This window comes from Mesotoga sp. H07.pep.5.3 (assembly GCF_002752615.1).
In the GTDB taxonomy this organism is placed as follows: domain Bacteria; phylum Thermotogota; class Thermotogae; order Petrotogales; family Kosmotogaceae; genus Mesotoga; species Mesotoga prima.
In genome coordinates this window covers 1-115,343 of the sequence record NZ_AYTV01000002.1, presented here as the reverse complement: position 1 = coordinate 115,343, position 115,343 = coordinate 1, and the positions used below count along the sequence as shown (strand labels likewise).

The following is a 115,343-nucleotide window of genomic DNA, read 5'->3' as shown; positions in this document are numbered from 1 at the left end:
GACATCCTTATTATGGCCACCTTTGGTCTGATTGGCTTCGTTATGAGAAGGAAGGGATACTCGGTGGCGCCAATGGTTCTCGGTATTGTGCTGGGATCATTGATGGACGCAAATTTTAGAAGGGCGGTATCGCTTGCTTCGGCAGGAGACAATCTGATAATCTCAATGTTCTCAAGACCCATTAGCATTATTCTTGTTGTCTTCATTCTTATTTCACTGTTTTCCAATTTTAAGTTTGTCAGGACCGGGGTGAGAAAACTCTTCTCCGGAAGGTCTGACAAAGGAAAGGAGAATTGAAAATGATAGCCTTTGCTTCAAAGCATAATCTTTCGGGTAAGCTCTCTGTGCCCGGTTCAAAGAGCCATACAATAAGGGCGGTCCTGATCGCCGCCATGGCAAAGGGACTCTCAACCATAAAAAACCCTCTTCCGAGTCAGGACTGTCTTTCGGCGACGAGAGCTGCCAGGGCATTCGGATCCGATGTGAAAATTGAAAAGGGAGTATGGACGATAAAGAGCAACCCCGAGGGCCTAAAGATTCCCGACGATGTCATTGACTGCGGGAATTCCGGAACTACCTTCTATTTTGCCACGGCGATTTCAGGAACTTTAAGCGACTACGTTGTTCTCACGGGAGATTATCAGATTCGTAGAAGACCCGTTGTGAAACTGCTGGAAGCAATGAGAAAACTGGGCGCCTTCGCCGTCACGACGAGAAGTGACAGCGATGCGGCTCCCGTCATTGTAAAAGGACCAATGAGGGCAGGGACTATTGTTTTCGATGGAAAGATGTCACAGTACATTTCCGGAATGCTCCTGGCATCGGCGAGGCTCGAGGGAAAAACCAGGATCGAAGTTCAGAAGGCCATAGAAAGGCCTTACCTCCAGATGACCGTGGATTGGATGAGCGAACACGGGATAGAAGTTAAGTACGATGAGAAGAATTACAGTTTCTTCGAAGTGGAAGGCCCTCAGAATTACAAACCCGTCGACACTGCTATTCCCAGCGATTGGGAATCAGTCGCTTTTCCACTGGTGGCTGCACTCGTAACTGACTCGGAGTTAGTAATAGAGGACCTGGATCTCTCGGGCAGTCAGGGCGACGCCGTAATTGTCGACATACTCAAAGAGATGGGCGGAAATATAACTCTGGACAGATCCAGCAACTCTTTGAAGGCAGTTGGAGGAAACAAACTCAGGGGAATTACCATAGATTGCTCAGACATTCCCGATGCTCTGCCCATACTCTCAGTTGCCGCATGCTACGCTGAGGGAGACACAGTATTGACCGGAATTGAAAGTATAAGGGTAAAAGAAACCGACAGAGTCGAGGTCATGAGGAGAGAACTCTCAAAAATGGGCGCGTCGATCGAGGACACAGACCATGAGATGATCATTCACGGTGGAAAGAAACTGATGGGTGCAAAGGTCCAGAGCCACGACGACCATAGGGTTGCAATGTCTCTCTCAGTCGCTGGTCTATTCTCCGAAGGAGTAACCGAAGTCAGCAACGCCGAATGCGTCTCGGTCTCTTTCCCCGGCTTCTACGAGCTCATGAACAGCGTCGGAGCCGGCTTCCAAACGAAATAGAGAGCCCACGCCTCTAATGGGTCTAGAATCATACAACTGAGAAGAAATCAAGTGGGAAAAACAGAACCCGGCGAAAAGGCCGGGTTTCTTTTTCAGACTCATGCAAAGGATTTCAACAGGTCTATATCAAAAACAATGAACTACGTACAGTTAAACTATCTCATCGATGTGCCCATCACCTCAAGGATATTTGATTCCGGAGAAGCAAATGGAAGGTCCTCGTTTCCGTACAGCCTCTCGTCGTAGTAGTTGCGGCTTCTGAAACCGCCTGAAGTAGTTCCGGCGGGGCCTGCTTCAATAGAAACCATGGTACCAAACAGATGCCTGAATCCCAGATCGACACTGTAGTCATCGTAGCCATCTATGAGAATCTGTCCCGTATTGCTATGCCCGCTGTTCTTCCCGAACGCGAAGAGATTAGTGAACAGCTTAATATTCTCAATAGCGTCTCTGCCACTTGGACTGCTCTGGTAAGGCATTACAATATTCCCGTTAGTTGCTACAAGGTTCAGCATGTCATTCAGAGAGGCGTTCGCCGCTGAAAGGTTTGGGTCGTAATTCGGGTCAAAAGCAAGTCCTGACTCATCTACATAGCTTCTGAAAGTTGAATCATTCAACATGTCGTTATATAAGATATCTCCGTAGATCCTGATATTTCCTTCTTTTGACCTTATTGTGTATCTTCCGTCAATTACAGTTGCTTCTCTGCCCAGCGTTGTTCCGACCCCTCCAGGTATTCCCGCTCCACCCGTTTCTATATCTTCCTCAACCACGTAGTATCCTTTGTTCGAGAAAGAGGTCGCCTCGGTGGTGAAGGAAGGATAGTCTTCTTCGTTCTTTGAGTTGACTTTCATTATGACGGTAGTATCAAAATTCATTTCAGAAAAACCGTCGGACGGAGTTATCAAATACATGTCGACATCTGCATCTGCCACCTTTTGTCCATTACCACCACTTCCACTTATCACGTCCCAATCAGACCAGTCAGAGTAGTGCCATTCGGACCATGATAAGACAGTTGTTGGACCATTAATTCCTCCTAGCATTCCCCATGACTTAGCGTTACCTCTATACCATTCAGAGCAGAACCCAAAGGCACAAATCCTCCACCATTCCCGACCTTTTAGACTTAGCGTGAAGCTAATCAAACCATTTTCGTACTCGAGAGGATATCTGCTGATAGTTCTAGATCTTCTTCTCACTTGATTACCAGATGATCTTACTTCCCTATCCCACTTGAATCTGATAACTGAATAGGGAACTGAACTTTCAAAATCGCCAGTGCCTACAAGACTGTTCAGAGACGATCCCAAAAGTACATCCGACGATAAATTCACGTTATCCGCATTGTCCAGTATTCTGACGCCACCAGTAATTTCAGTTTGAGTAATCGTTCTTCTCTCCTCAATAATCGGGGATTCATTCACCGAGAGCGTTATCTTATTACTATTGATTAGCTGTCTCAATTCATCATCGGTGAAATCGTTACTTGTTAAATCGTCATTGTTGAGAATCTTGTTTGCAGACAACTTTCGTTCATTATCATTGATTATCCATTGTCTGAAAAGATCTAGAAAATCATCGTCATTGACAAGAAGGTTTCTTAGCCATTGTGTATTTCCATCCCTGATCAACTCAGTCGTCTCTGTTTCGCTAACTTGAGAACCAGAGCTTCTCTCTGTGTCTTTCAAGTATAGACCTAGAGAATTCTGAGGAAGAGTTCCTCCCGTTTCAATGGCATTCAACATATCTTCCAGCGAGGTCGTATTTGAGTAGTGGCTTTGATAGTATTCTTCCATCTCATCGAATCTCGTTTCTAGGTCCTTTATAGTTTCTTGACTAACCTTGACACTCCCTGCTCGCAGAAACCAGGGTAAAAAACGGCTGTTGAAATCCCCCGAAGAAGCGTTGTCTACAAAGTCGATAACTGAACCTTTCACTCTCATTTCTTCTTCATCTTCTTCATAAGAATCTGCAACAATTACCTCATTGAACCCCTCGAGAAATATCCATGTTTCGCCATTCTCCACGTGTACTGCATAGTGCTTGTCCTTGAACCGTTCATCATCGTAATCACCGTCGCCATCCGTATCAACGCGTACTGTCTTTTCTGCTTTCCAATTCCCATTAAGTGCAATGTTTGCATTCTCGTACCAAACCTCACCATTGAAGATCGGTCCATCACCAGAAATATCGTCAGGATCAGGCGGAATCGTTGCGTTCATTCTGAAACCGCCATTTCCAGCTCCGCCCTGACCTACGGACCCGAAGAAAGTCGGCCCATATATCACCGATCCAGGATACCAATGGGCAGTTGAGTTACTTTCTAATTCAAATCTCGACCAATTGCTGAAGAAACGCGGGCTAACAAGACCCCAGAAGTAAGCACTCATATTCCCCTTAGAGGTCCTCACGATCGCGAGAAGTGTGTTTGGAGATGATTTGTAAGGGATTAGAACCATATCGTCGAACGTTCCTTCGGTCACTTCGTCAAAAACCTTAGTCAAATCAATTCCCGGCCTGTAGAACTGCTCGTTAGAAAATTTTGAAAACAATTCCTTCCAAGCGTTGTATTCGAGGGTATCAGTAACGAAAAGACCGAGAAAATCATCGTACATTGTGGGGGTAGAAGTAAGTGACATGTAAAAATTATCGGTTGATAAATTGAGATAGCTTTCTTCAGCAAATTTCCTCTTCAGATACCCAAAATTCGCGAAGAATGCATTCCCCCCGTTCACCTGCAATTGTGCCTTGCTAATCCTCTGAAATAACTCAGAGGTAGTTGAAGAAGTTCTGTTTAGAAGCGCAACTGAGATTACTGTAACTGACATCATTATTATAAGTGTCAACGGCAAAACAAGCCCTTTTCTCATGCGGTTCACTCCCAATCATTTCTGCATTACTGCAGTAAATGTTGCTTCACGGCTACTGTCCTGTACATTCATTATTGTGATTGCTGATTCGAGCTTTTCCAGGAGATCAGAAGAGACACCCTCCGCAGCTAACCTGTCAAAAAAAGATCCGTCTTCAGATACTTCCAGTCCGTAACCGTTAACTCCACCAGGTCTCCAAAGATTAGTGATTTCGTATCGTATTTCTGTGTAATCCTTCATTCTTGCATTCGACTTGCTAAGGGTCGAATGTATTGTGAGAAATATCTGAAATACGGTCACGATCATTATCGCAACAACAGCCATTGTGATAATCATTTCGATCATAGAAAGTCCCTTCTGCATAGTCATCCTCACTTCACGTTCATCAGTCTCACAGAAGATCTGTGAGTTCTACTCCCATCGGGCGAAGAAAGCATTATGCTATACGAAACCGATCCTCCGTTGATAGACACAAATTCCAAATCGACATGGTCAAATGAGCTGGAAGAGAAAACGATGTTCTCATTATCGTAAAGAGACTCAACTACATCCGCATTACTGTCGGCTGGAAAGTCTCCCTGAACCGCCTGTTTTTCCCAGATAAAAAGCCTTCCATCATCAATATAGAACTGCTTTGTCACTTTTCCCCCTTCTTCTTCCCCTACGAAAGGAATGGAAACCATATATCTCAAACCCTTTGCCGGTCCATCTTCAGTTTCCCGTACTAAGGCAATTCTTTCAACATTCGGACCCGCCTTTGAGAGTTCAGCTTGAATCAGACTATCAACCCTAAAAAGCTCTGAATATCTTTCCACCTCTCCAAGAGCTATTCTTGATCTTCTTGTGAGGTCAGTAAACATAAGCAACACAGAAGCAAGTACTATCGTAAAAACAGCCAAAACCACTGCAAGTTCGACAAGTGTAAGACCGGCTCTTGTTCTTTCCATTGGCTAATAACCCCTCCTTCAAGAGAAGTCTTCAATCCAAATTACAAATCCACCAAGCACGGATAGATGGATAGATAGATCTAGTATTACGTAGCAACTTTATGCCAAGACCACGGACCAGAGAAATCTCAAAAGAGATTTACGGATACTGCGGATTTGAGAACTGTAAACTCGAATCAAGCGATCGCAGTCTTGTTTGCCTGCTGAGGTGTAGAATACTAAAGTTCTCACAGGAATCTCAAAATATTCGCGTCAATCGGCCGCTTCTCTTAGAAGTGGATTTCAACAAATCAGTTGCATTAAGGAAACTAATTTCCGCAGCCTCGAAGCTTAATGCTCACATTGCCGTCTTCCTTGTCATTAACAAGTCACGCGTTCTAGTTCGCTACCATAATTGGTTCGAAGGGAGTTATTGAGTCCTCATTTCAGAAAAGTTCAGCAAGAGTAATCATTCTTTCGATTAAATCTTGTGGAATAATCCTTTCACTTTGAACGTTCTCCTCAGCTCTTCTGGAAAGCAACTTCGGGTCTCGATTATCGTGTAGAGAAACTAGAATCATTTGCCACCCAAACTGGAAGAAATGAAGCAATAAATCATCAGAAAGCCAGGGACTTCTTCACCTTTTATTGTCTTGAGATCCCCTGATTTGCTGCAAAAACTTTGAGCTCAATCTTTTTTTCTCCAAGGAACTGACCGTAAACAGCCGAGCTTACCTATGAACTTGGATAAATGCCACATAGGCATTGTTTTGCATGGTTCTTTTTGTCAACAACGCTTGGCCGTTAACTTAGTTCTTGAGGATGCAAAGGTGATCGCTTTGAGAGAGAAAGAGAAAGAGATAGTGAAAAGGCAGATCAAGGAACTTGTGTCAGAGTACGCTGAGAAAGTTCTATGCAGCAAGGCAGAAGCTATACTAGACAGCAACCTGCTCAAGGACGAGGAAATTGAGGATTTGATTCAAGATGGCAGGGCATATACAATGGCTATTGCGCTGATTAACGACTGGTTGCTTTCCCTGCCATATCCTCTCGAAGGCAAGTCATACAAGAAGCTAAGAAGGCTATTGGAAAAACTCAGATAGAACCCGGACTTCAATTTTCCGTTCTCTGAGCGAGAAAAATCATATTGCAACAAAATCCGATGAAATAGGCAACTCTGTAACTGTTCAACATGATTCGTCCAACAAAATGCAACTTGCTCCATCAACACGACCAAGGTCAAAAGAAAAGCAGTGTAGCTTAGTTACATCAAAGAGCAGCCCTTCCCCCGGCTGCTCTTTGAATTATTGGATGCATAATTGTAAGAGCTGAACAACCCCAGAAGAAAGAGACTTCTTGATAATCAGGAATAGGCTAAAATTACGAACAGATCTGCTCATATTAAAACAATCTAATCTTCTTCGATAGAGAAACCCACCAATCTACTCTAATCACGGACTATTAGCTGAAACCCGTTTTCTCCCAAACCACCGTTTTGTTATACTTTAACTAAGATGAAGACACAAGTGAGAGTCCATTTCTGTTTCTCACCGTAGTTCATTTTTTCTCAGCACAAGTGTTCTTAAGTCAGGCGGATTGACCATGGAGAATTCAGTGGGATTCTTGCGTGCCTTTGCAACGACAGAAGGGTATTTTAGCAGATTCAACGAAGATTATCGGATCGATGGATACTCCAGATCCTTGAGAGGTTTGTCGAAGAGTGACAAGGTTCTCAGGAGCTTTCTCGACATTCTTCTGGAATATGCAGAGTTACGCAACGTGATAGTCCAGACAGTAACAGCCGATACCGGACCTATCGCAGAGCCACACGACGAAGTAGTTCAAGACATAGAGCGGATCGCTCGTATGCTCAATGATCCGCCAAGGATTACTTCTGTATTTGGATACGAGAAAGTAGCGAAGATAGACACAAATGACAGCCTGGAAAAGGCGCTCAAGATTATTGCTGAGAGATCATATTCTCAGATCCCTTTATACGATGGTGATCAATTCAAAGGAATCCTGACGACAAACGCAATTGCCAATGGATGGCAGGTGCAGGTGAAGAAGAAAGGGCAAACATAAGGAAAACGTGGGCCCGTAATGTGATGGAGTATGCCGAAGAAGACGAGACCGTGGAATTTGCAAACAGAAAGGCAACCCTATCGAACATCGTCGCCTCATTTGGTGAATTCAGAGCTCTTGGATAAAGACTCAAGGCTATATTTGCGACCGAAAACGGGAGGATTCGGCTATCATGGAACCGAGGGCGAGGAGGGAACCGTGATCGCTTTCTAGGGTACCATGTTGAAACGCTGCAGATTACCTGCGGCAAAGCTGGCTGATATCGTGCCGATGACATTGAAGATTCTCTCTATAGAAAGCAAAAGGAAATTCGATGGTGAAAACATCTGGAGCTGTGATGATCAGCGTTGATTTCGATTTTCACATTCATACGGTCTTTTCCGACGGTTCGATGTCCTTCGAGGAGGTTCTGACTGCGCTCCGTAATGCCGGTCTGTCGAAATGCGGGATAACCGATCACTTCGAAACCGGTTTGCCCCATTCGGTGGCCGTGTCGGAGGCCCATTATATGGATCTGTTCAACCGGTTCAAAGAGAAAGCGAGAAAGTCTGGCATAGAGGTTCTTCTGGGCGGCGAAACGGGGCTAAGGCCCGACGGCTTGATGCTTCCGGCGAAGGTACCGCCCTTCGATTTCTTGATCGCCAGCGTGCACAGGGTAAACGGGAGGCACAAAAGCGAATCCGACTGCTGGAGAGAGTACAGGACTTACATAGAGTGCGGAATAGAAAAAAGAGGCTTTCAGATTCTCGGCCATGTCGAGGGATACCTTCCCCTGACGCCTCTTGGAGCGAACAGCGATACCTTCGATGAAAGGCGCGAGATCGAGCGTTACTACGCCGCGAAGTATCTCACCCTCGACTGGTACGCCTCTATAGCTCCGGCCCTCGTAAAGAGCGGCGTGGCCGTGGAGATTCACGAAATGTCCGCATCGCCCAGGCTTGAGGTGATCGATCTCCTCCGATGCAGGGGCGTGCGGTTCTCTTACGGGACCGATTCGCACGGTCCGTAACAGCTTTTGAAGAGAGAGTTCATAACCAGAGTGTTGAATTGCATCGGATTGAACGAAGCCGACATTTTCAAACCGGAAGAGAGAAAAGGAGGAGCGAGATGCACTCGATAGCGATACTTGGAGCGGGGATGATGGGAAACGTCCACGCGAGGGCCTACAGGGCCATAGATAAAAGAAATCCCCTCTGGATAGTCGATCCAATCGAAAGCAGGGCGAAAGCGATCTCCGAAAAATACGGAGCAACCGTCGCCAGCTTTGAGGAGATTCTGGAAAACAGCAGCGTAGACATTGTGGATATCTGCACGCCGACATTCACTCACAGGGAACTTGCCGTCAGGGCGCTCAGGGCCGGCAAGCACGTCTTCTGCGAAAAGCCCGTGGCGCTAACTCTTGAAGACGCAAGGGCAATGGACAGGGCGGCCAAAAAGAGCGGCAGAAAATTCATGGTGGGCCACGTCGTACGCTTCTTTCCGCAGTATATAAGAGTGAAGGAACTAGCTGCCGCCGGAGATGTGGGTGAAATTGTAATGGCAAGACTTTACAGGGGAGGTTCCTTTCCCTCTCACGGTATAGACAACTGGTTCGCCGATATTGCAAAGAGCGGCGGCGTCTTCGTAGATCTCTCCATACACGATTTCGACTTTCTCAGAAAACTGCTGGGCCCCGTGAAGACCATCGAAGCGAGGTCCGTAACGCTGAGCTCGGAGAGGAAGAAAAACTCTTTCGATCATGGTATGGCGATTCTGAGGTTCGAATCCGGCGCCTTAGCACATATCGAAGGCAGCTGGGCCGAACCGGCCGGGATGCCAGTCAATTTTGGAACGTTCTACGAATTTGTCGGCACTAAGGGAATGATAACCAACAGCTACGAGAGAGAGACGACGCTTCGTCTGCAAACTTCGATCGATGGAAAGCCGAGATACTTGCAGGAGAATCCGGCTTATTTTGATCCGTACACCGAAGAATTGAAGTCTTTCATACTCTCAGTAGAGAAAGACAGGGAAGTCCCCGTTAACGGGCAAGAGGCCATAGAATCGTTGAGAGTCGCGCTGGCGGCCAACGTGTCTGCAAAACTGCACAGACCGGTCGAGCTTTCGGAGGTGTTTTGAGATGGCGAAAATCGCAATCCTAGGTATTGCACATATGCACGGTTACAGCTATGTGAGAGCCTTGAAGAGAATGAATGATATCGAGATAGCGGGGCTTTACGATGAGGACAGATCTAGGATGAACAAAGCCTGCGAAGACCTGGGCATAAAGCCCTGTGAAAAGCCAGAAGAACTCGTCGCTCGGAGCGACGGTGTGATAGTAACGAGCGAGAACTCTACCCACAGGGAGTTCGTCGAGATCGCTGCCGGAGCCGGAAAACACATTCTCTGCGAAAAGCCTATCGCGACGACCGTAGAAGACGCGGAGGCGATGATTAAGATTTGCCGCGAGAACAATGTGAAGCTTCAAATAGCCTTCCCGGTCAGGTACAGTGCCTCCGTGAGAAAGGCCAGAGAGATCATCGCGGGCGGTCTGCTGGGCGAAGTGGTGAGTCTGGTGGGAACAAACCACGGGAGAATGCCGGGCGGCTGGTTCATAGACCCGGTGCTGGGCGGTGGCGGTGCCGTTATGGACCACACCGTGCACGTGGTGGATATAGTGAGATGGCTTCTTGACTGCGAATTCACACAGGTGTACGCAACTTGCGGTACCCTCATATATGACATACCGGTCGAAGACTGCGGACTGGAGATGTTCAGGCTCTCGACTGGCCAGTACATGACACTTGACTGCAGTTGGTCGAGACCGAAGGCCCATCCTTACTGGGGAGACGTAACTCTTCACATAGTCGGAACTGAGGGAACGCTCTTCCTGGATGTCTTCAACTCAAAGATCGAGGTCTATTCCAACGAAAAGGGTAGTCGATGGGAAGCTTATGGTGACAACTTTGATTGCCTTTTGATTGAGGATTTTGTTGAGGTTCTTAGGTCAGGGAAGGATCCTTTCACAAGAGGAGAAGATGGACTTGAGGCTCTCAAAGTCGTTGATGCTGCTTACAAGAGCTTCAGAGAAGGCCAAGAGATTCAGATCTGCTGACTGATTCGGATTTCAGTCATGTCGCACTGTTGCCTGGAGTATAATCTAGATGATAAGGTAGAGTTACGAGGTGAGTCATTTGAAGCAGCATTACGATCGTGGAAAACTTGAGCAAGAATTTGACAATCTTCCCGAGGCCTCTCCGATTGCAGATATTGATCCGTTCAAAGGTGATATCATCGCAATGGTTGGTGCGCTCGCACTTGATTATCTTGATCTTGACCCCGGAGATACATTACTTGATATCGGAACCGGCAGAGGAAGGTGGGCCGTGGCCGCCAGTCCTTACTGCAGAAAGGTGATAGGTATTGACATTAGCAGAAGGATGTTAGAAGATGCAAGATCAAATATTGCCAGCGCGGGTGTTGAGAACGTCGAATTCTTTAGGGGTTCCTTCGAGAACCCGTGCGAAGAAGTGAACCTATCAAGAATGAACATAAACAAGGTTGTAGCCATCTACTCTCTTCACCATCTTACAGATCCGATGAAGATGGAAGCGATTTCGAAGCTTACGCAGATTTTAAAGAGGCCCGGTAGGATCGTTGTTGGTGATATTATGTGGTTCGACGATCCTGGAAAGCACAGGGATGCGTGGGACGAAGTTTATTTCGACGACAACGAATTAGATCACCCGGCGAGCATTTCATTTATGAAAGAAGTTTTCCAGCATTCAGGTGCGAACGAAATTGAAGTTGTTCAGATTCATCCGTTGGTGGGCTTGATAAGCACAACCTTTTTGTGAGGATTTTGGTTGAAGCCATGCAGGTTATTATAGGCGTCAGATATAAGGGCAGCTGCAGTTCGTAGATAGAACCCTACAGGTACCAACTAAACGGAAGAACCGGTATAAGTTTTTTCCCTTGAGCAGTCCCAAGCTCCAGTAAGGTCGTAAATCTTCAAGGCCACTTCCAAACAAGTTGTTTTTGCTTTCAAAGCATTTTGATTATTCTTTGGTGGTCACCTTTGTTCCGAATACACCTGAGCCGGGATCGAATCCCCTATTTCTAGCGATTTCCTCCGCGGTTTTCTGAAGAAGATTCATCATGGGAATGAAAGCAAGGACTTCTTCCAGGCCATCGGAAACGTATATTGATTTCACATTCCCCTCTCTCGAATTCGTCAGGGTAATCAAATCGCATTTGTCGTAAATGTCATTGTGGAGTTCCTGCATTAGGTCGTAAGTCTCTCCCTTGGGATTCATGGTGATTACAACGGGCTTGTCAGCAAGCAAGTCGACGGGACCGTGTCTGAAAGAGGCTCCCGAATAGAATATGAGACTTAGCTTGGCAACTTCAGCAAACATTAGCCTCGCCATTTTTCCAACACCTATGCCAAAACCTCTGGCAACGAGAATCCTCTCCCTTTTCTCAGATAACATAGCTGCAAGCCACGATAAATCATGTGACAAAGCTTCGTCCATTCTTGTGGGCAGATCAGAAAAGTTCAATCTTCTTGCGGTTTTGAAGGCTGAAATCATCAGAGTTAAGACAATGCTATTCACGAAGGTCTTTGTTGCACCCATAGATCTCTCACTGCCCGCGAAAAGCGGAAATACTCTTTCATCAGGGAAAGCCTTTGCCGCGCTGCTCTTTTCGTTGTTGGTTACAAGTGTCATAGAAGGCAGAAGCGCTTTGTTTTCTTCGATGAATCGGATTAGTTCTGCGCTTTCTCCTGACTGACTGATGAGAAAGATTGTAGAGTATCTTTTTAGCAGTTCTTGGGATGAGTAAGTTATGATCTCCGACATCTCGAAGCTTTCTGCGTCGATGCCAGAGTATCTTAGAAATGAAGCCGCTACCTCTGAAGCATGAAGAGAAGCTCCCATGCCTGTGAACAGGACTCTTTCAAAGTTTAGAGACTTCGCTTTCTCAAAGACGACGTCAGATGTGGAAATAATGGTTCTTACTGCTTCTGATTGCTCAAGCATATCTTCCAGAAATTTTGACAAATCATTCATCCTTTCGTGAGACAAGTTCGATGATCTATCGGTCCAGGGGTGTCATTCACTTTAAAGTCTATCATCAAAGATTGGTTTTGACTAATCAGTGAAATCGATGCAATAATAAGGATGGAGGTGAATTTATGGCACTGCTCAGAACTAGCGACGGAACTCAAATCTATTACGAAGTACACGGAGATCAATCTAACCCACCTGTTGTTATTCTCAACGGAATTATGATGTCGGTCCCCTCGTGGGCAGGATTTGTTCCCCACTTTTCAAGGCACTTCAGATTGATTCTGATGGATTTCAGAGATCAGGGCCGATCTGAAAGAAAGGATTCACAGTATCACATCTCCATGCACGTTGACGACCTAACCGACCTGATCGATGCGCTTGAGATTTCTAGCGCAAACGTAGTTGGTCTCTCCTATGGAGGCCAGGTGGCAGAAATGTTAGCAATAAAGAGACCGGAGAGAGTAAATTCTCTAGTACTCGCCAATACTCCCGCCCGAATTTCTCCATACCTTGCAGAACTTGGCGAAGCGTGGAAAGAAGCTGCAGAACTTAAAGATGGAGAGCGGTTCTTCAAGCTGGCAATACCCTTCATCTATTCAGATTTCTTCTACAATCGTAATCTGCAGTGGCTAAAAGAAAGACAGAAGATGTTCAAATCGACACTCAACGGAGAATGGTTTGAAGGGTTCATAAGGCTTATTTCTTCAAATCCCGATTTCAATGTTTTGGAAGAACTTGACAAGATTCAGTGCCCGACTCTGCTACTTGGTGCCGATCGAGACATCATTACACCGATAGAAGAGATGAAAGCAATTCATGAAAGAGTCAGAAATTCGGAATTCCTTGTCATAAAAGATGCCGGTCACGGAGCTTTCCTCGAAAAACCAGGAGAATTCATGACAGCAATCATCGGGTTCATACTTAAGAATTGTTAGAAAAAAGGACAATTTGGTAGTTATTCATCTTCTTTCGTCGATAATCATCAATAAACTACTTTAATTGAGTTTAGCAACCGGATCGGTTTAGTGTATTGTGAAAGTGAGAGATGATTCATCTTTCATATGTGAGAGATGAATCATGACACGCAAGCTATAAGGGGTGATCTTGGTGAGTTCAGTTCCAATAATTGGAATAGCGGGAATCGGGACATACATACCTGAGACCTTCATGACTCCAGAGGAAATTGCCGATTCAACGGGTATTCCGCAAGAGGTAATCGAACTGAAATTTGGAGTGAAGAGAAGACTCGTTCCAGGTCCCGGTGAAACCACAAGTAATTTGGGAATAAAAGCGGCACGGAAAGCTATTGAGAATGCCGGGATAGATCCCAAAGACATTGATCTGTTAATCTGGAACGGTGCTCAGCATAAAGATTACCCTTGCTGGCTGGCCGGACTGAAGGTTGCTGACGAAATCGGTGCTGTAAACGCCTGGTCTTTCGATATGGAAGCCATGTGTGGATCTATGATGGCCGGCATTGACGTGGCAAAGAGTCTCATGATTGCTAGAGACGATGTCAATACGGTTCTGCTAGTAAGCGGCTATAGAAATGTTGATCTTATGGATCTTTCTGAACCATCAACATCGTTCATGCTTGATGTAGGAGCCAGCGGGGCCGCTGTAGTTCTTAAGAAAGGCCATAATGAAAACGTCGTCCTATCTTCGGCCTTTAAGGGTGACGGATCATTTTCAGAGTTATGTGTTGTCCCGGTCGGGGGGACAAAGAAGTGGCCTATGACCCCCGAAGATACGCAGAACTATCATTTCTCCGTCCAGGGAGATACTGCAGAGTTCAAGAAACGCCTCGGAGAGACTACAATGCCTAATTTCTACTGGGTGATTAGAGAGTCACTCAGAAAGAGCGGCTTCTCCGAAAGCGATATCGATTATTTAGCTATTTTGCATTTCAAAAGATCGGCTCATTTTGCAGTTCTTGAAGAGCTCGGGCTGAAGGAAAATCAGAGTACTTACCTTGATTACTACGGCCATCTTGGGCAGAATGATCAGATTCTCTCGATAGAATTAGGTTTGAGGGAGGGAAAGATTAAAGATGGTGACGTGGTTGTAATGGTTGGTGCCGGATTGGGCTTCGTCTGGGCAGCGACGACAGTAAAATGGGGCAAGAATTAGGAGGCGAAAAGGTGAGATTGGAAGGTAAAGTCGTCATCATAACTGGTGGCGCGAGTGGACTGGGTAAAGCGGCAGTCGAAAAGTTTGCCCGTGAAGGAGCGATTGTCTATGCCTGCGATATGGACGTCGAAGGTTTGGATAATCTGAAGAAGGAATTTTCCGAGCTTCCGGGCAAGGTAATTCCGAAGAGACTCAACGTGACGGATAGGCCCGCAATAACTGAACTTATAGGTGAAATCAAAAGCGAATTCGGCCGAGTCGATGGGCTTATCAATAATGCTGGAGTGACTAGAGACGCTCTGATTCAGAGAATGTCCGAAGAAGATTGGGACCTGGTTATCAACGTCAATTTGAAAGGTGTTTTCAACATGACGCAGGCGGTTGCTCCAGTGATGATAGATCAGGGTTATGGTTCGATTGTCAATACTTCATCGATTGTCGGCGTATACGGAAATATCGGACAGTCTAACTACTCCGCTTCAAAGGGAGGAGTTATTGCAATGACTAAGACATGGGCTAAAGAGTTGACAAGAAAGGGCGCGAAGATAAGGGTAAACGCTGTGGCGCCGGGTTTCATAAAGACGCCTATGACTGAGAAAATGCCTGAGAAGATACTGGTAGCACTTGAAGAGAAGATTCCTCTTAAAAGAATTGGACTCCCTGAGGAAATTGCGAATGTCTACTTCTTCTTGATTTCCGATGAGTCGAGTTATTTGACCGGTCAGGTAATTGGCGTTGACGGGGGTCTCGTAATTTGAAGGTCTCTCGAAGCGAGAGAACAAGACTACAGATTAAAGAGGCGGCTGAAGAGCTGTTCAGTCGCCTTGGTTTCGAGATGACCTCTGTTGCGAACATATGCAGAACCTGCGGACTGTCAAATGGAGCATTCTATAGACATTACACTGGTAAGGAACAGGTATTCAAAGAAATCGTCCAGGATATCAAGACCAGGTTCGAGTCCGCCTCTGCTTCGGTCATGGGAAACACTATAGAGGAGAAGCTGTATAACCTTTACAGAAAGGTCTTTGATATTCTTTGGCAATCGCGGAGAAAGTTCATTGCCTTTCATGAGGCTGAATACAGGTTTCCTGAAGTGGAAAACTCCGTTGACAAAACCTACAAGGACGCTCTTCTCTCAACTGTGATAAACGATAGGTCTCCACTTTCAATGCCTGAACTGTGGTTTCTTATTGGAAGCTCCAGGTTTGCCGCCATTTACTGGATCATATACAACGATACAAGGGTGCCAGATTCGACTGTGCGATCTCTCGTCGACTTCGCCCTCAATGGTTTTGTTAAGTCTGATGAGTTGGATCGAAGGTCTCTGGAATTCACTCTAGATAGAGTAAGAGCAAACGGTGAGGGAAAGGCTAAAGAGGTCATCCTTTTGGCGGCAGAGAAACTAATGGGGGAGAAGGGATATTTCGGTACATCGATATATGATATCACAAGTAAGGCGGGCTACGGACAGGGTACGTTCTATCTTCATTTTGAAAGCAAGGGGAAGTTACTTCAAGAGCTTGTTTATCAGGCAAACAGAAATCTGAGAAGAACAATGAGAGATGCGGTCTCCGGTGTTGAAGGCAGGTTAAACAAAGAGATTAGGTCCTTTAAGGCGTTTTTGCTCTTCATGGATGTTCACAAAGAGCTATATAACATAGTTCGTGAGTCGGAGTTTGTACAACCTGAGACTGGACGTTTCTACTATGAAAGGCTATTAACTTCTTACATAAGAGCTCTTGAAGAGGCTAGATTGAAGGATGAGATTAGATCGATAGACTCGCGTGATCTCGGCGTCTTTCTGATGGGCATTGGACACTTCATGGGGCTTGATCTTCTTTTCAAATTGAAGAAAGACTACGAAAAATGGAACGAGTATTTGCTGGAACTGGCTTCTCTTATGGCAAAAGGTTATGGAGGTGCTTTTAGTTGAACTGGAATGATGAATACAGAAAGAAGAAGATATCGATTGATGAAGGTCTGAGAAACATTAAGTCTGGAACAAAGATTGTGACAAGCATGGCGGCAATGGAAGCTCAGGGTCTTCTAAAGAACCTCCACAGAGTTGAGGACGTAGAGAATGTGGCCGTTGCGACTTGTTTGAATATTGGAGAGTATCCGTTCTTCGTTAATAAAGAATATGAAGGCAGATTTCTGAACGAGTCTTGGTTCCATTCGGTGGGCGCCAGGAAGGCAGTCAGCAGCGGCCTTAGGACAGTGACATACATCCCGAACAATCTTCATGTTGCAGGTATTGAGCGTATTGTGGCAAACAAACCCGATATATTCTGGGGTGTTGCCTCACCGATGGACAGAAATGGATACATGACCGTTTCATTGTCCACGGTATATGAAAGAGATATGGTAGAGAACGCAAAGATGGTAATTCTGGAAGTAAATGAGAAAGCGCCGAAGACTCATGGAGACACTCACGTTCACATAAGTGAGGTCGATTATGTGATAGAAAACTCTTTTGACATTCCTGAACTGCCGGACACTGAACCCTCGGAGATTGAAATGAGAATCGCAGGACATATTTCTTCGCTTGTTGTAGATGGAGCAACTTTGCAGATTGGAATCGGAGGGATTCCGAACGCCGTCGCAAGACTTATGGAGGATAAGCACGACTTAGGAATTCACACCGAAATGTTTACTGAGTCGATGATTCACTTGTTCGAAAAGGGAGCCATAACAAATAGGAAGAAGAGTCTTTGGCCCGGAAAGTTTATTGCGACTTTTGCACTCGGCACAAAGGAAATGTATTCTTTCATTGAGGACAACCCTGGTGTGCTTCTGCTCAGAGGCAGCTATGTCAACGATCCGTACGTTGTCTCGCAGAACGAAAACATGGTCTCTATAAATACGGCAATCTCTGTCGATCTCACGGGGCAGGTATGTTCCGAAGCAATTGGAACTCGGCACTATAGCGGTACCGGAGGACAACTAGACACTCATAGAGGTGCCTCCATGGCTAAGAATGGAAAGGGAATCATCGCACTTAGATCGACAGCAAAGAAAGGCGCCGTTTCTACAATCGTCCCTCTTCTTCCGCTTGGCTCACCCGTTACCGTTCCAAGACAGGATACTGATTATGTTGTAACCGAGTTTGGGATTGCCAGGCTTAAAGGTCTCAACGTATTCCAGAGAGTAGAGGCCTTGCTGAATATTTCTCATCCGGACTTCAGATCAGAGCTAAGAAAACAAGCTCGCGACATTGGATTAATATAGGAGGTTTCTTGATGAAAAAGGTCTTCATTGTTGGTGCAAAAAGGACTGCAATCGGTACTTTTGGAGGAACTTTAAAGGAGGTACCGGCCGTGGATCTTGGAGTTACTGCTTCAAAAGCCGCAATAGAGCAGTCGAAGGTCGATCCTAAGAAGATTCAAGAGACGATAATGGGCTGTATTCTAACTGCAAACCAGGGTATGGGACCGGGAAGGCAGGTATCGATTGGTGCAGGTGTTCCAATTGAGAGCCCCGGATACTCAGTAAATATGCTTTGTGGTTCAGGAATGAAATCCACAATGATAGGGGCGCAAGATATTCTCACAGGTGAAGCTGACCTAGTACTTACCGGCGGTATGGAGAATATGTCTATTGCCCCATACATGCTAGACAAAGCAAGGTTCGGATATAGAATGGGCAGCGGTACTATAGTCGATCATATGATACGAGATGGCCTTACGGACGTTTTCAATGACTACCACATGGGAGTAACTGCTGAAAATCTGGCCGAGAAATACGGTATAAGCAGGCTCGAGCAGGACGAATTTGCACTTCAAAGCCAGAAGAGAGCCAAGGAAGCGATTGCGACAGGAAGGTTCAAAGATGAAATCGTCCCGGTTGTGATAAGGGGAAAAAAGGGAGACGTCGTTTTCGATACCGATGAACACCCAAGAGATACTAGCATGGAAATCCTTGGCAAACTCAGGCCGGCCTTCAAGAAAGATGGTTCAGTAACCGCCGGGAATTCTTCTGGAATAAATGACGGTGCCAGTGCAACAGTCCTTGCGAGCGAAGATGCAGTGAAAAAATACGGATTGAAGCCAATAGCAGAAATAGTCGCTTACGCCCAGGCCGGCGTTGACCCCGCCTATATGGGTTTTGGTCCTGTTCCAGCGGTCGAGAAGGCACTCAAGAAGGCTTCAATGAACATAAAGGATATGGAGTTGATAGAGCTTAATGAGGCATTTGCTTCTCAGTCTCTGTCAGTACTGAAGGGTCTCATGGAGATCTACGGGGTTTCAAAGGAATGGCTTCTTGAGAGAACTAATGTCAATGGAGGTGCGATTGCTCTTGGCCACCCGATAGGCGCATCAGGAAACAGAATAATAGTTACTCTCCTGTATGAAATGGAAAAGAGAAATCTCGAGTTTGGTCTTGCTTCACTGTGTATTGGCGGCGGAATGGGAACCGCAGTAGTAGTAAAGAGAGTCTAGTCCCTTGCAAATCGCATATACTGCGTTTCCGTAATGAGGTTTGGATGTACTAGTGCACCAAAAATCATCTTGAACAACCTACTTAGGAGGTGGGAAAGTGAAAAGAGCACTGTTAGTATTATTGGTGGTAGCTGTAACTGCTTTTGTTGCATTTGCCGCCACTCCAATCAAGATTGGTGCCGTCGTACCCTTGGGAGATATCACGGGCGACCAGTCTGCAAAGGCAATGAAGCTTGCTATCGACGAAATCAACGCTGCAGGGGGATTACTTGGTAGACCTCTGGAGCTAATTGTAGTGGATAGCGAGCTGAAGCCCGAAAAGGGAGCTGCAGCAATTGAGAAACTTGCTACAGTAGATAAGGTTGATTTCTTTGTTGGAGGTATGGCATCTTCAGTCCATCTTGCGCAGATCCCAGTAATGAAAAGGTATCAGAAGATCACTATCTGGAGCGGCGCGGCTTCATATCTATGCGAGAATGCAGTTGGACCGGACGCCGACTGGTATTTTCATCTTCATCCATGGGACTACCAGCAGGGTGCCAGCTACGGTCTGGGTTGGACAGAATTAGCTGAGGCTTATCCCGACATCGAAATTGAGAAGATCTTCCTTGCCTATGAAGAAGGCGGTTTTGGATCTGCCTCTCATGAATCCTATCTTGTGCTTCAATCTCAGGCCAATCAGGGAGAAGGTGCGTGGGCAGCTGTCATGGGAGACTATATGGGAGTCTCCTTCAAGAGTGCAGCGCTTGGTGGAGGAGACTACAGAGCAATGCTTCAGCAGGCTAAGGCCTATGACCCGGACCTTTTTGTTTGGGCAGGTTACGATGCCGATGCTCTTCCGATGCTTCAGCAGGCTAAGGAAATTGGTTTTGCTCCAAAGTTCTTTGTTGGAGCACCTCCAGGCTGGCCGGCACATTTCGGAGATTCTCCTCTAGCAGAAGCGGTAACACTCTACGGAATGTGGGCACCAACAATAAACAAGGTAAGTCCAACTGCAGAGCACTTCTGGAATGCTTACATCGAAAAGTACAATGAGGAACCGGCAACTTATTTCGCACCACTGGGATATACAAACATCTACTTCCTTGCGGAAGGAATCAAAGCCGCGGGAACTCTGGACAAGGCAGAACTGATAAAGGCACTAGAAGAAGTAGAATACGCTTCACCGATAGGAGAAGTCCTAAAGATGTCTCCAAGCAATGTAATAAAGCATCAGGGATTCACTGGCCAGAAAATACTTCAGTGGCAGGGCGGAGAACAGCAGGTTATTTGGCCGCTTAATCTCAAGACCGCTGAACCGATTTATCCATTTCCTTCTTGGGAAGGAAGATAAGTAGTGTGAGGTCGGGCACTCGTGCCCGACCTTACTATCTAATAAGCTGTAGCTTGGGTGGTGACTGACTTGGAGAGCATCTCGTTCATGAGAAAGCACAGGAATCTCTTTCTCCTGATTGCTGTAATTGTCGTGGTGGCTATTTGGAAGCCTCACGCCGCCATATATGGACTCCAAAGAGGAAGCCTATATTCTTTGGTCGGTTTGCCTCTTTCGTTAACCCTTGGAGTTGTAGGAATTATGAACCTTGCCCACGGCGATTTCCTCTCGCTGGGTATTTATTTTGTCTATCTTTTTGCCACAAACCTAGGAATGGATCCTCTCGTGTCCATTATCCCAGTCTTTTTTCTATTGTTTGGGCTCGGAGTGGTGATCTATAAGTTGACTATTACGAGAGTAATGAAGTCAGGACATTTGAACCAGTTGCTTCTCACATTTGGGATATCGATGATTTTATTGGAAGCAATGAATGTCATCTGGACATCAAGACCTAGAAGTGTCTACGTTGAGTACTCTTCTTCGTCTACAACAATTGCAGGTGTAAGATTCGGCACCTATGAGCTCTTGTATGTTGTTTTTGCTTTCGCAGTGCTAATTGCACTTCAGCTCTTTCTGAAGAAGACGAGACTGGGGCAGGCAACTTTTGCCGTCGGTCAGAATCCACAGGGCGCGAAAATTGTTGGGATCAACACGGGTTTCGTGTATCTCTTTGTGTTTGGAATATCGATTGCTATTCTGGGAATTGCCGCAGGAGTCATGGTACCAAGATTTGCAATCTTTCCTTCTGTGGGTTCGGCATTTACAATGAAGTCTTTCTGTCTAGTTGCAATGGCTGGACTTGGAAATCTTACCGGAATTCTTGTTAGTGGTATTGTTCTTGGAGTTGGGGAAGCTATTGTGCAATCTATACCTGGTTATGCGGGCTGGTCAGACATAGTATTCTTTGGAGTTCTGATAGCTGTCATAATGATCAGATCCCTAAGGAGGCAATCATTATGAAGATCACAAAGTCACTTGTTATTATCATGTTGCTCATCGCGGCTGCTCTTCTTCCCGTTGTGACTGAGGCGTACTTCATAAGTGTTGCCATAACTATCTTGACGTTCATGACGTTGTCGATCAGCTGGGATATGATGCTCAGAACAGGTCAGCTGTCTTTTGGTACGGCTGGTTTTTTCGGACTCGGTGGTTATACGGGTATCATTGCAGTCGCTGACTTCGGTGTGGACCCACTTGTAGGGATTATCCTGGGAGGTCTTTTGGCTGGAGGTGTCTCTCTCTTGCTGGGTATGGCAATTCTGCGATTGCGTGGTTTGTATTTCGCAATAACAACAATGGCTCTCGCAAGCGTATTCATGGTAATCATAAGGAATTTGAACAAGCTTACCGGAGGCCCAAGTGGAAAGATAGTTTATACAACTCTTTTTAACTACGACTCTGTCAAAGTTTATTGGCTCATGTTGGGTATTACAGTGGGTACAATTGTGGTTTCAGAAGTGTTTCAGAGAACTAGAGTTCATTTTGCGATCGATTCTATTAGAGCCGATGAAACAGTAGCTAAGTCTCATGGAGTAAATATCTACAAATATCTGATATTTGTTTTTGTTGTGACTTCGATAATACAAGGAGTAATAGGTTCAACATATGCACTTCAGTATGGATTTGTTTATCCAGAGAGCAGTTTTTCAGCTCATTATCTTCTTCTACCGATAGCCATGGCGTTGGTGGGAGGAATATACTCAACTATTGGCCCAGTCCTTGGCGCGATTATTCTGGGTCTTTCATCTGAGTATCTCAAGTTAATAATGCCCTATGGACATTTGATTATCTACGGTGTAATCATAGTTGTGGTAGTTCTCTTTTTGCCGAACGGTGTGTATGGCGCAATCAAAGATGTTACTGGATTCAGAAAACGCCGTCTGGAGGAACGATAAAATGAGTATACTTAAGCTTGATAAAGTCACAAAACGTTTCGGTGGACTAGTCGCCGTAGATAACGTCTCTATGGAGATCCAGCAGGGTGAAATTCTCGGTTTGATTGGACCAAACGGTGCAGGGAAGACGACTCTAACAAATCTTATATCGGGAGTCCATATGGTGAGCGAGGGGAAAATTATATTCGACGGCATCGATATCACTTTTCTTCCAGCACACAAAAGATGCAACCTTGGGATCGCAAGGACTTTTCAGATTGCTCGACCGTTAAAGAACCTCACAGTAGTTGAAAACATAATGGTCGGAGGACTTTTTGGAAACGGTGAAAAGCTTAAGGAGAGCAAAAAGAGCGCTCTTATGCTTTGTGAAACAATAGGACTTGAAGAGCCCGACCAAACTCTTGATAAGATAACTGTTCTTGATATCAAGAAGATAGAGATCGCAAGAGCGATGGCCACAAAACCGAAGATCCTCTTTCTTGACGAGGTTATGTCGGGATTAAACATGGACGAAACCAGAGAAATGATAGATACCGTAAGAAAGATTAGAGGAACAGGCGTGACGATATGCATAATAGAGCACGTCATGAGCGTAATTAGAGAAATAACGGAGCGAGTCATAGTACTTGATAGGGGTACTATCCTTGCAGAGGGACCTTACAGTGAAGTATCGCAACAGCACAACGTCATAACTGCTTATTTGGGGGAGGATGCCTGATGCTCGAAGTCAAGAATCTATTTGTCTCATACGGGAGGATTCAGGTAATTACGGACTTCTCCTTCAATGTCGGAGCGGAAGCTGTTGGGCTTTTCGGTCCTAACGGTGCAGGAAAGACAACTCTGATCAACTCGATCATTGGTCTCGTAAAGCCAAGGTCGGGTGAGATTCTCTTCGAAGGCGAATCGCTGCTTCCTTATGAAACACACTCCATCGTAAGAAAAGGGATTTCAGTTGTGCCTCAGGATGGTGAGCTGTTCCCAATTATGACTGTTTTAGAGAATCTCAAGATCGGTGCATCCTATATAAAGGAAGCTAGAGACAAAGTAAATGAGAGGCTGGAATTTGTGTTCGAAATTTTCCCAGTACTCAAAGAGCGGGCCTATCAACTGGCTGGAACAATGAGCGGTGGGCAACAGAGAATGCTTGCAGTTGGACGATCTCTTATGGCAGTCCCACGGCTTCTAATTCTAGATGAGCCATCAGTAGGACTTCAGCCCACTTTGGTTACAGAGCTCTTTGAGAAACTCTCAATGATCAAATCCGAGGGAGTTTCCATGATCCTTTCCGAGCAAAACGTTCGACAGGGCCTAAAAGTCATTGATAGGGGCTATGTCATAGAAAATGGGACCCTTGCAATTGAAAGCACTGCTGATGACCTGATGCACAACGAACACGTAAAGCGCTCATACCTGGGTTTGTAGAAAGGAGATTATTTGAGAGGTGAGTGTGTATACTTGAAAAGTTGCTCATAGTCTTCTTTGGAATATGCGCACTTGGAGCAAATTTCTTTCGGACTGAGAGACTTTTCGCCTATGAAACCAAAGAGGTTTCCTCGAACTGTGCTTTAAATGTTAATATGAGAAGTGAGGAACACAGAACACACAAGTCTGACAGGAGGGATCTGGTAATGGAAAGGTCAATAGCCGAACAGTACGTAAGGATAGTTGACAAAAAGATCTTCTATCTTGAAACAGTGGGCGACGATGAGATTCCCGTGGTATTCGTCCATGGTAATTTCGCGTCGAGCAAATGGTTTGAACCTGCTCTCAAGATTCTCCCCAGTGGATTAAAAGGTTATGCAATCGACCTGCCGAATTTCGGGAGATCTGACAGACTTGAAGAGGTGAGTATCGATAATTACGCCAACTACGTGATTAATTTCATACTTGAGATGGAATTAGATGGTGTGGTTCTTGTTGGCCATTCTCTTGGGGGAGCTGTTGCTCAGAGTGCAGTCATTAAGAGGCCTGATCTGATCGATCGAGTCATTTTGGTGGATCCTGCCCCTCCCGATGGTCTAAAGACTCCAGAAGAGGTTTACCCATATCTGGAGATGTACAGAGGAAATAGAGAGCTTCTTAAAAAGGCTCTGATTGGTGTAATGCCGACCCGTGAAGTAGACGAGTTTCTTGAGCAGCTTGTCGACGAGGCTCTGATGATGGATGGAAGATGTTTTGTAGAGAACGCTAGAGCGCTTGAAAAGTACGATTTCACTGAAGCGCTCAGTGAGATTGAGGTTCCACACCTTGTTATAGTTGGAAAGCTTGACAATATTGTTACTGAAGAGATGGCAAGGAGATTCGAGAAAATACTCCAGGATGTTGAAATCCGTGTGCTTCCTGACTACGGACACAGTGTTATTCTTGAGGACACGGAGTTGTTTGTGAAGATTCTGGAAGATTTCATCGAGCGATAGGCGAAACAGTTCAAATATAAACGGGGCTGAAGAGCCCCGTTTCTGTTTAAATAGGGTTGATCTGATCGTTGTTCGATTTAGTTCTGCTCTTCAAGCAGCTTATCAAGCGATTCGCTAACAAGCCTCTTGAGTTCTTTTGCATTGACTGTGTATTCAACATACTCACCATTATAAACGCTTTCAAGGAGCCTCCCCTTTTTGAGCTTTTCGAGATGATTGCTCAGGTCGCCGGCGGAGATTCGCAATTTTTTCGCAAGGGAAACTGGTCGATGAGGCTCTCTGCTAAGTTCTCTAAGTATTGCAAGCCTTTCTTTGTGGGCCAGAGCGCTAAAGACGTCGATACACTGTAGTTTCTCATCTTTCTCCCTGAAGGGGACTTCTATTCTGTCATATCCGAGAATAAAGAGGTACCTGTCTTTCATAACCATAAGGCCGGCTTGATCTAGGCCCAGGAATGGCGATACACTCAATTCTATAGTTTGAACCGTCTCGAGGATGTCAAAGAAACTCAAGAGGTTCAATTTTTCAATATACGATGTGCCCCCCTTTCGAATGTATTCCTCAAGGTTCTTCAGATGCTTCTCGTTCGACCTCCTAACTTCGTCCCGCATTCTGTTGAAAACATTTTCAAGGAACCATTCAAAGAGATATATCAGATCCTGTTTTGTTTCAGCCGGGTTTTCAAGAAATCCAAGAAGATTTGCCTTTTGAAAAGACGAGAAAATAGTACTCTCAGTTATGAAAAGGAGCATCTCCTTTTCATCTACCGTCAGCCTTTCAACTAATTCCTCGAATTGAGAAGAGTCTCTAGACTTGACATCGGTTCCAAATCCAGTTCTTAGGAAACGCCCTAGTATGCTTTTCTCGGATGTGCTCTTGAGAGCTTTGATGAACTCCTCGGGTTCTCGTAGATTTCTCTCCTGGACAAGAGAAAAGGTTCCTGCGCCGAAGTACGTTTCACAGTCAAAAAATCGCTCGAGAAGCTCTTTTATATCGTCAGGAAGAATCTTCTTTGTTTCCTTTGCCCATTCAAGGAGCTCTGGGTCAGGCACAAACTGATCTTTGAAATCTTGTTCTTTGTAGGCTTCGATTATCATCTCATTACAGTTGACCCTCATAAGACAAAGAAGAAAATCATAAGCAGGCCAATCTATATACTTGATTCGTTCGAGAAGCACAGGCAGGACCTCCTTGTAATAATCCTTGAGACAATTATACTAAAGAACTGCTTGTTGATCATTCAATTCAAAGATAACAAGTAAGGCCATTTATGCCAGAAATGAATGACCATAAAACAAACCGCTTTTGAAGAGTCTCGGGTTCGATAATCAAAATAATCGGCAAAAAACCGACAGATTCTGGAAATTCTCGGAACTGGCAGTAACTTTCATCGTTAGCATCATTCATTTAGCTGATAGAATCATACTAGCGATTCAAATCCGTCCAGGCCTCAAGTAAGAATCACTTGTCCGTTATTCTTGAGTTTCGCTGCTTGGTCGGAAAGTTTTTTAGAGTCTGGGCGAAGAAGATTCTTTCAATTGTTTGCGGCAATAAATAAATTAGGAAGAATCATCTTATGGGCGATATTCCCCACCAGCTGTCTCTAAACGGTTCTGTTTAGATTTAATCAAATCTCTTATTAATAGTAAGCTAGAGTAGAAAGGGGGATTTCAGCTTGGTTGGTAAAAAGCTGGATTCAGAGAATATTGGAAGATCAAATAGAAAGCTGATTCTTCAGTTGCTTAGAAAGAATCCCGCTACTACTCGAAGAGATCTTGCAGTAGCATCGGGGTTGAACCCAAGCACGGTGACGAAAATAATCAAGGATTTTCTATCAATGGGTCTTTGCGAGGAAGTGAGAGCAGAAGAGACCGGTCGAATTGGGAGAAAGGCAATCGTCCTTAGACTAAACAGAAAGGCGTTCATGTCTGTAGTCATCGATATTGGTGTCGAAGAGACAATTATAGGTAAGGGATTCTTTGATGGCTCAGTTTCAGTTGTGAGTAGATTTAGAACTCCACGTGACTTTGATCAGTTCATGGATCTCTTAACTAAAAAGACTTCCTTGATTTCGAGAAATATTCCAAAATCCAGATTCCTCGGATACTCGTTGTCAGTTCCGGGAATCGTTGATGTGGAGAATTCCAGAATCGTATACGTGCCTCATCTCGGATGGAAGGATCTCGTACTCAGAGAACGGCTCTCTCGACGGTATCCGGTTTTTCTTGATAATGAAGCAAATCTCTCGTTGATTGCTGAGAAGTGGAACAATCCAGATGTAGTGTCAGTAAGAGATATTGTCTTCGTCTATGTATCTGAGGGAATCGGGTGCGGTGTTATGTTTGACGGCCAGATTTATAGAGGGCGCGATTATTCTGCCGGCGAATTTGGCCACATGACGGTTCAGACTGATGGCAAGAAATGCTACTGCGGAAACTTTGGTTGCTGGGAAACTATCGCCTCTACTGAAGCCATCGTCAATCTAGCAACTGAGTTGGGGCTTGAACTCAAAGGAACCAGTAACAACGAGAAGTATCTCAACTGTCTGCGCTCAACAGATGCAAGTTATGAACCACTTCTTCGTGAGATCGAGAGAAGCCTTGGCGTAGGAATTGTTAACATCGTAAATTCCTTGGATCCGGAAGTTGTTGTTCTTGGCGGAGTTGCTTCGATACTTCCGGAAGTATCATTGCGCAATCTGCTCGATTTTGTCAACTCAAGGGTTCTATACGCTACTGGGCAGAACGTGAAAGTAATAAGGAGCATGCTCCACGAAAAAGGCATGGCAAGCTCGAAAATGATAGGAGCAGCTCTACACATAATTGATCGTAAGACGGTCGATTTAGTATAAAGGAGATTTGTCATGGGTACGTTTTTCGGTATAGACGTAGGAACAAATTCTGTTAAAGGAATCTCGGTTGATAAGAGCGGAAAAATCTTGACTTCTTCTTCAAAACCTATTCCTATGGAAACCCCGAAGCCCGGTTGGGCACAGCAACATCCAGAGATTTGGTGGGACGCAGTTTGCGTTGTTTTGAGAGATCTAGTTGCAAAGGGAGGTCGACTGCCATCGGCAATTTCAGTCAGCGGTCAAATGCATTCCCTTGTTGCCGTTGATGCAGAAGGGAAGGTTGTCTATCCGGCGATCCTTTGGTGCGATCAGAGAACTGAAAGCCAGTGTGCAAAAGTTACGGACTTGTTGGGAGGAGAAGAAAAAGTAATAGGAAGTTTCGGAAATCCAGTACTGACAGGATTCACGCTTCCCAAAATCCTCTGGTTGGCAGAGAGTGAGCCTGAGAGGTTCAAGAAGATCAAGAAATGGATGCTTCCGAAAGACTACGTCGTAATGAAATTGACAGGACGTGTTGTAACTGACTTCTCCGATGCTTCAGGAACTTCCATGCTGGATATTGAAGGGGAATTCGATGAGAGAATTCCAGAAATAATCGGTATTGATCCTCGTTCATATCCCGAATTGGTCGGGTCAGGTACGATCGTGGGGACAGTAAGTTCGCCCTCCCTTTCGGAGCTAGAAGGCATCCCGGTAGTTAACGGAGGAGCAGATAATGCCTCGTCGGCGTATGGTTGCGGCGTCGAGAAGATTGGAGACGCAATGATAAGCATCGGGACCTCCGGTACAGTGGTAGCCTTGACTAAACGGGGGATACCAGATAGATCTGGCGGAATTCATCTTTTTAGACATGTCACAGGTAGGGATTTCTACCATATGGCGGTAATTCTTTCAGCGACGAATTCGCTAAACTGGTTTAAAGATAGATTTGGAAACGACCTTTCTTTTGAATCACTTGAAGAGATGGTTAAACAGACACCCGCAGGATCAGATGGAGTGGTTTTTTTGCCGTACTTGAATGGGGAGCGAACGCCTCATCGTGATCCCAGCGCAAGAGGAACGCTTTTCGGCTTTTCCTCTTTTCACAGCAGAGGCGATGTATTTCGGAGCATATATGAAGGAGTGGGCTTTGCTCTCAGAGAAGGGGCAGAGCTGATCGAGAGTCTCGGATCAGAGATGAATAACGTCAGAATTGTTGGCGGCGGTTCAAGGAGCGAAACGTGGTGTCAAATCGTTGCCGACAATCTTGGCAAGACGATTTGGCTCCCGGAAGTGGATGAAGGGGCAGCTTACGGTTCGGCTCGCCTGGCTGCAGAAGCTCTTGGCATAGGCACTTCATCATGGATAAGGATGAAGAAAGAATTCAGACCGAACGGGGATGTCAGGGCGGTTTATGACAATGTTTTCTCAATATACAAAGAGTTGTATCCAAAAATAAGAGACAGCTACAAGAAGATAAGTAAATTGCAGGAAAGTATCACGAAATGAAAGGAGGAAGGGGAATGAGCGTCTTCGACAAAATAGAAAAGATTCAGTACAAGGGCCCGGATAACAAAGATCCAATGGCCTTCAGCTTCTACAATCCAGAAGAGGAGTTCATGGGGAAGACCATGAAAGAGTATCTTCGATTCGCGGTTGCCTTCTGGCACACCTTTCAGGGTGATGGGCTTGATATGTTTGGGAAGCCCACAATGAGAAGAAGCTGGGATTCCATCAAGGATCCCATTGATCTAGCAAAATTGAAAGTTGATGCCGTCTTCGAACTTTGTGAGAAGCTGAGTATTGACTTCTTCTGTTTCCACGATCGAGACATAGCTCCTGAAGGAGAGACTCTCAGAGAGACGAACAAGAATCTAGACGAAATTGTGAGACATATTTCCGATCATTTAAGGACGAGTAATGTCGGTATACTGTGGGGAACGGCAAATCTCTTCTCGAGTCCCAGGTTTATGCATGGAGCGGCGACATCATGTGATGCAGACGTCTTTGCGTACGCCGCTGCCCAGGTGAAAAAAGCAATCGAGGTTACGAAGGAACTTGATGGGAAGAACTACGTCTTCTGGGGTGGAAGGGAAGGATATGAGACTCTACTCAACACTGATATGGGTCTAGAACTGGAAAATCTTGCAAGATTCTTCCACATGGCAGCAGATTACGCCAAAGAGATAGGTTTTTCTGGGCAGTTCCTCATAGAGCCCAAGCCTATGGAACCGACCAAGCATCAGTATGATTTTGATGTTGCGAATGCACTGGCCTTCTTAAGAAAATTCGGTCTAGAAGAGAATTTCAAGTTCAATGTTGAAGCAAACCATGCGACCCTCGCAGGTCATACCTTCCAGCATGAACTAAGGTTTGCAAGAATCAACGATTTGCTTGGAAGCGTTGATGCCAATCAGGGTGACCCTCTTCTGGGGTGGGATACAGATCAATTTCCAACCGATCTCTATTCGACGACCCTTGGGATGTACGAGATAATCAAGAACGGAGGATTAAATCCAGGAGGCTTGAATTTCGATGCAAAGGTGAGAAGAGGTTCTTATGATGAGCGGGATCTATTTATCGGACACATTGCCGGTATGGACACATTTGCTCTGGGATTGAAGGCGGCAGCCAAACTAATCGACGAAGGTACCCTGGAAAGTCTCTTGAAAGACAGATACAGGAGTTATCAATCGGGTGTAGGCAAGGAGATCACCGAAGGCATAGCAGACTTCAGGTCGCTTGAAGAATACATAATCGACAAGAAGAACCCTCTTCCAGAACCTTCAAATCAGGAGTATCTTGAAAGGCTGGTGAACTGGGCGATAATTTCGGCGGGAAAGTAATCTTAACCCTCTGAGAGCAAGGCGAGCAATCATAATTGGTTGCTCGCTTCTTTTTGAAGCACGGAGAAATCTATTTGCACTGCTTGAACTTTATTTTCATACTTTCCGATCGATTGTTCCTTTGTTATCGAGTCAAAACAGTTGTATACTGAGCGGCTTTCAGCTCTCCTCTTTAGAGATCATGATTATACGTACTTTTTCTTGGAGTTCTGTCAAAAGTCTTTGAAATGCCTTCGAAACTAACTGCCGAAAAAGACGAAGTCTCCGGTTGTCAGTTAAGGTCCATAGTTCACTGAATTGTGGATTTCAAAATCCGTGAACAACAAAGGAAATTTCAATCAAAATGTCAACAAGTTTGCTTCTTTCTGACGGAATAAATTCACCTCTCGATCGCGGTATATCCATGGAGAATTTACTTTCGACGAATTGATTCGTTCGCTGCAAGGTGGGATGATCTTCTCAGTATGTTTGCGGGAGGTAATACCTTTGATGAGCGGTTTATCGTTTGATGATCTGTATCAAAAGGCTTCTGAGGTTCTAGAGATTTATAACGATGCCTGTAGAACAATTAGAGATATTCAGATAGAGACTGGTTTAAGATGCCTGCCTTCATGTAGAGAGTGTTGTAAGACATCCGGTGACTCCATTCAGGTGACAATTACAGAGTTTCTTCCTCTTTCGCTGAGACTCTGGAACGAGGGTAGAGCAGACGACTTACTTCGAAGGCTAGAAGATGTTCCTGACAGTGATCGCTGCATTCTCTTCGAAGGTTCTGGAGAGATTAGAAATGAAGGTGGTTGCACCGAATATGCTTTTAGGCCACTAATTTGCAGGCTCTTTGGCTTCTCAGGAGTAATCGATAGGTTGGGTCGGGTGGCCCCGGTGATCTGCAAATACGTAAAAACGGGCTATCCGCTTTCTGTTGAAAGGTTCACCGAGAAATTTTCTTCAGGGCTTGAGATTCCAGTCTTCTCAGATTATTTGAAACGGGTACAGGGAATTGATCCTCACATGGGCTCGAGAACTTATTCAATAAACTCGGCCTTGAGAAAGGCGCTTGAGTATGTAGGAATGAGATTCTACTATTCTTCAAAAGGGTTTGACAGGACGGCCTGAATTTCTGGAGAGTCACTCGACAAAAGTATCATAAAGCTTCTCTTGGTAGTACAATTCTTCTGAACCAGTTTCGATATCCGAGTCTAGAAGAATCAGGAGGTGTAATAATGAAGAAACTCTTGCTCATCGCACTGACTGTAATATTTGCTGTCGGACTTTTTGGGCAGCTCGGACTGAGAACCCTGACTCCAGAACCAACTGAGACTGCCGATGCGTCGGAAACGGGAGAAATTGTACCCGATAGTGAGGAGTTGAATACACTTTCTCTGAGAACCATTGATCCTCTGCTTGTTTCCTTCAGAGAAGGATGGACGTCTCCCGACGATCCCTCCTGGAAAGTGGAGATGATAGGGTCTACGGAGATAATGATTCCCCAGGATTTCTCAATCTTTCAGGAGAAGACCGGTCTAAACTACGATGTGCAGATTTTTGACAAGGAAGGGCTTCTTTTTGGAAGGCTATTTTTGTATCAGCTCGAGTCTTACGCCCGGTCAGAGCTGATTAGTGCCGTTGTAGGTTCTCTCTATGGAGAAGGCGCAACAACTGAGAGTAGCTACGAGGAGACTGTTGAACTGCATGACGGACGGATAGCTTTCCTTGTTTCTCTTAAAATCAGGCCGGAAGTCGATTATCCATTTGTAGTTGTTTACTCTCCATCGGAAGAGGCAGAGACAACTGAGCCCGGTGCAGTTACAATGTGTGTTTTTGAGCCCCTTCATTATTCAGGAAGCGAGCTCGACAATGCTAAGGAGATAATTGCCGGAATCGTGGGGAGCCTTATCTCGGCTGAAGAAGAACCCGAAGAGGAAGAAGAAGTCATTGCATTGCCTTCTGAGAAAGAGGAGCACACAGATATTTTCGTCAGGATGGTTGAATCGTTGCTGAGCGAAGAAGACCTCGATATATATATCGACGACTGGATAGAAGTTGAAGGAGATTACTTTGGGTTCATGATGCCGCCTGACTTCTCTGTGGAGTTTATTCTGGCAGATTACTTCGAAGTGGCCGATCTGAGATTACAGGGTATAGTTGTGGGTAAGATCTTCGTTGGTGAGTGGGAAGAGTCAGCTTCCACAAGCGACGTGCTAAATCAATACGTCTATCAGTACCTAGGTAGTTTCGGTGACTATGAGCTGGTGGATAGCTATACTGGTTATGTGGATCGCGAGTCCGTAGTGAACGTCTATGCTCTCGACTTTTCGGGACAGCTCTGCTGGATGGCCCTCTATTCTGAATCGCATGATGCTGAGTTCTTTGGCCCCGGAGAATACTTTGTCCTTCTGGGATTGGCAGACTACGAAGAGGCGGTTATGTGGGCAGAGTGGTACACCGGGATCCTAGCGACGCTTGACTTCTAGTTTATAGTGAGTATTACTAACAACATTCAGGAGACGTTTAAGGCGTCTCCTGAATTTTTTTCACAACGATAACATAATGCGCTACTTTTCTGATTTCTCTTCGACTTTTTCGGCTTCTGTGTCAAATAACCACTGAAGGAACTGAACAAACCCGCTTCCAGCGGATTTTATTGTGGTTTTAAGTGCTTCTGCAGCAGTCTTTGCCTCTTCCCTGTAAACTGCTATTCCAGATGAACTAGTGTGACCACCTTGAAGAGATTGAATTTTCTCCTCAAGCTGTTTTGTCGCAGCTCTTTCTTTGTCAAGTTCAGCCTTCAGCAATTTGTTTTCTTCTTCAAGACATGCAATTCTCTCTTTAAGCTTCAGAGTCTCGGTAGATGTGCGGCTATCTTTTTGCTCGCCACTAACCGCTCTGTGTGCGGCTTCGACTACTGTGAGCCCTTGAGAAGTGTAGTCAGGCATCTTCTTGACGATCTCGACAACTTCTTCGCTTACTTCGTCGATAAGACCTTCTTCTATTAAGACTTTCACATAGTTTCGTACCGTTTCGTACCTAATACCACTTCGCTCAGACAGTTCTTTGAAAGTCACAGTGATCACCCCGTGAGAAGCTTGTTCATCATCACTCTCAGTATATCAGAAGAATTGACATTTAATAGAAACTTTGCAGGCACTGCCGGTTTTTTCATTCCGGCTAGATCAGTATTTGTTATGATTGTCTTAGATTCTATTTTCGAGTGAGTGAGGCGAGAGTATGAGAAAAGTATTCGTGATTGCACTGTCTTTCTTTGTGCTTCTAAGCTCGCTTTTTGCCGTTTTTATGGAGGAAGATCTGTCTGCTTTACAGTTTGGTTTTTCTGGAAAGGTACATACTGTACAGATAGAGATAGCAAAGTTAGGAGCAGAACTATTGATTTCCGATCCGGAGACGCTGACCTTTAATGAAAAGGGTTTTCTAATCTCGAGGGAGACTGAAGAAGTGAAGATAGAATACTTCTATGACGACTCCGGCAGACTGAGAAGAAAGGACTTCATCAACCGAGACGGTACAGTTTTCCAGAGGGTTGAAGTGCTCTATGAAGATGATCACTACGATGCCGTGGCCTTTGACGATTCAGGTATTGAACTCGAAAGAACTCGCTACTGGATTAACAGCGAAGAAAGAACTCTGATCTTTTCTGTTGAAACCGAAACTGGCGTTTCAACGAATACTCTCTTCTTCGATGAGAACGGAAGAAAATCAGAGAGGTATTCCCTCATTCGAGAAAACGTTTCTGAACTAGATATGGAGGTTAACATAGTAGTGGAAAGCACATTCACTTATGATTCCAATGGACATTTGGTGGGCGAGAAGACAGTAGTTAGGGTTAGAAGGGAAGGCAGGGAACAGGCTTCGGAGTTCAGAAGTCGAATCGATATACTCCTCACGGACGAACAAGGCAACCCTGTTCGGGAACTTAGGAGAATTGAGTTCCTGGATAGCTCAAGCGCTCCCGAAGAATTTATTTACTCAAGGGTGTACACATATTATTGATCGATCTCCTGTGTAACATATGTTACCGATTCTCCCTCTGGGCGTCTGTAAGATAATTACTGTCAGTAAAGGAGGGATTAGATTGTTTTGTTTTCAGTGTTCTGAATCGATGAAGGGTACTGGCTGCACTGTCCAAGGTATCTGCGGAAAGGAACCGGAAGTAGCCGATCTCCAGGATCTTCTGATATGGATTTTGAAAGGGATTTCCTTGTGGGGCGTCAAAGCGCAAGAAATGGGAGTGAAAGATTCTGAAACCGGTCTTTATGTTGCTGAAGGCCTCTTCACAACGATTACAAATGTGGATTTTGATCCCGAGAGTCTGGGTAAGAAGATTGACAGGGCCCTCAATGTAAGAAGACGAATCGAAAGAATCTTCAAAGAGGCTTACAGAAAAGAGAAAGGAAAGGAATTCAGCGAACCGATGCCTGAAGCATGCACTTGGGAGTCATCACGTGGAGTGGAGTCTTATAAGGCCAAAGGTGCTCAAGTGGGTGTTCTTGATACGCAGGATGAAGATATTCGTTCGTTGAGGGAGCTTCTCACCTACGGCCTAAAAGGAATTGCAGCATACACAGATCACGCCTATATCCTAAAGCACTCTGACAATTCTATACTAGACTTTCTTCAGGAGGCGCTCGCTTCCTGTCTTAACGACTCATTGACAGCTGAAGACTACGTTGCGCTAGTTTTGAAAGCGGGCGAGTATGCAGTTAAGGCAATGGCTTTACTGGACGAAGCAAACACCGGCAGCTATGGAAACCCGGAAATCACGTCAGTCTATACCGGCACGTATGAAGGACCGGGGATATTGGTTAGTGGGCACGATCTTCTTGATCTAGAAGAGCTCCTGAAACAGACCGAGGGAAAGGGAATAAATATATATACTCATGGTGAAATGCTTCCTGCGAATGGTTATCCCGGACTGAAAAAGTTCTCTCACCTCAGAGGCAATTTCGGAACGTCCTGGTACAATCAGCAGAAGGAATTCGAAGAATTCAAGGGTCCCATTCTAATGACCACGAATTGTATTCAGAGGCCGAGGGAATCTTATAAGGACAAGATATTTACTACTGGTCTTGTCGGATGGCCCGAGGTATCGCACATCCCAAACAGAGTTGACGGGAAAGAGAAGGATTTCACGCCGATCATCGAAAAGGCTCTTGAAATAGGCGATATCGGAGCTAGACCAGGCAAGAAAATCGTTGTTGGGCTGGCCCACGATCAGCTGTCAAAGGTCTCCGATAAGATAATTGATGCAGTGAAAACAGGTGCAATTAAGAAGTTTGTGGTAATGGGCGGTTGCGATGGACATGCTAAAAAGAGACAGTACTACACGGACCTGGCCGAGAGGCTGCCTAAAGACATGGTAATATTAACCGCGGGTTGTGCAAAATACAGGTATAACATGCTAGATCTGGGCGACATAGGAGGCATTCCCAGAGTAGTAGACGCAGGGCAGTGCAACGATTCATACTCGTTGGTTGTGACTGCCTTGAAGCTTAAAGAGGCTTTCGGTCTGGAGGATATAAATGATCTCCCAATCGAGTATGATATTGCCTGGTACGAGCAAAAGGCGGTAGCTGTACTCCTTGCGCTTCTATATATGGGAGTAAAGGGGATTCGTTTAGGTCCGGTACTGCCAGCTTTCATTTCACCGAATGTTCTGAAAGTTCTTGTGGAAAACTTCGATATAAAGCCTATTAGAACCGTAGAAGAAGATTTATCCGAGATTGTTGGATAATCATTTGCCTTTGAAAGAAGCCGACAACTATTTTTGCGACATCTATAAGTGAAGGTTTGATTTCTCCTCCGTCGGGCACCAACCCGTGCCCGGCGTTTTCTACCACCACCAGTTTGCTATAGCATCCGGCAGCAGTGAGCTCTTCGAAGAAGCGTTTCGATTGATCGACCGGTACGACAAGATCGCTATCACCCTGAACTATCAGAAATGGTGGGGAATCTTTATTTACATAGTTGATTGGACTCGCCTTTCTAAGTATTCCCTCTTCATTCCCAAAGATCAACTCCGCTACCTCTCTCTCAATACCTTCGAATAGGGCTTCAAGATCGGTGGGTCCGTAGAGATCAGCGACACAGAAAAGATTTTCATCCTGACCTGAGTATTTGTCTTCAGAAAACATGCCGGTATTTGCCGTCAATGCAGCAAGCGTTACAAGATGTGCACCGGCGCTTGTTCCGAAGCCTCCGATTGCTTCAGGATCAATCAGTAATTCGGTGGAATTTTCTCTTACAAATCGAATTGCCGTTTTTACGTCAATGACCTGCGATGGGAACTTCCATTTGGGGGCGAGCCGGTAGTCGATGGAGAATACGATGAATCCGGCTCTTATAAGCTCACCGGTAACTACTACGCCGGGTCCACTCCTTTTGTCTCCAGTAATCCAGGCGCCTCCGTGAACATACAGTATTGCAGGTCTTGGAGCAGTAGTTCTGGCAGGATAGTAAACATCCATTGTGAGTATCTCTCCATCAACTTCCGAATAAACGACATCCTCTTTAACCACAAAGTCAACTGCAGGGAATTCTTCGGTATCGACTTTGAGACTCTCAAGAGAGAAATCTCTGGCCGTTCTTGAGGCCAGAAATAATTGCTTAAGAAGCTCTGCAAGTTCTCCAATCTCCGACAATGAATAAGCAGAGAAATTTGTCGGGCATAGCAAGACACAAGAAGTGGCAATAATAAGGATTTCTCTTTTCAGTTTCATTCTCGCGAAACCCTTCCCGTTAAGGAAGGATATTTACCACTCCCAGCACGATAGCTGCCAGAGAGGAAATTACTGCCACAGTCAACCAGATGTTATTTGTTCTTCTCAGTGAAGAGATCTCTTGCGCCGTGGCTTCTCTAGATTGTTTTACTGCTTCTTCAGTTATTGTGATAATTTCCTCCCGGGTGACCAGTGTTTTTTTTAGTTCTTTCGTCAGAGTTGACAGCTGATCTCTGGTCTTTGCAAGATCCTCTTGGGTAAGCAGCAAGTCATTTTCGATCTTTTGAATCGCCTTCAGGTTGCTATCTATTGCTGCAACGGAGCCGTCGAAATTTCCCTTCATGCTGTCAAGACCCACAGATACTCCGACAAGAGAGTCTTCAAGAACCCCTAGTGAAAGTTCCAGCTCAGCTACTGAACTCCTTATTTCGGAGAGGTCTGCGTTGATATTTATGATGGCGTCGGATAACTCATTTATGGAATTTTCGAAGGTTTCGATCGATACTCCTTCGGGAGGAATAGATTCTCTCAAGGTTATCAGCTCGGAGTTGAATTTTACAAAGCCCCGTGACAAACTGTCGGCAATTTCCCTGAGCTGGAGTATCTCAGTTTCAAGTTCATCCATATTTATCTTGCCTGTTCCAAAGACACTGGTTTCGAGATTTCCGACCTTTTCCTCGAGTATTGGGATAATATCTTCTGCTGAAGAATAAAAGACTTCTAGTGAACTTATTCTGTCAGAGAGAATGCGAGTTGCAGATTCCGAAGCGGAAAGCCTGGCCTTGATCTCTTCAAAATCAGACAGAGAAGTTTCTGCGGCGATTACCCTCTTCTCAATGTCTGAGAAAGCCTCGGATAGTGAGCTAAACTTCTCCATCTGAGAGAGGGCCTGTTCTGACACGTAGTCGGACAGTGCATCTACTTCAGCAGTTATTTCGGCGAGCAGCTCATTGTTTGTGCCGATGCTTTCGCTGCTAGTCTTCGCAGAGAGCTCTACAGAGTTCAAGCGAGCTGTCAGACTGTCAAGTGCATCTCCAAGCTCATTCCTGACTGTGCTGATTTCTTCCGACTGCAACCCGATAAAACTTTTCATTTCTTGCAGTTCGTTTTCAGCAGCTGATAACGACGCAGTAATCTCGCCGATCTTATCGTTGATCGAAACAATATCTTCGGAATCGGATTGTTGAGGTGTGATCTCGCGCAGACTCTTAACCGTGTTCTCTAGATTCTCTATAGATAACTGAAGGCCGGTCTGAGAAGCTTCCAGTGTCTCGATTTTCGAAATCTCGTCGCTCCATTCTGCTAATGATGAGTACAAGCGATCAAGCGATTCGCTTAGTTCTTCAAACTCGATCCTGGTAATGGGATTATCAACAACGCTTTCTTCAAGAGCGGTCAATCTGTTTTCTATAGTCATCGCGAACTCTTCGGTGTCAAAAGCGCCTTCATCAACCGCAGCTTTGTATTCGGCAAGTGCAACCTGTGTGTCAAGAAAGAGAGTGTTCAGTCTCCTGAATTGAAGATTAAGTCCCTCCACATTGTCCTGCAAGAAGTCGAGTCTATCGTTCAAATCGGAAATGCTAACGGTTAGAGAATCGTAGTTGTCGTTTCCTTCCACGTCAACTTCCGAGGCTGTTTCCACCAAAGTTACTGGAGCCATCTCCACTACTCTGTCGGGCTCAGATGTCTTAACTCTCCAGGGAAGCAGAATCTGCTGGATTCTTATGTCCATGAAGTAGTCTTGCAGAGGTGTCTCTGATGTGAGTACAAGAACTCCTCCAGAAGGCAAAGAAAACGGTAGTTCCACGGGAGAGGTGAGATCTTCCACTTTATAGATTTTGAAAGCCACTCTAGAGTCGTCTTCACTGTTGATTATTACAACGTTGTTGATTTCGATATCCATCACTCTGGTCGACCTGACAACGAGTATGCCCAACAGATTTTGACCATCCGAAAATCTAATTTCGGAATCGGTAGCAGCATAAGTTGGAACGAAACGAGCATCGAAACCCGCTCCTGAAAAAGATACGAAGTCTTCGCTCTTCAACAAAAGGTTGTTGAACAACTCGTCGAATTGTTGAGCGAATGTTATACATGAAATAACCACTACCGTCATCAGAATGATCTTTTTCATATATCACACCTCCTGCCAGTTGGCCGCTAAACTCGTGGATTTTTATTTCGAGAACTATTCGTATTGCTTTACTAAGTTTCAACTCCGCGAATTCCTTATATAGATAAGTATATCAATGGCGGCGTTATAATTCAGCATTGTGTGACTTTGGAATTGTTGTAACCGGGTCAGTTAACCTTTCTTTTGTTTCTCTCCAATATTAAGGAAGACAGGGAATATTTCGGAAAATGATAGCCACTGATTGGCTTCCGATAACCGTGTCACGCATCTAAAGAGAAGTACCTTAAATGAATCCATATCGCCTGTGTTATACTGTCTATGAGATTTTGTGCGGGGTGTTTATTCTTGTCGAGACGTCGGATTGAGGGCCTCACTTCTAGTGATGAAAGAGTTGTCTGGATAGATGTTGCCAGAGGCTTTTTGATGGCGCTGGTCGTTATGTACCATACGCTCCCTCCGCAGATCGCTGCTAATCTCATTAACCCTGCAGCATGCACCTTCTTTTTTCTTTCCGGGCTTATATCTAGGGATATACCGCTGAAAGATAGTATATCTAAGAGATTCAAACAGATCATGATTCCGTACTACACCATGGCTTTAGCAAATACCGCTATTTGGCTTATAGCAAGAGCAATAGTGCCGAGGCAAGAGATGAATTTCACTTTGGGGTCTGTGATAGCAAACATCTTAACTGTTAGGACGGCGGTTGGCATTATTCCTTTGAACATAATTCCTCTATGGTTTCTCCCCACCGTCTTTGTCATGGAAATATACTACTCGCTTCTGAGAAGGCTTAGAATACTGATTGTTGGGATCACCATAGGTTTTGTTTCCATGTACTTTTTTTATGGATCGCTTCCATTCAAACTCGATGTAGCGCTTGCCGTCCTTCCTTATTTTGCGTTGGGTAAGTTTGTGAGATCCCGCGATCTTTTTTCAAAAAGGCTTTCATTTCTTTTCACCGCATTAGCCTGTAGCCTTTATATAATTACTTCTGCCTTTTGTAATGAAGTTTACCTGATGGAGGACTATTTCGGCACTTTGCCATTCCTTTACGTTATTGCTGCCCTTATTGGAATAATCGCCGTTTCCGGACTCTCTCAGATTCTGCAGAGAAGCAAGGCTGTGAGAAATTTTCTGTCGCTATTTGGCAGGAGAACGCTTTTTGTTCTTGGCTACCACATCGCAGCGGGGTTTCTCGTTTATCCTCTCTTCGATCTGATTGGCGACCCAATAGAGATCATGGAAAGATTCTGGTTCATTTACTGGATTATCAACATGGGTGTTCTTTATCTCATGATAAGGTATATTCCAGAGCCAGTGATAACGGCCCTTTCAGGCAGTTTCCTCGCAAAACGGCAAAGAAATCCCGAAAAGCTTACACACGGTAAATGATCGGAGGGCTTTTCGCGAGTGTCCCTACTGTTGCAGCTCGTATTCATAAAAAGCGTCGGTGGTTGTCAGTACTTGTTTGACCCGCTTACAATCGAAAAATGGTATTATCCTATTTGAAGGTATGTTACAGGAGGGATTCCTATGCTTTTTCTGCTGATAGTCGTGGCGATTTTGCTTGGCTATGTTGCATACAGGTTGATATTGAGAGAGGGAGGTATCTTTCTAGGTCCCTACGCAATCAAGTTTCGAAAGGAGCCGGGTCCTGAGGATTATCTGCGTCGCTTGAAGGAACTACAGCAACGCAATCAGGACTTCGAAAGCAGGCTTGTCCTCGGTGCTGCGACAAGCAAGTTTCCGGAGAATCTGGAGTTCTTCAAGCTTGCGATGGACAAAGTGTTTTCCGATCTAAGAGATGCTAAGAGCGAGAAGGAAGTGGAGGAAGTCTTTCTTCGAGGGGAAAGACTATTGAAGGAGTTTGGGGCTGCTTCTAGCACAAATTCCATAGGAGTTGTCACTGAGTATTCAAAGAGGCTTGTTCAAGCTCAGCAGGAGTTCTACTCTCTGAGAAAGGAAAGGGATATGGAGCTCGAGCGTAAGCGGTACGAGCGTAATGAGGAGATTCTGAAAGAGCTTGAAAGTGTTTTGGAAGGAATTAGGGCTTCAAATGATGAAATGGCTATAAGGGATGAAATGAACAATGCGGCAAGACTGGAGACCGGGCTCGACTTATCTATTCTAGATGAAGGTCAGAACGAGAGGTATCGAGAAGTGAAGAACGGGTTCTACAGGATGGCTGAAGAAAAAGTCGAATCTCTTAGAAGCGCAAGATACGCCAGGTATAATAGGAAGGCTATAGAGAGATTGAAAAAGCTTATTGATGAATTCTCCGAAAACGAAAAGGAGCTGTCCAAAAGTGGGAGTTCTCTTCCCGTGATTCTTAAAGAGAGAATTGGATCTCTCAACACTTCGTATTTTGATGGCCCTACCATGCAGTATTTTAATTATGTTTATGGTTATATCTTTTCTCTCATAGACGAAGATCTGAAGTTCGAAGTTACAAGAATCATGACAGAAACGGAAAAGGATGCGTTAGAAGTATGAGCGATGAGAAACGTATTCAACTTAAGAATCGGGGCATTCAACTTCATTCCAGCTTTCAAAATGAAAGAAGAGAAGCAGCTGAAGAAAAAGCAGATATTAGAGATGCTCTCGAATTATATGATTTTTCTCTAAAAACGAGGATTGTGTCTGACTATTCGGTTGAGAGTCTGGTTTCACTGAGCAGCATAAAGAAGATGTGCGATAACCTCGAGAAAAAGCTCGATAGGCAGAAGAAGAGCTTTAGGCCACATAGTGTTGTAATGAAGGGGGAATCGGTGACACCGGTTGAAATAATTCTCAAAGAGACTCCGTTGAAACAATGGTATACAACGGGGAAGACTCTGGGAAGTCTTGCATCGATCGGTGCCAAGGTTGCTCTACAGCTTCTCAAGAACCAAAAAGATGAAAAGTCATTCAGGAAGCTCCGCTTGCTCGAGATAGAGATAATGCATCGTAAGCTGAAAGAAGATCACTAGTCTTAGCTCGATTCAAGAAGATCTTCAAGTGCTCTAGAGATTTCTTGCCTCACGATTGCTTTGTCGAGTGTAAAATACGTTACCTGGTTCGCTTTTTTGGCTAACACCATGCCGGCTTCGCGAAGGATACCTATATGTTCCCCCACCTCATAGTTGGAAAGGTTAAGCGCTCTCGCCAACTCGTTCCCTGAAGATCGTCCCGTCGAGAGGTATCTTATTATCGCCAATCTCTTTTCGTGTGCAAGGGCATCGAAGGTTTCCGCTGTTATTTCCAGGGCCTCTTTAGGAACTGCCATTACTTCTTTGAAGCGAAAGCCGATGGTGTACATATCTTCTTTTACAAAAGGGATACTGGCGTTTGAAATAAGGAATTCCGAGAAATAACTGGGACAGATAACGGTCCTCTCAAGTACTTCACTACGAGTGAAGTCGATGTTTTTTATGATTGTCCTAAGAAATTTCTCACCAGTAGCACTAATTTCCCTTTCGATTTCATTGACCGCCTTTGAATGAATCTTTGCTATTCTAGGTTCTATTGTCGAGAACACGTTTTCGTAGAACCACTCCAGTAAGTAAAGTAGATCCTCCTTTGTTCTTTCAGGGTGAGACAACATCTCAAATAGGATAGCCTTCCTTTCGGTCGAAAATGACATATCGTTAGATACGAAGAGAAGCATATCTCTATCATTCTTCATGATTTTGTCGAAAGTATCCATATCGACAGTGCCCATTCGAGGTCCATAACCCGAATAGATGAAGTGAATTAAAAGAACTCTTTCAGGCATCTCTTGAACAAATTCGATCAAATGGCTGGCACTCTCGAGATTTGAATGGGTAATATCTGGAAGCAGACACATTCCAAGAAATGTTTCCCAGTCGAAAAACTCCTTCAGTTTTTCTACAATATCGGAGGTCAATAGTTCCCTTGTTTCTGTTACCCATGTCTGTATGTTCCTGTAAGGTTCAAACTTTCCCTTGAACTGCGGAGAAGCGAAGAGCTCGAGGAATCTGTCGTTGTTGTTCAATCTGAACATACCGTGAAGAAGGTCGCAGGCCGTACTTGACCGAACTTCCACTTTGTTTAACCAGTTCAAACGAAGCACCTCCAAAGCTTGGGAATTTCGCATATTATTGTAACACTTATTGAACCGAGCAAATCACAGAGCGATCACAAACCCGCGTCAAGCAGTTTCTCATAGAATAGCCAGATGTAGTTATATGATTGGCAATTTACAGTAGTAGCAAGCTTATTGCCATAAGACCCATCCCCGCTATCAATCCCGAAATCGACAGATGGTGTTTACCATACTTCTCTGCCGAAGGCAAAAGCTCATCAAGGGAAATGTAAACCATGATTCCAGCGACACCGGCAAATACGACACCAAACGCGATCTCGTTGAACAGAATGTTAATCAAAGAGAAGCCGATCAAAGCGCCTGCAGGTTCTGCAAGACCGGAGAGAAACGAATACAAGAAGGCTTTCTTTCTGCTACCCGTTGCATGGTATATCGGAACAGCTACAGCTATTCCCTCTGGAATGTTGTGAATAGCTATGGCGAACGCTATTGGTATTCCAAGAGAAGGCTCTTCTAAGGCAGCTAGAAATGTCGCGAGCCCCTCCGGAAAATTATGAATGGCAATTGCAAGGGCAACGAAGACGCCCATTCTCAATAGAGTCTTACTGCTTGCTTCCATTTCGTCGACGTCTCTCATTTCGTGAGGATTCTCTGCCTTAGGCACGAGAAAGTCGATCAGAGCAATAACACCTATGCCTCCGAAAAAAGCAATCACATTGACCCAGTTGCTTATGCCATCTCCCATAGCCTTCTGGAGAGATTCACCACTCTTGACAAAGATCTCCACGAAGGATACGTAGATCATTATCCCGGCCGAGAAGCCCAGTGAAACTGAAAGAAATCCCGTATTGGTTTTCTTTGTGAAAATTGCAAGAATGCTACCGATTCCAGTGGAGAGGCCCGCAAAAGAAGTTAAGAAAAGTGCTGTCCAGAAGTTTTCAGATTCCATTTTAGTCCTCCAGAGAATACCTTAGCAAGATTATACATCCATTTTGCGAACCAGCGCACTAACATGTTTGAATCGCGTAAGCAATCATATGAACAGCATAAGGACGTACCCTAAGGTACGTCCCATTAAATGAGATCAGCTTACTGATTTCATCCCTTCTTCAATTGCCCTAATGTTCAGGTTTACAAGAGCAGCTTTGCTTCCGGTAAGTTTTTCTTCAAGCGCTTTTTTTACACCTTCAAGAGTAACTGCGCCCGTCTTTTTGAGATATGCTCCAAGAACAACCATATTGGCTACTTTGAGATTGCCCAACTTCTCAGCGATAGCATTAGCATCTACTTTTATTATGGAGATGTCATCTCTAATCGTATCTCTGTCAACAACCGATGTGTTTATCACCATCAGTCCATCAGACTGGATCTCTTTCTCAAACTTTATGAGAGAGGGAATATTCATAATAATCAATTCATTTGGCGTATTTGTTATCGGAGAGGCGATAGGTTCATCACTTACAACTACGGTACAGTTGGCCGTCCCTCCACGCATCTCGGGGCCGTATGAGGGTAGCCAGGTTGTGTGCTTGTTGTCGAACATCCCAGCCGTTGCCAGAATCTGTCCGATCAACATAACTCCCTGTCCGCCAAATCCCGCTGCTATCAGAAGATGTTCACTCATCTAATATCACCGACCTTGTCGACAAATACACCTTCTGGGTATTCTTTTTTCATGTTTTCGTTTAGCCATTTGATGGACTCTATCGGGTCAAGCCCCCAATTTGTGGGACAGGTTGATAGAACTTCGACCAACGAGAATCCCAGGCCCTTCTTCTGCGCAATGAACGCCTTCTTTATTGCAGCCTTCGCCTTAATTACTTCTTGAGGCGAGCTTACGGAAACTCTTTCGAGATAGACTATTCCTGCGGTCTCTTTTAGTAACTCCGAGACATGAATTGGGAAACCTTCAGTCTCAGCTTTTCTTCCGTACGGTGAAGTTGTCGTCTTCATTCCAAGGAGGGAAGTAGGGGCCATCTGACCTCCCGTCATTCCATATATCGCATTGTTAACGAAGATCGTTGTGATCTTTTCACCTCTGTTTGCGGCGTGAATGATCTCAGCCGTTCCAATTGCGGCGAGATCTCCGTCGCCCTGGTAAGTGAAGACCATTTTCTCCGGCATTGCCCGTTTCATTCCAGTTGCAACTGCCGGAGCTCTTCCGTGGGGGGCAACCGTACCGTCAATATCGAAGAACTCGTACGCGAAAACTGAACATCCAACTGGAGCAACCATAAGAGTCTTTCCCTGAATATCCAGTTCATCGATGACTTCCGCTACGAGTCTATGAATAATGCCGTGGTGACATCCTGGGCAATAGGAAAATTCCTTCTCAGCAAGCGATTTGGGTTTCTTGTATGTCGCTTTTTCCATATAATCACCTCATCCTATAAGTCTGACGAGTTCCCTGAAGACTTCGTCAGGTGTCGGGACCATTCCGCCAGTTCTTCCGTAGAAATACACTGGTAAGCTTCCCTCAACTGAAAGACGAACATCCTCTACCATTTGACCCGTTGACATCTCTACAACTGTGCAGAACTTCTTTCCCCTTGCGGCCTTTTTCAGCTCATCATATGGAAAGGGCCAAAGAGAGACCGGTCTGAAAAGCCCAACTTTTATGCCCTGTTTTCTTGCCGTCTTAACAACGCTTCCAAGAATCCTTCCCATAGTTCCATATCCAACAAGAATATAATCGGCATCTTCAAGGTCATGAGTCTCGAAACGGATTTCTTTTGATCTAATCTTTTCGTAGACCTTGTGTGTTTCAGTATTCATCTCTTCGAGTCTAACGGGATCGATATCGAAAGAAGTAACTTTATGAGGTTCTCTTCCATCAGCGCCTCTTAACGCCCAGCTTGAATGATCGTTGATTTCCTCGAGTTTGACAAACTCTGGGAAGACAACTGGCTCCATCATCTGACCAAGCATTCCGTCGGCAAGCATCATAACCGGGACTCTGTAATTGTCCGCTAGTCTGAAAGCAGTTTCCATGAGATCAACAGCTTCCTGAATACTCCCCGGCGCTAGAACAATCAAGTGGTAATCGCCGTGACCTCCGCCTTTGGTGGACTGGAAGTAATCGCTCTGGGCAGGCTGGATATCACCAAGTCCAGGGCCACCTCTGACAACATTTACAAACACAGCCGGCAACTTCGCCCCGGCAATGTAAGAAACACCTTCCTGCATTAAACTAAAACCCGGACTGGATGTGGATGTCATAACCCTGTGACCCGTACATGCGGCGCCGTAGACCATATTTACTGCAGCAACTTCACTCTCGGATTGAAGGAAGACGCCATCGACTTCTGGCATCCTTCTCGCCATGTATTCTGTAAATTCCGACTGTGGGGTAATGGGATAGCCAAAATACAATCTACAACCGGCTCTTACTGCAGCTTCAGCCATTGCCTCATTCCCTTTTACCATAATCTTTTCAGCCATAATCTCCCCCCTATACCTCGGCCGTTTCTTTGAAGACGGTTATTGCTGCATCTGGACACATCATATAACAGAATCCGCATCCGATACAGTTTTCGAGATCATGCAGCTGAGCAGGACGATATCCTTTGCTATTGAATTTGTCCGAAAAGCTCAGTACTTTCTTCGGGCAGAAGTTGATGCATAGGCCGCAGCCTTTGCAACGCTCTTCGTCAATCTTCACGAAGTTTTTGCTCATTGTTCTACCTCCCATGGATTCAACATATATTTCTTAATTTCAAGCTGCTCAAACAAGCGCGGTTCTCTATTCAAGCCATTCATGACAACCGTGAAAGCTACAGGAACAGAAACTTTTTCGGACAGTTGTTTCACGAACTCCTCACCCTTGTCGATCGTCTCTGAGGTAGTTTCAGGACCAATGTTGGTGTTGTTCACAAGGTAGTTAATTTTCATCCTCGACTTTTCTTGAAGTCTGAAAAAGTGAGAAGCGGCGTTCTCTACGGTGTCATTGAATGGCCTAAAACGATTTAACACGTAAAATGTTTCACAGTTGTCATACGGAAGCCTTGAGCTCAGTGAGGATAGGACGACGGCACCGTCATCACTTCCTCCAACGTCAAGGACAACCCTGAACTCTGGGTTCTCTACATAGCCGAAAATCTCCGGAGGAATTATTGGCAAATCCGCGTTTGCCAATTTTCCTTTTGGAGCGATGATCTTTATTCCGAGCTGTTCAAAGAGGTCTCTCATATCGCGAGATCTATAGTATGGGCTTACAGTATCAATGTCTGCAAGCGCGACCCGTTCTCCCTTTTTTGTGAGTAGCCTGGATACGTTAAGCGCAATTTCCGTCTTTCCGCTTCCAAACATCCCCATGAAGATAAGGATCTTTTTAGTGAAGTTCACGATTTCCCCCTGTATTGTTTTGCTTTCTCGCTTCCTTCAAGTACTCTCAAACACGCGACGGCAAGAGATAGCTCTTCGTTTCCACCTGGAACAACGTTTATGGGTGCGATAAAGCTCAGTTTCTCTGTCAACCACGGAACCATAAATCTACTATCATAAGCTATTCCGCCGGTTATTATTATCGCATCCACTTCGCCGGATAGTGCTGCTGCCATTCTTCCTACCCACTTAACAATCTGGTATGCCATTGCCTTATAAGCTAGTTCAGATTCCCGATCTCCGTCTAGTATTGCTTGCTGAACTTTCTGACAATCACTGGTCCCCGTATAAGCCATGAGGCCGCCTTTTCCCTTTATTAATTTTCTGATTTCATCCTTGGTATATTCATTAGAGAAACATAGCTTTATCAAACCAGTGAGAGGGAGAGTCCCCGCTCTTTCCGGGCTGAACGGCCCGTCTCCATTTAGAGCGTTGTTTACATCGACCACCCTTCCCCTTCTGTGAGCACCGATGGAAATCCCGCCGCCCATATGAACCACAACGAAATTCATCTCTTCATACTTCTTTCCATACCTCGATGCTACTTCCCTTGCAACTGCTTTCTGATTCAAAGCGTGAAATATCGATCTCCTCGTATAGTCCGGATGTCCCGAAAATTTCGCGACAGGTTCCATTTCATCTACTACAACCGGATCGGCTATGTAAGCCGGGATTCCCTTTCCGCTTTCGAGAGAAAGCTCGTTTGCCAGTATTGCTCCAAGATTAGAAGCATGTTCACCGTATTTTGCCAATCTAAGGTCTTCTATCATTTCTTCGTTTACCGCGTATGTACCACCTTCGAGAGGGCGGAGCATCCCACCTCTCCCGATGATTGCATCGATTTCCGAGAGCGGGTGTTTCACTGATTCCAAGAACCTTACAATTAAAGCCTTTCTGAATGCACGCTGCTCGTATAATGAAGGAAATTTACTCAGTTCGTCAGGCGAGTGTCTAATCGTATGCTCACCAATCATCTCTGAATCTCTGTATAGAGCCAATTTCGTTGAAGTCGAGCCGGGGTTGATAACCAAGACAACCGACATCATATCACTCCCGCAAGAAGGACATTTAGAGCTATCGAGTACAACTTTGTTTCCGCTGAATCTGCACGCGAAGTGAGTATTATCGGAGCTTTCCCCCCGACTACAGTGCTTGCTAACTGACATTCAGAAAGAAATGCCATGGCTTTATAGAAGATATTACCTGCTTCGATGTCGGGCATTATCAAGATATCTGCATCGCCCGCCACTGAACTGGAAATCCCCTTGTGCTCTGCAGCTTCACGTGAGATAGCGTTGTCTAGAGCAAAAGGGCCATCAACATCGACAGATCCAAGCTGCCCCCTCCTTGCCATCTGTGAAAGAATCGCGGCCTCAGTAGTTGCGGGCATTTTTGGGTTGACAGTCTCTATTGCCGCGAGAACTGCAACCTTCGGTCTTTCGTTTTCCAGCGCTCGCGCAACAGAAACCGAGTTGATTATTGAATCGGCTTTTTGATTGAGATCAGGAGCGATAACCATACCTGCATCTGTTACAAGTAGCAGCTTGTGGTATCTCTTTATCTCGAAAACAGTTACTAGATTCATTGTTCTTCCGGTTTTGAGACCAAACTCATCTTTCAAATAGATGCCTAGAAGTTCCCCGGTCTTGACATTGCCCTTCATAAGAATCTCTGCATCTTTTAAGGAAACGGCCTTTACTGCCTTTTCAACTGATTCGATTTTTGTGGAACAGTGGACTATTGTAAAGCCTTCAGAAAAGCCAAGCTCATTGTTTATTTCCTCGATTTTCTTTTTTTGACCAAATAGAATGAACGATGCAATGCCATGCTCTGCAGCCTCTTTAGCCGCGGCCAGAACTATTGAGTCCTCAGCTGCTGCAATGGCAACTGTCTTTGGGTTATTCTTAGCTTGATCTATGAGTTGTGAGAGATGTGGAATCACATTGCCACCTCCGGATCAAAAGTTCTTGCCTTTTCAGTTCCTTCCAGTACTCTCTTTGCTCCTAGAGCAAGAGAAAGAAGCTCGTTTTCGCCAGGTTCTATGACTACCAGCGCGAACTTCCCAATGTATTCTTTAATCTTTTGGACGAATTCAGTATTGTATGCAATCCCACCGGTCAAAACAATTGCGTCGATCGAACCACCAGCTACAGCAACCATTCCTCCGATCTCTTTCCCAATCTGATAAGCCATTGCGTCTACAACTAGAGCTGCATCGTCATCTTCTTTTGCAAATTCCAGCGCCTTTCTTAGATCGTCGGTTCCAAGATAGGCGAGAAGTCCGCCAAATTTTAAGTATCTGTTGAGAAGCTCCCTTTCCGAGTATTCTCCCGAAAAGCATTTTTCCACTACATCACCTACTGGAAGCTCCCCAGTTCTGTTTGGGCTGAAAGGTCCCTCATCGGTTGCGTTGTTGACATCCACCATCTTCCCTCTCAACTGCAGGCCAACAGAGATACCTCCGCCCAGATGGGCGATTACCAGATTGAGATTTTGGACATCTCTCCCAAGATCAAAGGCTATTTGTCTCGCGGCAGCTTTCATGTTAAGCGCATGAAGTCTAGAGACTCTTGGAAGTTGAGGAAGGCCTGACAAACGAGCCTCTTCGCACAACTCGTCGACGGAGATTGGATCTGTTATAAACACGGGAATCTTCCCTTCAGAGAGCCTTAAACCTATGGGAGCCGCAAGATTCGATGGGTGATCAATTGCCGAGCGATGAAGGAGAAAATCTACCATCTTATCGTCTACCAGATATGTACCGCTTTCCATAGGTGGCAATATGCCTCCTCTACAGGCAATGGCGTCAAAATCGAAAGAAATACTGCTTTCATTTAGGAAGGATAGGATTTCCTCTGCTCTATCTTGAATGTCTTGACTTCGATCATTCCGAGACGAGAAGTGCTGAATCGAACCTCTAACAATCTCCTCTTCGTCATTGAAAACAGCTACCTTTGTTGAAGTTGAGCCGGGGTTTATAGCAAGGATCTTCATCTTTTCACTCCTTTAGAGAAGATTCTTCTCTTTGCCGTACTCCACAACGATCTTCTTCAGCCTTCTTACCCCTTCTATAATATCTTCTCTGGGAGGAAGACAGAAGGACAATCGCATCGAATTATTGCATGTGTTGTCCAACGAGAAGGCCTCTCCCGGGACAAAGAGTATGTTTGCTGCCTTTCCTCTTTCAAGCATTTCTGCCGTATCGAATCCCTCGGGCAGAGTGAACCATATGAATAGACCACCTTCCGGTTTGGTCCAGTGGAACCCTTCCATACTCCCAAAGCTTCTTTCCAGCTCAGCAAGCATTAGGTCCTTTTTCTCTCTATAAAGGGCTATCGTAGGTTCTATTTGGGAGAGCAAGTCATATCTCTGAAGATATCTCGCAGCTATTCGCTGTGTGAGACTAGGAGTACAGAGATCAGTAGCCTGCTTTGCAGTTACCATTTTCTTCACAATAGTCTTATTACCAACCACAATGCCAAGTCTTAGTCCGGGTGACAGTATCTTGCTGAATGTCTTCAGCAGCAATACCCTTTCCTGACCCCCGATCTTGAAGATCGGATCGATTGGTTTGCCCTCATACCGCAAGTCACCGTAAGGATCATCCTCAACTATGAGAACATCGTACTTATTTGCAATTTCGACAAGTCTCTTTCTCTTTTCAAGACTCATCGTTACTCCAGCTGGATTGTGGAAATTCGAAATGGTGTAGATAAACTTAACCTTGTTGAGTTCACCTCTGTTCTCTATGTCCTGGAGGTTTTGTTCAACTTCATCAATATCTGCACCGTCTTCGCGCAATGACATGTAGACATGGCGATCTGATCTGAGAGAAAAGGCGCTAGCCGCCCCCAGGTAAACAGGCTTAGAGACGAAATATATGCTATCTTCATCCAGTAAGATCTTGCTAATCAGATCGAGCGCACTTTGAGAGCCCACTGTAACGAGCAGGTTGTCAACGTCGATTCCTTCTATTCCACTCTCTCTCTTTAGTAAAGATATATACTCTTCCCTGAGTATAGGGTCTCCCTCTGTTGATCCGTACTGAAGAGTGAGCTTGTATTCGTTTTCTAGAATCTCTTTAGATATTTCAGCCATTTCAAAACGTGGAAATGTGTCAGGATCAGGTACGCCTCCTCCAAAAGAAATCATACCTGGTTTTGAAGTAACCTTTAGAAGCTCCCTAATGACGTTGGATTTCATCCTGAGTGCGATTTTCGAGAATTTTTCGGTCACCGAGTACACCCCCTATCTATATTCGTTACTAAATTGCAAGCAACAACATGCCAACTGACGGCTTCTCGTGGAAACTCTCATTGAAAGTATATTACAGAGTATTTTAAGAAATCTGTGGAAAAGCTACGAATGAAATTGCATGCAAAAACGTGCAGACATGCAATCGAATGCATATTTGAAAATCCCCCGCCGATCCAGGAGGTTCTCATAATGGAGCAATGCTAGTACCTCTTCAATCCTCCATCTATTAGCTCATCAAGATCAGTGTGCCCTGGTAATCGTGAGCAACCTGATTCGATCGATGCTTTCGCTACGGCTAGGGCGACCCTTCTCGCAATGCCAGGCTCAAAGGGTTTCGGTAGAATATAGTCTGAAGAAAGATTTTCTTCAGGTACTGCTGAAGAGAGAGCTTTGGTCGCAGCTAGCTTCATGGCTTCGTTTATTTCACTAGATCTGGTATCTAGGGCGCCTCTGAAGATTCCGGGGAAGGCAAGTACATTGTTTATCTGGTTTGGGAAGTCAGATCTGCCAGTGGCGACAATCGCTGCACCTGCGCCTTTTGCGAGGTCTGGCATGATTTCCGGTACAGGATTTGCCAGTGCAAACACGATCGGATCGGGAGCCATTTGTCTTACCATTTCCGGTGTAAGAAGGCCTGCTACGGAGGTTCCAATGAAGAGATCGGCGCCCTTGACTGCATCTTCAAGATCTCCGCTGAGGTTTTCGGGGTTGATTTCTCGAACGATCTCTGAGTGAAACTCATTCAGAAGAGTATGAGAGTCTTTTCTATTGAGAATCCCGTTCTTATCGACAGCAACAATGTTCCTCGCGCCAGCGGCCAAAAGCATTTTGATGGTTGCTCCGCCGGCAGCACCGACTCCAACCGTCGCGATCTTAAGTTCTTCGATCTTTTTTCCAACTACTTTAAGCGCGTTTCGTAATGCGGCAACTGCTACTATTGCAGCTCCGTGTTGATCATCGTGAAAGACAGGAATATCGAGACTTCTCTGGAGCTCTCTTTCGATGAAGAAACACTTCGGGGAAGCTATATCTTCCAGGTTAATTCCTCCGAAGGTTGGAGCGAGAGCCTTTACAAAGAAAATGATCTCTTCCGCAGTATGGACATCTATACACAGAGGAAAGGCATCGACATTGGCGAATTCCTTAAAAAGAACTGCCTTTCCCTCCATTACAGGTAAACCAGCCTCAGGGCCGATGTCTCCGAGGCCCAGAACCGCCGTTCCATCTGAGACAACTGCGACGTAGTTCCACTTGTTGGTGTAGTCATATGCCAGTTCCTTTTTTCTCTCGATTGTGCGGCAAACGTCTGCGACCCCCGGAGTGTATGCCAAAGACAATGCCTCCATACTATCAACTTTCACCCTGCTTCTTACCTCAAGCTTTCCCCTGAGATCCTTGTGAAGTTTCAGCGCTCTTTCATTCACTAAATCACCTTCTATTCTAAAGAAAAGATATCCAGACCATTCTTGTCTGTTGCAACAATTAGCGGAAAGTCTTCGACTTCGATTTCATATATTGCTTCGGTTCCCAGATCTTCGTATGCGATGACTCGTAACGATTTGATCCTTTTTGATAGCGAAGCTGCAGCTCCACTCGGTGCAAGAAGGTAGGCTCTTCCGTATCTTCTGCACAGCGAGGTTGAGAGATCCGATCTCTTTCCCTTACCTATTGTAGCCTGAACACCCTGTTGAAAAAGCATTTCCAGAAAACAGTCCATCCTTATGGAAGTAGTAGGTCCAATAGCTCCAAAGCTTTCCTTGGTTGGCTTTGCCGGACCGGCGTAGAAAACCACTGCCCCCTCCAACTTAACAGGCAAAGGCCGGTCTTGTTCGTGAAGTTCTTTCAAACGCATCTGGGCCGCATCTCTCATAACCAGTAGCTTGCCTGTATAGCATAGTTCCTGACAGCAAACAAGATGGTCAATCTTCAAAGACCACCACTCCCCTTCTGCAGAGATAGCAGTCCACCGCAAGTGAAACTGGTAGAGTAGCGATGTGGGTAGGTGCAGTCTCAATACTCACTGAGTATGCAGTAATACCTTTGCCAAGGCCTTGAAAACCGATCCCGAGATTATTTATCTCGCGGAGAAGCCGTTCCTCCAGCATAGCATAGTAGGGATCGGGATTCGCCGCGTTTATCTCTCTTGTCAGCGCGAGCTTCGAGAGAATCATCGACTTTTCGGAGCTTCCACCGATTCCTATTCCTATCTTCAGCGGAGGGCAGCCCCTTGCTCCGTTTTCCAAGACCGAGTGTACAATTGTATCTACAAGTTCCTGCTGAGTTATCGTTGGATTAAGCATGAAGAGCCTGGACAGGTTCTCGCTTCCTCCCCCCTTCACCAGAAAACGAATTTCTAGTCTCTTCCCCGTCTGGATGAACGTGTGAACTACCGATGGGGTATTGTCGCCGGTATTTTCTCTATGATGAAAAGGGTCCGCTACAACTGAGTACCTGTAAGGATTACTTGAATATACATTCCTTACAGCACGGTCGAGGATTTCTGAGATCGGTCTTTCAAGGATCACTTCATGACCCATGAATACAAAGAATTCGATAAACCCCGTGTCCTGGCATAAAGGCAGTCCCGACTCCTCCGAAATCACTGCGTTCTCCCGAAGGATAGCCGAAAATGGGCCAGTGTAGTCATTCAGAAAGGCCCTCGCCCGATTATCCAGAATGGTGTTTGCCTTAACAAGGGCTTCTTCGATTCTGTTTACAATCGTATTCTCATCTATCAAGAACTAACACCTACTTAAGAAAAATCTAGGAAGCAGATATGATGATTCATTTATAACACTTTACCTACTCATTTGCCTCGAATACCCGGATGTGAGCTATATTTGTCTGCAGTAGAAATCGATCAACTACAGATTTCGATGTAGAAGCTTTCAATACTCTTTTTCCGGCAGCTACCAATTTTTTCATGGCTCAAAAGGTGAATTGACTGAGAAGGCTTATTATGCAAATTACTTGCATGATACAACTAAATAGTGTACAATAAGATAGGAGGTGAAGTAATGAGTATATATGACTTTGAACTAACTACTATTGACGGTTGGAACAAGTCTATGGAAGACTTCAAAGGTAAGGTTGTTCTGCTGGTAAATACTGCGAGTAAATGTGGATATACACCTCAGTATGAAGGCCTGCAACATCTTTATGAAGAATTCAAGGAAAAGGACTTTGTCGTTTTGGGTTTCCCCTCTAACGATTTTCTTCGTCAGGAGCCCGGAAGTGATGAAGAGATAAAGACGTTTTGCAGCACTAACTTCAATATCACCTTTCCCATGTTTTCCAAGATTCATGTAAAGGGAAAGAACATTCATCCACTTTATGAGTACCTGACAAGTGGCGGAGGAAAAAAGGAGTTTTCGGGAAAAGTGAAGTGGAACTTCACGAAGTTTTTGATAGATAGAAATGGTGAGATTATTGGAAGGTTCGAACCAAAAGAGGAACCAGAGACATTTCGCTCTGCAATCGTGGAGGCGGTAAGGTGAATGAAGAATAACTCATCTGATCCCAGTGGAGAGGAACTTCTTAAACTTGACAATCAGCTATGTTTTGCCCTATATTCCAGTTCCCGAGGAATAACTAGATTGTACAGGCCTGTGCTTTCGGAGTTTGGTATTACGTATCCTCAATATCTGGTTATGCTTGTCCTTTGGGAAAAGGAACCGCTTACAGTTAAGGAGCTGGGAGAAAGGCTTTTCCTCGATTCGGGGACCCTTACTCCTTTGCTAAAGAGAATGGAAAAACTTGGCCTACTAACAAGAGAAAGATCTCAAGGTGATGAAAGACACGTCAATATTGGATTGACCAATAAAGGTAAAGAGATGAGAGAAAAGGCTCTTTCGATACCTTTGAGAATTGCGAATCAGGTGAATATTTCCGAGGCCGAGTTCGCATCGCTTATGGCCTCTCTCAGGAAGTTGATGAAGAAGATCGACATGGACGACTCGAAAGCTTCTTCACACTAGGAAATAAACCCAAATGACATTTATGCAGATCGTCTTGATTTACCTTGCCGGTGTGGCAGCAGGTTTCATGAACGTTATGGCGGGAGGTGGCTCCATGGTCACACTCCCGTTGCTTATGTGGATTGGAATACCCCCTCCAGTTGCAAATGCAACAAACAGACTGGGAGTATTGTTCGAAAGTGCCATTGGAATGAAGACCTTTCATTCATCGGGAATCAGACTTCAGAATTCGATCATTCCGGCGATTGTGTTTTCTACAATTGGATCAGTAATTGGTTCTATGTTCGTCTCTAGTATTCCGAAGGATCTCCTGGAGAAAGTCATTGCATTGATGCTTCTTGCAGTAGCAGTTCTAGTGTTTCTGAAACCAGGAAAACCGAATATTTCGAAACCTTCTCGACTACTTACAGCGCTGATCTTTTTGGGAGTGGGCTTCTATGGTGGTTTTTTGCAAGCAGGTGTGGGCTTCTTCTTGATTGGAGCAATAACTCTCACGTACGGGTATGATCTTGTGAAAACGAACTTCGCAAAGGTAGTAATTGTTTTTGTTTACACGGTGTTTGCTCTCGTTGTCTTCCTTTCAAAGGGGATGATATATTGGGTTCCCGGTTTGGTTCTTGCTGCCGGGAACGTTATCGGCGCATATTTTGCAGTGAAGCTTTCGATTAGAAAAGGAAGTGGCTTTGTGAGATGGATATTGCTGACAATTGTAATTCTAAATGCCGTGAAGTATCTCTTCTTTTAGGGGGAAAAGAATGAGAAAAGAGATGATTGATCTTATAAGATACTTGAAGAAGTTGGGATACTTGAAAGACCCGCGAATAGAGGCCGCCATGATGGAGCTTGATCGGGCCGATTTCGTCTCTTCCGAAGTGCGCGACAGGGCATATGAGGACATAGCCCTTTTGAGCTTTGGCAGTTCTGGCAAAGTATGCTCCACTTCGACCCAACCGTCGCTTCTCGTGACGATGATCGAGGAGTTGGGAATGAGAGATGAAGATAGAGTGTTGGATCTGGGAACGGGGACGGGTTTCTGTGCCTGCATACTTGGGAAGATGGCAAAGAATGGAAGTGTAATCACCGTAGAAAAGGACAGAGAAGTAGCTTTCGTCGCTTCGAGAAATTTCGAACGTTATCGTATGAAAAACGTTCGCCTTGTGATTGGTGACGGACGGTACGGTTATGAAAGCGACGCTCCTTACGACAAAATAATCTCAACGGTTGCACTCTCGGGAATGAGTGAAGTGCTCTTCAGTCAGATGAAAATTGGAGGGAGGTGCGTATCTCCAATTTACAGGAGTTACATGGATACTCCTGTATTCCTGTTCGAAAGAACCGACGATACTACTCTGAGAGTTTCGGAAGTAACCGGAGCAGTCTTCATGGTGGCAGAGGATTCAGAACCGGATCCTATCTATCGCAATAGAGAGTTCAGACTCAGATTGACAGACGGAAGGTTTCAAATTATCTGAGTCAGCTGCTGGCTACCTTCCAGAAGATCTCAATTCCCTTTTCTATAACTGAATCCTGAGGCAGGAACTTTGAGTTATGAAGACCGTGGCGTTCCTCTCGTCCAGTGCCTAACCAGAAAAGAACCGAGGGATACTTCAGAGCAATCACACCAAAGTCTTCGCCTACGTATTTCATTTCTATAGGATTTACGTCGACCAGACCGCAAAGCTTTTCGTAAAGGTCTTTGTCCACCTGAACTTGAGGATATTTCGATCCGATCTTCTGATTGAACTCGAGTTCTCTTCTTGAAGCAACATCTCTACCGAGCTCTTCGAGCTCGCAGATGGCCTTCTCCGAAAGCTCATAAGCTTTCGTTCTCACAGTTCCGTAAAGGGTGCAAGAATCGGCTACTACGTTTCTCACCCTTCCCCCTTCGATTAAGCCGAACCTGAGAACGGAGTCTCCTCTTTCAATGGAGTAAACTCTCTGCAGGAAATCCATAGCTCCCTCGATAGCGTCTCTTCCCTCCCTATAAAAAGCGACATGTGCAGACCTTCCCGTGAAAGTGCAGTCCGTTTCGAAAGCCGAAGCAAAGAGAACGCCTGGTCTTGAGTAAACAGTTCCTTCAGGGAATTCATCGTTAACATGAAGTGCCCATGCCTCCTCTATCACGTATTGCTCAAGCGCCGGTATACATCTTTCTGCACCTCCGCCCCCCTCTTCTGCTGGCTGGAAGAGGAACAAAAGGTTTCGTTTCAGATTTGCAGCAACCACTCTTTCGATCAGGCCAATAAGGATAGTCATGTGAACGTCATGGCCGCAAGCATGCATGAATCCGTCATGCTTAGACTTGAATTCTACTCCCGTTTCTTCGAAAACCGGTAGAGCGTCCATATCGGCTCTGAAAAGAGTGAAAGGACCGTTTGATTTCTTCCAACGCGCCAAAATTCCGGTACCCGATACCTTCTCGTAGGGAACATCGAGACGATCCAGAAGACTCATTATATATGATTGAGTCTTAAACTCTTTGAATCCTATTTCCGGTATCTCGTGCAGGCTGTGTCTTACTCTGATCAAATCCATATTGATGCCCCCCTTCTGGAAATCTTAGTCATTGATGTTCAGAATACAACTCCTTACACATTGCATTAAGAGAATATTCGAAGAGAACAGGTTTAATAACCAGGATTTCCACACGACGAATCTACTTTGTTGCTTCACAATTATAAACAAAAAAGGCGCCTTATAAGGCGCCTTTCTCTAAAGCCGAGATCAGTTCAGTGTTGTAATTCCAGAGTTCAATCAAAGTTGAATCTTCCGCGTAATCCTCTCCCATAAAAGTCTCCAGAGCAAAAGGTATATTCGGATCGATTATCCAGTACATTGATAGCTCTCCGTCTTCATTATAGAGAGAGACTTTCGTTCCGGTGTAAGTTTCATTCTTTCCCTGAACGGAATGCTGTCCTTCATACTACAAGGTACCAAATCCATAGAGCTTTGTGTTCATCTGCTCGTCGTGGTCGATAGCGTCATACACGAAAGTAAACATCGGATTCAAGAATGTGAATAGCTTCACAGAGAATTGCTGCCCGAACATCATGTCTGCGGTGAGTTCTGTTTCGAGTGGCAGAAAGCAGGTAGTATCGTAATTCAGGACGTATTGATCTTCATCCCGATCTATTGTCACTCCGTATATCATTTCCTTCTGCTCTCCGTTCTCGAAGTACGTTATCTTGTTGTAGACGTACTTCAGCGTAGAGTAGTCCTGTAACGGCATCCATGATGCGAAAACGCTCCCTACAAGAACAAGAAACAATAACATTGCCACCCTCATCATATTATCATCCCAAGATTCAGCAAGGAGTCACACAGCTTTCTTCCGTTAAAGCAAACAGGAATTGAGAGAGCTATAATGGCTGGAAAGAGTCTAAATAGCCGGGGTGATCAATTTGAAGAAAGCTTTAATCACGGGAGCATCGTCGGGGATCGGTGAAATCTTCTCTTATGAACTGGCCAAACAAGGCTTTGAAACAGTACTTGTGGCGAGAAGATATGAACGTCTTGAAGCAATTTCGAACAGAATAGAAAGGGATTATGGAATCGAGTCTAAGGCCATAAAGGCTGACTTAACATGTCAAAGAGATCTCTTAGAAGTATCGGGACTCTTAGGCGGAGTTGACCTTTTGATAAACAACGCCGGGTTTGGAATGATTGGCCCATTTGAGGACCTCGAAACAGATAGAGAGATGCAAATGATCAAGTTAAACGTTGGTGCACTCTACTTCTTGACTAAGAAATATGCCTTATGCAGAGTAGGCGTCGGCGGAGGAGTCATTAACGTGGCCTCTACCGCAGCTTATCTTCCCATACCTGGTATGGCCGTATACGCAGCTACAAAAGCCTTCGTGCTGAGTTTCAGCGAGGCGATTAGCGAGGAGCTTAAGTCAAAAGGATTGAAGGTGATGGTTTTGTCCCCCGGACCGACAAAGACAGAATTCTTTGACGTTGCTTCGGGAGGCAGAAAGAAACTTCCCGGCTCGATGAGTCCCGAGGAAGTTGTTAGGAGAGCTCTTGATTCCTTTGAGAAAGGTAAGAGAAGTGTGGTAAGCGGTGTGATTAACAAGGTCATTGCAACTGGATCAAGACTCGTTCCAAGGGCTGTCGCGCTAAAAGCGGCCAGAAGGGCATTCGAGGACTAGCTGAAAAGACTTTCTCTTGTAAAGGTTCTATCCTTAACCTCCATGGTCGACCGCCTAGAAAGACTGAGACCATCTTAATCCTTCAGTCACTCTCTTTTGGAGAGGATGACACTTCGTCTTGACTGCCAGGCCAAGATAATTCCTATAGCAGTTTTGCATAAGGCCGGGACTCTAAGCGAACTATAAGCAAGGATTCTCAGGAGATTCTAAGAATGGAAGGTTAGTATCTACTCGAGATCCAAAAAATGGAGGTATTGAATATGAAGAGAGTGTTTTCGGCAATATTGATGGTTCTTATTATTGGTACAATGGCGCTGGCTAGCGGGCTAACCGCAGAGGAAGACGGAATTGTATTCATGAGGGAAGAAGAAAAGCTTGCCCGTGATGTTTATACAGTGCTCTACGAAATGTGGAACGTGAACGTCTTCAAGAACATCGCCGAAAGTGAGCAACAGCATACAGATGCTGTTCTTTCACTGATTGGTGAGATTGGTCTCGAAGACCCAGTCGGTGAAAACGACATTGGTGTATTCACTGATCCGGAGCTTCAAAAGCTTTACGACGAGCTAATTGAAAAGGGTAGCAAGTCCCTACTGGATGCGGTTGAGGTAGGTTTATTGATAGAAGAGATAGACATTGCCGACATCGAAGAACTTCTTGCAGGAGAGATTGGCTCGAGAACAAGAACGGTTTACGAGAACCTTCTTCGAGGGTCGGAGAGTCACCTCAGAGCGTTTCTCAAGCAATATGAGAGGCTTGCGGGAAGTTATTCTCCTGAAGTCTTGAGTGTTGATAGATTCAACGAGATTGTTTCTGCGAAATAGAGTTGCGATTTACTAAGATAGAAGAGAGCGGGCGAACCGCTCTTTTCCTTTTGATATGAGGGAATAAAAGGATCGGTTGATCTTAAATAAACGGGATCGAAAAGTATTCCAAAACTCCGATTAAACATTGATCATCTCTATTTATGACCTATAATCTAATTATCGGATCCGAGAGGAAGCGTACTGTGATCAAAATAGTTACGGACAGCTCATGTGATCTCCCTAATGAAGTTTTAGAGGAGCTCGAGATTCCATTTGCTTCCCTGAACATTTTCATGGAAAATCATACGTTCAAGGAAGACGTAGACATAACTCCGGAGGAATTCTGGTAGTCAATGCGCAGGTCCGACGAGCTTCCGAAAACCTCTCAACCCTCCCCGGCAGACTTTGCAGATATCTTCGAACAGATTCAGAAGAACGGCGATACTCCGTTGTGTATTACTATTTCATCTAAGCTAAGTGGTACCTATCAACGGCGGTTTTGGGTGCTGAACTAACTGGAAACAAGGCGATAGTTTTCGACTCTCTTGCGGGGTCTATCTCTCATGGAATTCAGGTACTGATAGCGACGAGAACGGCGAAAAGTGGCGCAACCGTTGAAGACGTTTTATCGGTGCTAAGAATCTACAGAGATAATGTGAAAATAATCATTCCGCTAGCAACTGTGGAAAACATAGTCAAATGAGGACGTCTTAGCAAGTTCCAGGGGAGTGTGATCAACATACTCATCATGAAGATCATCCTGCATGGAGTAAGTGGGGAGGTCAAACTTCTCAAGACAGTCAGGGGAAACAAAAGATTCAGAGCGGCAATTATAGAGCTGATCGAGGAATCTGCAATGACCGGTAAGAAGATCTTTGGCATAACACATGTTAGCAATCTCGAAGATGCGAAATTCTTTTCTTCAGAGATAAGGAAACGTGTCCCCCGACTCTGAAGTCATAATTGGAAAGATGGGGCCTGCCATTGCGACTTATGCCGGAGAAGGTGGGCTCATATTTGCGTTGTGAAAGAGCCGGACCGTTTGTGCTAGACACCCTGAAATCAGTTGAGAAGTCGAAATCGCTTACTTCTCTGTTTATTGTTATGACGAAAAGAGACATTTCCTTCATAGCAGTAGCTGAAGCAACATCAATTCCCCTTCTTTTTCATTCATTTATGTGGATGGACCGAAGCCCTCTTGGATCTTCTTCCACCTGCTATTTAGAGTTAAACGAATTCTTTAGCGCAGGTATTTATCTAAAAACGCAAGCATTGCGTTAGCCCCTTTGATTCTATTAACCTTCTTCTTGAAGCCATGTCCTTCATCCTCAAATACAACGTATTCAACAGGAACACCTTTTTTCTTTAGGCTCTCAACGATTTCGTCCGACTCTACTTTTAATACTCTTGGATCATTTACACCCTGAAGAACAAGGAGTGGTCTTTCAATTCTCTCGGCGTGGAAGAGAGGGGAAATGCTCTTGAGGTATTCCTCTTCTTCAAAGGGGTTTCCAATCTTCGTATATAGTAGATCTTTAATGGCTTTCCACCAGGCAGGCACCTCTCTGAGAGTTCTCACCCAGTTTGAAACACCGAAAAGATCTATACCTGCTTTGAACTCCTTCGGTCTAAAGGCCAGAGCTGCGAGCACCATAAAACCTCCGTAGCTCCCTCCATTTATGGCGATTCTTTCTTCGTCGATAGAATCAAGTGTGCCTAGATATCTGGCGGCCTCCACGCAGTCATCCAGATCGGCTTCTCCGTGCTTGTGATCTGCCGCTTTGAAGAAGCTCTTTCCATAACCGGAGCTTCCTCTGTTATTCACCGCGTAGATTGCATAGCCATGATTCGCGATGAATTGGATTTCCGGGTTGTATCTCGGTAGAGACTGGCCGCCAGGTCCTCCATGGACCCACACAACGGCGGGCGCTTTCTCTCCGGCAGGTACGTTCTTGGGCGGATAGAAAATCCCTGGTACTTCGAGACCGTCGTATGAAACAAAGCGAAGAACCGAAGCTTCGGAAAGATCATTGCTGTTCACGTTTTGGCTCATTGAATCAGTGAGCTTCTTTGTCTTTTTTGTCTCGAGGTTTATCGTAAAAATATTGGGAGATGATGTCGCCGAATCGCAAAGATAATACAGAAGCTGACCATCTTTACTGAAGCACTGATCGTAAACGACACCGCCGGTTTTTATAGGTGGTATCTTGAGAGAGTTACTTTTCGTTTCGATCACATGGAGTTCGAAAAAACCATCTCTATTCAGTACAAGCACAGCACTTTCTCCGTCCTCCGACATCCTTCCTGCAATTATGTCCCAGTCTAAGTCAAGAATCTCTTCACTGACACTGCTTTCAATGTTCATTTCCCAGAGCGTCATGAACTCTCCGGCCGAATCCGATACATAGTACAGCTTTAGTGAATCTTTTGAGAAGAAGAGAGGTTTGAAATTTCCTTCACTTTGATGGGGGGAGAGAAGTTTTATATCCCCGGTTACAGAGTTATAAAGGTAAATATCCGAATCGTTTGCAGTCCGGGGCTTACGAAGAGCAATAAGCTTCTCATCACTGGAAATCGGACCCAGCTCGAACAGGTCCCTGTTTTCGAAGACCAGCTCGCTTTTCAAATCACCTTGATTGAATCGGTAAAGATCGAATCTACTTTTGTCAATCCTGTTCGAATAGTAGTAAACCTTGTCACCCACACTCATGTGAAATCCTGACTTAGTTTTTTCGAAAGGGGTGAGATCTCTGATCTCTCCATCAGCAAATAGATAGAGATGGTGCAGCTCATCGCCACCTTTATCCATCGCGAAAATGAAGCTTCCGTCCTCGAAAATGAAAGAAACTAATGCGTTCTCATCGAGGGACGTAATCTGTATGTGTCTTCCCTTCTCTTGATCTAGTTCAAATACGTTATAGTTGCCAGTCTTGTCGGAAGAATAGAGAATTTTCCTTGAATCGGCGGAAACCGCGAAAGATGCAATTGTCTCATTTTCCATCAGTTCCTCGATTGTGTACTTCTTTTTGGCCATTATTGATCCTCCTAATCCTTGTCCATCAACAAAGCGCTGATTTTGGTTTCTAAACTAGATGCTCACCTAAAAGTACGAGGTTGCTACATTCTGTATAATGCAATCATATAACAGATGCAGCATAAATAGGTTTGGATCAGTAACTAATCGGAACTCCTGTAAAACATGTAAAAAGGCACTTCAGGAAGTTTTGATCCTTTTCTTAACCTCAATGTCCTTCGATCGCAGCTAACGATTTATCATTTTGTCCTCTATTACGAATCATGTTGCAGGTTTTGTTCGCTCGTAGCTACACCTCTAAAATGGAATGAGCCGTTTTTCCGTTAAAACCCGACAGAGAACTCCGCGCCGAATTTCCAAAAGGAGATCATGTGATTTTCGATTTGCCTTATGATGGATGAAGAGCCGGGAGCCAACTTGAGAAACTTGTGACAAATTCAAAATACCAATCGGTAGATGATATATTTTCCGGAATGATCCCGTGAAAAGTGTCGGTTGGGGGTTGTTCTAAGAGGAGAACCTGTGAAAGCAAGGGGTTGGCAATCGCAGATCTATTGCTTGGAATAGGGCTTCTGCTAATTGGTATAGCTGTATCCTTTGTTAATCGGCAGTGTGAACATTAAGAATCTTATAGTAGCAGAAATCAGCTTGACTTCTACAAGTTTGAAGGGGAACCTTAAGGCGGCAACGGCCTCTTAATCACTCTGAGGGCAAATAATTCGAGCATCGAAATAGAGAACAGACTGTCCCTCAACCAGGTTTTGAGAAAGAGCAATTGATAGAAGAATTGTGTCCGATTCCGTAATAGTTCTCGATTTAAATAATGACTGAATGAGAGCAGGGATCAAATGACACGTGCAATTTGTTCTCTTCACATCACTTCTTCTCATCTCGTCACAAGTTGGGTGAAGAATGGAGATTTCAAAATGTCTTTCCTTTTGAAGTATCGGAATAAGTAGAAGCAAGTTCAAATTTGGTTCATTCCCCATTCGCAATGGTAATAGCCTTAACTTTAGTAGTTGCAGGTGGACTAACAGAATTACTGGCTTGATGGAGCGTGATTCGAAATCTCTTACGCAAGAAGACAACTACTGTAGTCGAAAAAAACCGGAGGTCTGGGACCTCCGGCTTTGATTGATTCAGGCCCTAATTGGCAACCGCCTGAGGAACGTTCTCAGCAAGCTCTATAAGGTCTACTTCAAAGAGTCGGTCTCCGATGTACTTTATACCCTTTATTCCAAGTTCTTCCGGTAGAGTTGCCGCTTCATCACTTGAGGAGAAAGTGATCTTTCCGGCAGACTCGAACGGAACTATTGACCAGTTGAAGGATGGTGTTGGATTGATAGTGCCCTTCTCGATAATATAGTCGATGATTACGCTTCGATTCTCGACTGTTGAGGAGAGGACGATGTCGGCATCGACCAGATGATAGCCGCCGCCACCTGCGCGGTAGTTGTTTGTCACAACAAGGAACTCCATATCGTCTTCGACTTCTTCACCCTCATAGGTGAGATTCACAATTCTCTGACCTACGGGGTTTCGAACATCTATCTGATAGTTGATTCCTTCGATTATGTCGAAGTTGTATGAAGAGAACCTTGCAAGCAAATTCTGTTCTTCCGTGCTGTTAGGATCGATCTGATTGAAATTCTCCGCGCACTTTTCAAGCCAGCCTTTCAATTCGAGACCGTTTACCCTCACGACATGGAGTGTGTTCGAGTATATATAGATATCTGCAGCGTTCATAATTCTTACATCCCCTGCATCTACACTGGTATTTGTTCTAAACGGAGCCGCAGCTGAAAGGAGAGGCATAGACTCATATTCAGTGCCCTTGAAATACTCTTTAACGTACCAAAGCTGGGCTTCGTTTACGAGTTGAGTGACTTCATTATCTATTACCCTGCTGAAATAGCCCTTGATCGGTACGGCTGTCGTTCCCACGGGAGCCATTACGTAATCAATAGTGGCTTCGTGCTGTTCTTTGACTGCTTCAACTATCTCCGGAGCAGCCTCGACTTTTTCGTCGACATGCCACAACTGCGGGCATGAAGAAAATACCTCCCACTCTCCATCACGGTTCAGAAGATGGAAATGTATCAGACCTAAGGAGCTTCCCCAACTTCCTGCCATTGTCACCGGGACTCCATCTATTTTGTCGGCAATTTTCCCGTGGCTGTGACCCATGATGATGCCGTCTATTCCTTCAACGTTTTCGAGTATTGCTTCAGCGTCTGAGCTTCCCTGGTGAAGGGAGACTATCACCAGATCGACGCCCTCTTTGCGAAGTTTGGGGACGTACTTGGCAGCTGCCTCTACTATAGGTTCAGCATAGACTTTTCCTTCGAGGAGGACTCTGTCCCACATCATTATTTCCGGAGGTAGAAAGGCTATAACGCCAATCTTGATTGGAATTCCGTCGACTTCTCTTTCCAATATCACATAGGGGTCATACCTTAGCTCTTTCGTGTCTTCGTTGTAAAGATTTGCCGAGATCATCGGGAAGTCAGCGGAAGCAATGGCCAGGTCCAGATATTCGAGACCAAAATTGAATTCGTGATTTCCAATTCCAACTACGTCATAATCCATGATATTCATGGCTTTGATTATCGAGGGAGTATCTCCCATCTTGATTGGATCTATTCTCGCTTCACGTTCTGCGAGAACGCTACCCTGAATGGCATCTCCCGTGTCGATCAGGATAGTGTTGTTGTACATTTCCCTTGCCCACTTTATCAGTGTGAAGGTCTTTGCAGCGCCGTAATCACTGACTTCTTCGACAGTAAGATAATCATAAGGCATTACATAGCCGTGAAGATCAGTCGTGCCCAGAACGACTAGTTCGTGAACGGTTACCGTTCCGAATGCCATTACAGGCACTAACGCAGCAACAAATAGAACGATAGCAACTGCAGGAATTCCTTTCTTCCAGTTCAAAAGCTCCACCTCCATTTAGGTTGACCGGCCCAGTTTTCGCCGGATAGAATTATTGACCCGTGACCGTAGGAATCTAATGCTGAAGATAATTGAGGATTCCAAGAATGTTTCGAAACAGTACTATCTTACTACAATCATGTGGACTCATTAAGAAAGAAAAAGCACATCTCAGTAAATGAAAGTAGGCAGTCTAATTAACGAAGAGCGGAAGAACCGGGACTAGGGTTGTGGGGTCTAGGGTCTAGCAAGAGCAGAAGTGATGCTGCATTTGGCAGGAGGCGATTAGAAAGCCAGTCAGGCTCCGCCTGGCCAGTCTCTGCCTCCGGCAGAGGTCAGTCACCTTCGGTGGCCAGTTCCGCTTCGCGGGCTAGGAGCCGCTGAACGCTAAGAACGAAACCCCGCTGGTCGCTGTGAAAGCGAAAATAGGGACTGACAATTCTCGTCATGTCTGTCTCGTTTTTCGCGAAAGACAGGGATCCTGACCAGGAGCATTGTCAGGATGACAAGAAGGGAGAGTCCCCTGCCCTTAAATCATGTTGTATCATCCCGTTATTTCCAAGCTCTCTTATCCCGTAGAGTCTGCGCCAATATGGATTATGTTCATGATCCAATTCCGTCATCCCGTGATGCTTTTGCACGGGATCTCGCATCTAGAAGCTGCTTTAAGCTGTGGAGATCAGTTTCACCAGCTCGAGAACCAGAAGAGAGTTTCCGGTGAGTGCTGTTTTTTCATGACTGGTTGGAGTCCAAACGCTCTTGAATCATCACCTTGCCCAAGAACGAAGAACAGATCTTCGCTCTGGAACCAAGAACAGGTTTTTTAATCGGAGAACGGAGAACCGCTCAACGGTCAATCAGTCCTATGCTCTTTCCAACCCCCGACCTCCGACCCCCAACCACGGTCTTACAACTAACAACTTGGAACTTGGAACTGATTCTTTGTTCTTCCGACCGCCTACCACGAACCCGCAACCACGCAATCAGCAATTACATCGCGCGAGCTATCCCCAGAGATCGGTGTGATAGTTCTCTTTCTTAAGTCTGAATTTGATCTGGAAGTCTACCACTTCCTGCCACATTAAGGCGCTGGTCGTAGAGACGAAACTAACCATTTCATTTGCAATCCCAAAAACCGGTTCTATACTTTTTTCTATACTGGAGTTCTTTACGACGCTATAATCCAGCCTGTAGTCTCCGATCATCGCGTGGTCCTCGTACATGTTTGCCGTTACCCTCTCTCCATTGAATATTACCTCATCCTTTATGGGGAAGGAAAGGCCCATGCTTCCAGGCATTATCCTGTCGTGGATTTGAATTACTTCGTTTACAGTTGGCTTGGTCCAGCTCTTTCCGCACGAAGAACATGAGAAGCCAGTTATGAAGCCTTTGATAGAGGCAACGGCGCCACAGCTTGGACAGCGCCAGATCAGCTTTTCTATACGTTTGTAGTTTCGGTAAGGAAGCTTGAAGGTTGGATCCTCCTTGGCGAGGAAGCCCATGACTTTCTCTTCTAGCTGGGGATCATCTGCTTCGACCGGATCACCGAATTCTACGGTCGAAGTCCCCAATGCAAAAATCTTTGCCCATCTAGGCCAAAGTCTCTGTACTCCATAAAACTTCACCGGGATTACCGGGATTTTCAACATCCTGAAAAGCTTCCATATCTCTCTCTTTGTATGTAGGAGTCTGCCGTCCCATGATCGTGCTGCTTCAGGTGCAATTCCCAGTGGAACTCCCTGTTTTATTGTCGAAAGCATCTGTCTTATGGCGGATGTATCGACAGCATATCTTCTGACAGGAATTACGGCGAGCCAGTTAAGCAACCCGAGTCTATCAACGTAGATTGCGGTGCCTACGAATCTCAGGTAACGCCATGTCGAGTAGAAGATAAGAGGACCGTCGAAATGAGTTTGGTGAGCAAGAGCGAGAACGAAGGGTTTCTTTTCTCTGAGTACCCTTGCATTCTTCACCTTTGAGGGTAGAACAATCAGAATTACCAGCTTCACAACGAATGATGCCACGATGAATTGCCAGGGAATTGATGTCGATTTATCAAAGGGTATCTTTCTTCCGGGATTTGGGATCATGAAAGGTATCTTCTCTTTATAGTCCTCGTAGCCTTCAATTCTTTTCAGAGCGAGTTTTTCTTGGAGCAAAGAATACACAACTATCACTGCGCCTATGACTGCAACGTAAAGAAGCGTCCAATAGTTTCCACTCAACAATCCAAGACCAAAAAGGAAAAGTATGTAACCCAGGTTGAATGGATGGCGAACAAATCTGTATGGGCCGCTTTGAACGGTTTTTTCGGGCCCATAAATAACGGTCGGCAGTCTTCCAGACCAGTAATATACCACAAGGGCAGAATAGACCGCTAGAAGAAGAGATAAAATAACGATAATCGAACCGACTATCGTCAATCCTAATCCCGCTGAAAACGGTGCTCCGGAAAAGAGGAGAAAGGGAATTATTATCCAGGTTACTGCCAGCTCCGCAACCGATATCGCTATTCTCATCTTAATCCCTCCACTTTAAATACTGCTCCTCCATCCTCACAATTATCTGCATCAATCGAAAGTTTCAACACCTTGCAGATCTTGCTGGCAATGGAAAGACCCAATCCATGACCTTCACCACCTCTTGAAGAGTCGCTCCTGTAGAATCTGTTGAATATTCGTTCTTTTTCATCCTCGTTGATTCCCATTCCATGATCCCTAACACTTAGCGTACCATTTGACCAATCGATCTCTATCGGGCCATTCTTTCCAAACTTCAAGGCATTTTCAACAAGAATTTTTATAATTATCTTAAGCAGAACTCTATCGGTTCGGACTTCGATATCTGGAATCTCAATCTTCATCTCTGCCGACTGATCGGCTGGAACGCTATTGGTGATCTCGAGTACCAGTTCTCTGAGATTGAAACTTGTTTCGTTTAGTTCGATCTCGGGTCTCGAGAGAAAAAGCAGAGATTCAGTAATTGTCATCATCTTGGTGGCTGTGTCGGAAATACTTTCAGCGGCTTCCTTGACAACCTCCGGGTCCTGAGAACCCCAGCGAAGAATCAGTCTCGAGAAGCCAAGGATTGAAGTCAATGGAGAGCGAATCTCATGCGCAATGTCTGATGAAAACTGTTCCTGCCTGGTGTATCCATCTTGAATTCTGTCTAGAGCTCTATTCAGTGCTTTTTTGAGTTCGGCAAGTTCGGAAGTCTTCGGATCGCTTTCCAGTCTTCTTGAAAGATCATCCAGCGTTATCTCCTTTAACAGACGTGAAGTTTCTTTGATTGGTTTAGAGACCCTACTTCCAAGGAAGAAGCCGCCTATGATTGAAAGAACAACACCAACCAAGACTGAAAGAAGGAGAGTGGTGGCGAGACTATCCAGGAAGAAATCGAGATCGTCCATCCTTGCACCGAGAATCACTTTTTCCTCTCCGTTCAAGAATCCATAGAGAAGATAGGAGCTGCCATCTATCCTCGTCTTTACATATCCCTCAACATCCGGAACGCTGCTCAGTCCTGTTGGATTCTGAACCACGTTTCCATCAACGCTCACGTAAAACTCTGTAGTTCCTCTGCCTATGGCCATTCTTCCCACGCCATACCTAAACCCTTTGCCCATGGGTGAATCCATGAAGATCTTTCTCATCTCCGCGGAGTAATTGCGAATGAAGACACTTTCTGAGACTCCATAAACAAATATGGCCGAGGCAAATAGAATAGATACGATCAGAACCACCGAGTAGATGGCTACCTGAGTTGCCGTTGAAAACTTCCTTCTATCTGACAACGTAGCCAGAGCCCCTCACCGTTTTTATTCTTTCGCCCGTCTTTCCCAGTTTCTTACGCAAGTAGTTAATATATACTTCCACAACATTGGGGTTGCCCCAGTCCTCGCTTCCCCAAACCTTTTCGAGTAATCTTTCCTTTGACATCACAATTCCAGCGTTCGATAGCAGAACTGCTAGCAGATCAAACTCGGTCTTGCTTAACTGCAGAGGTTCTCCATTGAGAAAGGCTTCACGAGATTGCATATCGAGGGTGATTTCGAAGTAGCTGATCCTTTCCACTTTCCCTTTGCGTCTAAGTACTGCTTCGATTCTGGCCAGAAGTTCCTCAATTACAAATGGTTTCGGCAAGTAATCATCTGCACCGCTCTTCAAACCTCGTATTCTGTCCTTAACTTCACCTTTAGCGGTAAGCATTATTACGGGAAGATCAGTAGAAATATACTCTCTGATTTCTTCCAGCACCGAGAAACCATCCAAACCGGGAAGCATCACATCAAGGATAAGAAGATCTGGAAGCTCTTTTTCTAGATGCTTTAGCGCTTCCTTTCCATCGGTCAAAACTTCTACTTCGTATCCTTCATGGCCTAGCTCCATACGAAGCAATTTTCCAATATGTATATCGTCTTCAACGACCATTATCCTTCCTTTCAACCCTTCTTCACACTCCTATCTCGCACTACGAAGGACGAGATCCCTCCAAATACCATTCCAGCAGTCATGAGAAGCAAACCCACCACTTCCATTTTACCCGGAATCTCTCTCAGTATGATCATTGCAAAGAACAGTGCGAAGGCCGGTTCACCTACGTAGATCAGAGAGGCTCCTACGGAACCAAGAAACCTCTGATATTTCAACTGCACTGCAACCGCGAAGATAGTTGCAAAAACTGCAGAAAACAGCGCAACAAAGAGTATTGAACCGTTTATAAACACACTTCCTTTGACGAAAGGAATCAGCGCCATATTGACAAGAAGCACTACGACAAATTGAGGAACGAGAAGCTCCATTTCGTCGACATCTTCCTTCTGGGTGAAATAAGAGATCAATACGACATGCAGGGCGAAAGAAACTGCGCAAAGAGCGGTTAGCAGGTCACCAAAGTTGAATCCGGTCTCGGGTGTTGTAAGAAAATACAAGCCGATTAATGATACCCCCAGAGCAAGAATCTGATAGCGGCTGGGGATTCGCCTGTCTACAACGGGACCAATGATTGCGACCAAACCAACGTAAAGAGACGTAATAAAAGCGCTCTTGGATGCGGTTGTGTAGACAAGCCCCCACGTCTGAAAAACATATCCTCCCGAAAGGAAAAGTCCCAAAATCAAACCTTGAGTAAGGCTCTTATTTGTGATCTTGAGGCCGAGCTTCTTTCTCAGGGGAATCAGAACCAAGAGAGCGATCGAAAAACGAAGCGCATTATAAAATACCGGGGATAGACCCTCCAGTATGTTCTTCTGTACCGGAAAGGTCAATCCCCAGAATATTACTACGAGTAATAGATTTACGTATGCCTTCGACTTTAGCTTCATCTAACCTGGAAGCGTCCCCTTCGGGGGGCTCTTAATCGGATGCGCCGAGTATCACTGCAATGACAATTCCCGCTATCAGCACTCCAATTACGGAGAAGAGAATAATGTTGTCGGTTTTCTTCTCTTCTTCGGTTTTCTCGGTTAGAGTGAAACTGACTGAGGTCACCATATCTTTGTTTATGTACACGTTTTGCTTCGAGTCATGATAACCCCATTTGGAAACGGTTACTGTATGACTCCCCACTTTCTCGAAATCCTTGTATGGAGTGTCGCCGGCATATTGTCCATCTACGTACACCTGTCCGTCGGGAATCGATGTGACTTCCAGATAACCGTAAACGTAATTTGGCAATAGTGAGAAATAAAAATCGCTTGACCCAGGCTGGACATTTATCGTCGCAGGACCATAAACAAGGTTCCTCTCCGTGTATACATACACAGTATGAGGACCGGCTTCGAGTGTTGTCGTAACCGGGGATTTGCCCATGAACATTCCATCGACGTAGACGTTGGCATCCTTTCTGTCTGCGCTTATCGTTGTTCTTACTGTGAAAGGAACATAGCTGTTGTAGAAGTAGGTGTAGCCCAATCCCCAGCTTGTGTTGAAAACCGGATCGATAACTACCGAAAGGTTGTTGATGCTCTGACTCAAGTAGGGAAACGGATATCTGTCGAAGAGAGAGAAGACGTTGCCCAGGAAGTTCAACGGAGATGTGGAAGCAACGACTACGATTGTCTCTCTTCCTCTCTGTGACTGGACCTGTAGATTGTACCTCGTTGTAGCTTTGTCGGTCGGCAAGGTGTAGGTTCTTCCACCCTGCACATAGTTGTCTTGGTCATATACGTTTGGGAATAGAACCTGAATCTGACCAGACGGATCGATGTCGAGAACGGCCACGTAAGCACTTCTATCTACTGAAAAAGATAGTCCGAGCGATTCACCGCCATAATAAGTTGATCCCATACCTTTGTTCAGACTCACGTTAACATTGATACTCGCCCCTGGTCTGCTCAAGAACATCAGCCCCTGTGGATCGTACGAAACCGAGGTTGCAAAAAGAGAAACACTTAAGAATACAATTGCTAAGAGCAAAGCCTTTTTCACGCTAATCCCTCCTCATCCCTTAGGCTTTTTATGGCATTGGCGATAACTCCTGCTGAGTTTGATAGTCCCTTTAATTCCTCTGACGATAGGCCTACCTTCAGAATCCTTTCAACTCCCTCTCTGCCAAGTATTGTGGGAACGCTGAAAGGAACATCCTTCAGACCTTCAAACTCCGGGTGAACGGTGGAAACTGTTAGAACTGAATGCTGGTTGTTGAAAATTGTTGAAAGCACTTTTGATACAGCCAGTCCTATTCCGTAAAATGTTGAACCCTTCTTTTCTATAATTCTGTAAGCAGCATTTTTAGTTTCTTCGAAAAGCTTCTTGAAGAGGTCAGCCTCGCAGTCTCTCCTGCAATTTCTGCAGAAGTCGGTTAGGGGAATTCCCGCAATGTCTGCGTGAGACCAGTTGACGATCTCGCTGTCACCATGCTCACCAAGAACATAAGCATGTACGTTTCTTGGGTCAAGCTGGCAGTGGTCTGCAATACTCTGTCTGAGCCTTGCCGTATCTAGAGTCGTCCCAGAGCCTATTATCCTGTTTCTTGGTAAACCGGATGCTTTCCATGCCACCCATGTAAGAACGTCGACGGGATTCGTCACGATTATGAAAACTGGCTCTTTGCTGTAGGAAAGAGATTTAGCCACCGCTTCCTTCACTATCCTTGCGTTGTCCTTTAGAAGCTGTAGGCGACTCTCTCCTCCTTTTTGAGGTCTACCGGCCGTTATTACGACTACATCCGAGTCAGAAGAGACATCGTAATCTCCGCCATGAATTCTCAATGGTCTAACATAGGCATTGCCATGACTCAAGTCCATTGCCTGACCCTTGGCAAGTTCACTGTTTATGTCAACAAGAGCTATCTCTCTCACAATACCCTCTATCATGGACGCATAAGCTATTGAAGAGCCCACCATACCGGCTCCGACTATCGTTACTTTCATCCAACTCCTCCTGACAAGACCGTCTTGAACCAGTGACGGAATCTCACTTCAAGGTCTGTCCTTTCTACTTTTTCAACGATTTCACCCTTCACGAAAATCACTCCGCCTGAAGCCGTTCCAGCGATCCCAATGTCTGCTTCAGTGCCCTCTCCGATTCCATTGACCACACAGCCCATCACTGCAACCGAGAGGTCTGCATCTGTGTTACCGACCCAACTCTTGACTTTTCTGGCGAGAGCTTCGACATCTATTTCCGTTCTCGCGCAGGTTGGACAGGAAATCACATCGACCCCCCTTCTCAGTTTCAGCGACCTGAGAATGCTCAACCCGACCTCGATTTCCTGAACAGGGTCGCCAGACATTGAAACCCTAATTGTATCTCCAATTTTGTTGAGCAAAAGCGTGCCAATACCGATTGACGACTTGACCGTCGAGTCCAAACCAAAGCCCGCTTCGGTAACACCTAGATGAAGTGGGTGGTCGGTCTTGTTGTAGAGGTATTTGTTTGCTTCAACCGTTTCAATAACTGAAGAGGATTTCAGCGATATCACAATGTCTTCGAACCCCGCGCTCTCAAGTATTTTAACTTGAGCCAGGGCGCTTTCTGCAAGGGCTATAGGTTTTTCGTACGAGCTGAATCTCTTGTCAAGAGAACCGGAGTTCGCACCGACTCTTATTGGAACGCCATATTCCTTTGCGATCTTCACAGTTTCTTTGACTTTCCAATCTTGACCGATGTTTCCGGGGTTAATTCTCACCTTTGCAGCGCCGTTTTTGATCGATTCTACGGCAAGTCTATAGTCAAAGTGAATATCTGCTATGACAGGTATCCTGCTTAGAGAAGTGATCTCCTTCAGTGCGGATGCCGACTCAAAGTCTGGAACTGATACCCTTACCAGATCACAACCTGCATCTTCGAGCCTTTTGATCTGGTCAACAGTTTTGTTTACGTCCGAAGTCTTGGTGTTTGTCATTGATTGGACCGTGATTGGATTTCCTCCACCTATCAGAACATCTCCAACGCGAACGACCCCGCTCATAGCCACCTACCGATATCAATGAAAGTAATGTAAATCATGAACCCCATCAAGACCATGAATCCGATCACATTGATCAGACCCTCTATCTTTGGATCGAGCCTTCTTCTTGTAATCATTTCAATGAGGGCAAGCAACATTCTTCCACCGTCTAGTGCCGGAAAGGGAATCAGATTTATTACTCCCAGGTTGAGAGATATGAATCCAGCCAGGTAAAGAACTATTCTTAATCCAAGACTTACCGCCTGATCAACTATGGTTACCAGTCCAATGGGGCCGGTGAATTCGTTTATGTTGGCTCCCCCGGTGAAGAGGCTTCCTACTACCTTAACCAGAGTTATCAAGAGATTGTTTGCCCACTGAATGCCGAGACCTGCCGCCTCCAATGCAGTATCGGGGTACCAATAACTGCTTCCTTGAGCAAAGGCTCCCGCCTCTTCGACCAGGGCTATCATCTCGTTTTTACTCACTGTCATATTTATTAATTGACCTTCCCGTTCAACAGAAACAACGAATTCGTCGGGAAAGCCAAATTCGGCAAAGGAGATTTCTTTCCCGGTGAACTGAATCAAGAGCTCGTCGGGCTTCAGAGACAGCAACTGACTCATCGTGGTTAGATCATAACTTGTTTCAGTCTTCATACCGTTGACGGAAAGCAGTATGTCTCCTTCTCTAAACTGTCCGTGGTCAATGGCAAGTTGAGGTTTGAAGTTCGCGTAATAGATGCCCATTGCGTAACGTTCCTCGGCAGGCGAATAAGTGAGGAGCGTTCCCGACAATGTAGAGCCATCTTCGAACCCGAGTTTTATAGAACTCTCAGGTGAAAGAACGCTTCCATATCCAACATAGTCGCCGTTGAAGGTTCCGCCGTTTATTGAAGAAAGAACTTCGCCTGGTTCTCCTGAAACACCTCCGATAACAAAGAAGGCTTCCTGGGGAAGAAGTTCAGGTATTATGGCTATCTCGATTTCCTTACCTTCCCTGTTCACAACAAGATCTATTCTCTCGCCTTTTGCTACTGCTTCACTCAAACGTGTATTGTCGATGAGAGTCTTCCCATTAACTGAAACGATTCGATCTCCAGGCATCATTCCGGAAACTGCTGCAGGAGAACCAGGTTCGACTTTATCGATCTTGACCTCTTGAAAGCCCCATATTACTGCGACAAGAGAGAGAATTAGAAAGCCCAGAAGTAAAGAGAAAGCTGGACCGGCGAAGTAAATAATGAATCTCTGCCAGGCGGGTTTGTTCTGAATCTGCTCACTGTCCGGAATCGAGGAGTCAATAGTATCCAAGTCTTCACCTGCAGGTCTTACGTAACCGCCGATTGGAAATGCATTGATCCTGAAGGTCGTCTTCTTTCCTTTTTTCGACCAGAGCTTAGGACCCATTCCTATTGCGAATTCAAGAACTCTTACTCCAAAAAGCCTCGAGAAAATGTAGTGACCAAGCTCATGGACAACTACTATTCCCGTCAGAATTAGAAGAAAGTATATTATTGCTAATAACATCTATCCACCTCTTCCTGAGCTAACTTTCTTGCAACGCTGTCAGTCTCGATTATTTGACTGTAGTCGACCGGATTTTGATCAGCGGTTCTTTCTACCGTCTTTTCAATTATATTGTAAATACCTCCAAAAGGCATCCGGCCATTCATAAAAGCTTCGACGGCAACTTCGTCTGCAGCATTATAGGCAATCTGTTTACTCACTACTCCACAGATCTCCCTCGCAAGCGTTAGAGCAGGGAACCTCTCTTTTGGTAACTCTTCAAGAATCATGGGGACATCGACAATACTTTGCTCGGGAATGGTTTGAATTCTTTCAGGATATGTAAGCGAGTAGGCGATCGGGATCCTCATGTCTGGTATGCCAGTGTGTAACTTCAAGACGCCATCGCTATAAAGGATACCAGCATGAATAAAACTGTTTCTGCATAAGTATGTGTCAATTTCATTAGTTTCAAATCCAAAGAGGTATTTGGCTTCAATCACTTCAAGTCCCTTGTTGACCATGGAGGCACTGTCGACCGTTATCCTGTTTCCCATTGACCAGACGGGATGCCTCAAAACATCTCTTATCGTTGCATCTTGTATCCTTTCTAAGGGCCAATCTCTTAATGCCCCGCCCGAAGCAGTTATTATAATTCTTTTCGGTCGGCGTGAACCATCGAGGAGCTGAAAAAGGCCGCTGTGCTCCGAGTCGACAGGAATCAGTTCGACGCCCTTTCTGGCGCACTCTTTCAGGAGAAGATCTCCTCCACACACAATAGATTCTTTATTGGCTAGGCAAAGCCTGTGACAGACTTCGATGGCCTTCAGGCTGAATCTTAGACCTGCGGCGCCGCTCATAGCCAGCAAAACATAATCGGGTCTCGATTTCTCAAGCATTCTCTCGATCCCCTCTTCCCCGTGGAAGAATAAAGTTTCGGGAAAGGAATCTGTAAGGCTATCGCTTTTCTTTAGTGAAGCGGCAAAGGGCGGATGAAATTCAGAAAGCTGCTTCGAAAAAAGAGAAAGATTGTGGCCACAGGAAATGGCCACAATCTCAATATTCTCGATCCGATTTGCTATTTGGAGTGTTTGTGATCCTATCGATCCGGTTGAGCCAAGAATGGCCAGCCTTTTTTTCATAATGCAAACTTCTTCTTTATCTCGGCCGGTTCACCTGATGTCTCTTCGATGATCTTCTGAAGTTCAGCTTCAGATAACGCCATGATCTTGGCAACCTTTTGCGAGACATTCTGGGGCTTTCCAGGAACACATTTCGCTATATCTTCGTCTTTATTGGCAACCTTAATGGCAAAGGCAGCACATCCTGGCGAGCCGCACAAGGCGCAGTTGATGTTGGGAAGAACTGCGAAAATAACGGCTGCCCTTGGATTTTCTTTGAGTTTTTCCTTATAACTATCGATTTCTTCTTGCGTTGGCCTTTGAATCTTTGGTGGAGCGGCTTTGACGGCTTTTCCTGAAGAAGCTAGTAGCTTCTCAAGAGTTTTTTCTGCATCCTCTTCATTTTCGTCGAACAAGGCGATGAGTTTGTCGATATCTGTGTCCAGAATGAGTTTCAACTTCTCAGGGACACCGGAGCGTTTACCTGGAATGCATCCTTCGATAGAGGCTTTACCTTCAGCAACAGCTTTGGCAAAGGCTGCGCATCCTGGGAAGCCGCAGGCACCGCAATTAGCACCAGGCAATGAAGCTTCGATAAGCGCTATTCTTGGATCTTTCTTGACGGCGAATTTTGCCGAAGCGAATGCTAGAAAAATACCTGCACCTACCCCCAGTAGTGACATAAAGAGAACTGAATAGACTATTGTCATCGAAAACACCTCACAGTTTTACCAGGCCCTGGAATCCCATGAAGGCCATCGATAGCAGTCCGGCGGTGATCAAAGCGATAGCTGTCCCCTTGAAGGGTTCAGGAATTTCGGAGAGCTCCATCCTTTCTCTAATGGTTGAAAAGAGAATTAGAGCTAGAGCGAACCCCAGTCCGGCTCCGGCTGAATTCACTATCGTTTCCACTAGTGTGTAGTTTTGCTGGACATTCAGGAGAGCAAGGCCAAGAATCGCACAGTTTGTTGTAATAAGCGGTAGGAAGATGCCCAGTGCTTCATAAAGCCCCGGGCTAGTCTTTTTAAGGAATATCTCAACAAATTGCACGAGTGTCGCGATTACGAGTATGAAGACAATTGTACGCAAGAAGGGTAGCCCAAGAGCATCTAGCGCAATATTGAGTATCCAGGTGATTATCGAGGCCAGAATCATAACGAATGTAACGGCGATGCTCATTCCGACTGCTGTGTCCGTCTTCTTTGAGACACCCAGGAAAGGACAGATTCCCAGGAATCTGGAAAGCACGAAGTTGTTTATCAAAATCGCCGATAGAAATATAAACACCAATCTGGTCGCCATTAGTCATTCCTCCTCATTTTTCTGCCTTTTTTGCCTTGCTTCTCCTAATCCCCAAATAGTTGAAGAAGGCTGCGAGCATACCAAGGGCTATGAAGGCACCTGGGGGGAGGATCATGGCAAACATTTTCACATCAGAAAGATGGTAGCCGAAAACCGATCCGTTGCCAAGAAACTCTCTCACCGATCCCAGAAGAACCAGAGAGGCCGTGAAACCAAGACCCATTCCTAAACCGTCTAGGAAAGAATTGAAGACATTATTCTTCGAAGCAAAGGCTTCGGCCCTTCCAAGAATTATGCAGTTAACGACTATGAGGGGAATAAACAGTCCCAACGTCTTCCATAGATCGTAGATGAAACCATGCATCAACATGTCGATCACGGTAACAAAGGAAGCGATTATTACTATGTAAGAGGGAATCCTTATCTTATCGGGAATGAATTTCCTCACAAGAGATATTGTGATATTCGACAACGCAAGGACAGCAGTAGTTGCGAGTCCCATCCCCAAACCATTCTCAGCGCTTGTTGTAGTTGCGAGAGTGGGACACATACCAAGAACCTGAATGAAGGTCGGATTTTGTTTCAAGATACCGTTTGCCAGAATGTTAAACTTCGATTCTGCCATCATCTAACACCTGCCTTCTCAAGGAATTCGGAGATGGCGTTGAGAGAGGATGCGACCGCTCTTGGAGTGATCGTTGCACCGGTCATCACATCGCTGACTGTCACTATCCCGTCTTCCCTCTTTCTTGCATCTATTTGGTCACCCACAGGGGTTACTCCAGCATCTTTATCAACCCTTATGCCTTTGTCAAGTCCCTCTTTACTTACAGGAAAGAACCTCTTCTGGACATCGGCATTTGCAATATTTGCTCCAAGTCCTGGAGTCTCCTGAGAGTATTCTAGAACCTTGATTCCATTTAACTTGACCCCATCAGGTTCCTTTACAAAGGCCGCCATTGATTTCACGTCGCCTCCGTAACCAACCGCGATACCAATCGCAATGAAGATCTCTGTGCCATCTTCTTTGACGAATTTGTAGGCAGGGCTTTCAACCTTTCCCTGATTGTCCTCGGCCCTGTAGATTATTCCTTCAGAGGCGGAAAATCCTTGGGGAAGCCACTCGAACTCTGCGAGCTCGGTTGCCGTCTCGGGTATGCTGTCTTCAGCAATTAACAACTCATCTGTATCTGAATCCGTAAGAACTTCTCGAATCGCCTTTAGCTTTGCGCCAAGCTCTGCGTTGGCTATAGGTTCTTCAACTATCGTATAGACTACCGATAGAACCAGGGCGGCGATAATCGTAATAACCATCAGAGTAATCCCGGTCTTCAAGTAATCACGCATTGCTCTTCACCTTCTTCGGCTTTCCAAATATCCTGGGCTTTGTACCCATATCGATTAGAGGTACAAAAGCATTCATGACCAGGATCGCAAAAGAGACTCCTTCAGGATAACCGCCAAACAACCTGATTATCATTGTCACAGCGCCACAACCAACTCCGAAAATCACGTGGCCTTTGATCGACATGGGACTGGTCACCATGTCGGTTGCCATAAAAAGAGCCCCCAGCATTAATCCGCCGCCAAAGACGTGATAAAGGGGTGAACCGAAGGCGGGATTAACTCCATTGAAAATTGCGGCCATAATAATGACAGTTCCAATGTATGCAATTGGTATGAAAGGAGAGACTCTCTTTCTAAGCAGCAGCCATCCAAAACCAAGGAGTAGAAGCAGAGTGCTGACCTCACCAAGTGATCCTGGAATTGTTCCTAGAAACATCTCCTGCAGAGAAAAGACTCTTGGTGCGCCTTGCTTCAATATCGCCATTGGAGTTGCTGTAGTCTGCATATCGAAAGGACTCAACCACGTAGTCATCTGAACAGGGAAGGATATCAGGAGAAAGACCCTGCCAACTAGGGCGGGATTAAAGAAATTCTTGCCGAGCCCACCAAAGACAGCCTTCGCAATTACGATGGCTACGAAGACACCGATAAGAGCCTGCCACCACTCCACGGCGACTGAGAGATTCAGTGCGAGAAGCAGTCCTGTAACGGAACCGCTGAGATCCGGTTTGAAGCTTTTCTTTTGTCTGATAAAACGCATGACAAAGAAGTCAAGTACCTCGGCGCCGGCTGTACAGACAACAATCAGGACAAGTGCCTTCAAACCGAATGAAACTACGGCCCATACAGCCGCTGGAGCGAGGGCGATCAGGACATCGAGCATAATCTTTCTTACGCTGTCTTCTGATCTGAGGTGAGGTGCTGCCATCATTGAGAGCTTCACTTCTTCGCACCTCCCTTGAGACTCCTGTAGACTTTCTTGTTGAGCTTGAAGTTCTTTACGAGTTCTATGTTTGCTGGGCAGGCATATGAGCAGCTTCCGCATTCTATACAGTCCAAGAGTCCGTTCTCTACCTGCTTGTCATACAGTCTATTCGTACCATAGAGATTCAGCAAAAATGGCTGGAGGTTCATCGGACATACGGTTGCACACTTTCCGCATCTTATACAGGGGAAATCTTCAAGTGGGTCGCTCTTCACAAGCAAAGTGATCCCGGAAGTGCCTTTTACAATAGGGACGTCTATCTTGGGAACAGTGATTCCCATCATAGGGCCACCAAAGACAATTCTCTCAACGCTTTCCTGAGCGCCACCGGCGAATTCAATCAACTCGTTTGCCATAACTCCGATTCGTGAGACAACGTTGATTGGTTTCTTTATTCCTTCGCCGGTCAGTGTGACTCCTCTTTCTACAAGCGGATGGCCAAGTTCAACAGCTTCGTAAACTGCAAATGCTGTTCCTATGTTGTCAACAACGACACCCACATCGAGCGGAAGTCCTCCTGAAGGCACCTTCCTCTTCGTAAGAGCATAAATAAGCTGCTTCTCGGCACCTTGCGGATATTTCGTTTTCAGTCTCTTCACCTGAATTGGAGTAGACCTCACCGCCACCTCCATTTGTTCTATGGCCTTTTGCTTATTGTCTTCGATACCAATCACAGCGTTATCAACCTTAAGCGCTCTCATAATCGCTAGAATGCCTCGAACTATTCCCTCGGAGCGTTCTAGCATGTACCTGTAATCTATGGTCAGATAGGGTTCGCACTCTGCTCCATTCAGAATGAGAAGGTCGATCTTCTTTTCTTTTGGGGGAGAAAGCTTGACGTTCGTAGGGAACATGGCGCCGCCCAATCCAACAATTCCTGCGTCCTTTATCCTCTGGATAATCTCCTCAGGCTCGAACTGCTCGTAAGGCTTTGCAGGTTCTAGAAGCTCCCACTCTTCTTCGCCCGATTTTTCTATAACAATTGCATCGTCAGGTTTTGAAAGAGTCGGATGGTAGTACTTTGCGATCTCCTTGACTTCACCTGTCAGAGGAGAATGAAGATTTGCGGAAATGAAACCACTGGCCTCCGCAATCAATTGACCTGTCTTTACGCTGTCTCCAACGTTCACAAGAAGTTTAGCAGGAACGCCGGCATGGTTTGCAAGAAACACATAGACCGTTTCGGGAAGAGGCAGAACGCTCAGGCGGGAATCTTTAGACAGTTCCTTTTTCTCTGGCGGGTGCACCCCTCCTCTGAAGGTAGGCAACCTCATTTAGTTATCACCTCTCAACCTTAATCAATAGATGTTTGCCTTTCTGGGATCCCGAATATCATGAAAGAAACTTCGACTCAAAAAATGACTGGAATTAACAAACAAAAGGAGCGGTCGCCCCGCTCCTATTATAGTACAATGTTTGAGTCTTAACTTAATCTAAAACTACTTTCTGGTTATTCTTCCGCTATCTGGGTATGAGGTTATAGGACTGATCTCTCCTACAAACTCGACTACAACGTCGGCGAGAACGAATCCAGTGTCGTAACCTGAGAGGCCAGCAAGAATTTCATAACCGTCTCCGCCAGAGGCAAGGTAGTTATTTGTAGCGAGTTTGTACAACTTGTTATCATCAATGGGTTCTCCGTTTACGAGAATATCCTTTGCTTCTTTGTTCTCAATTACATAAGTTACTCCACTTACCTGAGCCATCGCTCCCTGGCCCGCTTCTCTCGTTGCCGTGTACTGGAGAAGCTCTCTGAGAGTAGTGCCGGGTACTTCCAAAACGTACAGCGTGTTTCCAAACGGAAGAACGGTAAGAATGTCGCGATACGTTATTGGACCGGCCTCTATTGAGGCTCTGATTCCACCAGAATTCGTCAAGGCTAGATCAGCACCGGTTTTCCATACCATTGCGTCACATATCAAGTAACCAAGGTTCGTATCCTGTGACCTTACTACTCCTCTATCTCCCTCGAGTCTTATCGCGGTCTCGCCGACAACGATATTGAGAGCTTCTCCGCCGGCCTTCTTGAAGTAGTCAAGCACAGTTGCCACGGCGAAGTCCGGTTCGATCTCTTCGGCGATAACCGGGAGATTTCTGAAAGAAACGAAAATGACCGTATCATCAACGATTTCAAGTTCGAGCTTGCCAAGATTCTTCGCCCATTCTCCGGCCGATACGATTATTGTCTCGTTGATTATCTCAGGCCTTTCGTAGAAAGTGTGGCTGTGACCGTCGACAATAACATCGATACCGTCCACCGCCTTCGCAAGTTCCCAGGAATTGGGGCCGACAAGCACGGGATTGCTTCCCATGTGAGTGAGTGCAATTACGATATCCGCCTGAGCCTCGAGTTCAGGAATGATCTCTTTCGCAACTTCAATAACGTCTTTCCACTCGTAGTCTTTCGCATAGAGGTACTCAAGGATTTCCGTTTCTTGAGTCGTAAACCCAACGATGGCTACCTTTATTCCACCGACTTCCGTGATCATATATTCCTGGAAGGCCGGTTCGCCATCCTTGTAGATATTTGCACTCAAGAACGGGAAATTTGCGATTTCCATCTGTTTCGCAAGTACAGAAGCATCGTTATCGAATTCGTGATTACCGATGGCCATTGCGTCTAGCTTCATCAGATTAAGGGCCACTATGTCGGGTGCAGCATCCTGCAAATCCGATTCAGGGACACCGGTGTTGATATCTCCGGCATGCAGGAATAGAGTGTTGGGGTTCTCAGCCCTGACCTGATTTACCAGGGTGGCTACAGCCGCCAGTCCACCGTAATCACCTTCCGGCCAGATATGTCCATGAGTGTCGTTGATGTGCAGAATAGTAAGCTTCTGGCCCATCACAAATACTGCCATGATCAGCAACAGGGTAATAAGCAGAACTTTCTTCATAACTCATACCTCCTTATGAAATATCGGTGATATTGCCAACGATTTCAAAATCGAAGGATTTCTCGCCTTCAATTATATGGTAATTTATTATCTCTATTTTTGCGCAATTTGAATAAACAGTCCTTGAACTTTTCTCCATTTGAAGGCCATTGATTTCCATTTCTTCGGGCTCTGCAAGGTATATGGATTTGATAGTCAGTGCAAGTCTGAAGTACCATGAACTTAACCTTCTTGAGACCATTATAGTATCCAGTGGCGCCAGTACCGTAACCATCGCAGTACAGACTATCAGAATTGCGATGAGCAGTGTAAAAGAAGCTACTCCCTTACGCTTTGGGAGAAATTGTTTTACCGCCTTCAACATCTCCCTCAAAATCCTCCTCTCTAACGTGATTGAGAATGGCACTGTTCTTTCCTATCTTTGTGTTTTGTGGAATAACCACGTCAGATCCGACGACTACGATTCCCGCGTTATAGATGTGAGGCTGCGTCTCGTGTGGAACTTCATCTCCATAGCCGAGAACCACTCCGTCCTTCACAAACGTTTCTTCACCGACTATTCCTCGTTCTATAACAACGTTTCTGCCGATCTTTGAGTTTGTCATAACCACAGAGTTTTTCACGAGCGAGCCCTCGCCAATCTGAACTCCTTGAAAGATTACAGAGTTTTCGACCCGTCCGTAGATTTCCGCACCTTCGTTAATCAAAGAGTTTCTTACGTGTGAGCTCGTGCCAACGTAGGCAGGCAGATACTCCTCGGTTTGAGTATAGAACCTCCAGGACGGATCGTGAAGATTGAATGGAGGGATGGGCCTGGTCAGCTCGATATTTGCCTCCCACAGTGATTCAATTGTTCCGACGTCCCTCCAGTAACCCTCGAAAACGAAGGCAAATAGTTTCCCGGCGTTGTCTTGGACGATTTTTGGCAGGATATTCTTTCCAAAGTCGTTGTCGCTTTCGGGGTCCTTCTCGTCTTGTATAAGTCTTTCACGCAGGAACTTCCAGTCAAAGACATAGATACCAAGAGAGGCGAGATCCGACTTTGGTTCCTTGGGCTTCTCCTGGAAATCCGTTATCTTGTTCTCGAAATCCGTAATCATCATCCCGAATCTGTGTGCCTCAGAAAGCGGGACGCGCATACATGCTACGGTTCCAGTTGCGCCTTTAGAGAGATGATAATCTATCATCTCGTTGTAATCCATTGAATAGATATGATCGCCAGAGAGTACTACCAGAAGTTCCGGGTCAAAATCATCTACGAAATCAATGTTTTGGAAGACTGCGTTAGCAGTTCCCTTGTACCAGTTTGAGTCTCCTTGAGCTATAAATGGAGGGAGGATTACAACTCCACCGTCCTTTCTGTCGAGATCCCACGGACGACCAATCCCAATGTGCCGGGAAAGAATGTGGGGCCTGTACTGAGTAAGAACACCGACGGCCGTGATACCGGAGTTGACGCAGTTGCTCAAAGAAAAGTCAATGATTCTGTACTTCCCGCCGAAAGGCACTGCCGGTTTTGCAACCTCATCGGTGAGCAAACCGAGTCTCGTCCCCTGTCCGCCGGCTAATATCAATGCAACAACCTTCTTGGCCATACAATCACCCCGCCTAAATTACACCATGTTTTTCGATTACAGTGGGATCTTCGGCTTCACCGACAAAACTTCTTCCAAGCCTCACGGTACAGTACTTGTCCATAATGACGTTCTCTATATAAGCTCCCTCTTCAACCAAGCAACCCTCAAGTAGAACTGAGTTCTTCACAGTTGCGCCCGCCATCACTCTAGTATCTCTGAATAAGACTGAATCCTCTATTCTTCCACCTATTACGCATCCATCGGCAATTACAGAGTTATTCATATATGCAGTTCCGGTGATCTTTGGAGGTGGAAGATCCTTCAATTTGGTGAAGACTCTGCCGTTTTCGTAGAAGAGCTCCCTCCTTATTTCAGGATTAAGTATGTCGAGGTTCGTTCTGAAATAGCACTTTTTACTCAGTTTAATATCCCGCCAATAACCATTGTACCTGTATTCTCTAACATTCAATGAAGAAAGATTCGGAGAAATTATCCCTTTCACAAGCTCATTTTCACCATTTGGGACCGCAGAATAGAGCAGTTCTCTCAATAAAAACTTGTTTATGAAGTATATGTCAAGCGCAACACAGTCGCCTTCTTGCGGGTTTTCCGCAATCTTTTCCTTTTCGATCCACTTGACAACTCTTCCGTTTCTACAGACCACTCGGTCCATTCCTTCCGTACCGCATTCGCCTTCTTTGTCGCCTGTCAAAACAGTTATATCGGCAGCCGTGTCAAGATGGTATCTGAAGATCTTTGCTAGATCAGTCTTGAAGATGTGATCTCCTGAGCCGATCAGTACCGAGTCCTCATTGCCTCTTCTAAGAATGTTTATGTTCTGGAAGAGAGCGTCTGCAGTTCCCTTATAACCCATGGAAGGATTGTACGGAGAGTAATAAGGCTGCAGTATGAAAAGTCCTCCCTGTTTTCTATCTAGGTCCCATTCCTTTCCCGAACCTATATGGTCCATTAGGCTTCTCGGACTGTACTGCGTGATTATCCCAACCTTTGATATCCCAGCGTTGACCATATTGCTGAGCGTGAAATCAATGGATCTGTACTTTCCGTAAACTGGCAGCGCAGCACTGGCCCTAACCTGAGTGAGAGGAGTCAAGTACTCACCCCGTCCGCCTGCTAGAATTATGCCGAGAACTTTCATATGATCACCGTATTCCAGATCTGGATACGGTCTCCCTCCCTTCTGTACGAATTTGTCATTCAGTATTCCATTAGTGGCAGGTTTGTCATAAGAGAGACCCGTGGCAAAGAAAAGTCGCCCACTCCATCAAGATAATTTTGCAGAAAATGAACGGCGTTGTCAAAGGCCTCCTTGTACAATTCATGGAACGTTTTCTTGCTTTCCCAACCGGCAAAACTGTGGAACCAGGGCTTCATTGCCAGATTCAAAGGATCGGGATGTGTATCTTCAAAGAAGGCCTCTTCAGGAGAACCCTCTCTTATGCTAAATCGTTTCAGAATCAAGGCCAATCTTGACCTTCCGTAAAGACCTTCAAAATAGTTATTCATCGACTCTACTGCCCTTTGAAAAGAACAGCCCTTTATTCCATAAAACTCGAGCGATATATCACGGTACAGGTCTTCAAGCGCTGCAGGAAGGGATTCAGAGAATTCCGCCTTTGGATCGAGATCGAGAATTTCAGCCTCAATTCTATCTTTAAGAATGACCTTATCAATCATTGTCTCAAGCTGACGATATTTGTAGCCGTTTCCCGCTCGTGCGACGATATAGTGGTTTACGGTAGCATCTAGAAAGTAATGGCAAATTACTCCGAGTGGGTAAAAGCGCGAGATACCCTCGGCTCGCTCGCAAAGCGCACTTGCAAATTCGTCGCACCTGATAGTATGAGAAAGCCTCCAAAGCGAAAACTCCGGATCGTCTTTGGAGCAATACAATCCGGGATCCGTAAAGAGGCATCCAAGATTGAACTCCTCTCTTTTGTCGGCTTCAAGATCGAGTCCTATCTCTTCCAGAACATCTTTTCCGTACATGATGTGAGTCCAGAAGCCGGGCAAGAAAATTCACTCCTTCTCTACCAAACCCCACAGACACTTCAAATAAAGACTCTCAGGAACCTCTACAAGCCAAGGATGATCAGGCGATTGCAGCGTGATCGTCAGATGAGAAAACGTAATACCTGTGCGTTCCGTCGATCTTCTTACAGACTCTACCAAATGATCGATGCCAATATTATAGGCGCATGTGCACAGCCCCAACACTCCCCCATCCTTCACCAGTGGCAGAGTGCCCTCTACAAGTCTTTTGAAAAGTGAAATTCCATGCGGAAGCTCTCTTCTGTGCTTAACAAAGGATGGCGGGTCCACTACTACTATATCAAAATAATCCTTCTTTTCAAATCCAGCAAGGAAGTCAAGAACATCGCTCTGAACGAACTGCAGCTTGTTATCCAGCTTGTTCACTACCGAGTTCATTCTTCCCTGCTCTAGGTCGTCTCCCGACTTGTCCACACAGATTGCATCGGCTCCAGAACTCGCCATATTTAGACCAAAACCTCCTGTGAAGGAAAACAGGTCGAGGCCTTTCTTTAGAGACAGTTCTTTGGTTATAGTTCTGCAGAACGTTCTTGAGTCTCTCTGATCATAGAAAAAACCGGTCTTCTGGCTATTCTTCACATCTACAAGATACTTCAACCCGTTTTCCTCGATTTCGACTGAATCCGGTACCTCACCAAAGATCAGGCCCGTGTGTCTCTCAATCTTCTCGTCGACTCCCATTTCGAAGTCACTGCGTTCGTAGATTCCATTAGGCTTAACGATGTCCCTGAGGAGTCTCAAAATCATTTCCCTTTTTTGCTGAATGACAAGATTCCTGAACTGTATTGCAATAATCTCTCCGTATCGATCGATTACCAGTCCGGGAAGCCTGTCGCCCTCACCGTGAACAAGTCTGTAAAAAGGTCTGCTGAAAAGCCTTTCTCTCTTCCGTAAGGCATTGCTCAACAGACGTCTAAAGAAGCCTTCTCCGAGTTCCTCGTCCCTATTAGTGAGAACCATGATTGCCCGACTTGAAAAGGGATTGAAGAATCCCTTTCCCAGGAATTTATAACCGGCTGTGAACACATTGACTTCGCATACTTTGTCTGTTGAACCTTCGAGTGACATGATTTCGTCTTTGAAGATCCACGGATAAGAATTAAGGACCTTTCCTTCCTTTCCTTTTTTTATTCGAGCAATTAACATTAAAGCTGGCCTTCAATCACGAGTGAGTAATCGTTGATCTCGCTTTCATCAAAGAATATTCTTGCCTCTCGCTCGGCATTCTCGACGGAATCAGAAGCATGAATCAGGTTCTTTCGAACTGAAACACCAAACGAACCTCTAATGCTTCCGGGGTATGCCTCTGTCGGATCGGTCTTTCCGACCAAAACTCTAAGTCTTTTTACGGCATCTTCACCTTCAAGAATCATGGCAACCACAGGGCCGGACTGTACGAACGCCAGCAGGGGTTCATAAAACTCCTTTCCGGCGTGTTCTCGATACAATTCTCTTGCTCTCGATTCTGAGATCCTGAGCATTTTCAGGGCGACGATTTTGAAGCCCTTTTCTTCGATTCTCCTTATTATTTCGCCGACAAGACCTCGTTGTATCGAGTTTGGCTTTAGATATGCGAATGTTCTCTCCACAATACTTCCCTCCGCTCAAAAACTATATTCGTTGCTATAATTAAAACATGCAGTGGTTCGATGGAGTAGTTAACGATAAACTTTCCCGACTCTTGGCGCGCAGCTCGGGTACAAGTATTACTTTGGTGGGCAGGGACAGCGAATACCTGAAAGTCTTGGCAACGTCGATAGTTGAAAGCGATCCGAAATGGAGTAAAAGGCGATACGTAGAGGATTTTCTTCTGATCGAGCCTGAAAACGGAAACATAGGCATCGATAGAATTCGTGACATAGAAGAAATCATGCTTCATAGACCGTCGGGAGACGGGAAGAAGTACGTGCTCATTCATCAATGTGAAAGGATGACAGATGAGAGTGCTAACGCTTTCCTGAAAATCCTTGAAGAGCCTCCCAGTTTTGCAACCCTCATCATGACGACAACCTCCTGGCAATGCCTTTTGCCGACAATTAGAAGCAGAACCGTCTCAATGAGGGGCGAGGTTCCGAGAGAATTGATGGATGAACTCAGAGCAAAGTACGGAAAACGGGTTCCGGAAATCTTTGCAGCTTCGAGGGAGAACTTCACCATCTTAAGATACTTTCTAGAGCAGAATCCCGATTCAGTCGAGTCCGCTTCTTTTGAAGTTCCTTCAGATCTCGACGGTCTGGTTGAACTGATTAAGGAGGATGTATCGGAGAATTCCGAATCGACTGTGAGAAAAAGAAGAGCATTTGTAGCTCTTAGTAAAAATTTCATAGCGACTGACAGTTTTTTCTCGACTTTCAGACGGGTTTCCTCTGTCTTCACCGGTTCCGGCTCATTTGAAAGGGCTCGGGAATTAGTGAAGGTTGTCAGAAGCATTTTGAGCGACGCGGTTATTGCTTCGGTAAATCCCAGCAGTAAGTCGATTACAAACCTTGATCTGATAGAATGGCTAGTGGACTTCGATTTGGGAAAGGAAATTATGACGGATTTCATTTGGTGCGACAGGTTTCTGAGACAGAGGACATCTTCACTGAGTTCTACGTTAGTTGCTTTAAGAGCTCTAAATTCGCTTTCCAGAAGCCTTTTGAGAAGAGAAAATGGAGGTAATTGAGATGCCTGAGATATATGGAACGGTGTACGGAGTGGAATTCCACCCTGTTGGGAAACTCTATCAGTTCACATCGAGTGAGGGACTGTTGAAGCAGGGCGACTATGTATTAGCAATGAGCGAATTCGGGCTCGATGTAGGCAAGGTGATGTACGGCCCTGTTGAAACCAGGATTGATGATTCGAAAGAAGAGCTGAAACCGATTGTCAGAGTTATGACTGACGAGGACTGGGAAACGGACTCTAAGAATAAAGAAGAGGCAAAAGAGGCAATGAAGACTTGCCAGGAACTGATAGAGAAACACTCGCTTCCAATGAGACTGTTAGAGGCGAGATACATGTTTGACCGTTCGAGGATTGTCTTTTATTTTGGCGCCGACAGCAGGGTTGACTTCAGAGAACTCGTGAAGGACCTTGCGCGGGCGTTCAGAACGAGAATAGAACTGAGACAGGTAGGTATACGGGACGAGGTTAAGATGAAGGGTAGCCTTGGGCTTTGCGGTATGACGGCGTGCTGCGTGCGTTTCCTCAGGCAGTTTGAAAGCATAACACTCAAGCATGCGAAAAAGCAGCAACTGTTAATCAATCCTGCAAAGATCTCTGGTAGATGCGGAAGGCTGCTTTGCTGCCTTTCGTACGAACAGGAACTTTACGAGAATGAGCTCAAGGATATTCCGGATGAGGGTTCTCTTGTTGATTATGAAGGAAAGACCTGCAAGGTCTTGACAGTAAATATTTTCATGAAGATCATTACTCTCGTGGCCGATGACGGACAGATGTTGAAGGTTCAGTTTGAGGATTTCAGAAAGAGTCAGAGAGCAATCATCCAGGACACAAACCCTGATGAGCTTATCAAGAACAGGGATGAAGATATTTCTATTGACGACTGAAGGATGAATGGAGGTTGGATATGGCGGGATTACGAACGAGAAAAGAATTGAAAAGACTTGAAGATCTTGGGAGAATATGCAGAGGTGACATCATAAAAATGACTACGGTAGCAAACTCAGGTCATCCTGGTGGTTCGATGTCATCGATAGACATCTTCCTCTCGATCTATGATTTTGCAAAGAATGATCCGAATAAACCATTTGATCCCGAACGCGACAGGGTTATTGTAAGTCACGGTCACACATCGCCGGGTGTTTACTCGACCCTCGGAAGGCTGGGTTTTGTTGATATCGATGAAGTAATTGCTGGCTTCAGACATCCAGGCTCGATATTTGAGGGTCACATAACAAGGGGAATTCCTGGAGTAGAATGGACGACTGGAAATCTCGGGCAGGGACTGTCGGTCGGTGTCGGTATGGCCTTAGCATCGAAGCTGAGCGGTAAGAACAATAGAGTCTTTGTTGCAATGAGCGATGCCGAGCAGGCGAAGGGTCAGGTTGGAGAGGCCAGAAGAACTGCCGTGAAGTACGGGCTTGACAATCTGGTCGTTGTCATAGATTACAACAATGCACAAATCTCGGGGAGAGCCCGCGACATTATGTATGTCGACATAAAGGCCAATTATCTTGCCGATGGATGGAAGGTCATTGAGGTGGACGGCCACGACTATCTGGAACTGAACGAAGCTCTGGTCGAGGCGGAAGATTCAAAGAGGCCCATGGTAGTTATTGGAAAGACAATCATGGGAAAGGGAGTTTCCTTCATGGAAGGCGATGTTTCTTACCATGGTAAACCTCTGGACTTTGAGAAAGCCGCTTTAGCTCTTGCCGAGCTGGGTCTAGAGAACGATATCGATAGATTCGTTCAAATGAGAAAAGGTCTCCCCTCTTATCACGAGCCGGTTCAAACAATAGACGAAGATGTCAACCCTTTCACGGGGGATCCTGTAGTCTATCCAGTTGAAAAGAAAACCGACAATAGATCTGCTTTCGGAAAGGCGGTTGGAGACATTGGAAGACTGAACAAAGGCAGACTTCCAGTGATGGTTGTAGACTGTGACCTGAAACCTTCAACGAAAGTGAGCGAGTTTGAAAAAGTCTGGCCGGAAAACTTCGTTCAGATTGGTGTTCAGGAACACAACGCAGCAACGTTGGCCGGTGCCGCTTCGGTATGTGGTGTCCTAACCTTCTTCGCAGACTTTGGAGTGTTCGGTGTCGATGAGACTTATAATCAGCAGCGCCTAAACGATATAAACAAGGCAAACGTCAAAATTGGAGTGACTCACGTGGGAATCGACGTGGGTGAAGACGGAAAGACCCACCACTGTCTTGATTACATCGGAGCGCTAAGAAATTTCTACGGCTTCAAACTCATAGTACCTGCCGATCCAAATCAGACTGACAAAGCCGTAAGATTCATGAGCGAGACGAAAGGGAACTTCGTTATCGCCATGGGAAGATCTACAATGAACCCAGTGGCCGATGAAAATGGAACACCTTTCTTCGGAGAGGAATATGAATTCGAATATGGAAAGGTCGATGTGATAAGAAAGGGAAAGGATATTACCCTCGTCACGACGGGTCAGGTGACTCACCAAGCAGTTAGAGCTGCCGACGAGCTTAGATCTCACGGAATAGAGGTTGCTGTTCTAAACGTGAGCTGTCCTCTTGGAGCAGATTTTGAGAGCGTAAAGGAGTTCTTCTCCTCTATTGTTATTTCTTTAGAAGACCACAATGTAGCAAGCGGTCTCGGTTCAATCCTGGCTGACTACCTAGTAGGCTCTAGAATCATTCCGAAAAGTTTCGAGAAGGTCGGTGTCGAGAGATACATGTTCTCCGGTGATAATGAACTGCTTTATGATCTCTCAGGTTTGTCTAGCAAAGCGATAGTCGAAAGGATCAGGGGTATCATTAAATAATGCTAAGCGCCGAAGAAGAAAAGCTGATAGAAAAGTTTTGCAGAATCAATGGAATTGAAGCAGACAGAGAGCTCGTTTTTAGGGCTCTCTGTCATTCCTCATTCACAAATGAGTTAGCCCAGAATGGGGAGAGAACCCTTGAATCGAATGAAAGAATGGAGTTTCTCGGAGATGCCGTTCTCGAACTCTCCCTTGCCAAGACTCTCTACAATGAGTATTATCTGACTGAAGGAGAGATGTCGAAAATAAGGGCAATGGTAGGAAGTGAGAAGGTCCTCTCCAGTGTTGCGAAGGCCATGAGAGTAGGCGACTTCATTTTTCTGGGAAAAGGGGAAAGGCAAACCGGAGGGGCAGAACGAGACTCTATTCTGGCAGACGCCTTTGAAGCGGTCCTTGCTGCAATCTTCCTGACTGGAGGTCTCGAGGTTTCGGTGGAGTTCGTTCAATCGAAACTATCGGATTACATCGAGAGAGCCGTAGAAGGAGAACTGATTCTTGATTACAAAACCTCTCTTCAAGAGTTGACCCAGGCTCGTTTTGGTTCAAGACCTTTGTATGAGACTCTTCTCGACGAAGGTCCGCCGCAGGAGAAATGGTTCAAAGTCGGTGTCTTTCTTGATGGGAGTTTAATGGGCGAAGGAGAGGGGCGCACGAAGAAGGCTGCTGAACAACTGGCGGCTAAGCACGCCCTTGAGATTCTGAAAAAGTCGGGGGAGAAGAAATGAGATACAGACACCTAATTGCTTTTGTATCTCCGGAGGAAAGCGACTCAGTCGAGGGTACAAGTTGGAACGAAGGCTTTACAAATCTATACTTCGAGGAAATCGAAGGTTCTGGAATCTCATTGCACGTTCTTCTTGAAGAAGGAGAGGAAGTCCCGGCTTTTCTTCGCGAGATAGAGTTTTCAGATCTCGGCTTCAGCGAGGAGCGAGATTGGTTTCAAAAGTGGAAGGAGACCTTAGTCCCGTTCAACTTATGCGACGGGTTCGAGGTCATTCCCCTGGAAGAAGAGAAGATGGTCGGTTCTGGAAAAATCGGAATTATCCCGGGAATGGCCTTTGGAACTGGGTTACATGAATCTACGAGACTTGCCGCCACTATTCTCAATGAAACCGTGAGAGAGGGTTCAAAAGTGCTCGATGTTGGCTGTGGAACCGGTATTCTCTCAGTGATTGCTGCCAGAAAAGGTGCTGCAGCTGTAATTGCCCTCGATATAGACGAGCACTCTATCGAAAAGACAATCGAAACCGCGCGAATCAACGAGGTCTCGATAGAAGCAAGACTGTCGGATTTTCTTTCTGCAGTGAAGCCGGGAGAGTGTTTTGATCTCATAGTCTCAAACATGGTCGCTGAGTTGTTGATGAAATTTGTTTTGGATCTTCCAAAGTTTCTTACTGAAGATGGGATCGTAATCCTTTCGGGGATCTACAAAGACAAGTACCGGGAAATAGAGAGCCTCGTAGAAGAGGCGTTTTCGATTGAGAACGTCAGGGAAGATGGAGATTGGAAAGCAATAACATTGAAGAGAAAATAATATCGCTTCAACTCAAAAAAGTTGTGAAGAATGATTTTATAGTTGTAAGGCTTTGCGATTGGGGTTTCCCTCAAGTAATCGAGTCCTCGCTTATCTCTGATGGCAGGCCTTTTCCAACCCTGTTCTGGCTTACCTGCCCTTTCTTGAAAGAAGAGGTCTCCAGACTTGAGAGTAAAGGAATGATCTCTCATTTCGAGAAGAGGATTGAGCACGACAAATCCTTCGCGACCGCTTTTTTCGATGCGCATCGTGAGACAACACTGCTTAAAGAGAAGATACTCTGTGAAGCCTCTGTGTCGGAGGAAAGCCGAAGACTCATTCTTGATAGAGGTATCGGGGGAATCAGAAATCTGAAGAAAGTGAAGTGTCTTCACCTTCACCTTGCGAGCTACCTTGGTGGGATCGATAACCCCGTGGGAAGAGAAGTCTGGAATCTTCTCGAGAAGAAACAGTGTTCTTCAACTAAAATAATCTGCAGAGAGTTGCTGAGAGAGAATGAATGAAGAGATACTCAACAAAGCCAGTCAGCTTCCGGAGGAACCGGGAGTCTACATATTCAAGAACGAGAAAGATGACGTTGTCTACGTTGGCAAGGCCAAAAAACTGAAAAGGAGAGTCCTCTCATACTTCAGAGAATCAACCTGGGCAAAGAATGAAAAGGCGAGGTGTATTGCAGAAGAGGCGGAAGATCTCGACTTCATAATGGTTACGTCGGAGCGAGAAGCTCTCCTTCTCGAAGCAAATCTAATCTTCAACAAGAAGCCGAAATTCAACGTCTTGCTCAGAGACTCGCGTACCTATCCCTATATTTACATTTCGGCCGATCAATACCCATATCTAGCGATTACAAGGACAAAAGAGCTTGAAGGTTCTTATTTCGGTCCGTATACCAGCGCAGGCCTCGTAAGAAAGCTGCTTGAATTTCTCCAGAAAGTTTTCAAGATCCGCACTTGCACGTATGACCTAAGCAGAGTCAAGAAACCCTGCTTTTTATATCACTTGAAGATGTGTTCGGCGCCCTGTGTAGAGAAAGTCTCCCCCGAGGAGTATCGAGAACAGCTTTCGGCGTTGATCGAGTTTCTAGAAGGAGACACTTTGAAGGTAAGGGAAGCTCTCTTGAAGAGAATGGCGGTGCTCTCTGAGGCGCTGCAGTTTGAAAGAGCTGCGGAAATAAGGGATATTCTTTCGACAATGGACGATCTTTATGCCTTCCAGGGTGTTGAAGCCCCAATGGATCTTAAGGCAGATGTTCTGGCCGTTTCGGCCGGACTGGCAGCGTTGCTTCAGGTGAGGGGCGGCATGCTACTAGGAAAACTGATTTTCGATTTTCCAGAGGGAACTCCGATAGATTTCATCACGCAGTTCTACTACGCCAAGGGAAACAGGATGCCGAAGGCCTTGATCGTAACTGGATTGAAGAAGAAGGACATTAAACAGTTCAAGAGGGATTTCCCTTATATCGGGGAGCCCCGTGATGAACAGGAAGAAAGGTTGCTAAGCATCGCATTCAAGAATATTGATGAAGAACTGAAGATAAGACTAAATGCGACACATTCGCTTAAGCAGGCCCAGCAAATACTGGGCTTGAAGCGATTTCCTTCAAGAATAGAGGGAATAGACATCTCTCACACACAGGGACTCTACACAGTTGCTTCTGTGGTCGTTTTTGATAACGGTAAGCCCAACAAGTCGGAATACAGGAGATACAGGATAAGCGAACTGGAAGAACCAAACGATTTCGAAGCGATGGCGACGGTTGTGAAGAGAAGATATACAAAGCACCCGCTTCCCGACCTTCTCTTAATCGACGGAGGAGAGCCGCAGCTTAGAGCAGTGGAAAAAGCGTTTGCAGAGATAGGCATTCAAGAATATGAAATTGTTGGTCTCGCAAAGGAGTTCAATGAGCTTGTTTTTTTAGATAACAGGGACAGAGTGAAGCTGAAAGAAGAGCATCCTGTTTTGAGAATGATAATTTCTATTGACGATGAAGCCCATCGTTTTGCTATCAACTACCATAGGGTACTCAGAGAAAGAAGATTTCAGAGCTCAAAGATTGATGACATTCCGGGAATCGGTCCAAAAAGGAAGAAGGCGCTAATGAGGGCGTTCGGAAGCGTCAAGGGCATTGCGGAAGCTTCTGAGGCCGATCTTTACTCGGTTCTCAGAAACAGCAAGGCCGTTGAAGCCGTTTCTAAATGGGCAAATGAAAAAAGTGGAGACTGAGCTCCACTTTTCTCTATTGGTTAGGATAATTGCTATTGTACTTTCTCTTTAAGTTCTTTTCCGGGTCTGAATTTCGGAACCTTGCCGCCAGGAATTTCGATTGCTTCCTTTGTTCTCGGGTTAACTCCCTTTCTTGCCTTTCTCTTGGTAACCTCGAATGTCCCGAAACCGACAAGTTTCACTTCTTCATTTTTCGATAGCTCTTCTCCAACCACATTGATGAAACCGTCCATTACGTCTCCAACGAGTTTCTTGGTTGCTCCGGTCTTTTCCGCGAGCACAGCAATAAGTTCCTTCTTATTCACAGGTACACCCCCTAGCTAGAATTCACATTACAAAACAATTCTAACATTTTCTACATGATTATTGCAACAGCCGATCCACCGAAACCGTTTAACAAAAGGACTTTCAAAGAGTTACTGTTCTATGATGCTCGATTCGCGCAGCTTATCGAAGTTGAGAACGTCTCTATGCGCCTCGAGTGTGCTTGTAAATGAGGATAAATCAAGCGCGCCATTTCCGCTAAGTGTAAATACAATTACTTTCTCCTCTCCAGTTTCTCGGGCTTCGATTGCTTTTCGCACAGCACCGGCAATTGCGTGACATGATTCCGGAGCGGGAATGATTCCTTCAGTCGTTGCGAAGAGAAGTCCAGCCCTGAAGGTCTCTTCCTGCGGGAAGGCAATCGGAGTAACGATTCCTTCTTTCACCAGTCTTGAGATGAGAGGCGCTGCGCCGTGGTATCTCAGTCCACCTGCATGAATTGCGGGTGGAACGAATTCTCTTCCTAGCGTGTACATTTTAAGCAGAGGTGTGAAACCGGCAGAGTCTCCACTGTCGTACCTGTACTCACCTTTTGAGAGTGAGGGACAGGATTCCGGTTCGCATGCAATGAACTCGATATCATCACCGTTAAATGTTCTCTTTACGAATGGGAGGATAGTTCCACCAAAGTTCGATCCACCGCCGTGGCAACCAATAATCGAAGAGGGCTTCTCGCCAAGCATTTCAAGCTGCTTCTCGACTTCCAGTCCGATTATTGTCTGATGAAGGAGAACGTGATCGAGAACGCTTCCCAAGGAGTACTTCTTCGTCTTTGAATTGAGAACAATTTCAACTGCTTCACTTATTGCCATTCCCAATGAGCCGGAGAAGTTTTTTCTGTCTTTCAGGAAGTTTCTCCCGCTTTCAGTGTTCTCTCCCGGACTTGGTTCTACGGTGCCATCGAACATTCTCATCATGTGTTGTCTCATTGGTTTAGACTGAAAGCTGTTTCTGACCATAAAGACTCTTACGGTGAGACCGAACTTCCTTCCGGCGTAAGAGAGGGCGCTACCCCACTGACCGGCTCCGGTCTCGGTAGTGAGCTCGGTGATGCCATCGGCCTTGTTGTAATAGGCCTGTGCGATAGCCGTATTGGTTTTGTGGCTGCCAGTCGGGGAGTTTCCTTCATACTTGTAATATATTCTCGCCGGGGTGTTTAAGTACTCCTCAAGAAAGGTAGCTCTGATCAGTGGGCTCGGGCGGAAGACCGCATATTCGTCGAGAACGGGTTCGGGAATTGGAATGAACCGCTCTTCAGTCATCTCTTGTTCTACGATTGACTTTGGAAAGATCGCCATCATATCTTCGGGGTTTATAACTTCATTTGTTGCCGGATTCAAAGGCGGATCCATCTTGAATGGCAAATCAGCCTTTATGTTATACCAGCTTCTCGGCAACTCCTCCGACTTCAAATTCACTACAGTTCTCTTCTTCATGCCACTACCTCCTTAAAATAAAAGGGGCTCTCCATCATGAGAGCCCCTTCAGTATGGGTTTACCCTGGTAGCAAAAGGCTAACCCCCATTGAAGGGGCTGCTCCACCACCAGAACATATTTAGTTTATTTAGATATACGCTGTCGACCATAAATAATCCCTCACAGAATTTCATTAATCAACTATACAACCTAACTATGTTACAAGTCAAGTGATCGGTGATACTTCGAATTTCGAACAATGAATTTTTAACGATGATAAGTTATAGATCATAGGAAAGCGATCGGAAGTATTATTGAGCAAATGCAAAGACCGCCGAATACTTGTTTTTGTTTCTGCAACCACCAAATTTCTCTCGGTTCAGAGAAAAACGTTTTGGTTCAGAGATATTGCCCTTTCCTGCTTTTTTCTCGTTTCAGATTTCCAATATGGTGAAAGCAATTCCGCGGCAGACAGTAGGGTGTGTAGATAACGCATCTTTAATTGGCGTGTCATGTGCTAGATTGTGACATATAGATGCTCTTTTTGTTAAAGGAAAGGATAGTCCATCATGAAAAACTTTGTCTCGGCAGCCATTCAATTTGAAGCAGAACCTATGAACGTCAAGGTAAATCTTCAAAAAGCATATCACTTGATAGGAAATTGCAAAAGGGAGACCGGTGCTTCCCTCATGGTTCTTCCTGAAAGCTTCACTACGGGGTTCACTCCGACTGGAAATGCAGAGTCTCTTTGGGACGTAGTGGATTTTGTCCCCGGTAGTCTTACAGATGAAGCTGTGAGATGGGCGCAGGAGTTCGATACTTACATCTGCTTTCCCACTTATGAACGGGGGAAAGAGCGCGGTGTCATATACAATAGCGCAGCCATCGTCGGTCCCGAGGGGATGATTGGTGTATATAGGAAGACCCATCCCTTCCCTACTGAAAGACTGTCGGCGGGAGGTTGGACAACTCCGGGGTCGGATCCTCTTGTGGTTTCGGCGTCGGTAGGAAAGATAGGTGTAGTGATTTGCTACGATGGGGATTTTCCTGAACTTGCAAGGGTTACGGCACTCAAGGGGGCAGAAGTCATCTGCCGTCCTTCTGCTTTTTTGAGAACCTTCGACCAATGGGAACTCACTAATCGGGCCAGGGCATATGATAATCATGTCTACTGGATTGCATCTAATCTCGTCGGTAAGGATTCAAGCGGGTCATACTTCTTTGGCTCATCGATGATTGTTCACCCGTCGGGGATGAAGCTAGCACAGGCATCTGGCTGTGAGGAGTTTGTTTCGGCGATGCTTGAGGCCGATCCTATAAGAAAGATAACTCCGGGCGCTTCAAGAGATCAGATATTCGACCACATAGAAGATCGAAACCTTGATTCCTACAAGGGAATACTCAGCGAAGGTAAAAGCGCTTTTCAGCCTTCAAAACGAATTCCATACAGGAGGAGATAAACTTGTCAAAGCCGCTTGAAGGTATTTCCGTTCTTGATCTTACGCGGGTTCTTGCAGGTCCATTCTGCACAATGCTTCTATGCGACATGGGCGCGACAGTTGTGAAGGTAGAACGGCCGGACGGAGGCGACGACTCGAGATCGTTCAGCCCTTTTGTGGGTGATGACAGTGCATACTTCATGAGCATAAACAGGGGAAAGAAAAGCATCACATTGAATCTTAAGACCGTTGAAGGAAAGAAGCTCCTTGAAAGGCTTATTGAGAGGTTCGACGTACTTGTGGAGAACTTCAGGCCTGGTGTATTCGAGAGACTTGGTTTTCCGGTCCAAAGACTGCGTGAAATCAACCCAAGGCTTATCTACACTTGTTCATCTGGGTTTGGGCACTCCGGTCCCATGAGTCATAGAACTGCCTATGATCTTATCATTCAGGGTCTGAGTGGAATGATGAGCATAACAGGTCCCGACGAAAACAGTCCGACAAAGGTCGGAAGTTCCATTGCAGACATCTTCTGCGGAACTTTCGCCTGTATCGGAATCCTCGCCGCTCTCCACAGCCGTTATCTCACCGGCAAAGGACAGAAGGTAGACGTGGCAATGCTTGACAGCATGGTCTCCGTTTTGGAAAATGCCATCGCCAGGTACGCCGCAACCGGCGAGTCACCCGTTCCGATAGGAAATAGGCATCCTTCAATCGCGCCTTTTGCATCTTTCAAGACGCTTGATGGGATTATCAATATCGCAGTTGGGAACGACGTCTTATGGGAGAAATTTTGTAAGGCAATTGGAAGACCTGAAATGTGTGACGACCCGAAATTCGTCAATAATCCTGCAAGAGTGAGAAACCTCGAAGAACTTATGGAAATCCTTGGACGAGAACTAGAAAAGAGATCCTCAGACGAATGGCTGGATGTCTTCGGGAAGCTTGATATTCCAAGTGGAAAGATTAACAATATCGCCGACATATTTGAAGACGAGCAAATCAGAGCGAGGGAAATGATCGTTGAAGTTCCCCACAGATGTGGAAATGTCAAGATGCCGGGTGTACCGATCAAGTTCTCGGATACGCCGGCCTCGATTGCCGGGCCAGCCCCTCTCTTAGGGGAACACAACCGGGAGGTTTATGCTGGGATGCTGGGGCTTAGCGATCTGGAAATGGAAGAGCTGAAGAGAAAAGGCATTATATGATTTACCTCTATCCCTACGAAAGAAGTTCAGACTGGCAAGAGGGTACATATAGACTCACAGTGAAGACGGCCTTCAGCAAATCTGTGAACTTCAGAGACGAACAAGGGAGAAGATACTCACTTCTAGTCGATGGTGACGATTTCCTGCCACGATCGGCATTGATCGAGGGACTTCCTCCAATGGCAAGCGGTCACGAAGTTGGAATCGATATAAGAGGTGCCTTAGTGAAATTCGATCCTTCAACCATAAGCGGTCTGCCAGATAGAAAGTTTAGGGGATTGTGGCTTGAATGGCTAAGCTTAATAGACAATGCTGAACTCAAATGTATTCTGGAAAACCTTGAGGAACCATTCAGACTAGTGGGTCTAGGGCCGGGCCTCACGCCGGCAGGAGATGATTTTCTTGTCGGATGGATTACGGCCTGTAAGTTGGAAGGGAGAAACATAAAGAAGTTGTCAAGTGAGATAGAGGAAGCACTCAGTCGAAAAACTACGTGGTTCTCATCTGAGATGATCAGAGATGCACTTGACGGAAAATTCTGGAAGCGAGGAATAGAACTTGCACGAGCGCTCAATGAAGGCGACTCCTTTCAAGCCATGGAAAGGGCAGGAAAGATCATTAACTGGGGACACTCCTCTGGAAAAGCATGGCTTGCGGGTTTCGCTTACGGAATTGAGAGAGGAAATGATCCACAGCTTATCTGAGTAGGTCTCAATGTCTTTAATGAGAGTTATTATGTAGGGTCTATCGAATTGTCAGAGTGAATATTAAACATTTGATAAGTGATAATTACTAGAACTGCCGATATCGTTTCTGGAGGTTCATATGAAGAAAATCGAGGTCGTTAGAGGCGAATACTACGATAGCGTAACGTTGATGCTCGTGGCCAAGGAAATTAAGAGAATTAATGGCGTCGTAGATGCTGTACTGAACATGGCGACGGAGGCGAACATTGACATTATGAAAGCTGCCGGCTTTGAAATCGAGGCGGGGTCCCTTTCTCCGGATGACCTGTTAATCGGAATCGACTACAGAAAAGACGAAATAGATAGGATCTTCGAAACGGCCCGTTCATATCTCGAATCTCCGCCTTGGAAGAAGAAAGAAGATGACACCGAGTATACTCCCGGAACGCTTGAAGGTGCTCTCACTGTGTTGAGAGACGCCAATCTTGCCTTGATATCGCTTCCCGGAAGATTCGCGGCAGCCGAGGCGATGAAGGCTCTCAAGAACGGCTTGAACGTAATGCTTTACTCAGACAACGTCACGACTGAAGATGAGATAAAGCTGAAGCAGTACGCTGACAGGAACGACCTGATCGTCATGGGACCGGACTGTGGCACGGCGGTCATCAATGGAAAGGGCCTTGGCTTTTCAAATGTGTGTCTAGAGGGTCCTGTTGGAATCGTTGCGGCTTCTGGTACCGGCCTTCAGGAAGTAATGGTGCAGCTCAATAGGCGCGGCATCGGTGTTAAGCATGGGATCGGAACGGGAGGCAGAGACGTTAAGAAATCCGTCGGAGGGATATCTTTCCTGAAAGGAATACGAGAACTCTCTGATGATCCAGACATCTCTCTGATTGTTGCGGTTGGAAAACCGCCCGATCCGGAGGTTAAAGAGAGGATTTTAAACTCTTTGAAGAAGACTGGAAAGGACTGTGTTATTTGCTTTATGGGGGATGATTGCGGGAAAGACGAAGATAGAGTGCATTATTCGGCAGAGCTCGAGGAATGTGCCGTCGTTGCAGAGGCGATTCTTAATGGCAAAGAGGTGTCAGCTGCGAGGGACAAGTTGAGAGCCGAGTACGCTGGCCTTTCAGGCTGGAGGCCTATTGAAGAGGTTCAGGGGAAATATGTCAGGGGCCTTTTCACCGGTGGTACTCTCTGCTACGAAGCCCAGTACATCGCACAGTCTTACATCAACCCTATTTACAGCAATGCGCCTCTAAGGAAGGAATTCAAGCTAGAGAACAGCCTGAAACCCATAGGACATTCGTTCATAGATTACGGAGAGGACGAGTTCACTCAGGGGAGACTGCATCCCATGATAGATCCTTCATTCAGGGCCGAGCAGCTTAAGGAGCAGTCGGAAGACAATTCGGTGGCTGTTGTTCTCTTTGATGTAGTCCTCGGATATGGGTGCGCAGAAAACCCATCTCAAGAGGTGATAGAGGCTATCAGGGCGGTAAATAGAGAAAGGAAGCCGGTTTACGTGGCTTATGTTTGCGGTACAGCGGGAGATCCTCAAGACCTAGCGAAACAGATTTCTCTCTTGGAAGATGCAGGTGTCATAGTCTGTGAGAGTAACGCCAGGGCTGCGCTTCTGGCCTCGAGTCTCATTTCAAGAAGGGAGCGATAATCTTGTCGTTGAAAGATCTGCTAAACAGTGGTCCAAAAGTAATAAACCTTGGGATGGAGAGATTCTATCTCGATCTTCTGGCACAAAAGATTCCAGCGGTGAAAGTCAATTGGAGACCTCCCCTTGCTAGGAGCTCGTTGATGGATAGATTGAGGAAACTGAGAGGTGAAGAGGTTGAATGACATCGATAAGGCGAATTCCATAGCGTTTGAAAAGCTTCTGAAGGCCGAACCCCAGATTGTTGATCTCGGAATGGCCAAAGATGCTATTCCGAATTTTGGAGAAAAAATGATACTTCATGCCGGTCCGCCCATAACTTGGGAGAGGATGTCGGGCCCTATGATTGGTGCCGTAACAGGCGCAATTCTCTACGAAGGCTGGGCGGAAACTCCGGAAAAGGCGAGAGAGTTGGCTTCGAAAGGAGAAATCACTTTTGAACCCTGCCATCACCACAACTCGGTCGGCCCTATGGCAGGAATAATATCTCCTAACCTGCCGGTATGGGTAGTTGAAGAAAAGAATTCGGGAAGGAGAAGCTATGCGACTCTTAACGAGGGCCTCGGAAAGGTCTTGCGAATGGGTGCCTTCAGCGAAGAGGTCATAGAAAGACTGAACTGGATGCGTGAGGTTCTTTATCCAGTGTTGAGAAATGGAGTACGAAAATACGTCGAAGATAATGGTGGCCTTAATCTTAAGAGTTTGATCTCCCAGTCCCTCCACATGGGAGATGAACTCCATAATCGCAACAGGGCAGCCACTTCACTTCTGATTAGAACACTTGTTCCTTCTTTGATAGACGCGGAACGGGGTAATCAAAACCTCTCCAGGGTTGTGAAATTTATGGCAGGCAATGATCACTTCTTCTTGAATCCTGGAATGGCCGCGGCAAAGGCCGCACTTGACAGCGTCGGTTATGTAGAGGGTTCCAGCATGATTACAATCATGGCTCGAAACGGCACCGACTTCGGAATACAGATTGCCGGAATAGAGAACGAGTGGTTTACCTGTCAGGCGGCTTTGCCCGATGTCCTGCTATTTCCTGGTTTCACGAAAGACGATGTAAATCGGGACATAGGAGACAGCGCAATTATGGAGACTTACGGAGTTGGCGGATTTGCATTGGCCGCAGCGCCTGCGATCGTTCAGTTCGTCGGAGGTACCCCTCAAGACGCGGTTAACTACACGAAGGAAATGTATGAGATCTGTGTGGGAGAAAACAAGCACTTCACGATTCCCGCACTGAACTTTCGCGGAACTCCTACGGGAATTGATTTGATCAAAGTCGTGGAAACGGGCATCACTCCGATCCTAGATACTGGCGCGGCTCACAAAGAGGCCGGCAAAGGACAGGTCGGAGCGGGAATAGTGAGGATGCCGTCTGAAGCCTTTGTCAAGGCAGCTGAAGCATTCGTTGAGAAATATTCCAAATAGAGGAGGTAGTTTATGGTACCGAAGAACTGGGACAAGATTAGGATTTACGAGTTATCGCAACCGATCAGCCACCTAACACCACCATGGCCAACCTATGAGCCCCTACAGATAAAGTTTTTCAAGAGGCTTGCCCCAAACGGTGCAAACGGACAGCTTCTAACCCATTCCAACCATGTTGGGACTCATCTGGACGGGTCGTTGCATTTCTGCACTCACGGGAGAGACATCGCGAGCATACCTCTCAATGAACTTGTTGCGCCCGGAGTAATAGTTGATCTTTCGGATATCGCAGAAGACTATGGAATCTACACTTCCAAGGACATCGAAGAGAGAGTAGAGGTGAAAGAAGGCGATATTCTCATTATCAACACTGGATACCACAAATATGCTTACGATCAGCCCGAGGCCGACGAAGTAAGATACATGATAAAACACCCCGGACCAACCAGGGAATTCGCAGAGTGGTGCAAAATGAAGAAGATCAAGTGGATAGGTGTCGACTGTGGTTCGGCCGACCATCCAATGAACACGAAGATTCGTGACTGGATGCCGGTTCAGGCAAAAGAGTGCGATCGCTATATGCATGAGAAATACGGGAAGTCACTCGAAGAGATCTTTCCTGACGAAGACTACCAGTTGATGCATGTTCTTCTCTTCCCATATGACATTATTCACGCAGAAAACGTCGGCGGAGAGATAGACAAGATACTTAACAAAAGAATGGTAATAGGTTGCTTCCCCTGGCGGTTCGTCGGCGGAGAGTCGTGTATAAGCAGAATTGTAGCTTTCGACGAAGAGGAATAAATCTTATTGAAAGTGTGGCGATAGCGAATGCGTGACTTCGTTCTAGAAAGACCCCGCTCGATTTCGGAGGTACTGGACGCGCTTCGACGCCATGGGAATAAGGCCATGGTTAAGAGCGGCGGCACTGACGTTATTGTATGGCTGCATAAGTCCATTAAGGAACCCGACTATATCGTTGACTTGACGGCTGTGGAGCAACTCAAAGGAATAGTTGTGAACGAGGACAACGTTGAAGTGAAAGCGCTGGTAACTCTCAACGAAGTTATCGGAGACGATTCATTGAATCGTTACTTCCCAGCTTTGGTTCAGGCATGCAAGGCACACTCGGATCCACTTATAAGGAATCGTGCCACAGTTGTCGGAAATGTCTGTGCCGCAGTCCCTTCAGGAGATATGATCGCACCTCTGGTTTGCTATGACGCGAGAGTCGAGATCACGGGACCGAACGGCAGTCGAAAGGTTCCGGTGTCGGAGTTTATTACTGGACCAAAGAGAACCTCTCTTGGAACCGATGAGATCGTCACAGGAATAAGGATCGTTCTTCCAGTAGTGGAGACCAGCGGCTGTTACCTCAAAGCAATAAGAAGAGAGGCTCTAGATATCGCTCAGGCTGCCGTCTGTTGCACGCTCTTCAAGGGTGATAACAGAGAGTTCAGAATTGCTTTCTGCGCCGTTTCTGCTAGACCCCTTAGAGCGACTGAGGCTGAAAAGCTGCTTAACTCCTGCAGCAATGTAGATGACGAGGTAATAGACCAAGCTGCAGAATTAGCGGCCGATGCTGTCGATCCCATCACGGATGTGAGAGCCTCCAGAGAATACAGGGTCGAGATGATTGCCGAACTGACGAGAAGAGCGATCTCTCGTTGTCTTGAAAGACCTGCGGGAGAAGGTGTTCACAAATGAAGGACAAGCGCGTAACAATTACGCTCAACGGCCGTAAGACAACTCTGGTTGTTGAAGATAGAACGACACTTCTAAATGCCCTAAGAGAGCAAGGCGTTACCAGTCTCAAGAGGGGTTGTGAAGAGGGAGAATGTGGAGCCTGTACTTTGATAATGAATGGCCTTCCCCAGAAGTCCTGCCTTATTCTTGCCAGAGAAGCCGAGGGTGCAGACATTCTCACCGTCGAAGGACTTGTGAAGAAAGGAAGACTACATCCAATTCAGCAGGCCTTCATCGATGAAGGCGCCATCCAGTGTGGATACTGCACTCCCGGAATGGTAATGACTACTTACGCACTGCTGAAGAAAAATCCTTCTCCTTCAGATGAAGAGATTAGGGAAGCCCTCTCGGGAAACATTTGCAGGTGCACGGGTTACCTTGCAATCATCAGAGCGGTCAAAAAGAGCGCCGCGATTCTTTCTGGAAATAACGGAGGAGGTGGGACGCGTGAAGACTATTAAGACGAAGACTGGAATAGGGAAATGGCTGCCGAGGAAGTATGACCTGGAAAAGGCCGAAGGTTCACTTCAGTTTGCCGACGACCTGAGGTTCGGCTCCGAACTACTTCACGCAGCGGTTGTCCGTTCCTCTGTGGCTCATGGAGAGATCCTGAACGTCGATGACTCGGAAGCTCTGAAAATTCCTGGAGTGTTGAAGGTCCTTTTAGGAGAGGATTTCCCCCATCACTTTGGACTATATTTGAAGGACAGAACCCCCATGGCCATTGGAAGAGCGAGATATGTTGGAGAACCGGTCGCTCTTGTAGTTGCCGAGACGGAAGAGGCAGCTGCAGAAGCAGCGAGAAAAGTCAAAGTAACTTACAGTGAACTCGAAGCGATCTTTGACCCCGTGAAGGCAGCGACGAACAATTCAGTATTGGTTCATCCGGATCTTCATAAGTATGAGCATGTTGATTTCATAACACCTCAGCCAAACACCAATATTGCAAACTGGTTCAGAATTAGAAAAGGGGACACGGAGGCAGCATTCAAGAATTCTGCTCATGTCTTCGAGGAGACAATAACCTGCCCTCAGATCGCTCACGGTTTCATTGAAACTTTCTGTACGATATGCAAACAGGATCCTGGGTCTGGAGAGATCACTATCTGGACAAGCGCGCAGTCTCCTTTCACAGTGAGGGACATTATTGCCAAAGGTATTAATTATCCTCTTCATAAGATTCGAGTGATTGCTCCTCCGATAGGCGGAGGCTTTGGCGGAAAGGCAGGAATGACAGTCGAGGCTCTCTGTCTCGCCGCCGCGATGGACGAAGACATCAAAGGAAGACCTGTGAAACTCTTCATTCCAAGAGAAGAGGTTATGTTGAGCTCATGGGTTCGACAGGGTTTCGTTGCAAGAATCGAAATGGCCGTAAGCGACGATGGATTAATGCAGGGAATCCGTAACACGTTCTGGTTCGATACTGGAATATCGGCCGAATATGGTGCAAATCCAGTTAGGAGCGCCGGGTACACTTCAATGGGAGCATACAACATTCCCAACGTCTGGGCAGACTGTTATGCGGTTTACACAAACAAACCCTTTGGGGGAGCGTATAGGGGCTTTGGTTTGCCGGAGCTTATGAGTGCTCTGGAAGTGGTTGTGGATATCGTTGCCCACAAGCTCAAAATCGATCCGGTCGAGTTCAGAAAGAAGAACCTAATCAAGAAGGGTCAGACAACTTGTACGGGGATGCCGATGCACGATCACGCTCTTGAGAAGATCGTAGACAAAGTGGTAGAGAAGATGGATTTGCACAAAGAAGAGCCGGCGACAAGGAAGGGATGGAAGAGAGGAAAGGGGATCGCGCTGGCAATAAAAGCGCCTGCGATTCCTGCCGACGCCTCTTCGTCCGCTATTGTCAAGCTAAACGGAGACGGGACCGTAGAAGTGCTGGCTGCGACGATGGATATGGGGCAGGGTACTTACAGCGCCTTTGCACAGATCGTCTCTGAAGAACTTGGGATTCCTTACGACTGGATCAAAGTATATTATCCAGATACTCAGAGTCACCCTTATGACTGGCAGACGGTTGCTAGCAGATCCTGTTGGTCAATGGGAATGGCTGTGAAAAGAGCTGCCAGCGAATTGAGTGAGAAGCTCCTCGCACTGTTTGCAGAGTATTGGCAGACACCGGTCGAAACAATAAGCATAGAGTACGGAGTCGTCAAGTGTCACAAACTTGGCAAGAGTGAAAGGATAGACGAACGAGTTCAGAATGGTTTCAAGATGCCCGATGGTATTCTAAAAGGGGGCCCGATTATCGGCACCGGTTCGTTCACACCGCCGGATCTGATCTATCCCGACCCCGATACGGGGCAGTCCTCAAAGGTAGTTGCCCATTTCACCCTTGGCGCAGTCGGGATAGATATTGAGGTCGATCCCGGCACAGGAAGGATACTTGTAAACAAAGTCTGCGCGGGTTACGATGTTGGCAAGGCAATAACCCCGATAAACATAAAGGGTCAAATAGAAGGCGGTACCGTTCAGGGTCTTTCTGCATGCCTTATGGAAGGCTTGTCGTATGACGAGCGTGGCAGACTGCTCAATCCCGATTTCACGGACTACAAAATCGCCACGATAATGGATGCTCCTACAGAGATCGAGTCTTTCTGGGAAGAGGTACCTGAAGAGATTTCTCCTTACGGGAACCGGGGTGTTGGAGAGCATTCGATGATCGCTCCGGCTCCGGCACTTAATAACGCGCTGTTCAAAGCGACGGGCATGAGGATCCACAGTTATCCCCTCAGCAGAGAGAGAGTCTACAAAGCTTTGAAAGCAAAGGAAAAGGGAGAGACCGATTTCTGGGAATGGCCCTATGAAATGGATCTTGCATATATGCGTGCGAAGAAGGATTGGTGAAGAAGCCAGCGATTATAATTTTGCTGTCAGAAAGAGGAACAAATTCTGTCAATTTCACTGGGTGTAACTCCCGTCAGCGGGTTTCTTTGCTTGACAAGTCTCTAATGTGATGTATCATATTATCTATAAGTGACAGATACATTTGAGAAGGAGAAGAGCTAGTGCTGAAGACAACTTCGGAACCGGGGATTACAGATTAGAGCGCTCTTCAGGGACAGACAGACTGTCCTTTTTCTTCACTCGCACGCTTCATGTTATTTTTTCCTTAAAGCAAATATTGTCGAAAACATTCATAATTAGACTATATGATCTGACGAATACTTCAAGACAGGAGGAAACAAAGTATGCCAAGGTTTGAAGATGTAGACCTCAAACGTCCTGCAGCAGAGAGAGAAGAAGAGATACTCTCCTATTGGCGGAAAGATGATCTTGCAACTAGAAGTGTAACGGAAAGGGAAGGAAGCCCCGAGTTTGTTTTCTTCGAGGGTCCCCCGACTGCCAATGGTATGCCTGGAATTCATCATGTTATATCAAGAACGTTGAAAGATGCGGTCTGCCGTTTCAAGACCATGCAGGGGTACCAGGTGAAGCGAAAGGCAGGCTGGGATACTCATGGTCTCCCCGTGGAAATCGAAGTTGAAAAGCAGCTGGGCTTTTCTTCTAAGCAGGAGATAGAAGACTTTGGCATAGAGAAATTCAATCAGAAGTGTAAGGAATCTGTATGGAAGTACGAAAGCCAGTGGAAGAAATTGACTGAACGCATAGCTTACTGGATCGATATGGAACATCCATATATCACCATGGAGAATGATTACATCGAATCGGTCTGGTGGATTCTCAAGCAATATTTCGATAAAGGCTATATCTACGAAGGTCACAAAATTATGCCTTACTGCCCGAGGTGTGGAACCCCGCTCGCCTCTCACGAGGTAGCTCAGGGCTACAAGGATGAGACCATTGATTCAATATATGTCAAATTCCGCCTTAAAGGCAAGAACAACGAATACTTCATTGTTTGGACTACGACTCCATGGACACTTCCATCAAACGTCGCTCTTGCGGTAAATCCTGAGTTTAACTATGTCAAGGTCGAAGTAAAAGTAGACGGAGGTGAGGTCGAATACTACTACCTTGTTAAGGAAAGGCTGAACGCGCTTCTTGGCGAAGAGAGCAATTACAGAATAGTCCAAGAACTCAAGGGTATGGACCTTGTAAATCTTGAATACGAGCAGCTAATACCCTTTGCAAAAGTAGATAAGAAGGCCTTCTACGTAGTATATGGCGACTTCGTTTCGCTCGAGGATGGTTCCGGCATCGTCCATATGGCCCCCGCTTTTGGAGAGGACGACAACATCCTGGGAAGGAAATTCGGTCTTCCCTTACTTCAGCTTGTCGATAAAGAAGGGAAGATTACCGAAGAGGTTACTCCGTGGGCTGGAATGTTTGTAAGAGATGCCGATCCTTTGATCACCCGATACTTGAAAGACAGGAATCTCTTGTTCAAAAAGGAGCGTCTCACTCACTCTTATCCATTCTGTTGGAGATGCGACACTCCGCTTCTCTATTACGCAAGAAAATCGTGGTACATAAAGACCACCGAATATAGAGACAAAATGATAGAAGTGAACAACTCCGTCAACTGGTATCCAAAATTTGTCGGAGAGGGGCGCTTTGGAAACTGGCTCGAGAACATGGTCGACTGGGCCCTCTCAAGAGACAGATATTGGGGAACGCCTCTAAATGTATGGAAGTGCGACGAATGTGGGAGACTGACAGCGGTAGGCTCTAGAAAGGAACTAGTCGAGAGAGCGATAGAAGACATTTCGGAAGATATAGAGCTTCATCGGCCGTATGTTGATGACGTTCATCTGAGATGTGAATGCGGGGGCAGGATGACGAGAACCCCGGAGGTCATAGACTGCTGGTTTGACTCTGGCGCAATGCCAGTCGCACAGCATCACTACCCGTTTGAAAACAAAGACAATTTTATGGGCGATCTTTTCCCGGCTGACTTCATCTGTGAAGGAATTGATCAGACCAGAGGTTGGTTCTATTCTCTCATGTCGATTTCGACCTTCCTTTTTGGGCAGTCACCGTACAAGAACGTTCTGGTCAACAATCTCGTTCTCGATAAGAACGGGCAGAAAATGTCAAAGTCCAAAGGCAACACGGTCGATCCCTGGAAAATCATAGAGAAATACGGCGCCGATACGTTGAGATGGTATCTACTTGCAGTCTCGCCACCGTGGGTGCCAACCAAGTTCGACGAAGAGGGCGTAAAAGATACGTTCAGTAAGTTCTTTGGAACGCTTCACAGCGTCTTCTCATTCTTTACAATGTATGCAAATGTGGACAACGTCGACCCGGGAGAATTTGATCTTCCCGTTTCCGAAAGAGAAGAAGTGGACAGATGGATAATATCCAGACTCAACACTCTCGTGAGAGAGGTAACAGATCTTCTTAACCACTATGATATGACGAAATCTGTGAGGGCCATTCAAGATTTCGTGGTTGAAGAGGTTTCAAACTGGTATGTCAGAAGAACACGGGACAGATATTGGACGAGCGAACTGGACAACAGTAAGAAGGCAGCTTATCTAACCCTGTACGAAGTTCTTCTTACAGTAGCCAAACTTATGGCTCCAATCGCTCCTTTCACCGCCGAGGAGATTTTCAGGAACCTTACGCATAAAGAGAAGGAATCGGTCCATCTTGAGTTCTATCCTGTTGCCGACGAGAGCTTGATAGAGCCCGATCTCGAAAAGAGAATGGCTGCTGTCATGGATATCGTAACCCTGGGCAGGGCATGCAGAAACAAGGTGCAAATCAAGGTGAGGCAACCACTTCCGAAGATTCTCGTTGACGGGCGGATAAAGAAGATCGTTGAATCGATGCGCGAGTTGATTCTGGAAGAGATCAACGTCAAGAACATCGAGTATATTGAAGAGCTCGGAGACTACGTCAATTACGAGGTAAAGCCAAATTTCAGGGTTATGGGCCCCAAGTTCGGTAAAGATCTGAAAGCGATCGGAAATGTCCTAAGGTCTATGAAGCCGGCCGATGTCGTTGCCAGGGTCAAGCATGAAGGAAAGATCTCGATCGAGGCAGAGGGTAAGTCTTTCGAACTCACCGAAGAAGATCTCGACATAAGAATCCAGGAACTTGAAGGTTTCACCTTCGAAATGAGCAATGAAAACTTTGTCATACTTGATACCGAGCTCACTCCGGAGCTTCTTCAAGAAGGGCTCGCAAGAGAGATGGTATCAAAGATTCAGACAATGCGAAAGGAAGCGGATTTTGAGATAACAGACAGAATCAATGTCTCCTTCTCTGGCCCGAGGGAAGTAGTTGATGCAATCGATACTTACAGAGAATACATAAAAGAAGAAACACTCTCCAATGCCGTTGTCTTTGAAGAAAGTCTCGACTCTGGGACAGAGTGGAACTTGAATGGTTATGACACTTTGATTAGAGTTCAAAGAGTTTGATGCGATATGAGAAACCGGGAGCAGATGCTCCCGGTTTTTCTTTTATGCAGAATTTATTCAGACTGTCAATTTAACAATGATCGCCGGATTGAGAACCCTGAAGGTGAATGATTCCGATATGAAGAGCTCGACTTCTTCATCAGTATGACTCTGATAACCTATTTCGAAGTCTCCGCCGATAACCATTTCAAGTTCTTCATGATCCTTCGGAAGAAGCAGTGCGTCCTTCACGACTCTGCTGACAACAATATCCGTGCCGAGGAAGGACTCAATTCGCTTCACAAGCGGGTATCCGGAAACATGAGAATTGAGAATGGCCATTGTTTCGGGATTGACGATGAGAGCGAACGATCCATCCACGAAATTGTCCTTCAAAACCTGAGCAGCCTTCGAAAGTGATTCGATGATTTCGTTCGGCTTTGAACCCAGAGGAATCGGTTTGTTTTCGACCGACTCTACGATTCCTTTGACGGTCGCCTTTTCATAGCCATTGTAGATTACATTTTCCTCGAAGAGCGCTATCTGTTTTGCCGCTTCTTCAAGCGGTCCCAGATCGGAATCCTTTGCGCCTCTCTCTATATCGTCCATCTCCCAGCGGACCAGCCTGAAGGGAACTCTCACCTCTAAAAGGGGCTTCGCCTTTCTAAGACCTACACCGACCTCTCCTTCTTTTTCGAGAATCTTGACCCTTCCTTCCGGAACGAAAGAATACTCCCAACCCTTTGGGCCAACTACACTAACCACTTTTCTTGCGGAGAGATAGCTCTTCAGAACATGCTTTGCTCTTTCATTTATTTCTTCCCACGCCTCGCTCGTCAATGGGGCTAGTTGTCTTTTGAAAAGATCCATTCAAATCCCTCCCTATTACATCTTTCCGATGTTCAGACCGCTGTTTTCCGATCCCGCTCCGGCTTCCTCAACTTCGGTGATTGGTGCCTTCGTGAACAGATATGTTTTAAGCTCGTCATCCCAACCGTCCATATTTCTACGGAGCCATTCGAGAGTCATGGAGGCATGCTCGATCTCCTCGTCCCTGTTATGCGCCATTACAGCCTTCAGTTCGGCATCTTCAGTTACATCCACTCTCTGGTTGTACCAGTCTACGGCCTCAATCTCTTCCTTAAGGCTGTTGAGAGCTCTGGAAATGTCCTTTGCCTTTTCGCTTAGCTGGTCAACCGATTCATGATAACTGCTCATATACATTCCTCCTCGTAATTTGATGTGTTTTCCATACTTCGTAACTATTTTATCACATTTAAAATTGTAACATGTAGAAAGCTCGAAAGGCGCCAAAATGAGAGGTGTGGCGTCACATTGAGAGGTGCAGATTCGCAAAAGGATGTGTCGTTTTGCAGTTTAAAAAGCTGTCCTTGGTCCTTCCAAGAGCAAGGACCCGCCCTCCGAGAAGAACGGTTCTTCGTTCCGACGCTACGCGTCCAGGTTGTTCGTTCTTAGAACCCGATCCCGAAACAAGTTCGGGATGACTAAGCGAGAGGCATTTCAGGGCATGCTCCGTGGAATGACAACGAATGCTTATTCCGAAAACGTCTAAATCGGTCATCCCGAACTTGTTTCGGGATCTGGTGCGCCCGGCATGATACACAACTATAGGGTGAAAGACCCGAATGCGGGGAGTCAAAGAAGCATTAGCCAGAGGCAAGGGTGTCACTGGTAACGGTGAATCTGAAGGAAGCCCGAGGCAAAGTCCGGAACTGAACGAAAGTGAACCAGG

Annotated in this window: 107 protein-coding genes and 1 pseudogene (1 of these 108 running past the window's edge); 55 read left to right on the top strand and 53 right to left on the bottom strand. The window is 45.7% G+C overall.

What is annotated here, in order from left to right:
- Positions 1–297, top strand: partial view of a tripartite tricarboxylate transporter permease gene (locus tag V513_RS01530; RefSeq protein WP_099771390.1) — the end only. 1,215 nt of this gene lie to the left of the window's left edge; the window shows 297 of its 1,512 coding nt (coding positions 1,216–1,512); the start codon falls outside the window, past its left edge; it ends in the stop codon at positions 295–297.
- A gap of 2 nt (positions 298–299) precedes the next feature.
- Positions 300–1,589 (top strand): 3-phosphoshikimate 1-carboxyvinyltransferase, encoded by a 1,290-nt coding sequence (aroA, locus tag V513_RS01525; RefSeq protein ID WP_099771389.1) that lies wholly within the window; start codon positions 300–302, stop codon positions 1,587–1,589.
- 155 nt (positions 1,590–1,744) lie between these two features.
- Here the strand turns inward: aroA and V513_RS01520 are convergent, their stop codons facing one another.
- The 3 genes from V513_RS01520 to V513_RS01510 are packed head-to-tail and all read right to left on the bottom strand — an operon-like array spanning position 1,745 to position 5,409.
- Positions 1,745–4,462, bottom strand: a complete 2,718-nt coding sequence (locus V513_RS01520) for a hypothetical protein (protein WP_099771388.1) — start codon at positions 4,460–4,462, stop codon at positions 1,745–1,747.
- Between the two features lie 15 nt (positions 4,463–4,477).
- Complete coding sequence (locus V513_RS01515; protein ID WP_180274796.1) at positions 4,478–4,825, bottom strand: prepilin-type N-terminal cleavage/methylation domain-containing protein; 348 nt, start codon at positions 4,823–4,825, stop codon at positions 4,478–4,480.
- Positions 4,826–4,833: 8 nt separating this feature from the next.
- Entirely contained in the window at positions 4,834–5,409 is a 576-nt protein-coding gene (locus V513_RS01510; RefSeq protein ID WP_099771386.1) for a PulJ/GspJ family protein, read from the bottom strand.
- Between the two features lie 809 nt (positions 5,410–6,218).
- Between V513_RS01510 and V513_RS01505 the strand changes: the two genes are divergently transcribed.
- The 6 genes from V513_RS01505 to V513_RS01480 all read left to right on the top strand — a co-directional run bounded on the left by V513_RS01505 (position 6,219) and on the right by V513_RS01480 (position 11,309).
- A complete protein-coding gene (locus V513_RS01505; RefSeq protein ID WP_257211865.1) occupies positions 6,219–6,491 on the top strand; it encodes a hypothetical protein in 273 nt (90 codons plus the stop codon).
- 499 nt (positions 6,492–6,990) lie between these two features.
- Positions 6,991–7,473 (top strand): CBS domain-containing protein, encoded by a 483-nt coding sequence (locus tag V513_RS01500; protein WP_099771385.1) that lies wholly within the window; start codon positions 6,991–6,993, stop codon positions 7,471–7,473.
- 313 nt (positions 7,474–7,786) lie between these two features.
- Complete coding sequence (locus tag V513_RS01495; RefSeq protein WP_099771384.1) at positions 7,787–8,482, top strand: PHP domain-containing protein; 696 nt, start codon at positions 7,787–7,789, stop codon at positions 8,480–8,482.
- A gap of 98 nt (positions 8,483–8,580) precedes the next feature.
- Complete coding sequence (locus V513_RS01490; RefSeq protein ID WP_099771383.1) at positions 8,581–9,591, top strand: Gfo/Idh/MocA family protein; 1,011 nt, start codon at positions 8,581–8,583, stop codon at positions 9,589–9,591.
- Position 9,592: 1 nt separating this feature from the next.
- Positions 9,593–10,567 (top strand): Gfo/Idh/MocA family protein, encoded by a 975-nt coding sequence (locus tag V513_RS01485; RefSeq protein WP_099771382.1) that lies wholly within the window; start codon positions 9,593–9,595, stop codon positions 10,565–10,567.
- Positions 10,568–10,637: 70 nt separating this feature from the next.
- On the top strand, positions 10,638–11,309 hold the full coding sequence (locus V513_RS01480; protein ID WP_257211864.1) for a class I SAM-dependent methyltransferase: 672 nt from the start codon (positions 10,638–10,640) through the stop codon (positions 11,307–11,309).
- A 201-nt stretch (positions 11,310–11,510) separates the two neighbouring features.
- On the opposite strand, the gene V513_RS01475 is transcribed toward V513_RS01480, so the two are convergent.
- Positions 11,511–12,524 carry an SIS domain-containing protein gene (locus V513_RS01475; protein ID WP_099771475.1) on the bottom strand — a complete coding sequence of 338 codons (1,014 nt, stop codon included), beginning with the start codon at positions 12,522–12,524 and terminating at the stop codon, positions 11,511–11,513.
- Positions 12,525–12,649: 125 nt separating this feature from the next.
- Between V513_RS01475 and V513_RS01470 the strand changes: the two genes are divergently transcribed.
- From V513_RS01470 to V513_RS01415, 12 genes are all read left to right on the top strand, one after another.
- Positions 12,650–13,459 carry an alpha/beta fold hydrolase gene (locus V513_RS01470; protein WP_099771380.1) on the top strand — a complete coding sequence of 270 codons (810 nt, stop codon included), beginning with the start codon at positions 12,650–12,652 and terminating at the stop codon, positions 13,457–13,459.
- A 172-nt stretch (positions 13,460–13,631) separates the two neighbouring features.
- Positions 13,632–14,654, top strand: coding sequence for a 3-oxoacyl-ACP synthase (locus tag V513_RS01465; RefSeq protein ID WP_006486850.1), 1,023 nt, complete (start codon positions 13,632–13,634; stop codon positions 14,652–14,654).
- Positions 14,655–14,665: 11 nt separating this feature from the next.
- Positions 14,666–15,412 carry a beta-ketoacyl-ACP reductase gene (locus V513_RS01460; RefSeq protein ID WP_099771379.1) on the top strand — a complete coding sequence of 249 codons (747 nt, stop codon included), beginning with the start codon at positions 14,666–14,668 and terminating at the stop codon, positions 15,410–15,412.
- Complete coding sequence (locus V513_RS01455; protein WP_099771378.1) at positions 15,409–16,587, top strand: TetR/AcrR family transcriptional regulator; 1,179 nt, start codon at positions 15,409–15,411, stop codon at positions 16,585–16,587. The genes V513_RS01460 and V513_RS01455 overlap by 4 nt, the downstream gene beginning before the upstream one ends.
- On the top strand, positions 16,584–17,882 hold the full coding sequence (locus V513_RS01450) for an acetyl-CoA hydrolase/transferase family protein (RefSeq protein WP_099771377.1): 1,299 nt from the start codon (positions 16,584–16,586) through the stop codon (positions 17,880–17,882). The genes V513_RS01455 and V513_RS01450 overlap by 4 nt, the downstream gene beginning before the upstream one ends.
- Before the next feature lie 11 nt (positions 17,883–17,893).
- Positions 17,894–19,093 (top strand): acetyl-CoA C-acetyltransferase, encoded by a 1,200-nt coding sequence (locus V513_RS01445; RefSeq protein ID WP_099771376.1) that lies wholly within the window; start codon positions 17,894–17,896, stop codon positions 19,091–19,093.
- Between the two features lie 97 nt (positions 19,094–19,190).
- Entirely contained in the window at positions 19,191–20,426 is a 1,236-nt protein-coding gene (locus tag V513_RS01440) for an ABC transporter substrate-binding protein (RefSeq protein WP_099771375.1), read from the top strand.
- A 69-nt stretch (positions 20,427–20,495) separates the two neighbouring features.
- Complete coding sequence (locus V513_RS01435; protein WP_006486839.1) at positions 20,496–21,425, top strand: branched-chain amino acid ABC transporter permease; 930 nt, start codon at positions 20,496–20,498, stop codon at positions 21,423–21,425.
- Positions 21,422–22,360: a branched-chain amino acid ABC transporter permease gene (locus V513_RS01430; RefSeq protein ID WP_006486837.1), complete on the top strand. Its 939-nt coding sequence runs from the start codon at positions 21,422–21,424 to the stop codon at positions 22,358–22,360. The genes V513_RS01435 and V513_RS01430 overlap by 4 nt, the downstream gene beginning before the upstream one ends.
- A 1-nt stretch (position 22,361) precedes the next feature.
- Positions 22,362–23,078 carry an ABC transporter ATP-binding protein gene (locus V513_RS01425; RefSeq protein ID WP_039882236.1) on the top strand — a complete coding sequence of 239 codons (717 nt, stop codon included), beginning with the start codon at positions 22,362–22,364 and terminating at the stop codon, positions 23,076–23,078.
- On the top strand, positions 23,078–23,782 hold the full coding sequence (locus tag V513_RS01420) for an ABC transporter ATP-binding protein (RefSeq protein WP_006486833.1): 705 nt from the start codon (positions 23,078–23,080) through the stop codon (positions 23,780–23,782). Before V513_RS01425 ends, V513_RS01420 begins: the two co-directional genes overlap by 1 nt.
- A 206-nt stretch (positions 23,783–23,988) precedes the next feature.
- The gene (locus V513_RS01415; RefSeq protein ID WP_099771473.1) at positions 23,989–24,777 is read left to right on the top strand and encodes an alpha/beta fold hydrolase; all 789 of its coding nucleotides are present in this window, start codon (positions 23,989–23,991) and stop codon (positions 24,775–24,777) included.
- A gap of 77 nt (positions 24,778–24,854) precedes the next feature.
- Here the strand turns inward: V513_RS01415 and V513_RS01410 are convergent, their stop codons facing one another.
- Positions 24,855–25,955: an ArsR/SmtB family transcription factor gene (locus V513_RS01410; protein WP_006486829.1), complete on the bottom strand. Its 1,101-nt coding sequence runs from the start codon at positions 25,953–25,955 to the stop codon at positions 24,855–24,857.
- 497 nt (positions 25,956–26,452) lie between these two features.
- Here V513_RS01410 and V513_RS01405 point away from each other — a divergent pair, with 497 nt between their 5' ends.
- The 5 genes from V513_RS01405 (at position 26,453) to V513_RS01385 (ending at position 32,927) form a co-directional block, all read left to right on the top strand.
- Positions 26,453–27,628: an ROK family transcriptional regulator gene (locus V513_RS01405; protein WP_006486827.1), complete on the top strand. Its 1,176-nt coding sequence runs from the start codon at positions 26,453–26,455 to the stop codon at positions 27,626–27,628.
- Between the two features lie 12 nt (positions 27,629–27,640).
- Positions 27,641–29,116, top strand: a complete 1,476-nt coding sequence (gene xylB, locus V513_RS01400) for a xylulokinase (protein WP_099771374.1) — start codon at positions 27,641–27,643, stop codon at positions 29,114–29,116.
- 14 nt (positions 29,117–29,130) lie between these two features.
- Positions 29,131–30,453 carry a xylose isomerase gene (xylA, locus tag V513_RS01395; protein WP_039882234.1) on the top strand — a complete coding sequence of 441 codons (1,323 nt, stop codon included), beginning with the start codon at positions 29,131–29,133 and terminating at the stop codon, positions 30,451–30,453.
- 489 nt (positions 30,454–30,942) lie between these two features.
- On the top strand, positions 30,943–31,569 hold the full coding sequence (locus V513_RS01390) for a YkgJ family cysteine cluster protein (RefSeq protein ID WP_039882342.1): 627 nt from the start codon (positions 30,943–30,945) through the stop codon (positions 31,567–31,569).
- A gap of 107 nt (positions 31,570–31,676) precedes the next feature.
- The gene (locus V513_RS01385; protein ID WP_099771373.1) at positions 31,677–32,927 is read left to right on the top strand and encodes a hypothetical protein; all 1,251 of its coding nucleotides are present in this window, start codon (positions 31,677–31,679) and stop codon (positions 32,925–32,927) included.
- Between the two features lie 81 nt (positions 32,928–33,008).
- Here V513_RS01385 and V513_RS01380 read toward each other — a convergent pair whose 3' ends face one another.
- Entirely contained in the window at positions 33,009–33,518 is a 510-nt protein-coding gene (locus tag V513_RS01380) for a winged helix-turn-helix domain-containing protein (RefSeq protein ID WP_257211862.1), read from the bottom strand.
- A 163-nt stretch (positions 33,519–33,681) separates the two neighbouring features.
- On the opposite strand from V513_RS01380, the gene V513_RS01375 reads away from it, so the two are divergent.
- Both V513_RS01375 and hcp read left to right on the top strand, forming a co-directional pair.
- On the top strand, positions 33,682–34,461 hold the full coding sequence (locus V513_RS01375; RefSeq protein WP_006486818.1) for a hypothetical protein: 780 nt from the start codon (positions 33,682–33,684) through the stop codon (positions 34,459–34,461).
- Between the two features lie 82 nt (positions 34,462–34,543).
- Positions 34,544–36,202 (top strand): hydroxylamine reductase, encoded by a 1,659-nt coding sequence (gene hcp / locus V513_RS01370; protein WP_014731023.1) that lies wholly within the window; start codon positions 34,544–34,546, stop codon positions 36,200–36,202.
- Here the strand turns inward: hcp and V513_RS01365 are convergent.
- Both V513_RS01365 and V513_RS01360 read right to left on the bottom strand, forming a co-directional pair.
- Positions 36,162–37,187, bottom strand: coding sequence for an alpha/beta hydrolase (locus V513_RS01365; RefSeq protein WP_014731022.1), 1,026 nt, complete (start codon positions 37,185–37,187; stop codon positions 36,162–36,164). The two genes, hcp and V513_RS01365, sit on opposite strands and share 41 nt — an antisense overlap.
- A gap of 19 nt (positions 37,188–37,206) precedes the next feature.
- Positions 37,207–39,321, bottom strand: coding sequence for a hypothetical protein (locus V513_RS01360; RefSeq protein ID WP_099771371.1), 2,115 nt, complete (start codon positions 39,319–39,321; stop codon positions 37,207–37,209).
- A 345-nt stretch (positions 39,322–39,666) separates the two neighbouring features.
- Here V513_RS01360 and V513_RS01355 point away from each other — a divergent pair, with 345 nt between their 5' ends.
- The 3 genes from V513_RS01355 to V513_RS01345 all read left to right on the top strand — a co-directional run bounded on the left by V513_RS01355 (position 39,667) and on the right by V513_RS01345 (position 42,293).
- A complete protein-coding gene (locus V513_RS01355; RefSeq protein WP_006486813.1) occupies positions 39,667–40,716 on the top strand; it encodes an acyltransferase family protein in 1,050 nt (349 codons plus the stop codon).
- 141 nt (positions 40,717–40,857) lie between these two features.
- On the top strand, positions 40,858–41,817 hold the full coding sequence (locus V513_RS01350) for a hypothetical protein (RefSeq protein ID WP_099771370.1): 960 nt from the start codon (positions 40,858–40,860) through the stop codon (positions 41,815–41,817).
- On the top strand, positions 41,814–42,293 hold the full coding sequence (locus tag V513_RS01345) for a hypothetical protein (RefSeq protein ID WP_099771369.1): 480 nt from the start codon (positions 41,814–41,816) through the stop codon (positions 42,291–42,293). Before V513_RS01350 ends, V513_RS01345 begins: the two co-directional genes overlap by 4 nt.
- 2 nt (positions 42,294–42,295) lie before the next feature.
- On the opposite strand, the gene V513_RS01340 is transcribed toward V513_RS01345, so the two are convergent.
- From V513_RS01340 to V513_RS01275, 14 genes are all read right to left on the bottom strand, one after another.
- Positions 42,296–43,396 carry an ArsR/SmtB family transcription factor gene (locus V513_RS01340; protein ID WP_257211886.1) on the bottom strand — a complete coding sequence of 367 codons (1,101 nt, stop codon included), beginning with the start codon at positions 43,394–43,396 and terminating at the stop codon, positions 42,296–42,298.
- A 127-nt stretch (positions 43,397–43,523) separates the two neighbouring features.
- On the bottom strand, positions 43,524–44,318 hold the full coding sequence (zupT, locus tag V513_RS01335; RefSeq protein WP_006486808.1) for a zinc transporter ZupT: 795 nt from the start codon (positions 44,316–44,318) through the stop codon (positions 43,524–43,526).
- 135 nt (positions 44,319–44,453) lie between these two features.
- On the bottom strand, positions 44,454–44,993 hold the full coding sequence (locus V513_RS01330) for a 2-oxoacid:acceptor oxidoreductase family protein (RefSeq protein WP_099771367.1): 540 nt from the start codon (positions 44,991–44,993) through the stop codon (positions 44,454–44,456).
- Positions 44,990–45,742, bottom strand: coding sequence for a thiamine pyrophosphate-dependent enzyme (locus tag V513_RS01325; RefSeq protein WP_014731014.1), 753 nt, complete (start codon positions 45,740–45,742; stop codon positions 44,990–44,992). Before V513_RS01325 ends, V513_RS01330 begins: the two co-directional genes overlap by 4 nt.
- Before the next feature lie 9 nt (positions 45,743–45,751).
- Positions 45,752–46,810, bottom strand: coding sequence for a 3-methyl-2-oxobutanoate dehydrogenase subunit VorB (locus tag V513_RS01320; RefSeq protein ID WP_099771366.1), 1,059 nt, complete (start codon positions 46,808–46,810; stop codon positions 45,752–45,754).
- 10 nt (positions 46,811–46,820) lie between these two features.
- Positions 46,821–47,045, bottom strand: a complete 225-nt coding sequence (locus V513_RS01315; protein ID WP_014731012.1) for a 4Fe-4S dicluster domain-containing protein — start codon at positions 47,043–47,045, stop codon at positions 46,821–46,823.
- A complete protein-coding gene (locus V513_RS01310) occupies positions 47,042–47,713 on the bottom strand; it encodes a nucleotide-binding protein (RefSeq protein ID WP_099771365.1) in 672 nt (223 codons plus the stop codon). Before V513_RS01310 ends, V513_RS01315 begins: the two co-directional genes overlap by 4 nt.
- Positions 47,710–48,795 (bottom strand): butyrate kinase, encoded by a 1,086-nt coding sequence (gene buk, locus V513_RS01305; RefSeq protein ID WP_099771364.1) that lies wholly within the window; start codon positions 48,793–48,795, stop codon positions 47,710–47,712. Before buk (V513_RS01305) ends, V513_RS01310 begins: the two co-directional genes overlap by 4 nt.
- Complete coding sequence (locus tag V513_RS01300) at positions 48,795–49,694, bottom strand: bifunctional enoyl-CoA hydratase/phosphate acetyltransferase (RefSeq protein ID WP_099771363.1); 900 nt, start codon at positions 49,692–49,694, stop codon at positions 48,795–48,797. The genes buk (V513_RS01305) and V513_RS01300 overlap by 1 nt, the downstream gene beginning before the upstream one ends.
- Positions 49,691–50,746 (bottom strand): butyrate kinase, encoded by a 1,056-nt coding sequence (gene buk / locus V513_RS01295; protein ID WP_099771362.1) that lies wholly within the window; start codon positions 50,744–50,746, stop codon positions 49,691–49,693. The genes V513_RS01300 and buk (V513_RS01295) overlap by 4 nt, the downstream gene beginning before the upstream one ends.
- A gap of 12 nt (positions 50,747–50,758) precedes the next feature.
- On the bottom strand, positions 50,759–51,988 hold the full coding sequence (locus V513_RS01290) for an aminotransferase-like domain-containing protein (protein WP_099771361.1): 1,230 nt from the start codon (positions 51,986–51,988) through the stop codon (positions 50,759–50,761).
- 221 nt (positions 51,989–52,209) lie between these two features.
- Positions 52,210–53,433, bottom strand: a complete 1,224-nt coding sequence (locus V513_RS01285) for an NAD(P)-dependent malic enzyme (RefSeq protein ID WP_099771360.1) — start codon at positions 53,431–53,433, stop codon at positions 52,210–52,212.
- Between the two features lie 11 nt (positions 53,434–53,444).
- The gene (locus V513_RS01280) at positions 53,445–53,939 is read right to left on the bottom strand and encodes a FumA C-terminus/TtdB family hydratase beta subunit (RefSeq protein WP_099771359.1); all 495 of its coding nucleotides are present in this window, start codon (positions 53,937–53,939) and stop codon (positions 53,445–53,447) included.
- Positions 53,929–54,747, bottom strand: a complete 819-nt coding sequence (locus V513_RS01275) for a fumarate hydratase (protein WP_099771358.1) — start codon at positions 54,745–54,747, stop codon at positions 53,929–53,931. Before V513_RS01275 ends, V513_RS01280 begins: the two co-directional genes overlap by 11 nt.
- A gap of 279 nt (positions 54,748–55,026) precedes the next feature.
- Between V513_RS01275 and V513_RS01270 the strand changes: the two genes are divergently transcribed.
- Genes V513_RS01270 through V513_RS01255 form a run of 4 tightly spaced genes read left to right on the top strand, consistent with a single transcriptional unit; the run spans position 55,027 to position 57,458 of the window.
- Complete coding sequence (locus tag V513_RS01270) at positions 55,027–55,506, top strand: glutathione peroxidase (protein ID WP_099771357.1); 480 nt, start codon at positions 55,027–55,029, stop codon at positions 55,504–55,506.
- Entirely contained in the window at positions 55,507–55,986 is a 480-nt protein-coding gene (locus V513_RS01265) for a MarR family winged helix-turn-helix transcriptional regulator (RefSeq protein WP_099771356.1), read from the top strand. It abuts the gene before it with no gap.
- 13 nt (positions 55,987–55,999) lie between these two features.
- Positions 56,000–56,731 carry a sulfite exporter TauE/SafE family protein gene (locus V513_RS01260; protein ID WP_099771355.1) on the top strand — a complete coding sequence of 244 codons (732 nt, stop codon included), beginning with the start codon at positions 56,000–56,002 and terminating at the stop codon, positions 56,729–56,731.
- A 10-nt stretch (positions 56,732–56,741) separates the two neighbouring features.
- Positions 56,742–57,458 (top strand): protein-L-isoaspartate O-methyltransferase family protein, encoded by a 717-nt coding sequence (locus V513_RS01255; protein ID WP_099771354.1) that lies wholly within the window; start codon positions 56,742–56,744, stop codon positions 57,456–57,458.
- Between the two features lies 1 nt (position 57,459).
- Here the strand turns inward: V513_RS01255 and V513_RS01250 are convergent, their stop codons facing one another.
- The 3 genes from V513_RS01250 to V513_RS14070 form a co-directional block, all read right to left on the bottom strand.
- Entirely contained in the window at positions 57,460–58,521 is a 1,062-nt protein-coding gene (locus V513_RS01250; protein WP_099771353.1) for an amidohydrolase, read from the bottom strand.
- A gap of 160 nt (positions 58,522–58,681) precedes the next feature.
- Positions 58,682–58,822: a hypothetical protein gene (locus tag V513_RS14075; RefSeq protein WP_257211860.1), complete on the bottom strand. Its 141-nt coding sequence runs from the start codon at positions 58,820–58,822 to the stop codon at positions 58,682–58,684.
- Between the two features lie 87 nt (positions 58,823–58,909).
- On the bottom strand, positions 58,910–59,260 hold the full coding sequence (locus V513_RS14070; RefSeq protein WP_257211859.1) for a hypothetical protein: 351 nt from the start codon (positions 59,258–59,260) through the stop codon (positions 58,910–58,912).
- A 118-nt stretch (positions 59,261–59,378) separates the two neighbouring features.
- On the opposite strand from V513_RS14070, the gene V513_RS01240 reads away from it, so the two are divergent.
- From V513_RS01240 to V513_RS14310, 3 genes and pseudogenes are all read left to right on the top strand, one after another.
- Positions 59,379–60,137, top strand: coding sequence for an SDR family NAD(P)-dependent oxidoreductase (locus V513_RS01240; RefSeq protein WP_099771352.1), 759 nt, complete (start codon positions 59,379–59,381; stop codon positions 60,135–60,137).
- A 260-nt stretch (positions 60,138–60,397) separates the two neighbouring features.
- Positions 60,398–60,961 (top strand): DUF2202 domain-containing protein, encoded by a 564-nt coding sequence (locus V513_RS01235; RefSeq protein ID WP_099771351.1) that lies wholly within the window; start codon positions 60,398–60,400, stop codon positions 60,959–60,961.
- A gap of 143 nt (positions 60,962–61,104) precedes the next feature.
- Positions 61,105–61,898, top strand: a pseudogene (locus V513_RS14310) (DegV family protein).
- A gap of 285 nt (positions 61,899–62,183) precedes the next feature.
- On the opposite strand, the gene V513_RS01225 reads toward V513_RS14310, so the two are convergent.
- The 24 genes from V513_RS01225 to ndk all read right to left on the bottom strand — a co-directional run bounded on the left by V513_RS01225 (position 62,184) and on the right by ndk (position 89,701).
- A complete protein-coding gene (locus tag V513_RS01225; protein ID WP_099771350.1) occupies positions 62,184–63,977 on the bottom strand; it encodes a S9 family peptidase in 1,794 nt (597 codons plus the stop codon).
- Between the two features lie 1,146 nt (positions 63,978–65,123).
- Positions 65,124–66,923 carry a bifunctional 2',3'-cyclic-nucleotide 2'-phosphodiesterase/3'-nucleotidase gene (locus V513_RS01220; RefSeq protein WP_257211885.1) on the bottom strand — a complete coding sequence of 600 codons (1,800 nt, stop codon included), beginning with the start codon at positions 66,921–66,923 and terminating at the stop codon, positions 65,124–65,126.
- 992 nt (positions 66,924–67,915) lie between these two features.
- Positions 67,916–69,430: a 1-acyl-sn-glycerol-3-phosphate acyltransferase gene (locus tag V513_RS01210; protein WP_099771347.1), complete on the bottom strand. Its 1,515-nt coding sequence runs from the start codon at positions 69,428–69,430 to the stop codon at positions 67,916–67,918.
- On the bottom strand, positions 69,427–70,704 hold the full coding sequence (locus V513_RS01205; RefSeq protein ID WP_099771346.1) for a HAMP domain-containing sensor histidine kinase: 1,278 nt from the start codon (positions 70,702–70,704) through the stop codon (positions 69,427–69,429). The genes V513_RS01210 and V513_RS01205 overlap by 4 nt, the downstream gene beginning before the upstream one ends.
- Positions 70,694–71,356, bottom strand: coding sequence for a response regulator transcription factor (locus V513_RS01200; RefSeq protein WP_099771345.1), 663 nt, complete (start codon positions 71,354–71,356; stop codon positions 70,694–70,696). Before V513_RS01200 ends, V513_RS01205 begins: the two co-directional genes overlap by 11 nt.
- Positions 71,353–72,234, bottom strand: a complete 882-nt coding sequence (locus tag V513_RS01195) for a DMT family transporter (protein ID WP_099771344.1) — start codon at positions 72,232–72,234, stop codon at positions 71,353–71,355. The genes V513_RS01200 and V513_RS01195 overlap by 4 nt, the downstream gene beginning before the upstream one ends.
- Positions 72,235–72,265: 31 nt before the next feature.
- The gene (locus V513_RS01190; RefSeq protein WP_099771343.1) at positions 72,266–73,339 is read right to left on the bottom strand and encodes a DUF4384 domain-containing protein; all 1,074 of its coding nucleotides are present in this window, start codon (positions 73,337–73,339) and stop codon (positions 72,266–72,268) included.
- Complete coding sequence (locus V513_RS01185) at positions 73,336–74,283, bottom strand: L-lactate dehydrogenase (protein WP_099771342.1); 948 nt, start codon at positions 74,281–74,283, stop codon at positions 73,336–73,338. Before V513_RS01185 ends, V513_RS01190 begins: the two co-directional genes overlap by 4 nt.
- A complete protein-coding gene (gene ispG / locus V513_RS01180; protein WP_099771341.1) occupies positions 74,280–75,323 on the bottom strand; it encodes a flavodoxin-dependent (E)-4-hydroxy-3-methylbut-2-enyl-diphosphate synthase in 1,044 nt (347 codons plus the stop codon). Before ispG ends, V513_RS01185 begins: the two co-directional genes overlap by 4 nt.
- Positions 75,320–76,831: a site-2 protease family protein gene (locus V513_RS01175; protein ID WP_099771340.1), complete on the bottom strand. Its 1,512-nt coding sequence runs from the start codon at positions 76,829–76,831 to the stop codon at positions 75,320–75,322. The genes ispG and V513_RS01175 overlap by 4 nt, the downstream gene beginning before the upstream one ends.
- Positions 76,822–77,952 (bottom strand): 1-deoxy-D-xylulose-5-phosphate reductoisomerase, encoded by a 1,131-nt coding sequence (gene dxr, locus V513_RS01170; RefSeq protein ID WP_099771339.1) that lies wholly within the window; start codon positions 77,950–77,952, stop codon positions 76,822–76,824. Before dxr ends, V513_RS01175 begins: the two co-directional genes overlap by 10 nt.
- Positions 77,949–78,641: an RnfABCDGE type electron transport complex subunit B gene (locus tag V513_RS01165; RefSeq protein ID WP_099771338.1), complete on the bottom strand. Its 693-nt coding sequence runs from the start codon at positions 78,639–78,641 to the stop codon at positions 77,949–77,951. The genes dxr and V513_RS01165 overlap by 4 nt, the downstream gene beginning before the upstream one ends.
- Positions 78,642–78,651: 10 nt before the next feature.
- Positions 78,652–79,233: an electron transport complex subunit RsxA gene (gene rsxA / locus V513_RS01160; RefSeq protein ID WP_099771337.1), complete on the bottom strand. Its 582-nt coding sequence runs from the start codon at positions 79,231–79,233 to the stop codon at positions 78,652–78,654.
- A 13-nt stretch (positions 79,234–79,246) separates the two neighbouring features.
- Positions 79,247–79,861 (bottom strand): electron transport complex subunit RsxE, encoded by a 615-nt coding sequence (rsxE, locus tag V513_RS01155; protein ID WP_099771336.1) that lies wholly within the window; start codon positions 79,859–79,861, stop codon positions 79,247–79,249.
- Complete coding sequence (locus tag V513_RS01150; RefSeq protein WP_099771335.1) at positions 79,858–80,580, bottom strand: RnfABCDGE type electron transport complex subunit G; 723 nt, start codon at positions 80,578–80,580, stop codon at positions 79,858–79,860. Before V513_RS01150 ends, rsxE begins: the two co-directional genes overlap by 4 nt.
- Positions 80,573–81,523, bottom strand: a complete 951-nt coding sequence (locus tag V513_RS01145) for an RnfABCDGE type electron transport complex subunit D (protein ID WP_099771334.1) — start codon at positions 81,521–81,523, stop codon at positions 80,573–80,575. The genes V513_RS01150 and V513_RS01145 overlap by 8 nt, the downstream gene beginning before the upstream one ends.
- A complete protein-coding gene (gene rsxC, locus V513_RS01140; RefSeq protein ID WP_099771333.1) occupies positions 81,520–82,839 on the bottom strand; it encodes an electron transport complex subunit RsxC in 1,320 nt (439 codons plus the stop codon). The genes V513_RS01145 and rsxC overlap by 4 nt, the downstream gene beginning before the upstream one ends.
- A gap of 165 nt (positions 82,840–83,004) precedes the next feature.
- Positions 83,005–84,462, bottom strand: a complete 1,458-nt coding sequence (locus V513_RS01135; protein WP_099771332.1) for a 5'-nucleotidase C-terminal domain-containing protein — start codon at positions 84,460–84,462, stop codon at positions 83,005–83,007.
- Positions 84,463–84,475: 13 nt separating this feature from the next.
- Entirely contained in the window at positions 84,476–84,826 is a 351-nt protein-coding gene (locus tag V513_RS01130; protein ID WP_099771331.1) for a hypothetical protein, read from the bottom strand.
- Positions 84,789–86,057, bottom strand: a complete 1,269-nt coding sequence (locus tag V513_RS01125) for a glucose-1-phosphate adenylyltransferase (protein ID WP_099771330.1) — start codon at positions 86,055–86,057, stop codon at positions 84,789–84,791. The genes V513_RS01130 and V513_RS01125 overlap by 38 nt, the downstream gene beginning before the upstream one ends.
- A gap of 13 nt (positions 86,058–86,070) precedes the next feature.
- A complete protein-coding gene (gene glgD, locus V513_RS01120; protein ID WP_099771329.1) occupies positions 86,071–87,198 on the bottom strand; it encodes a glucose-1-phosphate adenylyltransferase subunit GlgD in 1,128 nt (375 codons plus the stop codon).
- Between the two features lie 59 nt (positions 87,199–87,257).
- A complete protein-coding gene (locus V513_RS01115) occupies positions 87,258–88,073 on the bottom strand; it encodes a zinc dependent phospholipase C family protein (RefSeq protein ID WP_099771328.1) in 816 nt (271 codons plus the stop codon).
- Positions 88,074–88,079: 6 nt separating this feature from the next.
- Positions 88,080–89,258 carry a class I SAM-dependent rRNA methyltransferase gene (locus tag V513_RS01110; RefSeq protein ID WP_099771327.1) on the bottom strand — a complete coding sequence of 393 codons (1,179 nt, stop codon included), beginning with the start codon at positions 89,256–89,258 and terminating at the stop codon, positions 88,080–88,082.
- Positions 89,258–89,701, bottom strand: coding sequence for a nucleoside-diphosphate kinase (gene ndk / locus V513_RS01105; RefSeq protein ID WP_099771326.1), 444 nt, complete (start codon positions 89,699–89,701; stop codon positions 89,258–89,260). The genes V513_RS01110 and ndk overlap by 1 nt, the downstream gene beginning before the upstream one ends.
- Positions 89,702–89,826: 125 nt before the next feature.
- On the opposite strand from ndk, the gene V513_RS01100 reads away from it, so the two are divergent.
- The 7 genes from V513_RS01100 to uvrC are packed head-to-tail and all read left to right on the top strand — an operon-like array spanning position 89,827 to position 97,339.
- Positions 89,827–90,777 (top strand): hypothetical protein, encoded by a 951-nt coding sequence (locus V513_RS01100; protein ID WP_257211858.1) that lies wholly within the window; start codon positions 89,827–89,829, stop codon positions 90,775–90,777.
- Between the two features lies 1 nt (position 90,778).
- Positions 90,779–91,663: a PSP1 domain-containing protein gene (locus V513_RS01095; RefSeq protein ID WP_099771324.1), complete on the top strand. Its 885-nt coding sequence runs from the start codon at positions 90,779–90,781 to the stop codon at positions 91,661–91,663.
- 20 nt (positions 91,664–91,683) lie between these two features.
- Positions 91,684–93,582, top strand: coding sequence for a transketolase (locus V513_RS01090; protein ID WP_099771323.1), 1,899 nt, complete (start codon positions 91,684–91,686; stop codon positions 93,580–93,582).
- On the top strand, positions 93,582–94,307 hold the full coding sequence (gene rnc, locus V513_RS01085; RefSeq protein WP_099771322.1) for a ribonuclease III: 726 nt from the start codon (positions 93,582–93,584) through the stop codon (positions 94,305–94,307). The genes V513_RS01090 and rnc overlap by 1 nt, the downstream gene beginning before the upstream one ends.
- Positions 94,304–95,116 carry a 50S ribosomal protein L11 methyltransferase gene (locus tag V513_RS01080; protein WP_099771321.1) on the top strand — a complete coding sequence of 271 codons (813 nt, stop codon included), beginning with the start codon at positions 94,304–94,306 and terminating at the stop codon, positions 95,114–95,116. The genes rnc and V513_RS01080 overlap by 4 nt, the downstream gene beginning before the upstream one ends.
- Entirely contained in the window at positions 95,086–95,619 is a 534-nt protein-coding gene (locus V513_RS01075; RefSeq protein WP_099771320.1) for a DUF501 domain-containing protein, read from the top strand. Before V513_RS01080 ends, V513_RS01075 begins: the two co-directional genes overlap by 31 nt.
- A complete protein-coding gene (gene uvrC / locus V513_RS01070) occupies positions 95,612–97,339 on the top strand; it encodes an excinuclease ABC subunit UvrC (RefSeq protein WP_099771319.1) in 1,728 nt (575 codons plus the stop codon). Before V513_RS01075 ends, uvrC begins: the two co-directional genes overlap by 8 nt.
- 32 nt (positions 97,340–97,371) lie before the next feature.
- Here the strand turns inward: uvrC and V513_RS01065 are convergent, their stop codons facing one another.
- Both V513_RS01065 and V513_RS01060 read right to left on the bottom strand, forming a co-directional pair.
- Positions 97,372–97,644 (bottom strand): HU family DNA-binding protein, encoded by a 273-nt coding sequence (locus V513_RS01065; protein ID WP_099771318.1) that lies wholly within the window; start codon positions 97,642–97,644, stop codon positions 97,372–97,374.
- Positions 97,645–97,755: 111 nt separating this feature from the next.
- Positions 97,756–99,099: a TrpB-like pyridoxal phosphate-dependent enzyme gene (locus tag V513_RS01060; RefSeq protein ID WP_099771317.1), complete on the bottom strand. Its 1,344-nt coding sequence runs from the start codon at positions 99,097–99,099 to the stop codon at positions 97,756–97,758.
- Positions 99,100–99,648: 549 nt separating this feature from the next.
- Between V513_RS01060 and V513_RS01055 the strand changes: the two genes are divergently transcribed.
- The 11 genes from V513_RS01055 (at position 99,649) to ileS (ending at position 113,611) form a co-directional block, all read left to right on the top strand.
- Positions 99,649–100,539 (top strand): carbon-nitrogen hydrolase family protein, encoded by an 891-nt coding sequence (locus tag V513_RS01055; RefSeq protein WP_099771316.1) that lies wholly within the window; start codon positions 99,649–99,651, stop codon positions 100,537–100,539.
- Between the two features lie 2 nt (positions 100,540–100,541).
- Positions 100,542–101,726, top strand: coding sequence for a CaiB/BaiF CoA transferase family protein (locus V513_RS01050; protein WP_099771315.1), 1,185 nt, complete (start codon positions 100,542–100,544; stop codon positions 101,724–101,726).
- Positions 101,723–102,430, top strand: a complete 708-nt coding sequence (locus tag V513_RS01045; protein WP_099771314.1) for a DUF2877 domain-containing protein — start codon at positions 101,723–101,725, stop codon at positions 102,428–102,430. Before V513_RS01050 ends, V513_RS01045 begins: the two co-directional genes overlap by 4 nt.
- Positions 102,431–102,551: 121 nt before the next feature.
- Positions 102,552–104,084 (top strand): acyl-CoA synthetase FdrA, encoded by a 1,533-nt coding sequence (gene fdrA, locus V513_RS01040; protein WP_099771313.1) that lies wholly within the window; start codon positions 102,552–102,554, stop codon positions 104,082–104,084.
- 2 nt (positions 104,085–104,086) lie between these two features.
- Positions 104,087–104,266, top strand: a complete 180-nt coding sequence (locus V513_RS01035) for a hypothetical protein (RefSeq protein WP_099771312.1) — start codon at positions 104,087–104,089, stop codon at positions 104,264–104,266.
- The gene (locus V513_RS01030) at positions 104,250–105,515 is read left to right on the top strand and encodes a DUF1116 domain-containing protein (protein WP_099771311.1); all 1,266 of its coding nucleotides are present in this window, start codon (positions 104,250–104,252) and stop codon (positions 105,513–105,515) included. The genes V513_RS01035 and V513_RS01030 overlap by 17 nt, the downstream gene beginning before the upstream one ends.
- Positions 105,516–105,527: 12 nt before the next feature.
- Positions 105,528–106,319 (top strand): cyclase family protein, encoded by a 792-nt coding sequence (locus V513_RS01025; RefSeq protein ID WP_099771310.1) that lies wholly within the window; start codon positions 105,528–105,530, stop codon positions 106,317–106,319.
- Between the two features lie 27 nt (positions 106,320–106,346).
- Entirely contained in the window at positions 106,347–107,222 is an 876-nt protein-coding gene (locus tag V513_RS01020; protein ID WP_099771309.1) for an FAD binding domain-containing protein, read from the top strand.
- A complete protein-coding gene (locus tag V513_RS01015; RefSeq protein ID WP_006486709.1) occupies positions 107,219–107,722 on the top strand; it encodes a (2Fe-2S)-binding protein in 504 nt (167 codons plus the stop codon). Before V513_RS01020 ends, V513_RS01015 begins: the two co-directional genes overlap by 4 nt.
- Positions 107,709–110,123, top strand: a complete 2,415-nt coding sequence (locus V513_RS01010) for a xanthine dehydrogenase family protein molybdopterin-binding subunit (RefSeq protein ID WP_099771308.1) — start codon at positions 107,709–107,711, stop codon at positions 110,121–110,123. Before V513_RS01015 ends, V513_RS01010 begins: the two co-directional genes overlap by 14 nt.
- Before the next feature lie 344 nt (positions 110,124–110,467).
- Complete coding sequence (ileS, locus tag V513_RS01005) at positions 110,468–113,611, top strand: isoleucine--tRNA ligase (protein WP_099771307.1); 3,144 nt, start codon at positions 110,468–110,470, stop codon at positions 113,609–113,611.
- A gap of 57 nt (positions 113,612–113,668) precedes the next feature.
- Here ileS and V513_RS01000 read toward each other — a convergent pair whose 3' ends face one another.
- Together V513_RS01000 and V513_RS00995 are read right to left on the bottom strand one after the other, a co-directional pair.
- The gene (locus V513_RS01000) at positions 113,669–114,460 is read right to left on the bottom strand and encodes a family 1 encapsulin nanocompartment shell protein (RefSeq protein ID WP_099771306.1); all 792 of its coding nucleotides are present in this window, start codon (positions 114,458–114,460) and stop codon (positions 113,669–113,671) included.
- Positions 114,461–114,475: 15 nt separating this feature from the next.
- The gene (locus V513_RS00995) at positions 114,476–114,808 is read right to left on the bottom strand and encodes an encapsulin-associated ferritin-like protein (protein WP_099771305.1); all 333 of its coding nucleotides are present in this window, start codon (positions 114,806–114,808) and stop codon (positions 114,476–114,478) included.
- Positions 114,809–115,343 lie beyond the last annotated feature (535 nt).

Bases quoted from the DNA above. Each gene is read 5' to 3' on its own strand.
- V513_RS01375 (WP_006486818.1), top strand. From the start codon at position 33,682: ATGAGAAAAGTATTCGTGATTGCACTGTCTTTCTTTGTGCTTCTAAGC.
- V513_RS01080 (WP_099771321.1), top strand. From the start codon at position 94,304: ATGAGATACAGACACCTAATTGCTTTTGTATCTCCGGAGGAAAGCGAC.
- V513_RS01320 (WP_099771366.1), bottom strand. From the start codon at position 46,810: ATGGCTGAAAAGATTATGGTAAAAGGGAATGAGGCAATGGCTGAAGCT.
- V513_RS01135 (WP_099771332.1), bottom strand. From the start codon at position 84,462: ATGAAGAAAGTTCTGCTTATTACCCTGTTGCTGATCATGGCAGTATTT.
- V513_RS01250 (WP_099771353.1), bottom strand. From the start codon at position 58,521: ATGGATTTGATCAGAGTAAGACACAGCCTGCACGAGATACCGGAAATA.
- V513_RS01485 (WP_099771382.1), top strand. From the start codon at position 9,593: ATGGCGAAAATCGCAATCCTAGGTATTGCACATATGCACGGTTACAGC.
- V513_RS01195 (WP_099771344.1), bottom strand. From the start codon at position 72,234: ATGAAGCTAAAGTCGAAGGCATACGTAAATCTATTACTCGTAGTAATA.
- V513_RS01415 (WP_099771473.1), top strand. From the start codon at position 23,989: ATGGAAAGGTCAATAGCCGAACAGTACGTAAGGATAGTTGACAAAAAG.
- buk (WP_099771362.1), bottom strand. From the start codon at position 50,746: ATGAAGATCCTTGCTATAAACCCCGGCTCAACTTCAACAAAGGTAGCT.
- V513_RS01025 (WP_099771310.1), top strand. From the start codon at position 105,528: ATGGTACCGAAGAACTGGGACAAGATTAGGATTTACGAGTTATCGCAA.
- V513_RS01420 (WP_006486833.1), top strand. From the start codon at position 23,078: ATGCTCGAAGTCAAGAATCTATTTGTCTCATACGGGAGGATTCAGGTA.
- V513_RS01150 (WP_099771335.1), bottom strand. From the start codon at position 80,580: ATGCGTGATTACTTGAAGACCGGGATTACTCTGATGGTTATTACGATT.
- V513_RS00995 (WP_099771305.1), bottom strand. From the start codon at position 114,808: ATGAGCAGTTATCATGAATCGGTTGACCAGCTAAGCGAAAAGGCAAAG.
- V513_RS01360 (WP_099771371.1), bottom strand. From the start codon at position 39,321: ATGAAAAAGATCATTCTGATGACGGTAGTGGTTATTTCATGTATAACA.
- V513_RS01330 (WP_099771367.1), bottom strand. From the start codon at position 44,993: ATGAGTGAACATCTTCTGATAGCAGCGGGATTTGGCGGACAGGGAGTT.
- V513_RS01000 (WP_099771306.1), bottom strand. From the start codon at position 114,460: ATGGATCTTTTCAAAAGACAACTAGCCCCATTGACGAGCGAGGCGTGG.
- dxr (WP_099771339.1), bottom strand. From the start codon at position 77,952: ATGAAAAAAAGGCTGGCCATTCTTGGCTCAACCGGATCGATAGGATCA.
- zupT (WP_006486808.1), bottom strand. From the start codon at position 44,318: ATGGAATCTGAAAACTTCTGGACAGCACTTTTCTTAACTTCTTTTGCG.
- V513_RS14075 (WP_257211860.1), bottom strand. From the start codon at position 58,822: ATGTACTGGATAATCGATCCGAATATACCTTTTGCTCTGGAGACTTTT.
- V513_RS01185 (WP_099771342.1), bottom strand. From the start codon at position 74,283: ATGAAAGTAACGATAGTCGGAGCCGGTATGGTGGGCTCTTCAATAGCT.
- xylB (WP_099771374.1), top strand. From the start codon at position 27,641: ATGGGTACGTTTTTCGGTATAGACGTAGGAACAAATTCTGTTAAAGGA.
- V513_RS01265 (WP_099771356.1), top strand. From the start codon at position 55,507: ATGAAGAATAACTCATCTGATCCCAGTGGAGAGGAACTTCTTAAACTT.
- buk (WP_099771364.1), bottom strand. From the start codon at position 48,795: ATGTCGGTTGTCTTGGTTATCAACCCCGGCTCGACTTCAACGAAATTG.
- V513_RS01430 (WP_006486837.1), top strand. From the start codon at position 21,422: ATGAAGATCACAAAGTCACTTGTTATTATCATGTTGCTCATCGCGGCT.
- V513_RS01520 (WP_099771388.1), bottom strand. From the start codon at position 4,462: ATGAGAAAAGGGCTTGTTTTGCCGTTGACACTTATAATAATGATGTCA.
- V513_RS01510 (WP_099771386.1), bottom strand. From the start codon at position 5,409: ATGGAAAGAACAAGAGCCGGTCTTACACTTGTCGAACTTGCAGTGGTT.
- uvrC (WP_099771319.1), top strand. From the start codon at position 95,612: ATGAATGAAGAGATACTCAACAAAGCCAGTCAGCTTCCGGAGGAACCG.
- V513_RS01225 (WP_099771350.1), bottom strand. From the start codon at position 63,977: ATGGCCAAAAAGAAGTACACAATCGAGGAACTGATGGAAAATGAGACA.
- xylA (WP_039882234.1), top strand. From the start codon at position 29,131: ATGAGCGTCTTCGACAAAATAGAAAAGATTCAGTACAAGGGCCCGGAT.
- fdrA (WP_099771313.1), top strand. From the start codon at position 102,552: ATGAAGAAAATCGAGGTCGTTAGAGGCGAATACTACGATAGCGTAACG.
- V513_RS01490 (WP_099771383.1), top strand. From the start codon at position 8,581: ATGCACTCGATAGCGATACTTGGAGCGGGGATGATGGGAAACGTCCAC.
- V513_RS01325 (WP_014731014.1), bottom strand. From the start codon at position 45,742: ATGGAAAAAGCGACATACAAGAAACCCAAATCGCTTGCTGAGAAGGAA.
- V513_RS01255 (WP_099771354.1), top strand. From the start codon at position 56,742: ATGAGAAAAGAGATGATTGATCTTATAAGATACTTGAAGAAGTTGGGA.
- V513_RS01475 (WP_099771475.1), bottom strand. From the start codon at position 12,524: ATGAATGATTTGTCAAAATTTCTGGAAGATATGCTTGAGCAATCAGAA.
- V513_RS01260 (WP_099771355.1), top strand. From the start codon at position 56,000: ATGACATTTATGCAGATCGTCTTGATTTACCTTGCCGGTGTGGCAGCA.
- V513_RS01470 (WP_099771380.1), top strand. From the start codon at position 12,650: ATGGCACTGCTCAGAACTAGCGACGGAACTCAAATCTATTACGAAGTA.
- V513_RS01445 (WP_099771376.1), top strand. From the start codon at position 17,894: ATGAAAAAGGTCTTCATTGTTGGTGCAAAAAGGACTGCAATCGGTACT.
- V513_RS01015 (WP_006486709.1), top strand. From the start codon at position 107,219: ATGAAGGACAAGCGCGTAACAATTACGCTCAACGGCCGTAAGACAACT.
- V513_RS01210 (WP_099771347.1), bottom strand. From the start codon at position 69,430: ATGAGAATAGCGATATCGGTTGCGGAGCTGGCAGTAACCTGGATAATA.
- rsxE (WP_099771336.1), bottom strand. From the start codon at position 79,861: ATGATGGCAGAATCGAAGTTTAACATTCTGGCAAACGGTATCTTGAAA.
- V513_RS01515 (WP_180274796.1), bottom strand. From the start codon at position 4,825: ATGCAGAAGGGACTTTCTATGATCGAAATGATTATCACAATGGCTGTT.
- V513_RS01235 (WP_099771351.1), top strand. From the start codon at position 60,398: ATGAAGAGAGTGTTTTCGGCAATATTGATGGTTCTTATTATTGGTACA.
- V513_RS01270 (WP_099771357.1), top strand. From the start codon at position 55,027: ATGAGTATATATGACTTTGAACTAACTACTATTGACGGTTGGAACAAG.
- V513_RS01060 (WP_099771317.1), bottom strand. From the start codon at position 99,099: ATGAAGAAGAGAACTGTAGTGAATTTGAAGTCGGAGGAGTTGCCGAGA.
- ileS (WP_099771307.1), top strand. From the start codon at position 110,468: ATGCCAAGGTTTGAAGATGTAGACCTCAAACGTCCTGCAGCAGAGAGA.
- rsxC (WP_099771333.1), bottom strand. From the start codon at position 82,839: ATGAGGTTGCCTACCTTCAGAGGAGGGGTGCACCCGCCAGAGAAAAAG.
- rsxA (WP_099771337.1), bottom strand. From the start codon at position 79,233: ATGGCGACCAGATTGGTGTTTATATTTCTATCGGCGATTTTGATAAAC.
- V513_RS01425 (WP_039882236.1), top strand. From the start codon at position 22,362: ATGAGTATACTTAAGCTTGATAAAGTCACAAAACGTTTCGGTGGACTA.
- V513_RS01125 (WP_099771330.1), bottom strand. From the start codon at position 86,057: ATGGCCAAGAAGGTTGTTGCATTGATATTAGCCGGCGGACAGGGGACG.
- V513_RS01110 (WP_099771327.1), bottom strand. From the start codon at position 89,258: ATGTTAATTGCTCGAATAAAAAAAGGAAAGGAAGGAAAGGTCCTTAAT.
- V513_RS01020 (WP_099771309.1), top strand. From the start codon at position 106,347: ATGCGTGACTTCGTTCTAGAAAGACCCCGCTCGATTTCGGAGGTACTG.
- V513_RS01045 (WP_099771314.1), top strand. From the start codon at position 101,723: ATGATTTACCTCTATCCCTACGAAAGAAGTTCAGACTGGCAAGAGGGT.
- V513_RS01350 (WP_099771370.1), top strand. From the start codon at position 40,858: ATGCTTTTTCTGCTGATAGTCGTGGCGATTTTGCTTGGCTATGTTGCA.
- V513_RS01385 (WP_099771373.1), top strand. From the start codon at position 31,677: ATGAAGAAACTCTTGCTCATCGCACTGACTGTAATATTTGCTGTCGGA.
- V513_RS01315 (WP_014731012.1), bottom strand. From the start codon at position 47,045: ATGAGCAAAAACTTCGTGAAGATTGACGAAGAGCGTTGCAAAGGCTGC.
- V513_RS01055 (WP_099771316.1), top strand. From the start codon at position 99,649: ATGAAAAACTTTGTCTCGGCAGCCATTCAATTTGAAGCAGAACCTATG.
- V513_RS01130 (WP_099771331.1), bottom strand. From the start codon at position 84,826: ATGTTGAAGGCGGTAAAACAATTTCTCCCAAAGCGTAAGGGAGTAGCT.
- V513_RS01495 (WP_099771384.1), top strand. From the start codon at position 7,787: ATGGTGAAAACATCTGGAGCTGTGATGATCAGCGTTGATTTCGATTTT.
- V513_RS14070 (WP_257211859.1), bottom strand. From the start codon at position 59,260: ATGTTATTGTTTCTTGTTCTTGTAGGGAGCGTTTTCGCATCATGGATG.
- V513_RS01090 (WP_099771323.1), top strand. From the start codon at position 91,684: ATGGCGGGATTACGAACGAGAAAAGAATTGAAAAGACTTGAAGATCTT.
- V513_RS01390 (WP_039882342.1), top strand. From the start codon at position 30,943: ATGAGCGGTTTATCGTTTGATGATCTGTATCAAAAGGCTTCTGAGGTT.
- V513_RS01365 (WP_014731022.1), bottom strand. From the start codon at position 37,187: ATGAAACTGAAAAGAGAAATCCTTATTATTGCCACTTCTTGTGTCTTG.
- V513_RS01500 (WP_099771385.1), top strand. From the start codon at position 6,991: ATGGAGAATTCAGTGGGATTCTTGCGTGCCTTTGCAACGACAGAAGGG.
- V513_RS01345 (WP_099771369.1), top strand. From the start codon at position 41,814: ATGAGCGATGAGAAACGTATTCAACTTAAGAATCGGGGCATTCAACTT.
- V513_RS01165 (WP_099771338.1), bottom strand. From the start codon at position 78,641: ATGACAATAGTCTATTCAGTTCTCTTTATGTCACTACTGGGGGTAGGT.
- V513_RS01175 (WP_099771340.1), bottom strand. From the start codon at position 76,831: ATGTTATTAGCAATAATATACTTTCTTCTAATTCTGACGGGAATAGTA.
- ispG (WP_099771341.1), bottom strand. From the start codon at position 75,323: ATGAGCGGGGTCGTTCGCGTTGGAGATGTTCTGATAGGTGGAGGAAAT.
- rnc (WP_099771322.1), top strand. From the start codon at position 93,582: ATGCTAAGCGCCGAAGAAGAAAAGCTGATAGAAAAGTTTTGCAGAATC.
- V513_RS01095 (WP_099771324.1), top strand. From the start codon at position 90,779: ATGCCTGAGATATATGGAACGGTGTACGGAGTGGAATTCCACCCTGTT.
- aroA (WP_099771389.1), top strand. From the start codon at position 300: ATGATAGCCTTTGCTTCAAAGCATAATCTTTCGGGTAAGCTCTCTGTG.
- glgD (WP_099771329.1), bottom strand. From the start codon at position 87,198: ATGAAAGTTCTCGGCATAATTCTAGCAGGCGGACGGGGTGAGTACTTG.